The organism is Kribbella kalugense, from assembly GCF_004365875.1.
GTDB classification, from domain to species: Bacteria; Actinomycetota; Actinomycetes; order Propionibacteriales; family Kribbellaceae; genus Kribbella; species Kribbella kalugense.
In genome coordinates, this window is the sequence record NZ_SODF01000002.1 from 733,586 (window position 1) to 845,701 (window position 112,116).

Annotated in this window: 117 protein-coding genes and 1 pseudogene (2 of these 118 only partly in view); 47 read left to right on the forward strand and 71 right to left on the reverse strand. The window is 67.9% G+C overall.

Annotated elements, in window-relative coordinates; translation table 11 throughout:
* Positions 1-424: the 3' portion of a PucR family transcriptional regulator gene (locus EV650_RS21135; RefSeq protein WP_134120770.1), read on the forward strand. The gene continues 746 nt to the left of window position 1, outside the view; the window shows 424 of its 1,170 coding nt (coding positions 747-1,170); its start codon lies off the left edge, out of view; the stop codon is at positions 422-424.
* A 32-nt stretch (positions 425-456) separates the two neighbouring features.
* On the opposite strand, the gene EV650_RS21140 is transcribed toward EV650_RS21135, so the two are convergent.
* The 3 genes from EV650_RS21140 to EV650_RS21155 form a co-directional block, all read right to left on the reverse strand.
* Complete coding sequence (locus EV650_RS21140) at positions 457-1,653, reverse strand: alginate lyase family protein (protein WP_134120771.1); 1,197 nt, start codon at positions 1,651-1,653, stop codon at positions 457-459.
* 535 nt (positions 1,654-2,188) lie between these two features.
* Positions 2,189-2,581 carry a PPOX class F420-dependent oxidoreductase gene (locus EV650_RS21150; RefSeq protein WP_134120773.1) on the reverse strand — a complete coding sequence of 131 codons (393 nt, stop codon included), beginning with the start codon at positions 2,579-2,581 and terminating at the stop codon, positions 2,189-2,191.
* 37 nt (positions 2,582-2,618) lie between these two features.
* Positions 2,619-3,209 carry a TetR/AcrR family transcriptional regulator gene (locus EV650_RS21155; protein WP_134120774.1) on the reverse strand — a complete coding sequence of 197 codons (591 nt, stop codon included), beginning with the start codon at positions 3,207-3,209 and terminating at the stop codon, positions 2,619-2,621.
* Positions 3,210-3,298: 89 nt separating this feature from the next.
* Between EV650_RS21155 and EV650_RS21160 the strand changes: the two genes are divergently transcribed.
* Positions 3,299-4,000, forward strand: coding sequence for an SDR family oxidoreductase (locus EV650_RS21160; RefSeq protein WP_134120775.1), 702 nt, complete (start codon positions 3,299-3,301; stop codon positions 3,998-4,000).
* Here the strand turns inward: EV650_RS21160 and EV650_RS21165 are convergent.
* Positions 3,989-4,585, reverse strand: coding sequence for a DJ-1/PfpI family protein (locus tag EV650_RS21165; protein WP_134120776.1), 597 nt, complete (start codon positions 4,583-4,585; stop codon positions 3,989-3,991). The two genes, EV650_RS21160 and EV650_RS21165, sit on opposite strands and share 12 nt — an antisense overlap.
* A 78-nt stretch (positions 4,586-4,663) precedes the next feature.
* Positions 4,664-4,996, reverse strand: a complete 333-nt coding sequence (locus EV650_RS21170) for a DUF1330 domain-containing protein (protein ID WP_202874792.1) — start codon at positions 4,994-4,996, stop codon at positions 4,664-4,666.
* Positions 4,997-5,086: 90 nt separating this feature from the next.
* Here EV650_RS21170 and EV650_RS21175 point away from each other — a divergent pair, with 90 nt between their 5' ends.
* Entirely contained in the window at positions 5,087-7,000 is a 1,914-nt protein-coding gene (locus EV650_RS21175; protein ID WP_134120777.1) for a serine/threonine-protein kinase, read from the forward strand.
* A 24-nt stretch (positions 7,001-7,024) separates the two neighbouring features.
* Here EV650_RS21175 and EV650_RS21180 read toward each other — a convergent pair whose 3' ends face one another.
* Together EV650_RS21180 and EV650_RS21185 are read right to left on the reverse strand one after the other, a co-directional pair.
* Positions 7,025-8,305 (reverse strand): adenylosuccinate synthase, encoded by a 1,281-nt coding sequence (locus EV650_RS21180; protein ID WP_134120778.1) that lies wholly within the window; start codon positions 8,303-8,305, stop codon positions 7,025-7,027.
* Between the two features lie 311 nt (positions 8,306-8,616).
* Positions 8,617-9,102 (reverse strand): VOC family protein, encoded by a 486-nt coding sequence (locus tag EV650_RS21185; protein ID WP_134120779.1) that lies wholly within the window; start codon positions 9,100-9,102, stop codon positions 8,617-8,619.
* Positions 9,103-9,155: 53 nt separating this feature from the next.
* Here EV650_RS21185 and EV650_RS21190 point away from each other — a divergent pair, with 53 nt between their 5' ends.
* Positions 9,156-9,974, forward strand: coding sequence for an AraC family transcriptional regulator (locus tag EV650_RS21190; RefSeq protein WP_134120780.1), 819 nt, complete (start codon positions 9,156-9,158; stop codon positions 9,972-9,974).
* On the opposite strand, the gene EV650_RS21195 is transcribed toward EV650_RS21190, so the two are convergent.
* The 3 genes from EV650_RS21195 to EV650_RS21205 form a co-directional block, all read right to left on the reverse strand.
* Positions 9,961-11,160, reverse strand: coding sequence for an MFS transporter (locus EV650_RS21195; protein WP_134120781.1), 1,200 nt, complete (start codon positions 11,158-11,160; stop codon positions 9,961-9,963). The two genes, EV650_RS21190 and EV650_RS21195, sit on opposite strands and share 14 nt — an antisense overlap.
* A 172-nt stretch (positions 11,161-11,332) precedes the next feature.
* On the reverse strand, positions 11,333-12,070 hold the full coding sequence (locus tag EV650_RS21200) for a 2-phosphosulfolactate phosphatase (protein ID WP_134120782.1): 738 nt from the start codon (positions 12,068-12,070) through the stop codon (positions 11,333-11,335).
* A gap of 43 nt (positions 12,071-12,113) precedes the next feature.
* The gene (locus EV650_RS21205; protein WP_134120783.1) at positions 12,114-12,521 is read right to left on the reverse strand and encodes a DUF3151 domain-containing protein; all 408 of its coding nucleotides are present in this window, start codon (positions 12,519-12,521) and stop codon (positions 12,114-12,116) included.
* A gap of 143 nt (positions 12,522-12,664) precedes the next feature.
* On the opposite strand from EV650_RS21205, the gene EV650_RS21210 reads away from it, so the two are divergent.
* From EV650_RS21210 to EV650_RS21220, 3 genes are all read left to right on the forward strand, one after another.
* A complete protein-coding gene (locus tag EV650_RS21210) occupies positions 12,665-13,114 on the forward strand; it encodes an HNH endonuclease (protein ID WP_134120784.1) in 450 nt (149 codons plus the stop codon).
* 12 nt (positions 13,115-13,126) lie between these two features.
* Positions 13,127-13,855, forward strand: coding sequence for a GNAT family N-acetyltransferase (locus EV650_RS21215; protein WP_134120785.1), 729 nt, complete (start codon positions 13,127-13,129; stop codon positions 13,853-13,855).
* Between the two features lie 79 nt (positions 13,856-13,934).
* Entirely contained in the window at positions 13,935-14,903 is a 969-nt protein-coding gene (locus tag EV650_RS21220; RefSeq protein WP_238174356.1) for a type IV toxin-antitoxin system AbiEi family antitoxin domain-containing protein, read from the forward strand.
* A gap of 68 nt (positions 14,904-14,971) precedes the next feature.
* On the opposite strand, the gene fbaA is transcribed toward EV650_RS21220, so the two are convergent.
* Positions 14,972-15,997, reverse strand: a complete 1,026-nt coding sequence (gene fbaA / locus EV650_RS21225; RefSeq protein WP_134120786.1) for a class II fructose-bisphosphate aldolase — start codon at positions 15,995-15,997, stop codon at positions 14,972-14,974.
* Between the two features lie 207 nt (positions 15,998-16,204).
* Entirely contained in the window at positions 16,205-16,924 is a 720-nt protein-coding gene (locus EV650_RS21230) for a GntR family transcriptional regulator (protein WP_130388014.1), read from the reverse strand.
* A gap of 139 nt (positions 16,925-17,063) precedes the next feature.
* Here EV650_RS21230 and EV650_RS21235 point away from each other — a divergent pair, with 139 nt between their 5' ends.
* The 3 genes from EV650_RS21235 to EV650_RS21245 are packed head-to-tail and all read left to right on the forward strand — an operon-like array spanning position 17,064 to position 19,184.
* Positions 17,064-18,083 (forward strand): SIS domain-containing protein, encoded by a 1,020-nt coding sequence (locus EV650_RS21235; protein WP_134120787.1) that lies wholly within the window; start codon positions 17,064-17,066, stop codon positions 18,081-18,083.
* A 34-nt stretch (positions 18,084-18,117) separates the two neighbouring features.
* On the forward strand, positions 18,118-18,768 hold the full coding sequence (locus EV650_RS21240; RefSeq protein ID WP_134120788.1) for a GNAT family N-acetyltransferase: 651 nt from the start codon (positions 18,118-18,120) through the stop codon (positions 18,766-18,768).
* A complete protein-coding gene (locus EV650_RS21245; RefSeq protein ID WP_134120789.1) occupies positions 18,765-19,184 on the forward strand; it encodes a VOC family protein in 420 nt (139 codons plus the stop codon). Before EV650_RS21240 ends, EV650_RS21245 begins: the two co-directional genes overlap by 4 nt.
* A gap of 32 nt (positions 19,185-19,216) precedes the next feature.
* Here EV650_RS21245 and EV650_RS40705 read toward each other — a convergent pair whose 3' ends face one another.
* Together EV650_RS40705 and EV650_RS21260 are read right to left on the reverse strand one after the other, a co-directional pair.
* Complete coding sequence (locus EV650_RS40705; protein WP_202874793.1) at positions 19,217-20,158, reverse strand: GNAT family N-acetyltransferase; 942 nt, start codon at positions 20,156-20,158, stop codon at positions 19,217-19,219.
* A gap of 73 nt (positions 20,159-20,231) precedes the next feature.
* The gene (locus EV650_RS21260; protein WP_134120790.1) at positions 20,232-21,014 is read right to left on the reverse strand and encodes an IclR family transcriptional regulator domain-containing protein; all 783 of its coding nucleotides are present in this window, start codon (positions 21,012-21,014) and stop codon (positions 20,232-20,234) included.
* A 64-nt stretch (positions 21,015-21,078) separates the two neighbouring features.
* Between EV650_RS21260 and EV650_RS21265 the strand changes: the two genes are divergently transcribed.
* Genes EV650_RS21265 through EV650_RS41345 form a run of 4 tightly spaced genes read left to right on the forward strand, consistent with a single transcriptional unit; the run spans position 21,079 to position 24,944 of the window.
* A complete protein-coding gene (locus tag EV650_RS21265) occupies positions 21,079-22,224 on the forward strand; it encodes a maleylacetate reductase (RefSeq protein ID WP_134120791.1) in 1,146 nt (381 codons plus the stop codon).
* 16 nt (positions 22,225-22,240) lie between these two features.
* Positions 22,241-23,086, forward strand: a complete 846-nt coding sequence (locus EV650_RS21270) for an intradiol ring-cleavage dioxygenase (protein ID WP_134120792.1) — start codon at positions 22,241-22,243, stop codon at positions 23,084-23,086.
* Complete coding sequence (locus EV650_RS21275) at positions 23,083-24,816, forward strand: FAD-dependent monooxygenase (protein ID WP_134120793.1); 1,734 nt, start codon at positions 23,083-23,085, stop codon at positions 24,814-24,816. Before EV650_RS21270 ends, EV650_RS21275 begins: the two co-directional genes overlap by 4 nt.
* Positions 24,816-24,944, forward strand: coding sequence for a hypothetical protein (locus EV650_RS41345; RefSeq protein ID WP_255512106.1), 129 nt, complete (start codon positions 24,816-24,818; stop codon positions 24,942-24,944). The genes EV650_RS21275 and EV650_RS41345 overlap by 1 nt, the downstream gene beginning before the upstream one ends.
* Before the next feature lie 22 nt (positions 24,945-24,966).
* On the opposite strand, the gene EV650_RS21285 is transcribed toward EV650_RS41345, so the two are convergent.
* The 3 genes from EV650_RS21285 to EV650_RS21295 form a co-directional block, all read right to left on the reverse strand.
* Positions 24,967-25,152, reverse strand: coding sequence for a hypothetical protein (locus EV650_RS21285; RefSeq protein ID WP_134120794.1), 186 nt, complete (start codon positions 25,150-25,152; stop codon positions 24,967-24,969).
* Positions 25,153-25,287: 135 nt separating this feature from the next.
* On the reverse strand, positions 25,288-26,439 hold the full coding sequence (locus tag EV650_RS21290) for an alpha-amylase family protein (RefSeq protein WP_134120795.1): 1,152 nt from the start codon (positions 26,437-26,439) through the stop codon (positions 25,288-25,290).
* The gene (locus tag EV650_RS21295) at positions 26,429-27,451 is read right to left on the reverse strand and encodes an FUSC family protein (protein ID WP_134120796.1); all 1,023 of its coding nucleotides are present in this window, start codon (positions 27,449-27,451) and stop codon (positions 26,429-26,431) included. The genes EV650_RS21290 and EV650_RS21295 overlap by 11 nt, the downstream gene beginning before the upstream one ends.
* A 49-nt stretch (positions 27,452-27,500) precedes the next feature.
* Here EV650_RS21295 and EV650_RS21300 point away from each other — a divergent pair, with 49 nt between their 5' ends.
* Positions 27,501-27,923, forward strand: coding sequence for a MarR family winged helix-turn-helix transcriptional regulator (locus tag EV650_RS21300; RefSeq protein WP_134120797.1), 423 nt, complete (start codon positions 27,501-27,503; stop codon positions 27,921-27,923).
* Here the strand turns inward: EV650_RS21300 and EV650_RS21305 are convergent.
* On the reverse strand, positions 27,905-28,531 hold the full coding sequence (locus tag EV650_RS21305) for a TrmH family RNA methyltransferase (protein WP_134122593.1): 627 nt from the start codon (positions 28,529-28,531) through the stop codon (positions 27,905-27,907). The genes EV650_RS21300 and EV650_RS21305 overlap by 19 nt on opposite strands.
* A gap of 78 nt (positions 28,532-28,609) precedes the next feature.
* On the opposite strand from EV650_RS21305, the gene EV650_RS21310 reads away from it, so the two are divergent.
* The gene (locus tag EV650_RS21310; RefSeq protein ID WP_238174357.1) at positions 28,610-29,317 is read left to right on the forward strand and encodes a DedA family protein; all 708 of its coding nucleotides are present in this window, start codon (positions 28,610-28,612) and stop codon (positions 29,315-29,317) included.
* A gap of 3 nt (positions 29,318-29,320) precedes the next feature.
* On the opposite strand, the gene EV650_RS21315 is transcribed toward EV650_RS21310, so the two are convergent.
* From EV650_RS21315 to EV650_RS21340, 8 genes and pseudogenes are all read right to left on the reverse strand, one after another.
* Positions 29,321-29,710 carry a hypothetical protein gene (locus tag EV650_RS21315; protein WP_238174358.1) on the reverse strand — a complete coding sequence of 130 codons (390 nt, stop codon included), beginning with the start codon at positions 29,708-29,710 and terminating at the stop codon, positions 29,321-29,323.
* 102 nt (positions 29,711-29,812) lie between these two features.
* Positions 29,813-32,131 (reverse strand): ATP-binding protein, encoded by a 2,319-nt coding sequence (locus EV650_RS21320; RefSeq protein WP_238174359.1) that lies wholly within the window; start codon positions 32,129-32,131, stop codon positions 29,813-29,815.
* Between the two features lie 3 nt (positions 32,132-32,134).
* Positions 32,135-32,338, reverse strand: a pseudogene (locus EV650_RS41110) (BTAD domain-containing putative transcriptional regulator); the annotation flags it as partial.
* Positions 32,242-32,793 (reverse strand): AfsR/SARP family transcriptional regulator, encoded by a 552-nt coding sequence (locus tag EV650_RS41115; protein ID WP_238174360.1) that lies wholly within the window; start codon positions 32,791-32,793, stop codon positions 32,242-32,244. The pseudogene EV650_RS41110 and the gene EV650_RS41115, both read right to left, overlap by 97 nt.
* Before the next feature lie 218 nt (positions 32,794-33,011).
* Complete coding sequence (locus tag EV650_RS21325) at positions 33,012-33,857, reverse strand: LemA family protein (RefSeq protein ID WP_134120799.1); 846 nt, start codon at positions 33,855-33,857, stop codon at positions 33,012-33,014.
* A gap of 37 nt (positions 33,858-33,894) precedes the next feature.
* Positions 33,895-34,623 (reverse strand): DUF3137 domain-containing protein, encoded by a 729-nt coding sequence (locus tag EV650_RS21330; protein WP_134120800.1) that lies wholly within the window; start codon positions 34,621-34,623, stop codon positions 33,895-33,897.
* The gene (pyrE, locus tag EV650_RS21335; protein WP_134120801.1) at positions 34,623-35,168 is read right to left on the reverse strand and encodes an orotate phosphoribosyltransferase; all 546 of its coding nucleotides are present in this window, start codon (positions 35,166-35,168) and stop codon (positions 34,623-34,625) included. The genes EV650_RS21330 and pyrE overlap by 1 nt, the downstream gene beginning before the upstream one ends.
* Positions 35,169-35,196: 28 nt before the next feature.
* Positions 35,197-35,817: a class E sortase gene (locus EV650_RS21340; protein ID WP_134120802.1), complete on the reverse strand. Its 621-nt coding sequence runs from the start codon at positions 35,815-35,817 to the stop codon at positions 35,197-35,199.
* An 84-nt stretch (positions 35,818-35,901) separates the two neighbouring features.
* Here EV650_RS21340 and tdh point away from each other — a divergent pair, with 84 nt between their 5' ends.
* From tdh to EV650_RS21365, 5 genes are all read left to right on the forward strand, one after another.
* The gene (gene tdh, locus EV650_RS21345) at positions 35,902-36,951 is read left to right on the forward strand and encodes an L-threonine 3-dehydrogenase (protein WP_134120803.1); all 1,050 of its coding nucleotides are present in this window, start codon (positions 35,902-35,904) and stop codon (positions 36,949-36,951) included.
* Positions 36,951-38,135: a glycine C-acetyltransferase gene (locus EV650_RS21350; RefSeq protein WP_134120804.1), complete on the forward strand. Its 1,185-nt coding sequence runs from the start codon at positions 36,951-36,953 to the stop codon at positions 38,133-38,135. The genes tdh and EV650_RS21350 overlap by 1 nt, the downstream gene beginning before the upstream one ends.
* An 80-nt stretch (positions 38,136-38,215) precedes the next feature.
* A complete protein-coding gene (locus EV650_RS21355) occupies positions 38,216-38,797 on the forward strand; it encodes a hypothetical protein (RefSeq protein ID WP_134120805.1) in 582 nt (193 codons plus the stop codon).
* A 31-nt stretch (positions 38,798-38,828) separates the two neighbouring features.
* Positions 38,829-39,914 carry a winged helix DNA-binding domain-containing protein gene (locus EV650_RS21360; protein ID WP_134120806.1) on the forward strand — a complete coding sequence of 362 codons (1,086 nt, stop codon included), beginning with the start codon at positions 38,829-38,831 and terminating at the stop codon, positions 39,912-39,914.
* Positions 39,915-39,976: 62 nt separating this feature from the next.
* Entirely contained in the window at positions 39,977-40,801 is an 825-nt protein-coding gene (locus tag EV650_RS21365; protein ID WP_134120807.1) for an aldo/keto reductase, read from the forward strand.
* Positions 40,802-40,927: 126 nt separating this feature from the next.
* Here EV650_RS21365 and EV650_RS21370 read toward each other — a convergent pair whose 3' ends face one another.
* Positions 40,928-41,821 (reverse strand): LysR family transcriptional regulator, encoded by an 894-nt coding sequence (locus tag EV650_RS21370; RefSeq protein ID WP_134120808.1) that lies wholly within the window; start codon positions 41,819-41,821, stop codon positions 40,928-40,930.
* 98 nt (positions 41,822-41,919) lie between these two features.
* Here EV650_RS21370 and EV650_RS21375 point away from each other — a divergent pair, with 98 nt between their 5' ends.
* Both EV650_RS21375 and EV650_RS21380 read left to right on the forward strand, forming a co-directional pair.
* Positions 41,920-42,315 (forward strand): hypothetical protein, encoded by a 396-nt coding sequence (locus tag EV650_RS21375; protein ID WP_134120809.1) that lies wholly within the window; start codon positions 41,920-41,922, stop codon positions 42,313-42,315.
* Positions 42,272-43,171, forward strand: a complete 900-nt coding sequence (locus EV650_RS21380; RefSeq protein ID WP_134120810.1) for a LysR family transcriptional regulator — start codon at positions 42,272-42,274, stop codon at positions 43,169-43,171. The genes EV650_RS21375 and EV650_RS21380 overlap by 44 nt, the downstream gene beginning before the upstream one ends.
* A 55-nt stretch (positions 43,172-43,226) precedes the next feature.
* On the opposite strand, the gene EV650_RS21385 is transcribed toward EV650_RS21380, so the two are convergent.
* Positions 43,227-43,898: an NAD(P)-dependent oxidoreductase gene (locus EV650_RS21385; protein ID WP_134120811.1), complete on the reverse strand. Its 672-nt coding sequence runs from the start codon at positions 43,896-43,898 to the stop codon at positions 43,227-43,229.
* Between the two features lie 80 nt (positions 43,899-43,978).
* Here EV650_RS21385 and EV650_RS21390 point away from each other — a divergent pair, with 80 nt between their 5' ends.
* Positions 43,979-44,623 (forward strand): TetR/AcrR family transcriptional regulator, encoded by a 645-nt coding sequence (locus EV650_RS21390; RefSeq protein ID WP_134120812.1) that lies wholly within the window; start codon positions 43,979-43,981, stop codon positions 44,621-44,623.
* Here EV650_RS21390 and EV650_RS21395 read toward each other — a convergent pair.
* On the reverse strand, positions 44,574-45,341 hold the full coding sequence (locus EV650_RS21395) for an SDR family NAD(P)-dependent oxidoreductase (protein WP_134120813.1): 768 nt from the start codon (positions 45,339-45,341) through the stop codon (positions 44,574-44,576). The genes EV650_RS21390 and EV650_RS21395 overlap by 50 nt on opposite strands.
* Before the next feature lie 56 nt (positions 45,342-45,397).
* Between EV650_RS21395 and EV650_RS21400 the strand changes: the two genes are divergently transcribed.
* The 4 genes from EV650_RS21400 to EV650_RS21415 all read left to right on the forward strand — a co-directional run bounded on the left by EV650_RS21400 (position 45,398) and on the right by EV650_RS21415 (position 49,282).
* Positions 45,398-46,039, forward strand: a complete 642-nt coding sequence (locus EV650_RS21400) for a pyrimidine 5'-nucleotidase (RefSeq protein WP_134120814.1) — start codon at positions 45,398-45,400, stop codon at positions 46,037-46,039.
* A 94-nt stretch (positions 46,040-46,133) separates the two neighbouring features.
* The gene (locus EV650_RS21405; RefSeq protein ID WP_134120815.1) at positions 46,134-46,832 is read left to right on the forward strand and encodes a FadR/GntR family transcriptional regulator; all 699 of its coding nucleotides are present in this window, start codon (positions 46,134-46,136) and stop codon (positions 46,830-46,832) included.
* Positions 46,829-47,257 (forward strand): GNAT family N-acetyltransferase, encoded by a 429-nt coding sequence (locus EV650_RS21410; RefSeq protein WP_134120816.1) that lies wholly within the window; start codon positions 46,829-46,831, stop codon positions 47,255-47,257. Before EV650_RS21405 ends, EV650_RS21410 begins: the two co-directional genes overlap by 4 nt.
* Before the next feature lie 72 nt (positions 47,258-47,329).
* The gene (locus tag EV650_RS21415) at positions 47,330-49,282 is read left to right on the forward strand and encodes a glycosyl hydrolase family 28-related protein (RefSeq protein WP_134120817.1); all 1,953 of its coding nucleotides are present in this window, start codon (positions 47,330-47,332) and stop codon (positions 49,280-49,282) included.
* Between the two features lie 43 nt (positions 49,283-49,325).
* On the opposite strand, the gene EV650_RS21420 is transcribed toward EV650_RS21415, so the two are convergent.
* Positions 49,326-50,879 (reverse strand): MFS transporter, encoded by a 1,554-nt coding sequence (locus tag EV650_RS21420; RefSeq protein WP_202874795.1) that lies wholly within the window; start codon positions 50,877-50,879, stop codon positions 49,326-49,328.
* 112 nt (positions 50,880-50,991) lie between these two features.
* Here EV650_RS21420 and EV650_RS21425 point away from each other — a divergent pair, with 112 nt between their 5' ends.
* Both EV650_RS21425 and EV650_RS21430 read left to right on the forward strand, forming a co-directional pair.
* Positions 50,992-51,423 carry a MarR family winged helix-turn-helix transcriptional regulator gene (locus EV650_RS21425; protein ID WP_134120818.1) on the forward strand — a complete coding sequence of 144 codons (432 nt, stop codon included), beginning with the start codon at positions 50,992-50,994 and terminating at the stop codon, positions 51,421-51,423.
* Between the two features lie 3 nt (positions 51,424-51,426).
* Entirely contained in the window at positions 51,427-52,584 is a 1,158-nt protein-coding gene (locus EV650_RS21430; protein WP_134120819.1) for a pyridoxal phosphate-dependent aminotransferase, read from the forward strand.
* A 124-nt stretch (positions 52,585-52,708) separates the two neighbouring features.
* On the opposite strand, the gene EV650_RS21435 is transcribed toward EV650_RS21430, so the two are convergent.
* The 4 genes from EV650_RS21435 to EV650_RS21450 form a co-directional block, all read right to left on the reverse strand.
* Complete coding sequence (locus EV650_RS21435; RefSeq protein ID WP_134120820.1) at positions 52,709-53,107, reverse strand: hypothetical protein; 399 nt, start codon at positions 53,105-53,107, stop codon at positions 52,709-52,711.
* 120 nt (positions 53,108-53,227) lie between these two features.
* On the reverse strand, positions 53,228-53,692 hold the full coding sequence (locus EV650_RS21440) for a hypothetical protein (protein WP_134120821.1): 465 nt from the start codon (positions 53,690-53,692) through the stop codon (positions 53,228-53,230).
* Positions 53,693-53,792: 100 nt separating this feature from the next.
* Entirely contained in the window at positions 53,793-56,375 is a 2,583-nt protein-coding gene (gene clpB / locus EV650_RS21445) for an ATP-dependent chaperone ClpB (RefSeq protein ID WP_134120822.1), read from the reverse strand.
* A 159-nt stretch (positions 56,376-56,534) separates the two neighbouring features.
* Positions 56,535-57,086: a carbonic anhydrase gene (locus EV650_RS21450; RefSeq protein ID WP_134120823.1), complete on the reverse strand. Its 552-nt coding sequence runs from the start codon at positions 57,084-57,086 to the stop codon at positions 56,535-56,537.
* 82 nt (positions 57,087-57,168) lie between these two features.
* Between EV650_RS21450 and EV650_RS21455 the strand changes: the two genes are divergently transcribed.
* The gene (locus EV650_RS21455) at positions 57,169-57,795 is read left to right on the forward strand and encodes a TetR/AcrR family transcriptional regulator (protein WP_134120824.1); all 627 of its coding nucleotides are present in this window, start codon (positions 57,169-57,171) and stop codon (positions 57,793-57,795) included.
* 28 nt (positions 57,796-57,823) lie between these two features.
* Here EV650_RS21455 and EV650_RS21460 read toward each other — a convergent pair whose 3' ends face one another.
* The 3 genes from EV650_RS21460 to EV650_RS21470 are packed head-to-tail and all read right to left on the reverse strand — an operon-like array spanning position 57,824 to position 61,674.
* Positions 57,824-59,074 carry a right-handed parallel beta-helix repeat-containing protein gene (locus tag EV650_RS21460; RefSeq protein WP_134120825.1) on the reverse strand — a complete coding sequence of 417 codons (1,251 nt, stop codon included), beginning with the start codon at positions 59,072-59,074 and terminating at the stop codon, positions 57,824-57,826.
* A 60-nt stretch (positions 59,075-59,134) separates the two neighbouring features.
* The gene (locus tag EV650_RS21465; protein ID WP_166678231.1) at positions 59,135-59,785 is read right to left on the reverse strand and encodes a response regulator transcription factor; all 651 of its coding nucleotides are present in this window, start codon (positions 59,783-59,785) and stop codon (positions 59,135-59,137) included.
* Entirely contained in the window at positions 59,782-61,674 is a 1,893-nt protein-coding gene (locus EV650_RS21470; RefSeq protein WP_134120826.1) for a sensor histidine kinase, read from the reverse strand. Before EV650_RS21470 ends, EV650_RS21465 begins: the two co-directional genes overlap by 4 nt.
* Positions 61,675-61,841: 167 nt before the next feature.
* Here EV650_RS21470 and EV650_RS21475 point away from each other — a divergent pair, with 167 nt between their 5' ends.
* Positions 61,842-62,987, forward strand: a complete 1,146-nt coding sequence (locus EV650_RS21475; RefSeq protein WP_134120827.1) for a glycosyltransferase 87 family protein — start codon at positions 61,842-61,844, stop codon at positions 62,985-62,987.
* Here the strand turns inward: EV650_RS21475 and EV650_RS21480 are convergent.
* From EV650_RS21480 to dnaK, 5 genes are all read right to left on the reverse strand, one after another.
* The gene (locus EV650_RS21480) at positions 62,954-63,490 is read right to left on the reverse strand and encodes a GNAT family N-acetyltransferase (RefSeq protein WP_134120828.1); all 537 of its coding nucleotides are present in this window, start codon (positions 63,488-63,490) and stop codon (positions 62,954-62,956) included. The two genes, EV650_RS21475 and EV650_RS21480, sit on opposite strands and share 34 nt — an antisense overlap.
* 257 nt (positions 63,491-63,747) lie before the next feature.
* Positions 63,748-64,203 carry a heat shock protein transcriptional repressor HspR gene (locus tag EV650_RS21485; RefSeq protein WP_134120829.1) on the reverse strand — a complete coding sequence of 152 codons (456 nt, stop codon included), beginning with the start codon at positions 64,201-64,203 and terminating at the stop codon, positions 63,748-63,750.
* Complete coding sequence (gene dnaJ / locus EV650_RS21490) at positions 64,203-65,375, reverse strand: molecular chaperone DnaJ (RefSeq protein ID WP_134120830.1); 1,173 nt, start codon at positions 65,373-65,375, stop codon at positions 64,203-64,205. Before dnaJ ends, EV650_RS21485 begins: the two co-directional genes overlap by 1 nt.
* Before the next feature lie 30 nt (positions 65,376-65,405).
* Positions 65,406-66,119, reverse strand: a complete 714-nt coding sequence (gene grpE, locus EV650_RS21495) for a nucleotide exchange factor GrpE (protein WP_134120831.1) — start codon at positions 66,117-66,119, stop codon at positions 65,406-65,408.
* On the reverse strand, positions 66,116-67,975 hold the full coding sequence (gene dnaK, locus EV650_RS21500) for a molecular chaperone DnaK (protein ID WP_134120832.1): 1,860 nt from the start codon (positions 67,973-67,975) through the stop codon (positions 66,116-66,118). Before dnaK ends, grpE begins: the two co-directional genes overlap by 4 nt.
* A gap of 242 nt (positions 67,976-68,217) precedes the next feature.
* Between dnaK and EV650_RS41350 the strand changes: the two genes are divergently transcribed.
* A complete protein-coding gene (locus EV650_RS41350) occupies positions 68,218-68,682 on the forward strand; it encodes a GNAT family N-acetyltransferase (protein WP_134120833.1) in 465 nt (154 codons plus the stop codon).
* On the opposite strand, the gene EV650_RS21510 is transcribed toward EV650_RS41350, so the two are convergent.
* Positions 68,677-69,069 carry a phosphoribosyltransferase family protein gene (locus EV650_RS21510; protein WP_238174361.1) on the reverse strand — a complete coding sequence of 131 codons (393 nt, stop codon included), beginning with the start codon at positions 69,067-69,069 and terminating at the stop codon, positions 68,677-68,679. The two genes, EV650_RS41350 and EV650_RS21510, sit on opposite strands and share 6 nt — an antisense overlap.
* A 335-nt stretch (positions 69,070-69,404) precedes the next feature.
* Between EV650_RS21510 and EV650_RS21515 the strand changes: the two genes are divergently transcribed.
* Positions 69,405-70,310, forward strand: coding sequence for a type IV toxin-antitoxin system AbiEi family antitoxin domain-containing protein (locus EV650_RS21515; RefSeq protein WP_134120835.1), 906 nt, complete (start codon positions 69,405-69,407; stop codon positions 70,308-70,310).
* Between the two features lie 22 nt (positions 70,311-70,332).
* Here the strand turns inward: EV650_RS21515 and hutI are convergent, their stop codons facing one another.
* From hutI to hutH, 9 genes are all read right to left on the reverse strand, one after another.
* Positions 70,333-71,496 (reverse strand): imidazolonepropionase, encoded by a 1,164-nt coding sequence (hutI, locus tag EV650_RS21520; RefSeq protein WP_134120836.1) that lies wholly within the window; start codon positions 71,494-71,496, stop codon positions 70,333-70,335.
* On the reverse strand, positions 71,493-72,803 hold the full coding sequence (locus EV650_RS21525; protein WP_134120837.1) for a formimidoylglutamate deiminase: 1,311 nt from the start codon (positions 72,801-72,803) through the stop codon (positions 71,493-71,495). Before EV650_RS21525 ends, hutI begins: the two co-directional genes overlap by 4 nt.
* Positions 72,800-74,038, reverse strand: coding sequence for an allantoate amidohydrolase (locus EV650_RS21530; RefSeq protein ID WP_134120838.1), 1,239 nt, complete (start codon positions 74,036-74,038; stop codon positions 72,800-72,802). The genes EV650_RS21525 and EV650_RS21530 overlap by 4 nt, the downstream gene beginning before the upstream one ends.
* Positions 74,035-74,958: an ABC transporter substrate-binding protein gene (locus EV650_RS21535; protein ID WP_134120839.1), complete on the reverse strand. Its 924-nt coding sequence runs from the start codon at positions 74,956-74,958 to the stop codon at positions 74,035-74,037. Before EV650_RS21535 ends, EV650_RS21530 begins: the two co-directional genes overlap by 4 nt.
* Before the next feature lie 78 nt (positions 74,959-75,036).
* A complete protein-coding gene (locus EV650_RS21540; RefSeq protein ID WP_134120840.1) occupies positions 75,037-75,687 on the reverse strand; it encodes an ABC transporter permease in 651 nt (216 codons plus the stop codon).
* A gap of 1 nt (position 75,688) precedes the next feature.
* Complete coding sequence (locus EV650_RS21545) at positions 75,689-76,345, reverse strand: ABC transporter permease (protein ID WP_134120841.1); 657 nt, start codon at positions 76,343-76,345, stop codon at positions 75,689-75,691.
* Positions 76,342-77,340 carry an ABC transporter ATP-binding protein gene (locus EV650_RS21550; protein ID WP_134120842.1) on the reverse strand — a complete coding sequence of 333 codons (999 nt, stop codon included), beginning with the start codon at positions 77,338-77,340 and terminating at the stop codon, positions 76,342-76,344. Before EV650_RS21550 ends, EV650_RS21545 begins: the two co-directional genes overlap by 4 nt.
* Positions 77,341-77,475: 135 nt before the next feature.
* Positions 77,476-79,131 carry a urocanate hydratase gene (hutU, locus tag EV650_RS21555; protein WP_134120843.1) on the reverse strand — a complete coding sequence of 552 codons (1,656 nt, stop codon included), beginning with the start codon at positions 79,129-79,131 and terminating at the stop codon, positions 77,476-77,478.
* A 16-nt stretch (positions 79,132-79,147) separates the two neighbouring features.
* Entirely contained in the window at positions 79,148-80,689 is a 1,542-nt protein-coding gene (gene hutH / locus EV650_RS21560) for a histidine ammonia-lyase (protein ID WP_134120844.1), read from the reverse strand.
* Positions 80,690-80,796: 107 nt separating this feature from the next.
* On the opposite strand from hutH, the gene EV650_RS21565 reads away from it, so the two are divergent.
* Genes EV650_RS21565 through EV650_RS21575 form a run of 3 tightly spaced genes read left to right on the forward strand, consistent with a single transcriptional unit; the run spans position 80,797 to position 82,664 of the window.
* Positions 80,797-81,693, forward strand: a complete 897-nt coding sequence (locus EV650_RS21565; protein WP_238174362.1) for a GNAT family N-acetyltransferase — start codon at positions 80,797-80,799, stop codon at positions 81,691-81,693.
* Entirely contained in the window at positions 81,690-81,881 is a 192-nt protein-coding gene (locus tag EV650_RS21570; protein ID WP_134120845.1) for a hypothetical protein, read from the forward strand. Before EV650_RS21565 ends, EV650_RS21570 begins: the two co-directional genes overlap by 4 nt.
* 24 nt (positions 81,882-81,905) lie before the next feature.
* Entirely contained in the window at positions 81,906-82,664 is a 759-nt protein-coding gene (locus EV650_RS21575; protein WP_134120846.1) for an IclR family transcriptional regulator, read from the forward strand.
* Positions 82,665-82,704: 40 nt separating this feature from the next.
* Here EV650_RS21575 and rpsN read toward each other — a convergent pair whose 3' ends face one another.
* Both rpsN and rpmG read right to left on the reverse strand, forming a co-directional pair.
* Positions 82,705-83,010 (reverse strand): 30S ribosomal protein S14, encoded by a 306-nt coding sequence (rpsN, locus tag EV650_RS21580; protein WP_134120847.1) that lies wholly within the window; start codon positions 83,008-83,010, stop codon positions 82,705-82,707.
* A 6-nt stretch (positions 83,011-83,016) separates the two neighbouring features.
* The gene (gene rpmG / locus EV650_RS21585) at positions 83,017-83,184 is read right to left on the reverse strand and encodes a 50S ribosomal protein L33 (protein ID WP_134120848.1); all 168 of its coding nucleotides are present in this window, start codon (positions 83,182-83,184) and stop codon (positions 83,017-83,019) included.
* 124 nt (positions 83,185-83,308) lie between these two features.
* Here rpmG and EV650_RS21590 point away from each other — a divergent pair, with 124 nt between their 5' ends.
* The 3 genes from EV650_RS21590 to EV650_RS21600 all read left to right on the forward strand — a co-directional run bounded on the left by EV650_RS21590 (position 83,309) and on the right by EV650_RS21600 (position 86,181).
* Positions 83,309-84,385, forward strand: a complete 1,077-nt coding sequence (locus EV650_RS21590; RefSeq protein WP_134120849.1) for a CobW family GTP-binding protein — start codon at positions 83,309-83,311, stop codon at positions 84,383-84,385.
* Positions 84,382-84,627, forward strand: a complete 246-nt coding sequence (locus EV650_RS21595) for a type B 50S ribosomal protein L31 (RefSeq protein WP_134120850.1) — start codon at positions 84,382-84,384, stop codon at positions 84,625-84,627. The genes EV650_RS21590 and EV650_RS21595 overlap by 4 nt, the downstream gene beginning before the upstream one ends.
* A gap of 132 nt (positions 84,628-84,759) precedes the next feature.
* On the forward strand, positions 84,760-86,181 hold the full coding sequence (locus EV650_RS21600; RefSeq protein WP_134120851.1) for an aromatic amino acid lyase: 1,422 nt from the start codon (positions 84,760-84,762) through the stop codon (positions 86,179-86,181).
* On the opposite strand, the gene EV650_RS21605 is transcribed toward EV650_RS21600, so the two are convergent.
* The 4 genes from EV650_RS21605 to EV650_RS21620 form a co-directional block, all read right to left on the reverse strand.
* On the reverse strand, positions 86,178-87,389 hold the full coding sequence (locus tag EV650_RS21605; protein WP_134120852.1) for an SGNH/GDSL hydrolase family protein: 1,212 nt from the start codon (positions 87,387-87,389) through the stop codon (positions 86,178-86,180). The genes EV650_RS21600 and EV650_RS21605 overlap by 4 nt on opposite strands.
* A gap of 113 nt (positions 87,390-87,502) precedes the next feature.
* Positions 87,503-88,345, reverse strand: coding sequence for an alpha/beta hydrolase (locus EV650_RS21610; RefSeq protein WP_134120853.1), 843 nt, complete (start codon positions 88,343-88,345; stop codon positions 87,503-87,505).
* The gene (locus EV650_RS21615; protein WP_134120854.1) at positions 88,342-88,938 is read right to left on the reverse strand and encodes a TetR/AcrR family transcriptional regulator; all 597 of its coding nucleotides are present in this window, start codon (positions 88,936-88,938) and stop codon (positions 88,342-88,344) included. Before EV650_RS21615 ends, EV650_RS21610 begins: the two co-directional genes overlap by 4 nt.
* 55 nt (positions 88,939-88,993) lie before the next feature.
* On the reverse strand, positions 88,994-89,836 hold the full coding sequence (locus tag EV650_RS21620) for a hypothetical protein (protein WP_134120855.1): 843 nt from the start codon (positions 89,834-89,836) through the stop codon (positions 88,994-88,996).
* Between the two features lie 148 nt (positions 89,837-89,984).
* Here EV650_RS21620 and EV650_RS21625 point away from each other — a divergent pair, with 148 nt between their 5' ends.
* Entirely contained in the window at positions 89,985-91,817 is a 1,833-nt protein-coding gene (locus tag EV650_RS21625) for an APC family permease (RefSeq protein WP_202874796.1), read from the forward strand.
* A gap of 4 nt (positions 91,818-91,821) precedes the next feature.
* On the opposite strand, the gene EV650_RS21630 is transcribed toward EV650_RS21625, so the two are convergent.
* The 6 genes from EV650_RS21630 to kdpF form a co-directional block, all read right to left on the reverse strand.
* Entirely contained in the window at positions 91,822-92,499 is a 678-nt protein-coding gene (locus EV650_RS21630) for a response regulator (protein ID WP_134120856.1), read from the reverse strand.
* Entirely contained in the window at positions 92,496-95,069 is a 2,574-nt protein-coding gene (locus EV650_RS21635; RefSeq protein ID WP_134120857.1) for a sensor histidine kinase, read from the reverse strand. Before EV650_RS21635 ends, EV650_RS21630 begins: the two co-directional genes overlap by 4 nt.
* A gap of 12 nt (positions 95,070-95,081) precedes the next feature.
* The gene (locus EV650_RS21640; RefSeq protein ID WP_134120858.1) at positions 95,082-95,711 is read right to left on the reverse strand and encodes a potassium-transporting ATPase subunit C; all 630 of its coding nucleotides are present in this window, start codon (positions 95,709-95,711) and stop codon (positions 95,082-95,084) included.
* A gap of 13 nt (positions 95,712-95,724) precedes the next feature.
* The gene (kdpB, locus tag EV650_RS21645) at positions 95,725-97,722 is read right to left on the reverse strand and encodes a potassium-transporting ATPase subunit KdpB (protein ID WP_238174571.1); all 1,998 of its coding nucleotides are present in this window, start codon (positions 97,720-97,722) and stop codon (positions 95,725-95,727) included.
* Between the two features lie 89 nt (positions 97,723-97,811).
* Positions 97,812-99,473, reverse strand: a complete 1,662-nt coding sequence (kdpA, locus tag EV650_RS21650) for a potassium-transporting ATPase subunit KdpA (protein ID WP_134120860.1) — start codon at positions 99,471-99,473, stop codon at positions 97,812-97,814.
* Positions 99,473-99,562 (reverse strand): K(+)-transporting ATPase subunit F, encoded by a 90-nt coding sequence (gene kdpF, locus EV650_RS21655; protein ID WP_131363646.1) that lies wholly within the window; start codon positions 99,560-99,562, stop codon positions 99,473-99,475. Before kdpF ends, kdpA begins: the two co-directional genes overlap by 1 nt.
* Before the next feature lie 279 nt (positions 99,563-99,841).
* Between kdpF and EV650_RS21660 the strand changes: the two genes are divergently transcribed.
* Positions 99,842-100,465, forward strand: coding sequence for a hypothetical protein (locus EV650_RS21660; RefSeq protein WP_238174363.1), 624 nt, complete (start codon positions 99,842-99,844; stop codon positions 100,463-100,465).
* Here the strand turns inward: EV650_RS21660 and EV650_RS21665 are convergent.
* The gene (locus EV650_RS21665; protein WP_134120862.1) at positions 100,462-101,268 is read right to left on the reverse strand and encodes a PhzF family phenazine biosynthesis protein; all 807 of its coding nucleotides are present in this window, start codon (positions 101,266-101,268) and stop codon (positions 100,462-100,464) included. The genes EV650_RS21660 and EV650_RS21665 overlap by 4 nt on opposite strands.
* 126 nt (positions 101,269-101,394) lie before the next feature.
* Between EV650_RS21665 and EV650_RS21670 the strand changes: the two genes are divergently transcribed.
* Together EV650_RS21670 and EV650_RS21675 are read left to right on the forward strand one after the other, a co-directional pair.
* Positions 101,395-102,492 carry a TIGR03118 family protein gene (locus EV650_RS21670; RefSeq protein WP_134120863.1) on the forward strand — a complete coding sequence of 366 codons (1,098 nt, stop codon included), beginning with the start codon at positions 101,395-101,397 and terminating at the stop codon, positions 102,490-102,492.
* 39 nt (positions 102,493-102,531) lie between these two features.
* The gene (locus EV650_RS21675) at positions 102,532-103,572 is read left to right on the forward strand and encodes a phosphotransferase family protein (RefSeq protein WP_134120864.1); all 1,041 of its coding nucleotides are present in this window, start codon (positions 102,532-102,534) and stop codon (positions 103,570-103,572) included.
* On the opposite strand, the gene EV650_RS21680 is transcribed toward EV650_RS21675, so the two are convergent.
* Positions 103,542-104,420: a bifunctional helix-turn-helix transcriptional regulator/GNAT family N-acetyltransferase gene (locus tag EV650_RS21680; protein WP_238174364.1), complete on the reverse strand. Its 879-nt coding sequence runs from the start codon at positions 104,418-104,420 to the stop codon at positions 103,542-103,544. The genes EV650_RS21675 and EV650_RS21680 overlap by 31 nt on opposite strands.
* A gap of 142 nt (positions 104,421-104,562) precedes the next feature.
* On the opposite strand from EV650_RS21680, the gene EV650_RS21685 reads away from it, so the two are divergent.
* Entirely contained in the window at positions 104,563-105,150 is a 588-nt protein-coding gene (locus EV650_RS21685) for a hypothetical protein (RefSeq protein ID WP_134120865.1), read from the forward strand.
* Between the two features lie 45 nt (positions 105,151-105,195).
* Here EV650_RS21685 and EV650_RS21690 read toward each other — a convergent pair whose 3' ends face one another.
* Entirely contained in the window at positions 105,196-105,756 is a 561-nt protein-coding gene (locus tag EV650_RS21690; RefSeq protein ID WP_134120866.1) for a cysteine dioxygenase, read from the reverse strand.
* Positions 105,753-106,655, reverse strand: a complete 903-nt coding sequence (locus EV650_RS21695; RefSeq protein WP_134120867.1) for an amidohydrolase family protein — start codon at positions 106,653-106,655, stop codon at positions 105,753-105,755. Before EV650_RS21695 ends, EV650_RS21690 begins: the two co-directional genes overlap by 4 nt.
* Positions 106,656-106,981: 326 nt before the next feature.
* On the opposite strand from EV650_RS21695, the gene EV650_RS21700 reads away from it, so the two are divergent.
* Positions 106,982-107,989 carry a LacI family DNA-binding transcriptional regulator gene (locus tag EV650_RS21700; RefSeq protein WP_134120868.1) on the forward strand — a complete coding sequence of 336 codons (1,008 nt, stop codon included), beginning with the start codon at positions 106,982-106,984 and terminating at the stop codon, positions 107,987-107,989.
* A gap of 62 nt (positions 107,990-108,051) precedes the next feature.
* Here the strand turns inward: EV650_RS21700 and EV650_RS21705 are convergent, their stop codons facing one another.
* Complete coding sequence (locus tag EV650_RS21705; protein WP_166678232.1) at positions 108,052-108,891, reverse strand: SDR family NAD(P)-dependent oxidoreductase; 840 nt, start codon at positions 108,889-108,891, stop codon at positions 108,052-108,054.
* Positions 108,892-108,904: 13 nt separating this feature from the next.
* Positions 108,905-109,735, reverse strand: coding sequence for an SDR family NAD(P)-dependent oxidoreductase (locus EV650_RS21710; RefSeq protein WP_134120870.1), 831 nt, complete (start codon positions 109,733-109,735; stop codon positions 108,905-108,907).
* A 107-nt stretch (positions 109,736-109,842) separates the two neighbouring features.
* Between EV650_RS21710 and EV650_RS21715 the strand changes: the two genes are divergently transcribed.
* Positions 109,843-110,385: a PadR family transcriptional regulator gene (locus tag EV650_RS21715; RefSeq protein WP_134120871.1), complete on the forward strand. Its 543-nt coding sequence runs from the start codon at positions 109,843-109,845 to the stop codon at positions 110,383-110,385.
* 66 nt (positions 110,386-110,451) lie between these two features.
* On the opposite strand, the gene EV650_RS21720 is transcribed toward EV650_RS21715, so the two are convergent.
* Positions 110,452-112,116: the 3' portion of a M36 family metallopeptidase gene (locus EV650_RS21720; protein ID WP_134120872.1), read on the reverse strand. The gene runs 1,263 nt beyond the window's last position; 1,665 of the gene's 2,928 nt are visible here — the last part of the coding sequence; its start codon lies off the right edge, out of view; its stop codon occupies positions 110,452-110,454.

Below are 112,116 nucleotides of genomic sequence, written 5' to 3' on the forward strand. Positions count from 1 at the left end.
GAGCGGGCTCTTCCAGCACCTCCGCGACACTCCGCGAGCCGTACATCAGGCGCGGATCGCCTTGACCACCCTCACCCATCGGTCCGGGTTCGCCGTCCAGTACGACGACAGTCCGCTGGCCAGTCTGGTCAGCGCCGCACCGGCGGAGGCCTCGCGCATCAGCACCGAAGTACTCGGCGGGCTGCTGGCGCTCGGCGTACACGAGCGCAGCGTGTTGATCCGCACCTTGCGCACCTGGTGTGCCGAGGCCGGCTCAACCGGCCGGACCGCCGAGCAGTTGCACTGTCACGCCAACACGATCCGCTACCGGCTCCGCAGGATCGAAGCTCTGACCGAGCGGTCATTGCGCGATCCACAGCACGTGGCCGAACTCGTCGCCGCGCTGAGCGCATTGCGGGTATCGCCCGAGATCCGGGAGAGCTGAAGGGCAGAGGTTTCAGCCCTCCCGGAAGTCAGTTAGGACGGGTTCTCGGCGTGGGTCAGCGTCTCCCACGCGACGAACAGGTTGTTCGAACCCGCCGGACGCTTGGACTCGGTCAGGGCCTGGGTGTTCGCCATCGCGATCCCCAAGCGGGTGTGCAGCGCGTTGTAGCCGACCTCGGTGATCGGGCCGAGGCCGCGGTTCACCGAGCCGCCGCAGAGCCACGACGGGACCGGCTCGAGATTGCGCTCCCAGCGGGACTGGAACCCGAGGGCCTGACGAAGTCGCTCACCGAACTCCGGGTACATGTCGATGCCCTGGATCCGGGCCGTTTCCAGCACATGTGAGATCGACGAGATGCCGTAGCCGGTGTGGGTGAAGTCGCGGCAGGTCTCCTGAGTCAAGCCTGTCACGAACGTCCCCTGGCCCTGCCAGTAGCTGACGATCTTGTCGCGGGTGTTGAGGTTCTGGCTCGGCACCGTCTTCGGCAGCGCGCCGTCGGACTCCAGGTACACGTACGCCGGGACCCGCAGCCGGTAGAGCGCGATCGACTTGTCGTAGATCGTCTTGTCCTCCAGGAACACACCGATGCCCTGAAGGGCCTCGGTCATGCTCAGTTCCCAGTTCCCGTTGGAGTTCGAGCCGTTGATCATCTTCGGCACGTACACGTTGCGCAGCATGGTCGCGAACCGGCCTGAATTCGGCCAGTTCCCGTAGAGGTACTTGATGATCTCGGCGGCCTTCGGCCACGAGGACGCGGACCACGCGGTCTGCAGCGGCGCGTTGCTGTTGGTGTGGTCCGTGATCGTCGCCGACCACGCATCCATCAGCTGGATCGACTTCTGCGCGTAGGCGGTGTTGCCGGTCAGATACCAGAGCAGGGCATCGGTGTACGCCGCGATGGCGTCCTCGCGCTCGTCGGTGCAGCCGAGGTTCGGATCGGAGTACGGGCCGCATTCGACCACGGCTCGCGGTTTCGGCGTACGGGAGAGCGAGGCGTACGAGCTGCTCTTCGCCTGGTTGAACGCGTTGGTCCACGGCTGCGCGCCGGCCTGCACCTTGGCCTTGACGAAGTCGAGCTGAGCCCGGCTCACACCAACACCGGGATGGGTAAACGTGGCCGGCGCGTCTACGGCGGCCGGTGCGTTCGTGGAGGCAATCGCTGGACTGCTGAGTGTCCCGGCAACCAGCGCAGCACAAGCTGCAGCCAGCACCAGAGGTTTCTTCTTCATGGGCGGTGTCCTGTCTTCGGGGCGGTGGACACTTGCGCTTCCCCCACGTGCCCTGTGCCGGCTGTCACTCGAGTGATTGCGGTGTTCAGGTGCGTGCATCGCGGTGCCGGAGCGAAGGCCTCGATGTTGGTTCATCGTGGCCTTTGCTCCGGTGCCGCGAGGTGCGTGCCTGGGCGCCGCAAGCGCCGAGTGCCAGCCGGCACAGGGCACAAGCGCAGGGTCTTTGCGAAAGTTTGACGACGGACGGTGAGGGCGTCAACATCTCAGCAGGAACAAAATTCACTTCGGAACAAAACAGGAGAATTTCCCAGCTCAGTGGAACAAAGTGAGGATCTGTCCCATGAAACGACGCCAGTTCCTGACCGTCGGAACCGCAGTCATGGCCGGCCCGGCACTACCCTCCGTCACCACCCCGCCGTCCCCCGCAGCGTGGTCCGGTACCTGAACTACACCCGCGGGTGGGCCGAGCAGCACGCGTACGGCATCCCCGGCGGCGTCACCACCCGGCACGCCGACAACTGGCAGGTCTCGCGAGTTAGTGACCGAGCTGACTGGTGATGCGCTCGACCACGATGCTCGTCGTGTAGCGCGTCGTACCCGGCGGCTCGACATCGTTCCAGTCGCCGGTGTACTTCCGCGCCACCGCCTGCTCCAGCGCCAGCTCCGGATCGGGCACCAGGTCGTCGATCCGGCCCCGGAGTTCGACGTAGTACGTCGGCCGGGCCGGGTCGACGATCACCACCGAGATCAACGGGTTCCGCTGCAGGTTCCGCAGCTTCTGCCGCCCGTCGACCAGGCTGATCCGCACCCGCTCGCCGTCCCAGAGGAACCACAGCGGCGTCACCTGCGGCTCGCCGCGTTTGCCGATCGTGCCCACCATCGCGACCGCCGTCGACGACAGCAGGTCATGAAACTCCGCTGGGATCATTGGCCGACCATAGTTCCCGGTGGGCCCAACGCTGGGCTCAGCGCGCCTGGGTCGCCAGTTCGCCGGTGTGAACGCCGGCCGCGTCGAGGAGGACTGACGCGGTGGCGGCGCCGATGCCGCCGAGGGGCTGGGCGCGGACGACCGACCGCGCGCTGGCACCGTCGAAGATCATCGTGAGCTGGATGGCCAGGGTGGACGGGTCGTCGGCGCCGGCCGTCACCAGCTCGCGGTGGAAGAAGTCGGTGAGCTGCTGCTTGAAGTGCCGCGCCACCACCGACCCCGGATGCTCCGGGTTCTTCAGCTCCACCGCCGTACTCACGTAGGGGCAGCCGAGGTAGTTGCCCGACGCAACCAGCTCGTCCTGGCGCTCGAACACGGTGAGGATCCGCTCCCGCGGCGACCGGTCGTCGTCGGCGCCCGGGTGCAGCAACACCTGGTACATCGGGCCGCGGCTGGCCAGGCTCTCCGCGATCAGCTCGTCCTTGGACCGGAACAGCTGGTACATCGACTTCTTCGACACCCCGGCCGCCTTGCAGAGCGCGTCCACTCCTATGTTGACGCCGTCGCGGTAGAAGAGTTCGCCCGCGGCATCGAGCAGCCGCTCGCGGGGTGTCGCCGAGGTGGTCATGGAACGAGGGTACCGGCTGGATTTGAATTCGGAAACCGATCGGTTTACAGTCATGGAAACAGATCGGTTTCTAGCATCGGAGTTCTCAGATGACCTCACTCGAAGGCGCCGTCGTCCTGGTCACCGGCGGGCAGCGCGGGATCGGCAAGGCGATCGTCGACGACCTGCTCAGCCGTGGCGCGGCGAAGATCTATGCGACCGCCCGCAGCCCTCGACCGAGTACAGACCCGCGCGTCGTCCCGCTGCCCCTGGAGATCACCGACCAGGCCTCGATCGACGCCCTGGCGGCGGCCGCTCCGGACGTGACGATCCTGATCAACAACGCCGGCTCCAGCTCGCCGGACACTTACCTGGACAGCTCGCTCGAGGACGTCCGCGCCGTCTTCGACGCGAACTTCTTCGGCCCGCTCCAGCTCACCAAGGCGTTCGTACCGATCATCGAGCGCAACGGCGGCGGCCACATTCTGAACGCCCACTCGGCCCTGTCCTGGGTCGCCCGGCACGGCGCGTACTCCGCGACCAAGGCCGCGTTCTGGCTGCAGACCAACGCGATCCGCGTCGAACTGGTCAACCGCGGCATCGGCGTCACCGGCCTGCACATGGGGTACGTCGACACCGACATGACGACCGCGGTCACGGCACCGAAGTCGCGCCCCGAGGACATCGCCAAGCACGCCCTCGACGGCATCGAGTCCGGCGCGTACGAAGTACTGGCCGACGACACCGCCCGCGGCGCCAAGGCCGGCGTCTCGGGTGACCTGAGCGCCGTCTACCCCGAGCTAGTCGGCTGACCTGTAGACATCGCGATCGCGGGTGTACTCCATCGCACCCGCGATCCCGTCGGCGACGTCCGCTCCGAGCTCGCGCTCGACGACATGCAGCGCGAGATCAATCCCGCTGGTGATCCCGCCGGCGGTGATCAGCGTGCCGTCATCGACGACCCGGTTGGTCTTCAGCTCGGCACCGAACGCCTCCAGCTCGGCCCACGCACCACGGTTCGTCGTCGCCGGCCGGCCTTTCACCAGGCCGGCCTCAGCGAGCAGCATCGAGCCGGTGCACACCGAGCCGATCCACTGCAGTGAGGGCGCCAGCTCGGCGATCCTGGCCGTCATCACCCCACGACGGGCTTCGGCCCAGGCACCCTTCTCCGCGCGGTTCATCCACCCGCCGCCCGGGACGAACAACGCATCCGGCTGCCCCAGTCCCTCGGGTGCCTTGAACTGCAGCCCGTGCAGACCGGTCACCTCCGCCGGCCCGTCCAGCCCCACCACGGCCAGCTCGAACTCGGGCTGTCGCGCCGCGTGACTCCAGACCTCGAACGGCCCCATCACGTCCATCTCGTCCACACCGTCGAACACCAGGATCTCGATTCGCATACCCCCACCCAACCGGCCTCGCTCAGGTACGGACCAGTGGCCACGAAGCCGCCATTCGCAAGGATCTGGCCAACACTTTTAGACCAGTACGTCGGTGGCCTTGTGCGTGCGGTCGACGCCCTCGACAAAGATCACCACACCGTCGGAGTTCTCGGTCCGCAGCGGCAGGATCTCGCGGTAGTCCGGCGACTCGTACCAGTCCCGCAGGTGGTCGTAGTCCGGGAACTCGATCACGATCGGCGCCCCCTCCCACTCACCCTCGATCTGCGCAGGCTTCGCGCCGTGCACGATGAAGTGACCGTCGTACGGCGCCAGCGTCTCGTCGATCCGCTCGAGGTACTCGACGATGCCGGCGCCCATCCGGACGTTGCGCAGGTAGGCGATCGCGTAGGCCTTCATTCTCTGTTCCATGGCTTCAGCCTCGACCACGCGGAGAGTTCGCACGATTACCTCTGACGTCATCGGGACAGCTTGGTCTGATGCCGACGTACCGTAGATGCCATGTCAGTAACAGGGGGACCGCCATCCACCCATGCGGAGGAGGTGGAAGAAGAGCGGGTCGGGCCGTACCGGTTGATCCGGCGGCTCGGGCAGGGCGGCATGGGTGTCGTCTACCTGGCCGAGGGGACCGAAGGCCAGGAAGTCGCGCTCAAGGTACTGCGGCCGCACGTGGCAGACGACCCGATCGCACGGGCCCGGTTGCAGCGCGAAGCGACCACACTGCAGAAGGTGGACCACCCCGGTGTGGCCGGCATCCTGGACCACGACCTGGAGGCTGACCGGCCTTACCTGGTGACCCGGTTCGTCCCAGGCCGACCGCTGGACGAGCACGTGGACGAGCGCGGCCCGCTGACCCCGCGCAAGTGGCTGCCGGTGGCGGGGTGCCTGGCTGAGTCGCTGCAGGCGATCCACGCGGTCGGAGTGATCCACCGCGACCTGAAGCCCGGCAACGTGATGATGTTCAACGGCAAGCCGGTGATGATCGACTTCGGCATCGCCCAGGCCGCCGACGACCTCCGACTCACCCAGACCGGTCTGGTGATCGGTACGCCGGGTTACCTGGCTCCTGAGCTCATCGAGGGCGAGATGGTGTCGGAGTCCGCGGACTGGTGGGGCTGGGCTGCCACTGTGGCGTTCGCCGCGACCGGACGCCGGCCGTTCGGCAAGGGACCGTTCGAGGCAGTGCTGGCCCGGGTGCACTCCGGTCACGCCGACCTGGAGGGACTGGACCCGCGGCTGAAGCCCCTGCTCGCTGCGGCGTTGTCGCCGGGCAAGGCCGATCGTCCGACGCAGGAAGAGATCATGGCCGGCCTCAGCCGGTACTCCGAGGGCCGCGACGCACTGCCGCCACGCGAGACGCCGACCGTGGCCGCTGTACCGCCGACCCGGGTGGTCACGAAGCTGATGCCGACGGAGGCCGAGGGGCCGACACCAACTGAAGTAGCGCAGCTGGTGCCGCCGGTGATCCCGCCGCTCTCGGCGTTCGCACCGATCCGGGACAGGCTCCGGGATGCGGCGGCGAAGAAGCCGGTCGCACCTGTGCACCCAGCGACCTACAGTCCGGCTCCGAACGCGGCTGCGCCGGCCGGGATGCCGTTGCCGTACCAGAGCGGCCCACCGGCGCCGTACCCGAACCAGGGTCCCTACCCGGGCCAGGCGCCGTACCCGAACCAATCGCCGTACTCGAACCAGCCGGTGCCCTACCAGCAGCCGAGCCAGCCGAGCCAGCCCGCACCGGTGCAACCTGCTCAGCCGGCCAAGGCTCCGCCGACCGGTCGGCGTACTGCGGTGATCATCGGCTTCATGGTCGCGCTGATCGGACTGATCGCGCTGACTCCGGTCATCGGCACAGCGAGCGCGGTAGTACTGCTCGTGCTGGCTCGAACAGTCGACCGTTCGAGCACAGCGCTGATGCGTCGCCGTCAGGTCCGCGGTCGATCCGGGAAGTCGGACGGCGTTGTCGCGGCAGCTGCCAGCCCGCTGCAGCTCGTGACCGCTTTCCTGGTCACGCTGCCGTGCCTGATCCTTCCGCTGATCATGGCGGTTGTTATCGGCGGCATCGTCACCGGTGTTGCCGCCACGGCGTACGACCTCACTTGGCAGCCACTGTCAGCCGTTGGCTTCGGCAGCGCCGCCCTGACTGCACTCTTCACGGCCTGGTGGGGCCCCGGCGGCAGCTCGCTGCGCCGAGGTGCCCACATCACTGCTCGCAACACCTTCCGCGCACAGTGGCTATCCGCGCTCGTCGCCGTGGCTCTGCTGGCGATCGGCGCTGTCACGTTCTACAAGGCCACGCAGGGCGCTGGCGCCGACTGGGCACGCAATCCGATCGAGACGCCCAACATCCACCGCCCGACCCTCGGCGACCTTCGCAACGCGCCGTTCATCCGGGACCTCCCCATCATCGGCAACTGACTGACAGGGAGGCCGGACGCGCCCTCAGAGCTGGACGATCTGGCTGCGCTCGGGGCCTACACCGATGGCAGAGATCCGCGCGCCACTAAGAGACTCGACTGCACGGACGTACGACTGGGCCTCCTTCGGCAGGTCCTCGAACGTCCGGCACTCGGTGATGTCGTTGGACCAGCCGTCGAACTCCTCGTAGACCGGGCTCGCGTGGTGGAAGTCGGTCTGGGTCATCGGCATCTCTTCGTACCGGACGCCGTTCACCTCGTACGCGACGCAGACCGGGATCTTCTCGCGGCCGGTCAACGTGTCCAGCTTGGTGAGGACGAAGTCGGAGACGCCGTTGACGCGGGCGGCGTACCGGGCGATGACCGAGTCGTACCAACCACACCGGCGCGGCCGGCCGGTCGTCGTACCGAACTCGAAGCCCTGCTGACGCAGCCACTCGCCGTCGGCGTCCAGCAGCTCGGTCGGGAACGGACCCTCACCGACGCGGGTCGTGTAGGCCTTCACCACGGCCATCACGCGGTCGATCCGGGTCGGCGGGATGCCGGTGCCGGTGCAGGCGCCCGCGGAGATCGCGTTCGAGGAGGTGACGAACGGATACGTCCCGTGGTCGACGTCCAGCAGCGTCGCCTGGCCGGCCTCCATCAGGACCGTCTTGCCTTCGTCGAGTGCCTTGTTCAGCAGGAGGCTCGTGTCGGCCACCATCGGCTTGAGGCGGTCGGCGTACCCGAGCAGCTCGTCGAGGACCTCGCGGATCTCGACCGCACGCCGGTTGTACACCTTCACCAGCAGCTGGTTCTTCTGCTCCAGCGCGCCGGTCACCTTCTGCTCGAGGATCTTCTCGTCGTACAGGTCCTGGATCCGGATGCCGATCCGGTTCATCTTGTCGGCGTACGTCGGACCGATGCCACGGCCCGTGGTCCCGATCTTCCGGCTGCCGAGGAACCGCTCGGTGACCTTGTCCAGCGTCCGGTTGTACGGCGGGATGACGTGGGCGCTCGCGCTGATCAGGAGGCGCGAGGTGTCGACCCCGCGGGCCTGCAGCGCGTCGAGCTCCTCGAACAGCACGTTGAGGTCCACCACGACGCCGTTGCCGATCACCGGGGTCACACCCGGCGTGAGGATGCCGCTCGGGAGCAGGTGCAGCGCGTACTTCTCGGATCCGATCACGACCGTGTGGCCGGCGTTGTTGCCGCCGTTGAACTTGACCACGTAGTCGATGACCTCGCCCGTGTTGCCGAGCAGATCGGTCGCCTTGCCTTTGCCCTCATCGCCCCACTGGGCGCCGACGAGCACGATTGCGGGCATCTCAGCCCTCCTCTTCACGCGCCGGACTGACAACCTCACACCGCGTGGCTGCCGACGCTGGAAACGGTGAAGCCCGGAGACGTTCACCGGACGTTCATCCGGTAACGCATCCAGGCCCTTACGACCAGATCCTACCGGACCCGGGCGTCAGCGTTTCGGGCCTGTCCACAATCCTCAAGCGACCGTTTCAAGTCTCTGTTGCATCAAGTGATGGGTTGCCATTTAGCGTGATCGCGTGCACACTCTTAGTCAGCGGCCCGCCGAAACTGCCGCAGGGGACGGTTCCGGCGGGCCGCTGACCTCTGTCCGGGCTACTCCAGCCCCTCCGGGTTGGACGCGAGCCACTCCTTCACCCGCCGGTCCGCCTCCTCCGGGGACACGTCCTCGACCTTCGTCAGGATCGCCCAGCGGTGCCCGAACGGGTCGATGACCGTTCCGAACCGGTCGCCGGTCATGAAGGTCTGCACCGCCTCCACCGACCGTGCGCCGGCCTCGATCGCCTTCGCGTACGTCGCGTCCACGTCCGGCACGTAGTGCACCAGCGAGGAGTGCACCCACTCGCCGTTGGGCGCGCGCAGACCGATCTGCGGCATCTCGTCACTCAGCTGCAGCATCGAGTTCCCGATCTTCAGCTCCGCCTGACCGACCCGCCCGTCGGGCATGTCCTGCCGGCTGATCACCTCCGCCCCGAACACCGCTTGGTAGAACTCGATCGCCTTCGGCCCGTCCGAGACGGCGAGGTACGGCGTCAGCGAGTGATAACTGTCGGGGATGGGGTTTACCGTGTTCGTCGTCATGCCCCTAGTCAATTCGCTCGGGGCTTCCTGGTCTTGTAAGAAAGCGACACGCCTTGACCCAGCCGGCCGACAGCGAGAAGGGCATCCTGCACCCGCGGGAGCAGGCCCGGCATCGTTCGTTGAGCCGGCTCGCGGCCGGACCCGAGGCCGGGCGGTTCGTGGAGTGGTACTGGATCGTCGAGTGGGACCTGGACGCGCCGTACACGGCCGAGGTGCTGCCGTTCCCTTCGGTCAACGTGACGTTCGAGCAGCCGGGTGGCGCGTTCGTGAACGGGGTCTGCACGCGGAAGTTCGAGCGTGAGCTGATCGGACGCGGGCGGGCGTTCGGGGTGAAGTTCTGGGCCGGCGGGTTCGGCGCGATCACCGGAATCGACGTCGGCTCGCTCTGCGACGAGGTGCTGCCGCTGACCGACGTCTTCCCGGACGGCGATCGGCTGGCGGACCTGATGTTCACGGCCGAATCCGACGTACGGCGTCGTGCTGTGTTCGAGGCGTTCCTGCATGACCACCTCGCGCCGCCGGATCCGTCGTACGAGCTGGTGCGGGAGATCGTCTCGACGATGGCAGCCGATCGGTCGATTGCGCGGGTGGACGAGATCACCGAGCGTTTCGGCGTACCGATCCGGACTCTGCAGCGGCTGTTCCGGCGGTACGTCGGTGTCGGGCCGAAGTGGGTGCTGCGGCGTTACCGGCTGCACGACGGCGCTGAGCTGCTGGCCCAGGGCGAAGTGGCCGAGTTGGCGGAGCTGTCCGCGTCCCTCGGCTACTTCGACCAGGCGCATTTCTCGAAGGAGTTCAAGCAACAGATCGGGCTGACCCCGGCCGAGTACGCGACCAGAGCCTCGGCCGAACGCCAGATCACCTACCGCTGAGCTTCACCACGACACCCATCGCAGCTGCTGCCGTCGCAGCCATGAGCGCGACAACAAAGCCGTACTGCGCGCTGTGCGCATCGACGACCCGTCCTGCGAACGCAGCGCCCAGGGCGATCCCGGCGGCGCTCCCCGAGTTCAGCCAGGTGAAGGCCTGCGTCAGTACGGCGGGCTGCACCGACGACTCGGCCAACACGGACGAGAGCGTCTGGAAGGGTGCGATCGCCAAGCCAGGTAGGGCCAACGCGATGGCGGCGGCGAGCGGAGTTTGTATTGCGATCAACGGCACGCAGGTCAACGCGAGGCCCGTCAGCACGACCACGAACTGGGTTGGCGGGGCGGTCCGCCAACGCCTTGCGCCGTACGCGATTCCGGCGAACAAACTGACCAGACTGGTGATGCTGTAGAGCGGACCGGCCAGTCCCGGCGTACCTCTCGAGACGGCGAACGCGGTGACCGACACCTGCATGCTGCCGAAGAACAGTCCGATGCCGACGTTCGTGCCGACCAGTCCGGCGAACCGCTTGTGCAGCAGGCTCTTGGGACTCACATGCTGACCAGGTGCTCCCTGCGGAGGCGCCGTACTGCGTTGCATCGCGACCAGGAAGCCGCCTGTCAGCAGGAGACTCGTGGCGAGTATCGATCCGGCTACCGGGTTGGCCAGGGAGCTGACTGTTCCCACGAGTCCCGGGCCGACCATGAATGCGATGCCCACGCTCAACGACTCGAGTGCGAAAGCCGAGGAAAGCAGTGGGGTTCCGTTGAGTGCGTGCGACCAGCGCGCTGCTGTCTGGGCGCCTAGCTGCGGGAGTGATCCACCAGCCAGGACACCAGCCACGACGAGCGACCAGAGTGGTGCGTTGTTGACGGTCAGGCCGATCAGCAGGGCTACGGCGACGGCGTGGGCGAGCAGGGTGACCGGCAACATGCGGGTCTGACCGAAACGGTCGATGAGCCGGGCGACCTGTGGTCCGGCGACCGCTTCGGCGACGGCGAAGCCACCGGTCACGCTGCCGGCCGCGCCGTACGAGCCGGTCGCTCCGTGGACCAGCCAGACGATTCCGAGGCCGGTCATCGCGATCCCGATCTTCGCCGGGACCGCTGCCAGGTAGAACTTCCATGCGCCGGGAGTCCGCAGTACTGCTGCGTAAGTGGGCGCGCCTATCCGTCCGGTGAGTGCCGGCACGGTGAGACCTTCCGCTGCCCGGAGGGGCGGGGACTCGACCGTGGGCGTCCTGCTTCGCCGGTCTGTCCGTCCGCCTAGAACCGTCCATGTTCGGCAGGAAGTTTCCCTTCGATAGGAAGGGGGGACGCTCGCCGCCTGCCGGCACTGTCAACGGGCAGAAACCTTCGTTGCTTCAGGTTGACCCGAACATCATACCGTCCCGGAGCACCGGCACGCTCCGGCTCTGGTCCACCTCCGCGGCGATCGCGACATCCTCCGGATAGCCGTACTGCGTGAGCTCGCGACCGCTGGCGCACTCGTGCAGAAGGTTGGGCAGCTCGTCGGCCACAGCGTCGTACGCCGCCACCGCTGCTCGTGCCTCCGGGGACAGATCGTTCTGGTCGAGCGCACTCAGGAACCCGCCGGCTCCCCAGAGGTCCTCGACGGCCGGCCGGAGCGAGCCGTCGTGCCACCGCTCCCCTGCCGCGATCGCGACGACCCTGCGGCCGGCGCCCTGCGCCTTCACCCAGTCCGCGGCGGCCTGGCGATTACGCAACGACACCGCGATCACCGTCGCCCCGCCATCGCTGAGTTCCTTGGCGATCGTCGACCCGTTCGGCGACGGCAGCACGAGTCTGGCGACACCCTGCGCCCGACGGATCGTCACCGGCGACAAGCTCACGTCACCCGGCCCGGCCTCGGATCGCCCGACGGCTAGCTTGGCATTCCGACGGTCGGCGTACGCGACCGCTGTCTCGTCCCGCCATCGATAGGGATAGACCTCGATGCCGAGGTCGGCCGCGACCGTCACCGCGGTCGTGAACGACAACACGTCGACCACAGCCACGATGTCCCCGGCAACGACTCCGGCCCCGACCGGCCCCCACTCGAATCCGACGCTGAACCCGTCCTGGGCATAAGGGCTGGTCACCCGACGGATCATCCCGCCGAGCAACCAACCCGACAACCAGGTTTCAGCTCAAGGCGTCAGCGGCGGCCGGCGACGAGTCCCGAAGGAACGTCGTACAGCGCTCTGCCTCGTCCTTCTCGTCGATGAGCGCCGCGGCCTTGCCGAGTGCCGCGAGCGCACGAAGGAACCCGCGGTTCGGCTCGTGCTCCCACGGCACCGGGCCGTGGCCCTTCCAGCCGTTCCGCCGGAGCAGGTCGAGCGCACGGTGATAGCCGGTCCGCGCGAACGCGTACGCTTCGATCGTCCGGGCGTCCGCCAGCGCGCCCTCGGCCAGCACGGCCCAGGCGAGCGACGACGTCGGATGCTTGGCCGCGACCTCGGCCGGGGGGACCCCGTCGGCGAGTTCCGCCGCGGCCGGGTCGACCGGTAGTAGTGTCTCGGGTGGACCTGAGAGCAGATTGTTCAATTCCATAAGCACATCTTCGCCGATCACGCAGCCGTACCGGCACGTGACCGTCTGGCGAAATCCGTTGACCGTTCACCCAGCGGCCACGGATGCTTGAGACCCTGCGTCAACCGCCGTGGTTCCCAGCTACGGCCGGAAGGAGGCACCGGATGAGCGTCATAGTCCTGAACGCGTCGTACGAGCCGCTGCACACCGTGTCGATCCAGCACGCCATCCGGATGCTGGTCCGCGAGGTCGCAGTGGTCGAAGAGGCGCACGGAGAGCGGACCATCGGCCCTTTTCCGGTTCCACGCGTTCTGCGCCTGGTCCGGTATGTCGTGACCCACTGGCGCTACGCCGCCGGCCGGATGAAGTACAGCAAGCACGGCGTACTGCGTAGGGACAAGTTCCGGTGTGCGTACTGCGGCCTGGACAACGCGGACACGATGGACCACGTCCAACCCAGATCCAGGGGCGGCCGCACCGAGTGGCTCAATGCCGTGGCCGCCCATGCCTCCTGCAATGAGCGGAAAGGCAACCGCACCCCCGGCGAGGCCAACATGCCCCTCCTCTGGCAACCCTGGGTACCAACCCGCGCCGAGCTCGTCATAGAAAGATGACGAGCATTTTTTATGCCCGTTTCCAGGCTCGAGATCACAACTGTCGCTGATCGGCCTGAGCTCGCCCACGCGGACATCGACGTCGGCTACTGGCCCGAGTTCATGCGCCACAACCACGTCTCCGCGGCGTACTTCGCCCAGGTCCCCGAGACCTTCCCGGCAACCTGCCTGATCGCCACCGCGGGCGACTCAATCGTCGGCGACGCCCAAGCCGTTCAACTCGCTTTCGGATCAGAGCTGCCCGCCGGCGGCTGGGAACAGGCTGTCGTCCAGGCCTTCAGCGACGTACGCCTTCCGGCAACCGCCGCCTGCGCGCTGAACATCAGCGTCGCGCAGACCTGGCAGGGCCAAGGCGTAGCCGCCCTCCTCCTCACCGCCCTCCGGGACGCAACTGCTCGGCTCGGCCTGGCCGACCTGTACGCACCTGTCCGGCCGACCGCCAAGCACCTGGAGCCGGGCACACCGATGCGTGAGTACGCGAGCCGGACCCGCTCAGACGGGCTCCCGGCCGATCCCTGGCTGCGGACGCACGTTCGCGCCGGCGGACTGGTTGCCGGTATCGCCCCGGCCTCCTGGGTGGTCGCCGGCTCCCTGGCCGAGTGGCGTGAGTGGACCGGTCTCCCGTTCGATCGCACCGGCCCGGTCGAGGTGCCGGGCGCACTGTCGCTGGTGGACTGCTCCTTGGACGAGGACCGGGCGACCTACGTCGAAGCGAACATCTGGGTTCGTCATCGGATGTGAGGTCGGCTTAGGTTGGCGGTTCTCCACAGGTTTGAGAAAGTTGTTCTGAGACGGGCCTGATCGCGGCAAGTTCTAGGGCATGAATCCTCAACTTGCTGTGATGGCGTCGATCCGGGGTGGCGTGTTCACCCGGGCCGACGCGCGTGCCTGTGGTTACTCCGACGCCGACATCGACACCCTGCTGGACACCGGCTCCTGGCGCCGGATCCGGCGCGGGACGTATGCCGCCCACCGCTCGCTGATGCTCGTCACCGACGAGGTCGTGCACCTGCGGAGGGTCTACCGCGTCCTCCACGACAGCGGCCCTGATGTCTACGCCAGTCATCAGTCCGCCGCGGCTCTACATGCCTTACCTGTCTGGGGTCTCGACCTGAGCCGAGTCCACGTGACGGCTTCCAACGGACGATCCGGACGACTACGCGGCGTCCATCGCCACATCCGCGATCCAGTCGGCCCCGGGCTGCAGCTGTGGAACAAGCTCCCGATGGCCTCGCCCGCCCGCGCGATCGCCGAGGTGGCAGCCACAGCGCCGACCGTGCCCGCGGTCGTGCTCGCCGACGCCGCGCTGTACGCCGGACTCGTCAACAGACGCACGTTGAAACGCGCAGTCACCCTGCTCGACAACGGCAACAAGCGGGCACTCACGGTCCTGGACCACCTCACCGGCGCGGCCTCGGTCGGCGAGTCCCGCCTCCGCTTCATCCTCGCCCGAGCAGGACTGCCGACTCCGACCCCATCACCACCGCTGGAAACCGAGGACCCCGACGTCCCCGCCGAAGGACTGTGGTTCCCCGACGAACGCACCGTTGTCGAGTTCGAGCCGCGTTTTCCCTTCTGGTGCGAGGAATTCGAGCCCTCCGTCGAAGAACCGTTCCCCGAACTGACGGCCGCCGATCCCGACGGACCGCAACCCGTCGAGCACTGCTGGATCTCCTGGGCGGACCTCGACGATCCACCGACCGTGGCCGACCGCATCCGAACCACGTTCACCCGAGCAGCCCGCCGTACCGGCATCCGCCACTTCGACCTAGCCAGAGCCCGGATGTGAGAGAAGGGCTCACCGCCAGATGGCGGTGAGCCCTTCGCAGACTCTCTTCGAGGAGGACCCAGATGATCTCAGGCGTTCAGCGACGTACCCGTCGAGCGAAGGTTCTCGCAGGCCTCGCCGACGCGCTTCGCCATACCTTCCTCGCCCGCCTTGCCCCAGGCGCGCGGGTCGTAGGCCTTCTTGTTGCCGACCTCGCCGTCCACCTTCAGCACACCGTCGTAGTTGGCGAACATGTGGCCGGCCACCGGCCGCGTGAACGCGTACTGCGTGTCGGTGTCGACGTTCATCTTGATCACGCCGTGGTCGACCGCGGCCCGGATCTCTTCCAGCGTCGAGCCGGAGCCGCCGTGGAACACCAGGTCGAACGGGCGCTCCTTGCCGAGCTTGGCGCCGACCTGCTCCTGGATCTCGGCCAGGATCTCCGGCCGCAGCTTGACCGCACCCGGCTTGTAGACGCCGTGCACGTTGCCGAAGGTCAGCGCGGTCAGGTAGCGGCCGTTCTCGCCGGTGCCGAGCGCCTCGACCGTGGCCAGGCCGTCCTCGACGGTCGTGTAGAGCTTCTCGTTGATCTCGTTGGCGACGCCGTCCTCCTCGCCACCGACGACGCCGACCTCGATCTCCAGGACGATCTTCGCCGCGGCCGTCTTGGCCAGCAGCTCCTTGGCGATCTCCAGGTTCTCGGTCAGCGGCACCGCGGAGCCGTCCCACATGTGCGACTGGAACAGCGGGTTCTCGCCGCGCGCGACGCGCTCGGCGGAGATCTGCAGCAGCGGCCGGACGAAGCCCTCGAGCTTGTCCTTCGGGCAGTGGTCGGTGTGCAGCGCGATGTTCACCGGGTAGTTCTTGGCGACCTCGTGCGCGTACGCCGCCAGCGCCACCGCGCCGGACACCATGTTCTTCACGGTCGGGCCGGACAGGTACTCCGCTCCGCCGGTGGAGACCTGGACGATGCCGTCCGAGCCCGCCTCGGCGAAACCGCGGATCGCCGCGTTCAGCGTCTGCGAGGAGCTGACATTGATGGCCGGGTAGGCGAAGCGGTTCTGCTTGGCCTTGTCCAGCATCTGGGCGTAGACCTCAGGGGTTGCAATAGGCATGTCTCGCGATACTCCTCACAACACAGTTCTTGTGGGTTCGGCTCCAGTATTGCCGCTCGGTACTTCGTCGTATCCGGCGGCCCGCCTACCGAGCCGGCCCGGTGGCCGGGGAGCGATCGGCAGGGATGCAGACCAGTTGATGAACAGGACCGATCCAGTTCGTTGCGTCCGGATGTCCTCCAGGGTCGGAGGCAGGGCCGGGGACGGTCAGGCGGACCCGGTTCGCGGGCCGCGGGGAGTCAGGGCCATGTGCAGCCGGTAGCGGTCGGCGCGGTAGGCCGACCAGGACAGCTCGACGACCTTGCGGCCGGCGAAGGTGGTGCGCTCGAGGACCAGCAGGGGTGCCCGCCTGGCCACGCCGAGCACCCGGGCGACATGACCGTCGGCGTTGTCCGCCCGGACGGTCTGCTCACCGGAGGTGACGACGACGTCGTACTCACTGGCAAAGACGTCGTACAGAGTGCCGAGCTCGCGGCCGAGCAGGCCGGGGAAGAGCGCGGACGGGTAGTAGCCGACCTCGTAGGCCATCGGCGACGCGTCGGCGGTGCGGAGCCGCTCCACCCGGATCACCTTGGTGCCCTTGGCAACGCGCAGGCCCTTGGCGGTCTCGTCGGAGGCCTCGATCTCGCTGGCCGACAGGACCACGGTCCCGGGCTCGAGCCCGCGGGCCCGCATCTCCCGGGAGAACGAGGTGAGGTGCAGTTGCGAGTCGACCTGGGGACCGGTGACGAACGTCCCCTTGCCGTGCACCCGCTCCAGAGCGCCGGATTCGACCAGGTCGCTGATCGCCTGCCGGACGGTCACCCGGGAGACGTTCAGCTTGTCCACCAGGGCGCGTTCGGAAGGGATCGGGTCGCCGGGATGCAGCTCGACATCGATCAGCCGTTCCAGCACCGATCGGACCTGGGCCCGCTTGGTCGCCACCATGGAATCTCGATCCTCCAGACCTCGGCGAGTCTCGGGGGTGCCCCGGGACGCCGCTCACTGCTATCGTGCGCAGCATACCTGTTAAGACCAGATAGGACCAGTGATCCCAGTGGTGTCTGTCCCCGCCTCGGAAACCCAGATGGCGCGCGAGATTGCCGAGCAGCCAGCCGCACTCGCGGCGACGTTCGAGCACGTGCTGCCGCTGCGGCACGACATCACCCGGCTCGCGGCCGGGCGGCGGAACGTGATCTTCGTGGCCCGCGGATCGTCCGACAACGCCGGGGTCTACGGCCGCTACCTGACCGAGATCCACGCCGGCCGGCAGGCCTCGCTGGCCGCTCCCTCGGTGGCCACGCTGTACGGCGCCAACCTCGACCTGTCGAACTCGCTGGTCGTCGCGGTCAGCCAGTCGGGTGCGACCCAGGAGATCATCGAAACGGCCGAGTGGGCGAAGCGGAACGGCGCCGCGGTCGTCGGCATCACGAACGACGGCGACAGCCCGCTGGCGTCGACCGCCGACGTCGCCCTGATCACCCAGGCCGGCAAGGAGCTCGCCGTACCGGCCACCAAGACCTACACGACCCAGCTGGCCGCGATCACGGTCGCCGTGGACGCACTTGCACAGCGGCCGGGGACGCTCGACGCAGACATCGCGCGGGTGTCGGACGCGGCGGCGAAGATGCTGTCCGGATCGGTCGAGGCCGCTGCCGACCTGCTGGTCGGCGCGCACGACGTCCTCGCGAGCGGTCGCGGGCTGACGTTCGGCACGACCCTCGAGGTCGCGCTGAAGCTCGAGGAGACCTGCCTCCAGCCGGTCCGCGGACTCTCGTACGCCGACCTGAAGCACGGCCCGATCGCGGTCGTCGACGCCGACCTGGTGACGATCCTGGTCGCGGCGGCCGACGGCCCGGCCCTGCCTGGCATGACGGAGCTGGCCGGCATCGTCCGCGACAAGGGCAGCAAGATCCTCGGCATCGGCGGCGACCCGACGTTCGCCTCCCGCTGCGACGTGAACCTGGCCGGCCCGGACCTCCCCGAGACCCTGGCCCCCCTGGCCCTCGTCATCCCCGCCCAACGAGCCATCGAACTCCTCGCCCGCAAACTCGGCCTGGACCCCGACGCACCCCGAGGCCTCCGCAAAGTAACCCAAACCGACTGACCCCAGGCCCGGTTGGTCGCAATAGCATTGCGACGTGCCTCTGCTCGTTGATCCGGCCCTGCCCGAGGGAACACTGCGCGGCGCTGGGCAGCCGCGTCTGACGACGAGCGGCGGATTGGTACTGCGGCCATGGCAGCAGGGCGATGCTGGGACGGTGCTTGCCGCATTCGGCTGTCCCGACATCCAGCGTTGGCACGTCCGACGGCTTGACTCTCACCAGGAGGCAGGTGAGTGGGTCGGGCAGTGGGCCAACCGCTGGGACGCCGAGACAGCCGCCAGTTGGGCGGTTGTCGATAGCGACGATCAGCCCATAGGTCAGGTCGGGCTGCGCAACATCTCCCTCGCCGAGGCGTCAGCCAGCCTGTCCTATTGGGTGATTCCTGCAGCCCGGGGACGCGCCATCGCCACGAAGTCGGTGGAGGCCTTGTCTGCTTGGGCTTTCGAGGTGATCGGGTTCAACCGCCTGAACATCCAGCACTCCACCGCCAACACCGCGTCCTGCCGGGTCGCCTCAAGCACCGGCTACAGGCCCGAGGGCACACTGCGGCAGGCGATCAAGCACGCCGACGGCTGGCATGACTGGCACCTCCACGGCCGCCTACGTACCGATGGGCTGGGAGCCGCGCGGCGGCATGCATCCCCGTCATCGAACCGCCAAGCACCCACGGAAGGACCACCGAGATGATGCGAGGAATCGCCACCGTCAGCTTCTACGCCGCGGATGTGAAGGCGGCGCGGAGTTGGTACGAGGAGTTCCTGGGAGTCGAGGCGTACTACGCCATGCCGAGTGCGGATGAGCCGGCGTACGTCGAGTTCAGGTTCGGGGACTTCCAGTGCGAGCTGGGGATCATCGACGCCAGGTTCGCCGACCACCAGGTCGGGCCGACCCCAGCGGGAGCGATCGTCTACTGGCACGTCGACGACCTAGAGACAACACTCGCCCGCCTGATCGAGCTCGGAGCAACAGTCAACGAGGAAATCGTTGAACGAGGCAACAACACCGGCTTCCGCACAGCGTCCGTCGTAGACCCCTTCGGCAACCTCATCGGCATCATGACCAACCCCCACTACCTACAAATCCTCAACCAACTGAACACCTGATCGCGAGATTCGCTTGCGGTGGATCGGCAGGCTTAGAAGTCGATGCGCATGACTGCTCGACGTTTACCGGGGCGGTTTACCTCGGTGTAGCCGGCTTCGGTGAACATGGCGAGGGTGCCGACGGAGCCGCCGTCGACCAGGTCGGGGTAGCCCTCGACGGCGCGGGCGCCGCGGTCTCGGGCGAAAGCTACGGTGGCAGAGGCGAGTGCGCGGCCGATTCCTCGGCGGCGGTAGCCGGCGCGGGTGACGAAGCAGGTCACGGCCCAGACGGTGGCGTCGGTCCTGTCCTCGTCGCGGCCCAGCCACGGGACGCGGAAGTCGCGGAGCAACCTCGGATGGTCCGCCCGTGGCGCGACGGCGCACCAGCCGACGGGCTCGCCATCGAGGTACGCGACCAGGCCGCTCGTAGTCGGCGCCTTCGGATTTCCGCAGGAGGTCTGGTCGCGAAGCCGGGCGGCGAGCTCCTCGGGACCTTCAGAATCCCACGACTCCTTGGGCAGCATCCGGAACCGCTGACACGAGCAGCGTGAGGGATCGCTGGACGCGCCGAAGACCGCCCGCAGGTCCTCCCAAGCCGCCTCGTTAGCCGGAACGATCACCAACTGCTCCGCGGTCACCGGCTCCCGCGAGCCCAACGGACGAGGAGCACGCACCCGTTGGGTTGCAGGCTGCTTCTGCTTGCGACGCGCCGCCTCAAAGGTGAGCCGGACCTCGACCGTGTCACCCGCATCCAGTCCTGCCGGCTTCCGTACTGCGTCCTTCAACGGCAGCAGGTACTCGCCGTCCTTCGGCCACAGCGACGTCTTCCACTCGACACTGCCCATCCGAGCGTGGATCGGCACCAACCCCCACCCGTAGTTGGCGGCCGAGGCTGCGGCCCGCAGCGCGTCGCTTTCCTGCTCGGGCACAGGCACGAAGTAGTACGGCGCCGGACCGCGCCACTCGATGATTTCGCCGATGAACTCCTGGTCCATAACCAGATGCTAGAGCCCATTCCGGACACCCCCCTTCCGGATTCGCCGTCAGTCCAGTCCGGGCACCAGCGCGTCAGAGGTGGCCGCGGTGGGTGAGGGCGGTGGTGATCTGGGCGGCGGCGGCTCGGAGGTGGGGCAGGACGTCGGTGCGGAGGGAGGTTGGCGTCGAGCGGGAGGCGTGGGCGGAGACGTTCAGCGCAGCGATGACGCGGCCGCGGGAATTGTGGATAGGGGCGGCGATCGAGCGGAGGCCGAGTTCGAGTTCCTGGTCGACGAGGGCGTACCCGTCGGCGCGGGCTCGGGTGATGGTGACGCGGAGGCCGTCGACGGAGGTGATTGCGCGGTCGGTGAGCGGTTCGGCCTGCAGGGTGTCGAGGTACGACGTGAGCTCGTCGTCCGGCAGCCCGGCGAGGAGGACTCGGCCCATGGACGTCGGGTACGCCGGAAGACGGGCACCGACCCCGAGGGCGACGGTCATGATCCGGCTGGTCGGCACGCGGGCGACGTACACGATGTCGGGGAGGTCGAGGGTTGCGATCGAGCAGGACTCGCGGGTCTTGGCGCTCAGCTCTTCCATGAACGGGCCGGCGAGTTCGCCGAGGTCCAGTGAGGACAGGTACGCCCAGCCGAGGGCGAGCACGCGTGGGGTGAGTGAGAAGCGGCGGCTGTCGCTGCGTACGTAGCCCAGCTCTTCCAGCGTGAGCAGGATTCGGCGGGCGGTCGCGGGCGTGATCTGGACGGCTCGCGCCACCTCGCTCAGCGTCAGGGCGGGCGCGTCGGCTGAGAACGCGCGGATCACCGCGAGCCCTCGCTCCAGGCCTTGCAGAAACGTGCCTGTAGACGCGTCACTCGGCATCGGCTAGCCTACTTTTCGTTGAAAGAAGAACTATTCGCTCAGCGAAATCATATCGGAGCTGCCGATGCCGCGTCCAGTGGAACCCCAACCGGTGCAGCCTCGGGCCGGGTTCGTACACACGTTCCTGCCGGGGCGGGTGGTGCTCGGGGCCGGGTCGCTCGACCAGGTGGCCGGCGAGGTCGAGAACCTCGGGGTACGGCGGGTGCTGCTCGTGGCGACGAAGTCCGCACGGGATGCGGCTGATGTGGTCGAGGTACAACTGGGCGACCGGTTCGCGGGGCGGATCGACGGCGTAGCGCAGCACGTGCCGACCGAAGTCGCGGAATCCGCTCGAGCCAAGGCCCGCGAGGTCGGCGCCGACGGGATCGTCGCGATCGGCGGCGGATCAGCCATCGGCCTCGCCAAAGCAGTCGCACTCACAAGCACCGGTGGTGGGGTGGTGATTGTGGCGGTGCCGACGACGTATGCCGGTTCTGAGATGACGCCGGTGTGGGGCGAGACGGCTGGCGGGAGTAAGACGACGGGGACGGATCTGAGGGTGCTGCCGCGGGTTGTGGTGTACGACCCGGTGTTGAGTCAGCGCCTGCCGAAGAAGGTCACCGCGGCGAGTGTCGCGAATGCGATCGCGCACTGCGTCGAGGCCGTCTGGACGCCAAAGGCGGATCCGATCACGGAAACGACTGCCGTGGAAGGGCTGCGAGCGCTGGCCAACGGATTGCGGGACGTGCTGGACGCGCCCACCGATTTAGATACCCGCAGCGACCTCTTGTACGGCGCATGCCTGGCCGGCTCGGCGTTGGCGACGGCCGGGACGGGACTGCATCACAAGCTGTGTCACCTGCTCGGCGGCACCTACAACCTCCCGCACGCCGAGACACACGCGGCCGTGCTGCCGCAGGTCGCACGCATCAACGCACCAGCGGTCCCACAAGCGAAGGCACGGCTAGAAGCCGCACTGGCCACAGCCAGCCCAGCCAGCGCCGGCGGACCCGGCGGACCCGACCAGGCCGGCAGACCCGACCTGGCGGGCGGGCTCTTTGACCTGTTTGTGGGAGCTGGAGTGCCTACGAGTTTGCGGGAGCTCGGGTTGACCGAGGAGCAGGTGAACGAAGCGGCCAAGGCGTTCCGGCCGACCGATAACCCGGTCCCGGTGACTGAGGACCTGGTGCGGGAGATTCTCACCCGCGCCTGGGCCGGTACGCGACCGTGACGAACGAGGAGACCGGATGGACCTTCAAGGCGATGACCTGACCGAGGCGGTCGTGGCCAGCTTCGACGGCAGCGCGAGCGACCGCTACAAGGAAGTGACGGGCGCGCTCGTCCGCCACCTGCATGCGTTCGCGCGGGAGGTCGACCTGACCGAGGACGAGTACTTCACCGCGATCGACTTCCTGACCCGGACCGGCCAGATCTCGACCGGCACGCGGCAGGAGTTCGTGCTGCTGGCCGACGTACTCGGGCTGTCGATGCTGACCGTCGGTCTGGGCAACCGGAAGCCGCCGGAGGCCACGCAGTCCACTGTGTTCGGCCCGTTCTTCGTCGAGGGATCACCCGAGGCGAAGCTCGGCGACGACATCGCGAACGGCGCCCCCGGACAGCCGTGCCTGGTAAGCGGCAAGGTCCTGAACACCAAGGGTGAACCGATCGCCGGAGCCCTCGTCGAGACCTGGCAGGCCGACGAGGACGGCTTCTACGACGTCCAGAAGGACCTCGACGGTCCGCAGAACCGAGCCCACCTGACAACCGATGCCGAAGGCAACTACCGGTTCTGGGCGGTGAAGCCGGTCGCGTACCCGATCCCCGACGACGGCCCGGTCGGCGAGCTACTCCGCGCCGGCGGCCGCGGCCCGATGCGACCGGCGCATATCCACTTCATGGTCACCGCCCCCGGGTACTCGCGCCTGATCACCCACGTCTTCGCGGCCGGCGACGAATACCTGGACACGGACGCGGTCTTTGGCGTCAAGCAGTCCCTGATCGCCGATTTCACCGAACATCATGACGACGGCAAGACCTACTACGCCGTGAACTACGACCTGGTGCTCGCCACCACCGAGGAGACGCAGCAGTGATCACCACAGACGTCCTCATCGTCGGTAGCGGCCCGGCCGGCGGTGCAGCCTCGCTCTTCCTGTCCACGTACGGCGTCGACAACATCGTCCTGTCCCGCTACGGCTGGACCGCCAACACGCCCCGCGCGCACATCACCAACCAGCGCACGATCGAGCTGATGCGTGACATGGGTATCGAGGACCAGGTCGACGCCAACGGCACCGCCCATCACCTGATGGGTCAGACCGCGTTCTGCACCAGCCTGGCCGGCGAAGAAATCGGCCGGATCCGCACCTGGGGCACACATCCACGCCGGCTGGCGGACTACACGGAAGCCAGCCCCTGCCTCCCAGTAGACCTACCGCAGACCCTGTTCGAGCCGATCCTCGTCAGCACGGCGGCCAGTCGTGGCGCGCGGCTCCGCTTCAACACGGTGTACGAGAGCCTCGAGCAGGACGAGGACGGCGTCACTGCGACGGTCCGCGATCGGCTCAGCGACACGACGTACCAGATCCGGGCGAAGTACCTGATCGGCGCCGACGGCGGTCGCAGCAAGGTTGCCCAGGACATCGAGCTGCCGATGGCCGGCGCGATGGACATCGAGGGTTCGATGAACATCGTCTTCGAGGCCGACCTGAGCCGGTACGTCGCACATCGCCCGAGCGTTCTGTACTGGGTGCTTCAGCCGGGCGCCCAGATCGGCGGCATCGGCGCCGGCCTGGTCCGGATGGTCCGCCCGTGGAACGAGTGGCTGATCGTCTGGGGGTACGACATCTCCCAGCCGGCGCCGGTGGTCGACGAGGCGATGGCGACCGAGATCGTGCACAACCTGGTGGGTGACGACACGATCGACGTGAAGCTGAAGGGTACGTCTGTCTGGAGCGTCAACCACATGTACGCCGAGAAGGCTTCCAAAGGCCGCGTGTTCTGTATGGGTGACGCGATCCACCGGCACCCGCCGAGCAACGGCCTCGGCTCGAACACCTCGATCCAGGACGCGTACAACCTGGCCTGGAAGCTCTCCCTGGTCCTGAAAGGGCAGGCCGCGCCCGAGCTGCTCCAAACATACGACGACGAGCGCACGCCGATCGCCAAGCAGATCGTCGACCGGGCGAACAAGAGCCGCAATCAGTTCGGCCAGATCTTCCGTGCACTCGGGATGACACCGGACGCGCCGGCCGGTCGGACGATCGACTCCCGCAAGGACGACACCCCGGAAGGCGTCGCGCAGCGCGAGGAGCTGCGGCAGGCGATCGAGCTGAAGGACTACGAGTTCAACGCCCACGGAGTCGAACTCGGCCAGCGCTACCGCTCGGCCGCCGTGATCCCGGACGGTACGCCGGAACCGCCGTACGAGCGGGATCAGGAGCTGTACTACCACCCGACGACCTGGCCGGGCGCCCGCATCCCGCACTGCTGGCTGACGCGGGGAACGGAGACCATCAGCACGTTGGACGTGGTCGGCAAAGGCCGTTTCACGCTGCTGACCGGGATCGGTGGCGACGCGTGGGTGAAGGCGGCGCAGTCCGTGTCGGAGCAACTCGGCGTACCGATCGAACCGTTCGTGATCGGGCCCGGTCGCGAGCTGGACGACCTGTACGGCGACTGGTCACGGGCGCGGGAGATCCCGGACGAAGGCTGCCTGCTCGTCCGGCCCGACGCACACATCGCCTACCGCGCGTCCGAACAGCCCGCCGATCCGGCCGAAGCCCTGCGTCAGGCCCTCACCACGTTGCTAGGGGGTGTCTGATGGTTCCGCGCCGTCGCGAGCAGGTGCTCGGTGCGGTGCATCGGCGTGCGGGAGCGAAGGTCTCGATGCGGAGCATCGTGGCCTTTGCTCCCGTGCGGCGAGGTGCCGTGCCGAGTGCCGCGCAGTAGGCGTGGAATCATCAGACACCCCCTAAGCCGCTGACGACGCGGCCTCGCGGAGGATCTGGTCGAGGATCGACGAGATCTCCGCGGTCTCGGCGTCCAGCAGGGTGATCAGCGCGACCCGCGACGTCTCCGAGCGCGCCTCGAGAGCTGCCGCGCTCAATGCGCGCACGGTGCCCAGCTCGTGTATCAGTTCGTCCCACAGAGCGTTCATCGACAAACCCCCATGTTTCCCGTCACAAACCCAGTACGACGTACTTGAAGCACGCCGAGCCCCCCGAGTTGGGGCTGACTTTGATCGAGAAGCCTCACTTCTGACACAACTTCAACGCGGTACCCAGGACCGAAGTTACGGACGTGTCAGGAATCTCCAGCTGTGCGGCGGCAGGACGACCGCGTCCTCGACCGGGAACTCCGCGTCCTGGTCGGACACGTTGAGCAGGAGCAGAACCGACTCGTCGCCGTGGACAGCCCGGAGTGCCATCGACTGATTCGTCACGTGCTCGACCTTCGTCTGCGCGCGGGTGAGCCACGCATGACGTCGCCGTACGCCGATCAACTCCTGGTGCAAGCGGAACGTCGGCAAACCGTACGGCGCGAGCCCGTCGGGCGTCTCCGGGAACGCCGGCCGGATCGCGTCGTCACCGCCGGCACGGTCCTCCTTCAGACCACGGAACGCCTGCTCGTCGCCGTAGTACACGCTCGGTACGCCGGCGACCATGAACAGGATCGCGAGCGCGTGACCGAGGTGCCGCTCGTCGTCGAGCCGGGTCGCGAGGCGCGTCACGTCGTGATTGCCGACGAACGTCTGCGGGACAAACGTGTCGAGGAGCGCGTTGTGGCGACCGAGCGCGTACGAGAGCTCGAAGAAGTTGCCATCGTTGAGGGAGCTCCAGATCGCCTTCCACAGCTCGTACTGCGTGACCGAGTCGAGGCCGCTCTTCGCGACGTACCCGGCGTAGTCCCCGTGGATCACCTCACCGAAGTACCAGGCGTCCCGGTCTCGCGGCAGCACCTCTCGCCAGAACTCGGGCGGGACGGCGTACGCCGCATCGAGGCGCCAGGCGTCGACGCCACGATCCAGCCAGTGCCGGAGGACATCACCGACGTACTGCGCGACTGCCGGGTTGCTGTGGTCAAGGGCAACCAGGTGCTCATGACCCTCGAAGGTAGCGCCGTCGCCGCGGAACCACTCGGGGTGGACGAACGAGCGAGCCACGTGGTTGAAGACGCCGTCGAGGGCGATCCGCAGACCGCGGTCGTGCGCCTTCGCGACCAGGCGGTCGAAGTCGGCCTCGTCGCCGAGGCGCGGGTCGATCCGGAAGTGGTCGATCGTGTCGTAGCCGTGCGTCTCGGAGGCGAACACGGGTCCGAGCAGCAGACCGTTGCACCCCAACTCGATCGCGTAGTCGAGCCAGTTCTCCAGGTGCCGCAGGGTGTGAGATTCGGCGGTAAAGCCGAGGGGATAGACCTGCCACCAGATCGCGTGGTCAGCCCACATGTCGTCTCCTCAGAACCAGGGTAGGAATGACCGCGATCGTGCAGCCGATCACGGTGTCGATCAGCCGGTACCCGATCGTCGACAACTCCGGAGTACGGCCGAGATCCATCAGCAGGACGACCAACGGCGTCATCACCATCGCGTAAGCAGCGTAGTTGCGTTCCTTCAGCAACGGCCGCAATCCGGCCAGCACGCTGACGACGACCACGATCACCCAGGACGGCGGCACCCAGAGGATCAAGGCGCCACCGATCACCACACCAGCGCAGGTACCGAGGCCACGTTGTGTTGCCCGCAGCAACGATCCGCCACGTCGCCGTACGACGATGACAACCGCGAGCGCAATCCAGTAAGCCTTCTCCTGGTTCCACAGCACTCCGATCGCCTCGGCCAGCGCGAGCGCCGGCACCAACTGGACCACATACCGCCAACCGTCGAACCGATGCAGATTCCCCCACCATCGCCGTACCAGTCGCCGGTACGACGGCCGTGAAACGCCAGCCTCCGTTGACGAAAACGGCATGGTCAGCAAGATCGCCCACGCAACCCCGAGCGCGAACCACCGGCCTACTTCCCAAGGGTCCGCTGCACCGAGCCCGGTTGCCATCACCAAGAACGTGATGAACCGCGTCGTCGCATCCGCCATCCACCGGTTGAACCCACCAACAACCGCCGCAACCGCAGCCAGCAAAAGAACCCCAGCCGCGCCGACCCAGCCACGGCCGCCCAACCAAGCCCCCGCCATCGCCGCCCCCGTCACGACGGCCCCAACCCCCGCACGGCTTTGAGCGCGCACCAACCACGAAAGCGACCCGCGAGTGGTTGATGCATGCCCAAAGGTGGAGGTGGCCAACGCGCCCAGGGCGGCGAAGGAGGCGTGAGCGAGGTGGTTGGTGGCGACGCCATAGGCGACGGGCGCGGCCATGGCCAGCGCCGCCGTGATCAGCTGGGGCGGGAGGACCGGGGTGTCGCGGGACCAGTGGATGAGGTGGCGCGGCTCTAACACCGTCATAGTAAGCTGAGCTTAGCATTCTCAAGCCTCAACACCGAAGGGATAGTACATGGAAGCTTATGAGACAGCAGTCCAACTGCGGCGGGCCAGTACGCGGCTGGCGTTGCGGTTGCGAGCCGAGCGGGCGGCTGACGGCCTCGGCAGTACGGGCGTCGCCGTGCTGGGGCAGCTGCATCGGCGAGGGGCTTTGACCGCGAGTGAGATCGCGTCGGCCGAGCGGATGCAGCCGCAGTCGTTGACGCGAGTACTGGCGAGTCTCGAGGAGCAGGGGCTGATCGCGCGGGAGCAGGACACGCAGGACCGGCGCCGGCACACGATCGAGCTGACCGACCGCGGACGGCAGTTGCTCAAGGAGCACATGAGGACGTCCGATGACTGGCTGGCCGAGGCGATCGAACAACGCCTCAATCCGACCGAACGCGCCGTACTGCAACTAGCAGCAGGGATCCTCGATCAGCTGCTCGACGGCTGACCGAAGGTATGCCGACGGATCCACGCGTGCATCGCGATCGCGGCGGCCGCGCTCGCGTTGATGGATCGAGTCGAGCCGAACTGCGCGATCGACAACACCGCACTGCAGATCTCATGAGCCCCAGCCGTCAGCCCAGGCCCCTCCTGCCCGAACAGCAGCACGCAGCCACGCGGCAGATCGAACGTCTCCAACGGCACCGACCCCGGCAGGTTGTCGATCCCGATGACGGGCAGCCCATGCGAGGCGGCGTACGACGCCAGGTCGGCAAGCTCGGGCTGGTGGCGGACGTGCTGGTACCGGTCGGTGACCATCGCGCCCCGCCGGTTCCACTTCCGGTTGCCGACGATGTGGACCTCCTCGGCCAGGAACGCGTTCGCAGTCCGGACGACCGAGCCGATGTTGAGGTCGTGCTGCCAGTTCTCGATCGCGACGTGGAACGGGTTCCGCTGCCGGTCCAGGTCCTCGACGATCGCCTCGAGCTTCCAGTACCGGTACTTGTCCACGACGTTGCGCCGATCGCCGTCCGCGAGCAGTTCCGGATCCAGCCGCGGGTCGTCCGGCGGGTCGCCGATCCACGGTCCGACCCCGACCTCGCTCGGCCCGACCATGTCCGCTCCCCGGAGGTCCTGACCGGGGCGATCCTCGCTGCTCAGCTCGTGCACAGGTTGGGACGCTACCCTGTGGCCGTGCTTCCTATTGTCGCGATGCTGATGCCGAACTGGATGAACCCGGAGTACCTGCTGAACTGGCTGGGTGACTGGGCTCTCTGGGGAACGCTGATTGTGGTGTTCATCGAGTGCGGGGTGTTGTTCCCGATCCTGCCCGGTGACTCACTGCTGTTCGCCGTCGGCCTGTTCATCGCGCAGGGCACTATTCACGTCCCGCTGTGGCTGGCCTGCGTCCTGCTGACCATCGCCGCGTTCCTCGGCAACGTGTCCGGCTACTACATCGGCCGATTCCTCGGTACGTCGCTGTTCAAGAATCCGAACGCCCGGATCCTCAAACCGAAGTACATCGAGCAGACGCACGACTTCTTCGAGCGGTACGGCCCGCGGGCGCTGGTGATGGCCCGGTTCGTGCCGATCGTCCGGACGTTCATCACGATCGTCGCCGGCGCCGGCCGGATGGACCCGCGGAAGTTCTTCCTGTGGACCGGAGTCGGCGCGGTGATCTGGGCCCCGGGCATCACGCTGCTCGGGCACGCGCTCGGCAACGTCGAGTTCATCCACAAGAACCTCGAGGCCGCGCTGGTCCTGCTGGTGCTGATCTCGCTGATCCCCATGGTCGTCGAGTACTTCCTCGCCAAGCGCCGCAACCGCAACAACACAGGCAGCTCAGGCGGATCAGCCGCCGCGAAGCACGCTGCGCCGAAGCACGCCGTACCCAACGACTGAAGGTCAGTGGCCGAACGGGAAGTGCGGGTCTGACCACACGCAGTCGGTGCTGAGCAAGGACAGCTCGGCGATCTCGACCGGGCCGGTCAGCAGCGGGCCGACGACCTGACCGGATCCGAGTGAGCACGCCACCCGGATCCGGTCTGCCGCCTGGTACCAGACCAGCGCCCCCCGTGGCGCCGCCCCTTCACGGAGCAGGTCGTGGTGGTCGAGCCAGCCAACCGCATCGGCCGCGTCGTGCCAGCCGCTGTCGTGCGCATAACCGAATGCCATCCGCTGGAACTTCAGCGGCCAGTCCTGCCAGGCCGCCGAACCGACGCGTTCCAGCTGCCAGTTCAGCGCCGCCTCGGAATCCCGCGGGTTCGCCACCCGCGGAACGATCCGGCGCTCCACGGCAACCTCCCCCCAGGCCATAGGTTTCCCCCGATCCCCGTCCTCGGCCGGTGTGCCGTGGCATGAGGAGATCTTGGCTGAGGCGAATACAGCCGCCGTACATTAACCGGCTGCGGCGCCCGCTTCGGTTCCGGCCAGCATCCGGCGGCAGTCCGCCGCCGCGGCCTCGTTGCCCGCCTGCTGCCACACGCGCGCGGCGCGTTCGAGGGTACGGCGGGCGTGGTCGAGGCTGCCCGTGGACAGGTAAAGCTCGCCGAGGTGCTGCGCCGCGGCGCCCTCGACGCTGCGATCGCCGAGCCGGTGACCGATGTCGATCGCGTCCAGCAGCATCTTCCGGGCCGCGGCCACCTCACCGCGCTCCATCAGCGCCTGCCCGAGCAGCGCCCGGGTGTACGCCGCGCAGTGGTCGTCACCCATCCCGTCGAAGATCGCCAGCGCCTTCCGCAACTGCCGTACCGCGTCGTCGTGCCGCCCTTGATGGACCCGGAGATCCGCGATCCGTCGCCGTACCTTTGCCTCGCGGTGCGCGTCCACCCGCCGGACGGCGATTAGGAACGCCTGGGCCAGGTAGCGCCGGGCGGTGACCAGGTCGCCGCGAGCCAGCCAGACATTGGCGGCCGCCGTCCGGGCAAGCGCCTCCGCATTCGCGTTGCCGTCCTCGACGAATGCCTCGATCGCCTTCTCGTACTGCGCGAGCCCTTCGTCGCGCTGCCCACGTTCCCGCAACCAGGTGCCGAGTCCGACTGCAGCGATGCCTTCACCGAGCCGGTCGCCGACCTCGGCGAACAGCTGAGCGGCCGCGTCGAAGTGCCGCCGCGCGGTCTCCCAGTCGTCCTGGTACACGGCCAGCTGGCCAAGGTTCCGGTGCATGATCGCCTCGCCGTGGCGGTCCCCGCACTCGATCGCGCTCACCAAACCCTGCTGGTGCGAGCCGTTCCAGTCGTCGAACCCGGCTCGCATGTCCAGGTACGGCCCCCACGCCGCCGCGATCCGCCAGGCGTAGTCGTGCAGCCCGTTCTGCGCCGCGGCCCGGATCGCCGGCACGAACGTACTGCGTTCGCTGTCGAACCAGGCGACCGCATCGGTCTCGGTGAACGGCGACGGATCTGGCGCCGTCAGCGGTCCGGTGTGCTCGAGAACGCCGAAGTACTCGAAGGACATGGCGTTGTTGGCCCGCCGGATCTTGTTCAGGATCGCGTCGACCACGGTCTCGACGTCCCGGACCGCCTGCGCCTTCTGCTCGTCGTCGCCAACCCCGAGCGCGTGCAGCCGCAGTAGGTCGTGGACGCGGTAGCGCGCCGTACCGCGGTGGTCGACCGAGCTGATCCGGACCAGGTTGACCTCGATCAGCCGGTCCAAGCTCCGCCGTACCGCGGCCGGTGATGCGACCGCTTCCAGGGCACGCGCCGAGAAGACGCCGACCGCGAAGTGGCCAATCAGCCGGTACAGCCTGGCCTCCTCCGGGCTGAGCGCGTCGTAGCTCAGGTCCGCACTGGTCCGTACGGCGAGCTCACCGATGCTCAACTCGTCCAGCCGCGACGTCTCGTCCCGCAACCGCCGCGCCAGCTCCCGCGCACTCAGATCAGGCCGCTGCGCCAGCCGGCTGCCGACGATCCGGATCGCGAGCGGCAGGTTCCCGCACGCGGACAGGATCTCCTCGGCCTCCGGCGACGACCCGTCGATCCGCCCGGACCCAGCAACCGACGACAGCAGTACGGCGGCCTCGCGGTCGTCGAACGTGTCGAGCGGCAGGCTGTCCGCCCCGGCCAGGTCCATCAGCCGGTTCCGACTGGTCACTACTACTGCCGACGCGCCAGTACCGGGCATCAGCGGCGTCACCTGACCGGCGGTCGCCACGTCGTCGAGGATGATCAGCACCCGACGGCTGGCCAGCTCGGACCGCAGCATCGCGGACCGCCGCTCCGGGTCGGTAGGGATCGCGTGGTTGGGCAGGTTGAGGCTGACCAGCAGATCGGTCAGTGCGGTGGCCGGATCGCGCGGGTGCGTCGCGCCGTGCATGTCCAGGTAGATCTGCCCGTCCGGGAAGTACTCCCGGACCAAATGGCCCAGCCGTACGGCCAGCGACGTCTTCCCGGTCCCCGGTGCACCGGAGACGACAGCTACCGGAGGCCGCACCGGGTCACGGCCGCAGACCAAGTCGCGCAGCTGCTCCAGGTGCTCCTGCCGCCCACTGAAGTCGGCCAGGTCGAGCGGAAGCTGGCTGGGCGGTCGCAGCGGATCGGTGAGCTCCGGTGCCGCATACAGACCGGACTGGGTCTCCGGCTCCGGGCGTTCCGTGATCCGAGCTGACGGGATACCTGGATTCGGCCAGTTGGCGGAGCGGCCGTTCTCGGCCCGGGCACCGGCCGCCTCCAGCTCCGGACCAGGCTTGATGTCCAGCTCGTCGGCGAGCGTCAGCACTGCCTTCTGGTACGCCGCTCGCGCGTCACCGACCCGACCGGCCGCGAGCAGCGCGTCGACCAGACGGCGCCACAGCTGTTCGTCGTACGGATCGTCGGTGAGGCGGGCGCTCAGTAGTACAGCCGCACCACTCGCGTCGCCGTACTCGAGCCGCAGGTCCAGCAGGCTGTCGACCAGGCCGCGGTGCTGCGCTTCCAGGCGGGCGATCGAGCCCTCCCACGCGCCGGCATCGGCAGGTCCTCCAGTGGGCGACCGCGCCAGAGCGAGTGCGCGCGGGACAGGACCTGCATTGCCTGGCGGCCGTCACCGGCGTCCCGCAGGTGACCGCCCTCGGCCAGCAGCGACTCGAACAGGCTGGCGTCGAGCTCGTCGACGCCCACCTCGATGCTGTAGCCCGCGGCGGACGTGTCGATCGGCGCTGGCAGCCCGGCGTCTTGCAGCACGCCACGCAGGGCGCGGACGTACGTCCGGATGTTCGCGGTGGCCGACCGCGGCGGACTGCTCTCCCAGAGCGCGTCAGCGATCAGATCGGTCGAGACGAACCGGTTCGGGTGCAGCAGCAGAGTGGCCAGCAGTTGGCGCGGTTTGGCGGCCTTGAGCGGCTGGCCCTGGACGTGGACAAGCCGCAGAGGTCCGAGGATCGCGTACCTCAGACTGTCCACTCGTCCGACCTCTCCACTCTGGAACCGGCCTATCGTGTCATCCGGCCGCACCCGGCGGGAAGGCCGATGTACGCCGGATGTATCTCACTGCGGCACTGTTGACTTCAGGTACCGGGGGGAGGGCAGACCCGGGCGTGGCGACTTGACCGCCGTCACTCCGGGTCTGGCACTGGGAGAGAGTCCAGGATCGGGGGTCCTGGACTACGGGGAACCGGTGCCTACTGGCCACCGGTGAATGGCGGCTGTCCGTCCTGTGGCGCGGGGGAACCCGCAGGCGGGCCGCCCACCGGTGGCTCTCCCTGCCCCTGGTACTGCCCCGGCGGCGGGTACTGACCAGGCTGGCCCTGGTACGGCGGCTGCTGGTAGCCACCCGGGATCTGCTGCGGCGGGGCCTGGTAGTTGCCCTGGTCCCCCGGCATCTGCGGGTGGATCTGGCCCGACGACGGCGCACCCGGCTGCATCTGCGGCGGCGCCTGCTCACCGGCGACCGACCCGATCGTGCCGAACGAGACCTGCGGGACCGCGCGGACCTGCTCGTCCTTGACCTCGAAGTACCCGGCCTTCTCGAACTTGAAGCTGTTCGCGATGACGTTCGACGGGAACGCCTCGATCCGGGTGTTGTAGTCGCCGACGTTCGCGTTGTAGAACCGGCGGCCGGCCGCGATCCGGTCCTCGGTGTCGGTCAGCTCGCGCTGCAGACCGAGGAAGTTCTGGTTCGACTGCAGCTGCGGGTACGCCTCGACCGAGATCATCATCTGACGCAGCGCGCCGGACAGCTCACCCTCCGCCGCGGCCCGCTGCTCCGGGTTCGCGCCCTGCACGTTGACCGCCTGGGTGCGGAGCCGGGCGACCTCCTCGAACACGTGCCGCTCGTGCGCGGCGTACGCGCGGACGGTCTCGACCAGGTTCGGGATCAGGTCGTACCGGCGGTGCAGCTCGACATCGATCTGCCGCCACGACTCCTGGATCAGGTTCCGTTGCTTGACGAACCGGTTGTACGACGTGATCAGCATGATCGCCAGAATCACGACGACCACAACGATCGCGATGATGACCCAAACCATTCCGAGCTCCCGAGTGTTGGCAGTGCTGCCAGCGACTCTACGGGTACCTGGGTCCGCTGGGAGGTTGCTGCGCGCGGGGGTCGACGCCGGCGTAGTCGCGCCAGACGTACGGCGGGACGTTCTCGAGGACCTGCTGGAGCAGGGCGAGACGGTTCATCACCTCGGCCGGGTCCTGGTTGCCCTTGTCCCAGCCGACCAGCGAGTTCCCCTCCACCCGCCAGCCGATCTCGCCGCGGGCCAGCAGCAGCTCCATCATCCGCGGCGTCACCACCGCGTGCCCGAACCGCTCGTCGTCGGCCTTGACCCGGAACGCGCGGTTGAACTGCTCGCTCTCGAACTGGATGTCGCGGAAACCGAACGCGTTCGCCACCGCGCCGCCGAAGATTCCCTCGTGCGTCACCTCGAGGTGCGGCAACGCGCCCGGCAGCTGCATCACCACCACGCCGTACCGGTGCGTCGTCGTCTGCCGGCGGCCCTTCCCATCGGTCGTGTGGGTGTCGTAGCTGTAGTCGAAGGCAACCATCGGCCGCCCGTTGAACGGACCGGACAGGACGTTCTTGACCCGCCAGTTGTCGCCGGTCTGGAACGGCGTACCGCCCCATTGACCGGCGAGCGAGTCGTTGGTCGGTACGTACGACCAGCCTTGCTGGGCAGCGAATCCGGCGAACAGCTCCCGCCGCTTCTTGGCCCGGTAGTAGTTGAAGTAGAAGAGACCGCCGCCGACCAGGACGGCCAGCAGGACGATCAGAAGGGTGCTGCCCTGCATCAGCCGAGACCCAGGTCGTCGAGACCGAACACGGCCCGGTACTCCAGGCCCTCCGACTCCACCTTCTCGCGCGCACCGGTCGCCCGGTCCACGATCACCGCGACCGCGACCACCTCGGCGCCGGCCTCGCGCAGTGCCTCGACCGCGGTCAGCACCGATCCCCCGGTCGTCGAGGTGTCCTCGACCGCGAGCACCCGCCGGCCCTTCACGTCCGGGCCCTCGATCCGGCGCTGCAGACCGTGCGTCTTCTCAGCCTTGCGTACGACGAACGCATCGAGCGACCGCCCGTCCTGCGCGGCCGCATGCAGCATCGACATCGCGACCGGGTCCGCGCCGAGCGTCAGCCCGCCGACAGCGTCGTACTCCAGATCCTTGGTCAGCTCGAGCATCGCCGGACCGATCAGCGGCGCGGCCGCAGCGTCCAGCGTGATCCGGCGCAGATCGACGTAGTAGTCAGCTTCCTTCCCCGAAGCCAACGTCACCCGCCCATGCACAATCGCCTTCCCCTTGACCTGCTCCAGCAGTCCGTCCCGGTCGTAGCTCATGAGCGTTGAGCTTAGAACACAGGTCAGCTCACGACTTCTTGCTGACCTTCACGAGCTGACCGAAGGCCACCGAGCGGTCTGGGGAGTGGAAGAGGTCTTGGCAGGTGGTGAGGGTGATGATCGACTTGGTCGCGGGCTGTTGGGGCTTGCCGGGGACCGGGTCGAGGACCCAGGTGTCGGTTGGTTTGACGGTGAGGTCGTGGGGTGAGCCGTCCAGTTCGTAGGTGTAGACGGCGTCGGCGGTCTCGACGATGACCTGGTCGCCCTTGCGGAGGTCGAGCAGCTTGCGGAACGGCGAACCGTGCGTGACCCGGTGTCCGGCGATCGCGAAGTTACCCGGCTGACCGGGTAGCTGGGTCTGCGGGTAGTGCCCGATCCCGCGGGCCAGATCGTCCGCGTCGACACCCTCCACGACCGGCTTCTCCCAGTCGGCGCCGAACTTCGGGATCCGGAGCAGTACGAACGGCTTCCCGGTCGACGGCTTCACGGCTCCGGGGGTCTTCCACTGATTACGCAGCGAGTTCTCGGCCTTGCCCATCTCATGATTCGCGCTGATGCCGGTCCCGAGGTACTGCCAACCAACCCAGCCAAGCAGCCCGAGCCCGGCCACCAACAGCACAATCCCGAGCCATCTGACTACTCCCCGCATGCGACCAAGTATGCAGTTGGGCTGTAAAGGCTGTGCACGTCGTGTCGATGGACGGGGATGGTTGCCCGGGACGACGATGTGGTCATGAAGGCACTGGTCAAGGCCGAGGCGAAGCCGGGTCTGTGGTTGCAGGACGTCCCCGAGCCGAAGATCGAGGCCGACGAGGTCCTGATCAAGGTGCTCCGGACGGGACTGTGCGGGACCGATCTGCACATCCAGAACTGGGACCCGTGGGCGCAGAAGAACGTGCCGGTGCCGATGGTGACCGGGCACGAGTTCTGCGGCGAGGTGGTCGAGGCCGGTGTCGGCGTACGCGACGTCGCGGTCGGTGACCTGGTCAGCGGCGAGGGCCACCTGGTCTGCGGCCGCTGCCGCAACTGCCGGGCCGGCCGACGGCACCTGTGCATCAAGACGCGCGGCCTGGGCGTCCACGTGCCGGGCGCGTTCGCGGAGTACGTCGCTCTGCCGGCGAGCAACGCGTGGGTCCACAAGGACCCGGTCGACCTGGATGTCGCCGCGATCTTCGATCCGTTCGGCAACGCCGTACACACGGCTCTGTCGTTCCCGCTGGTCGGCGAGGACGTGCTGATCACCGGGGCCGGTCCGATCGGGGTGATGGCGGCGGCGGTCGCGCTGCATGCCGGTGCGCGGAACGTGGTGATCACGGACCTCTCGGAGTACCGGCTCGACCTGGCCCGGAAGATCGGCGTCACCCGCGCGGTGAACGTGGCGGAGGAGTCGATCGCGGACGCGCAGCGGAGCCTCGGCATGCGCGAAGGGTTCGACGTCGGGATGGAGATGTCCGGGCAGCCGAGCGCGCTGCGGGACATGCTGGCGAACATGACGCACGGCGGGAAGATCGCGATGCTCGGCCTGCCGTCGGACGAGATCGCGATCGACTGGGGCACGGTGGTGCTCAACATGCTGACGATCAAGGGCATCTACGGGCGCGAGATGTTCGAGACCTGGTACTCGATGTCGGTGATGCTGGAACGCGGGCTGGACCTGACCCCGGTGATCACCCACCGGTTCGGGTACGGCGACTTCGAGCAGGCGTTCGACGTTGCGCGACAGGGGCAGTGCGGCAAGGTGATCATGGACTGGACAGCTGAGTCTCTGGAGGAGAAGCACTGATGTTCGGACGGATGCGCGACGACCTGACGGCGACCATCGGCGAGATCCGGGACGCCGGGCTGTACAAGTCCGAGCGGGTGATCACCTCACCCCAGCAGGCGCTGATTTCGGTTGCATCAGGCAACGAAGTACTGAACTTCTGTGCGAACAACTACCTCGGCCTGTCCGACCACCCGGAGGTCGTCGCCGCGGCGAAGGAAGCCCTTGACCGGTGGGGCTTCGGTCTGTCTTCGGTCCGCTTCATCTGCGGCACCCAGCAGATCCACAAAGACCTGGAAGGTGCCCTGAGCAACTTCCTCGGGACCGAGGACACGATCCTCTACAGCTCGTGCTTCGACGCGAACGGCGGACTCTTCGAGACCCTGCTGGGCGCTGAGGACGCGATCATCTCCGACGAGCTCAACCACGCCAGCATCATCGACGGCGTACGGCTCTCGAAGGCCAAGCGCTACCGCTACAAGAACCGCGACATGGCCGACCTCGAGACCCAGCTGAAGGACGCCGCCGACGCGCGGTACCGGCTGATCGCCACCGACGGTGTCTTCTCGATGGACGGGTACGTCGCTCCGCTCGACGAGATCTGCGACCTGGCCGAGCGATACGACGCCCTCGTGATGGTCGACGACTCGCACGCGGTCGGTTTCGTCGGCCCGGACGGCGCCGGTACTCCGTCACTGTTCGGCGTGAAGGACCGCGTCGACATCGTCACCGGAACCCTTGGCAAAGCACTCGGCGGCGCTTCGGGCGGCTATGTCTCCTCCCGCCGCGAAATCGTCGAGCTCCTCCGCCAGCGCTCCCGCCCGTACCTCTTCTCGAACTCGCTCGCCCCGTCGGTCACGGCCGCGTCGTTGAAGGCCCTGGAACTCATTGGCAGCTCCAGCGACCTCCGCGACAAGCTGGCCGCCAACACCAAGCTTTTCCGCACCAAGATGACCGAGGCCGGCTTCAACGTCCTGCCCGGCGACCACCCCATCTCCCCCGTCATGATCGGCGACGCCGCCGAAGCCGGCCGCCTGGCCGACAAACTCCTCGACCTCGGCATCTACGTCATCGGCTTCTCCTACCCCGTCGTACCCCAGGGCAAGGCCCGAATCCGAGTCCAACTCTCCGCCGCCCACTCCACCGAAGACGTCGAAAACGCCATCACCGCCTTCACGGAAGCCCGCACCGCACTGGCGGAGTAGTTCATTCGGTTGGGGTCGTGGGTGGGTGGGGTGGGAGGCGCCGTTAGGGTTGCCCGGGTCCGCCCTGGGTGAGGAGCTTTATGCGCCAGATGCTGGTCGTTGTCGGAGTAGTGGGTTTGATCTGCGTCGCCGGGTGCGGAGCGGACAACGGGCCGGCCGTGACGGCGCCTTCGCCCGCGTCGTCGAGTCTGGCGTCGGTGGTCCCGCCTGCGTCGGGTGGGGAGTATCCGCGTCCGACGCCGAGCGCTCCAGTGCTGCCGGCGGCGCCGACAGCACTGAGCATTGCGGCCGCAGGGGCGAAGTACCTGCAGCTCACCCGGCCGTACAACGTGGCGCTGGAGCGGTTCGAGAAGGCGGCGAACGGCAACATGTCGCTGACGACTCTGCAGGCGAGGGCCAAGGCGGTCGCCGCGGCGAACCTGGCCGAGTCCAAGGCGCTGGCGTCCGTGACCTGGCCCAGCAGGGTCTCGGTTCAGATCCGCGCCCTGGCGAAGGCGGACGCCACCGCCCGACCCCATTGGCTCCTGGTCGCCGCCGCCGGCAGCAAGTCCGAGATGTCTCGGCAGGTAGACCTCGCCACGACCGCGGGCGACAAGGCGCCTTCGGCCAAGATTCGCCAGCTCCTCAGCCTCCCGAAGTACGACGAGAAGGACTACAGCTGAACTTGTCGGTGTCGTGCGCAAGGATGCCTGCATGGTGGTTCTGAGTGCGAAGGCGGTCAATCGGGCGACGCTGGCTCGACAGTTGTTGCTGGCGCGGGAGGACACCTCCGCGGTTGACGTGGTGGGGCGGCTGGCGGGGATGCAGGGACAGGAGCCCAAGCATCCGTACGTCGGGTTGTGGTCGCGGATCGACGGGTTCACCGAGGCGGAGCTGGATGGCGCCGTCGCGGAGCGGGACGTTGTGCGGGCGACGATGTTCCGGGGGACCTTGCATCTGGTGACCGCCGCGGATTACCTGCGGTTCCGGGCGACGGTTGCGCCTGTGCTCGAGGCAGGGTTGAAGGTCTTGGCCGATCGCGGTGCGGGGCTGGAGCCGGACAAGGTGGTTGCGGCGGCCGGGAAGTTGCTGCTCAAAGAGCCGCTCACCTTCACCGAAGTGCGGGATGCCTTGCAGCAGCAGTTCTCTGACGTGAACGAGCGGGCGCTCGGGTTCTGCACACGGATGCTGGTTCCGCTGGTGATGTATCCGGCGGACGTGCGGTGGTCCTGGACGGCGAACTCGCGGTTCACGCCGGCCGAGGAGTGGATCGGGAAGAAGCTGCACAAGCGCGCCGAGGCCGCCGAGTTGGTGACGCGATACCTGGCCGCGTTCGGGCCGGCCACGCCGGCGGACTTCCAGACCTGGTCCGGCCTGCAGAAGGCGAAGCCGTTGTTCGACGGGCTCGAGCTGGAGACCTTTTCCGACGAGGCCGGCAAGACGATGTACGACGTACCGGATGGACCGCGCCCTGATCCGGAAACGCCGGCGCCGGTGCGGTTCCTGCCGGAGTTCGACAACGTGCTGCTGTCGCACGCGAAACGGGAGCGGATCATCGCGGACGAGCACAAGCCTGCCGTGTTCACGAAGAACCTCCGGGTCAAAGCGACGTACACCGTCGATGGTCTGGTCGCCGGGCTGTGGACAACCGAGAAGAAGCGTGGTGTGGCGACTCTCACGCTCACTCCGTTCGGCAAGATGTTGAAGAAGACGCAGGCCGAGCTTGAGCGGGAGGGCAGCGCGTTGCTCCGGTTCCTCGAGCCGGATGCCAAGTCCTACGAATTGGTTACTGCAGGTTAATGAGGTTGTTGTCACACGTCGGATGACTGGGCCAGAAACCCTTTGCCGGGTGGAATGGGTAGATGAGCACAGTCCCCTCCATCACTCTGGACAACGGCGTCGAGATCCCGCAGCTGGGCCTGGGGGTCTGGCAGGTCGAGGACGCGATCACCACCGACGTGGTGACCTCGGCGTTCGAGACCGGCTACCGGCACATCGACACGGCCGCGATCTACGGCAACGAGCGCGGCGTCGGGCGGGCGATCGCGTCATCCGGTATCCCGCGTGACGAGCTGTTCATCACCACCAAGCTGTGGAACAACGACCAGGGCTACGACAGCACGCTGGCCGCGTTCGACCAGAGCCTGGAGAAGCTCGGCCTCGAGTACGTCGACCTGTACCTGATCCACTGGCAGTCGTTGCAGCGGGACCTGTACATCGACACCTGGAAGGCGTTCGAGCAGCTGTACGCCGACAAGCGGGTGCGCGCGATCGGCGTTTCGAACTTCCACGAGCCCGCGCTGCGGCGGATCTTCGAGGAGACCACGATCCGGCCCGCGGTGAACCAGATCGAGCTGCACCCGGCGCTGCCGCAGGACGAACTGCGCGCGTTCAACGCCGAGAACGACATCGTCACCGAGGCGTGGAGCCCGCTGGCGTCCGGCGAGCTCCTGGGGAACCCTGCGCTGCAGTCGATCGGCGAGAAGTACTCCAAGTCGCCCGCGCAGGTGATGATCCGCTGGCACCTGCAGCTCGGCAACGTGGTCATTCCGAAGTCCGTCACCCCGAGCCGGATCAAGGAGAACTTCGAAGTCTTCGACTTCCGCCTCGACAACGACGACATGGCCACCATCGCCGACCTGGAATCCGGCAACCGAACCGGCGGCCACCCCGACATCTTCGGCTGAAGCATCACGCACCACACCCAGCCCACCCTCCGGCGGCGAACCCTCCAACTCAGTGGGCATCCCCTCAGCTGGAGGGTTGCCCACTGAGAATCTGAGGGGGCAACCCTCCAACTCAGTGGGCAAGCCTCACAGCAGGTCGAGGAAGCGGGACAGGACTGGGGAGCGGTTGTCGGGGGACCAGGCTACGGAGAGTTGCCAGGGTGGTAGGTCGTCGGACAACTCGCGGTAGACGACGGTGTCCGGGTTCGACGGGGGTGTCGGGCTGATCAGCAGGGAGATCCCGAGTCCGGCCGCGACCAGCGAGACGATGGTCTGTACGTCGGCCGCCTCCTGCTCGATTCGCGGTGTGAAACCGGCCGCCCGGCAGAAGCCGACGATCGTGTCGTGTACGGCGGGACCGCTCGGCCGCGAGTAGAACACGAACGGCTCGTCCGCCAACTCCGCCAACCGAAGCCGCTTCCGCCGAGCCAACCGATGCCGAGCCGGCAACACCACCACCAACGAGTCCTCCGCAACCACCCGCGAAGCCAACCCCGGCCCAAGCTGTACGGCGGCAGTCCCGCCAACCGCCGTACTCGGGCGTAGTAGGCCCACGTCGATGCGCCCATCGCGGAGGGCCTCCGTTTGGCGAAGGGTGGTTGAGGACTCGAGGTCGAGGACTACCTCGGGGTACGCCTGCCGGAAGGCGCTGAGGAGTCGTGGCAGGATCTCGAAGGTTGCCGACTGCACGAATCGCAGCCGCAACGTCCCCAGCTCACCGCGTTGCGTCCGCTGCGCCGCGCGTACCGCTTCGTCCGACCGTCTCAGCAAGTCCTGCGCCTCGGCCAGGAACGTCTCCCCCGCGGCCGTCAGCACGAACCGCCGCTTCACCCGAGCGAACAACTCCACCCCGAGATCGCGTTCCAGCGCAGCGATCTGCCGACTGAGCGACGGCTGGGTCAGATGCAGCCGCGTCGCCGCACGCCCCACGTTCATCTCGTCGGCCACCACCACGAACGACCTCAGCTGCCGCAGTTCCATCCCTCAATCATGCACCAGACACATCAACTCCGCGCAGAACTTTCATTGGACGTATCAACGTCCCGATTCCTACTGTCGAAGGGTCGAAAGGAACCACTGTGCAATACGTACCGTTCTCCGTGATCAAGTCGATCCACGCACAGACCCACTCCGCCACACCGAACGCCCCCGTCCGGCCCTATGTCCCGAAGCGCCACCCGATCCGCGACGCCGTACGCCGCTGGCAGCAGCGCCGCACGCCCGCCCCGGCAACCCCATCCGTCCCGGCCGCGCCGGCCACTCCGGTTGCGACGCCCGCCCCGCGCACCCTCGAGGTGAACCCGATCGGCTCCGCGGCCGAACGTGGCGGTGAGCTGACCCTGCTCGGCTCTGCGGCAGAACGCACCGTCGAGCTGACGCTGGTCCCCGCTGTGGCAGAAGGCGGGAGCGAGCTGTGCGAAGCTGACGTTCGTGATCGAGGTACGACGCCTGCGGGTGTTGCGCGCGCTTGCTGACCACGGGACCGTGACCGCGGCCGCCGAGGTACTGCACCTGACCCCCTCGGCGGTCTCGCAGCAACTGGCCGCGCTGGAGTCCGAGGTCGGCCAGGAGCTGCTCGAACGCCGCGGTCGGCGGGTCGCGATCACCTCCGCCGGCCGCCTGCTGCTCGAACACACCGACACGATCCTCGCCGAGGTCGAACGCGCCGAGGACGCGATGCGTCTACACGCGAACGGTGCCAATGGCGAGGTCCGCGTGGTCGCGTTCGCCACCGCGATCACCCTGCTGGTCGCGCCGGCTCTGACCCGGCTCCGCGAAACCACTCCTGGCCTCGACCTCGTCGTCCGCGACGCCGAAGGTCACCAGGGCATCACCCATCTGCTCGACGGCGACGCAGACCTCGCGATCGCGGTCGAGCACCGCGGCTCACCCCGTCCCGGCGACCGCCGCCTGGTCCGGATCCCCTTGTACGCCGAGCCTTTCGTCGCCGTCCTCCCACCGACGCACCCGGCCGCGGACCAGGACACGATCGACCTGGCGATGCTCACCGACGACGACTGGGTGATGACCGCGCCCGGCAATCCGATCCGCGACGTCGTCGTACTCGCCTGTGAACAGGCCGGCTTCCAGCCGCGGATCGTCCACCAGTCCGACGACTTCCGCGCAGTTGCGGCCCTGGTCGCGGCCGGTGGCGGGGTCTCGCTCGTCCCACGACTCGCCGTACCCGAGCCGACGCTCGCACTGATCCGCCCGTTGTCCGCGCCGGCCCCGACCCGCCGGGTGTACGCCGCCGTGCGCGCAAGCCGAGCCGATCACCCGCTGATCACCGCAACCCTCGCCGTCCTGACCGAGGTCGCCGAGAAGCTCTGAACGAGACCCGGCACCGATCAGCCGAGAAGCTCTGAGCGAGCGCCAACCATCAAGATCAGTTGGAGATCACCACCGTCTTCCGGATCAACTCGGCGTCGTCGACCGCCCCGAGCAGGTACGCCGCAACATCCGCCCGCGTCATCGAGAACCCACCCCGCACCGTCCCCTCGGTGTTGCTACGAAACGTCCCTTTCGCAGCACCATTCGTCAGCCGAGGCGGACAGGCAATGGTCCAATCCAGCGAGCTCGCCCCGACCAGCTCCTCCATCCGGCGAGCATCCGCAAACGACTCCCGCAGGATCCGTTGCAGGATCGGCTTCACCACGTACTTCGTCACCGGCCCATCCCCCGTGCTGTGAATCCCGGCCACACTCACCACCAGGAACCGTCGTACGCCGCTCTCACCCATGGCCCGCAAGATGCTCTGAGCACCGCCCGTCAGCACATCGCTCGCCCCTGACGGCCGCGGCCCGAGCGCGGACAGTACGGCGTCCTGTCCCTCGAGGACCGGCGCGATCGCCTGCGGATCCATCGCATCAGCCGTCACCACCTCGGCCAGCCCACCGGCGACCCCGGCCCGCGCTGCGACCAGTCGGAGCTCCGGCAACGCCACCTGCAGACTCGATCCCTCGCGCACGACCGCCGTCACCGCATGCCCGGCCGCCACACCCTGGCGCACCAGCTCGGTCCCGATCCGGCCGGACGCCCCGAACACCACCAGCTTCATCGTTGCCCCTCAAGGTTAGTAAACACTCACTCACCATGGTTAGTGAACACTCACCAACCTGTCAAGGTAGGCTCCCGAACATGGGGACCAGAGACGAGATCCTGGACGCGGCCGCAGAAGTTCTGCGGACACAGGGGTTCGCGCGGGCGACGACCAAGTCGATCGCCCAGGTCGCCGGATACTCCGAAGCCGCGCTGTACAAGCACTTCGCGGACAAGGCTGCGATCCTGCTCGCGGTCCTGCACGAGCGGATGCCCACGCTCCCCGGCTCACTCAAAGAGCTGATCGGCAGCCCCGGATCGGGGACGGTCGGTACCAACCTGACCAGGCTGACCCGGATCGCCGTCGACTTCTACATCGAGGGATTCCCGATCCTGGTCTCGCTGTTCTCGTCGCAGGACCTACTGACCGCACATCGCCGGCGGATGCAGGAATTGAACGCAGGACCGCACAAGGCGCAGGAAGGCCTGGTCCGCTACCTGCAGGAAGAGCAGAAGCTCGGCCGCGTCCGTCGTGCCGTCGATGTCGAAGCCGCTGCGGCGCTGCTCTTCGGCGCCTGCTTCCAGCGCGGCTTCGAGGTGAACTTCGCCGGCCTCACGCCGTCCAACGAGGAGCTCAACGCCTACGCCGGCGCGCTCAGCAGGACCCTCTACGAGTCCCTCCGCCCGATCCCGCTCAAGCGCGGCGTCGGCCGTCCAGGCCCACGGTCGAAACCCGCGCGATGAGCGCTCGCGGGATGAAGCGCGTCCCGGCAACGATCAGCTTGTAGCGGCGACTGGGGATCGAGATCGCCTTGCCGCGCATCAGGTCCTTCCAGGCCGCGTCGACCACGTCGGTCGCGTCCAGCCACATGAACGACGGGATGATCGTCTTGTCCATCCCCATCCGCTCGTGGAACTCGGTGTGCACGAACCCCGGGCAGAACGCCATCACCGCAACGCCCTTGGAGTGCAGCTCGACCGCAAGCCCGGCGGAGAAGCTCGTCACCCAGGCCTTGTGCGCGCTGTAGCTTCCCCGCTGCAGGAACCCGGCCACCGACGACACGTTGATCACCGCGCCCGACCCCCGCTCGATCATCGGAAGTACGGCGGCATGCGTAAGCCGCAGTACCACTCGGACGAGCAGGTCGAGCTGCTTCTCCTCGACCTCGATCGGGTTCGCCCAGAACGGCTTCTTCTGACCGAAGCCGGCGTTGTTCACCAGCACCTCGATCGGGCCGGTCCGGAACCGCTCCTCGACCCGGGCCAGATCATCGGAGTCGGTCAGGTCGGCGGCGAGTACCTCGCACTCGACACCGTGCAGCCGGGTGATCTCGGCGGCGACCTCCTTGAGGCGCGCCTCGTCCCGCGACACCAGCACGAGGTCGTACCCCTCCAGCGCCAGCTTGTCCGCGAACGCGCGGCCGATCCCGGTCGCCGGTCCGGTGACGAGCGCAGTCGGCATGTTCTCCGTCCTCCCGTAGGTACTACCGTCCTCAGTCTGTCACCTACCCTGGTCGAGTGCTGGCGGACATCGACACCTGGGTTCTCGATCTGGACAACACCCTCTACCCCGCCCGCTCCGCGCTGGCCGAGCAGCTCACGCACGGCATCCTGTCGACGATCGCGCAGTACTACGAGACCGACCTCGCCGGCGCCCGTCGAATCCAGTCCGAGCTGGTGGCCGAGTACGGCACCTCGCTGCGCGGCGCGATGGTGACCGGGACCATCGACCCGCACGAATTCCTCGACTTCGAGCGCCGCATCGACTACTCGGTGATCGGCCCGGATCCGCTCCTCGCGACCGCACTCGACGCACTCCCCGGCCGCCGGTACGTCTACACGAACGGCTCGGCGTACCACGCCGACCAGGCACTCAGCCGGCTCGGACTGACCGACTGCATCGACGGCGTCTTCGACATTCTGGCCGGCGAGCTGATCCCGAAGCCGTACGCCGAGAGCCTCGACGCGTTCCTCCAGTTGTACGACGTCGATCCCGCCCGGGCCGCGATGTTCGACGACCTCGAGGTCAACCTCGCGCTGCCGCACGAACGCGGGATGACCACGGTCTGGGTGACCGACGGGACGCCGTACGAACAGGTAGCCGAACGGCGATGGCGGACGGCTGACGTCCGGACCTTCCTGGCGACCCTTGACGTCTGATGAATCGCGCAGCAGCGCTGGCACTGTAGGCGGGACGGTGTCGGACGTGACCTGGAGTGGTCTGAGGACTTACTCTTCGGGGAGGAGGTGACGAATGGCTGCTACGGACAAGGCGCTGGCCGGTCTGCGTCAGATGATCGCGTCCGGCGAGCTCGGACCGAGGGCGAAGTTCCCGCCGGAGCCCGAGCTGTGCGAGCACCTGGGGGTGTCGCGCAGCTCGTTGCGCGAGGCGGTCCGGTCGCTGGCCGCGCTCGGCGTGATCGAGTCCCGGCACGGGTCCGGTACGTACGTCTCGGCGCTTGAACCGGCCGCGATCATCAGCCGGTTCTCGCTGTCGGTCGAGCTGATCCCGCTCGAAGGGCTGCTGGAACTACTCGAGGTACGCCGGGTGCTCGAGTCGCACGCGACCGCCGCCGCGGCCGCTCGTCAGGACCCGGAGCTCGCGGCCCAGCTGAGCGCGATCCTCGACCGGCTCGAGTCGACCACCGACGCGACCGAGATCCAGCAGCTCGATGCCGAGTTCCACGGCGCGATCTGCACGGCCGGCGGCAACTCGACGGTCACCGCGCTCACCGACGTGATTCGCGGCCGCGGCGGCCACTACCGGATCTTCGAGCCCGGCGCCGACTTCGACGCGATCAAGCAGACCAGCGACCGTGGCCACCGCGCGATCCTCTCCGCGATCACCAGCCGCGACCCCGCGGCCGCAGCCACCGCAGCCTCCGCCCACATCGCCCAAACCGAACTCTGGCTCCGAGCCCTCCGCCCGGTCCCCCAACCCGCCCTGCCATGACCTGGAACCTGCGCCCCGCCACACCAACCGACCTAGAGGACCTCGTCGAGCTCCGCGCTGTCGTCATGCGCCCAGACCTCGAACGTCTCGGCCGGTACGACGCACATCGGGTCCGGCAACGTCTGCGGGACTCGTTCGTCCCCGAGCACACCCGGATCATCGAGGTCGGCGGCGAGCTCGCCGGTTCGATCACCGTCCGGCCGGCCGACGACAAGCGATGGCTGGAGCACTTCTACCTCGCCCCGCATCACCAGGGCCAGGGCCTCGGCTCCGCAGTACTGCGCTCCGTCCTGGACCAGGCCGACGCGCCCGTCTGGCTGAACGTCCTCCAGGGCAGCCCAGCGCGCAAGCTGTACGAACGCCACGGCTTCGTCGTGGACAGCGAGGACCCGATCGACGTCTTCATGGTCCGGAAATTTCTCTGAGCTGTCGAGATCTTGCGCGACGATCGTCGTGTGCATAACCTCCAGACAATTCGTCCGGGAGGGGATCCGCCGATGTCTCGTACGCACTTGCTTGCGGTCGGCCTGACGACAGCACTCGTCGGTGCTCTGCTCACTTCTCAACCAGCCTCCGCACATCCAGCGCCGCAGATCACCCGGGCCGGGCTCAACCCCGCGCTCGTGACCGGCCGCGGCGCCGACGTACCGTTCGTCGAACAGGAGGCGGAGAACGCCGCCTTCACCGGCGAGAAGATCGGCCCGGGGCGTGACGCCTACACGTTGCCGGCAGAGGCCTCCGGGCGGACCGCCGTACGCCTGCAGCCCAAGCAGTACGTCGAGTTCACGCTCACCCGACCGGCCAACGCGCTGACGTTGCGGTACAGCATCCCGGACGCGCCGGGCGGCGGCGGAATCACCGCGCCGCTGGACGTTTCGGTCAACGGGAAGCACAAGCGGACGATGACGCTGACGTCGCAGTACGCCTGGCTGTACGGGATGTATCCGTTCTCCAACGACCCGAACGTCGACCCGATCCCGGGCTGGTGGAAGCCCGAACCGGACCCGGTCGCCAAGCCGTTCCGGCCGAACCACTTCTACGACGAGCAGCGCGTGATGCTGGACCGGACGTACCAGGCCGGCGATCGCGTCCGGTTCGCCGTACCGCGGACAACTGCGGCGGCGTGGACTGTGCTCGACGTCGCGGACTTCGAGCTCGTGAAGGCGCCGTTGAAGCAGCCGTCGAGGTCGCTCGATGTCCGGCTGTTCGGTGCGGACCCGACCGGACGGCGTGACGCTGCGCCCGCGATCGAGCGCACGATCGCTGCAGCTCAACGGATCGGTTGGTCGGTGTTCATCCCGGCCGGCACCTTCCAGGTCAACCGGCACATCGTCGTCGACAAGGTCACGATCCGCGGCGCCGGCAACTGGTGGACGATCATCAAAGGCAAGGTCCTCCCGCTCGCCCAGCCCGCGCCGGACCAGTCGGTGCACAGCGCGCCCGGGTTCTACGGCAAGTACGCCGCCGATGGTGGGAGTACCGGCGTACACCTGTCAGACTTCGCGATCGAGAGTGATGTCCGGGAGCGGATCGACACCGACCAGGTGAACGGTATCGGCGGTGCGATCGGCGGCGGCTCGACGATCGAGAACCTGTACCTGCATCACACCAAGGTCGGCATCTGGCTCGACGGCCCGATGAACGGTCTACTGATCCGCAACAACGTCATCACCGACGCGGTTGCCGACGGCATCAACCTGCACCTTGGTGTGTCCAACGTTCGTGCGACCAACAATTTCGTCCGCAACAGCGGCGACGACGGCCTGGCGATGTGGTCGGAGTCGAACACTTCCGGTCTGGTCAATCACGACAACGTTTACGACCACAACACTGTCCAGACCCCCGTGCTCGCGAACGACATCGCGATCTACGGCGGACGCGACAACGCGGTCACCGACAACCTGGTCGCGGACCCGATCCGCGAGGGCAGCACGCTGCACGCGGGCTCGCGGTTCAACGCGACGCCGTTCGAAGGGACGCTGACGTTCGCCCGGAACACCACGGTCCGCGGCGGTCCACGTGATCTCAACTGGGATATCGGCCTGGGCGCGATCTGGCTGTACGCCTTACAGTCCACGATGTCGGGGAAGATCGAGATCACCGACAGTTCGTTCCTGGACTCGACGTACAACGCGATGATGTTCGTCGTCGACTGGCCGGTGAAGGACGACTACGGGATCACCAACGTTGCCGTCCGCAACATCAAGGTCGACGGCACCGGGACGAACGTGGTGAACGCCCGGGTCGGTGGCGGGGCGACGTTCGAGAACGTCGACGCTCGGAACGTCGGTGCGCCGTTCGTCAACAACTGCGGCACGTTCCACTTCACCGGGACACCGGAGTTCGAGTTCCGGGACCTGGGCGGCAACGACGGCGGCTGGACCGGCGCGACGTGGTGCGAGGACCGCCCCGCCGTCGTACCGCCCCCGCCGCCGTCACCCTGGAACTAGGCGCCGTCGCCCTGGAACTAGGCGAACCGCCAGCCCATCACAATCACCCGATCTCGGCCGGTTCCTGCTTGGCGGCCTGCAGATTCGGCGATTGTGATGGCGTGGCGGTCCGGAACGCCCACACCAGCACGATCGCCCCGACCAGCACGATGCCCCCGGCGACCAACGCGGCGATGTGCATCGCGTGAACGAAGGCGTCGTTCGCGGTCTTCACCAGGTCGGGGCGGCCGAGGGTGCTCGCCACGTGTCGGGTCGCCTCGGCGGATTCGCCGGCGCCAGCCGGTAGACCGGTCAGCGAGGACGCGATCCGGTGCTGGTACGTCGACGAGACGACCGTACCGAGGATGGCGACACCGAGAACGCTGCCGACCTGGCGTAAGGCGTTGTTGACCGCCGAGCCGGCACCCATCCGATCCAGCGGAAGGGCTGCCATCACGGCCGCCGTGGTGGGTGCGGTGGTCATACCGATGGCCAGACCAACGAACTCACCGACTACGCCGATCCAGAACAGCGGGGTGTCTACGTCGTACAACAGATTGAGCCCGAAGCACGCGGCGAGCGTGAAGACCGCCGTACCCGAGACCCTGGCGACGCCGAACCGGGCTGCCAGTCGGGCGCCCAACTGTGAGCCGATGATGACACCGGTTGCGGCAGGCAACGACATCAGGCCGGCGTGCAGGGCGCTCATCCCGCGAGCGCCCTGCAGGTAGAAGGCGAGGTAGAAGCTCTGGCCAGTCAGCGTGAGGAAGACGACCGCCAAGGTGAAGTTGCCGGCCGCGAAACGGCGGTTCTTGAACAGGCGCGGGTCGAAGCTCGGCTGGTGTTCGCGCCACTCGGAGTAGACGAACCCGGCCAGCAGGACGAGACCGGCGATGATGCTGCCCCAGACCTGCCAGCGGTTCCAGCCACCTTGGTGGCCGCCTTCGATCAGCCCGTACGACAGACCGAGCAGACCGAGGGTGGACAGGCTGAGGCCGAGTGGGTCGAGACGGCGGCGCTGCGGGCTACGCGGATTCGGGAGGACGAGGGCGGCGCCGATCAGGCCGAACGCGACCAGCGGCAGGTTGATGGTGAAGACCGAGCCCCACCAGAAGTGGTCGATCAGCAGGCCGCCGAGCACGGGGCCGACGGCGACACCGACTCCCGCCGACGAACCCCAGACCGCGATCGCGGCGGCCCGCCGCTCCGGCGGGAAGGTCCAGCCGATGATCGCCATCGACGGCGGCATGATCAGCGCGCCACCGAGGCCCATGGTCGCGCGGGCCAGGATGAGCGCGGACGGTCCGGTCGCCCAGGCAGCCCACGCCGACGAGGCGCCGAAGATCAGCAGGCCGAGCATGAGTATGGTCCGGTGGCCGTAGCGGTCACCGAGCGCACCGGCCAGGAACAGCGCGGTGGCGAACAGCAGCGAATAGATGCCGACGGCCCACTGCAGCTGGCCGGGCGTGGCGCCGAGCCCGTTGACCGGGTCGGCGAGGCGTTCGAGAGCGATACCGAGGACGGTTGAGTCGATCCAGATCAGGACGGCCGAGACGACCAGGATCAGCAGAATGCGGCGTTGCCGGGTTGGGCTTACTTGGGGGTCGATCGCAGACACGAAGTCTCCTATGATTGACAGGACCCTGACGAGGTTTACATCGTCCTCGATTGACAGGAACCTGTCAATCTCCTTTTTCGTGTCTCTTCGCAGGCCGGGCAGAATGGGCAGCATGGACCCCTACCAGGACGACGGCTGTGTGACGTTCCTTGTCCGGCACGCCTGGCTGAGCATGCGTTCCGTGCTCGCCGAGGCGCTCGATGAGCACGGGCTGTCGGTGCAGCAGTACGGCACGCTGCTGTGCGTGCGGGAGGAGCCCGGCCTGACGGTCGCCGACGTCGGGCGGGTGGTCGGTACGACGCGGCAGTCCGCGAACGAGCTGCTCACCGGGATGGAGCGGGCCGGCCTGGTCGAACGGCGGCCGAACCCGAAGGACCGCCGTACCCAGCAGATCCACCTGACCAAGGCCGGCGCGGGCAAGCTGGCCGAGGCGACGCCGGCGATCCGCAAGGTCGAGGACGAACTCGAGGCGTCGTTCAGCAAAACCGACCGGGCCACCGCGCGAGCCTGGCTTGCGCACATGGTCACGGCGATCGAAGGTTGAGGGATGCGCGCACACGCTGAGCGGTTGGACGGTCTGGGTACGACGATCTTCGCCGAGATGTCCGCGCTCGCGGTGGCGACCGGGTCGGTCAACCTCGGCCAGGGCTTCCCGGACCGCGACGGACCGGACTCGTTGCTGGCGGACGCGATCGCGGCGATCCGGGCGGGCGCGAACCAGTACCCACCGGCTCGCGGCGTACCCGCGCTCCGGCAGGCGATCGCCGATCACCAGAAGCGGTTCTACGACCTCACGTACGACCCGGACACGGAGGTCCTGGTCACCACCGGCGCCACCGAGGCGATCGCGGCCGCACTGCTCGCATTCGTCGAGCCGGGTGACGAGGTGATCGCGCTCGAGCCGTACTACGACTCGTACGCCGCCGGGATCGCGTTCGCGGGCGGCCGCCGGGTCCCGGTGACGTTGCGCGCACCGTCGTACCGTCTGGACCTCGACGAGCTGCGGGCCGCGGTCACCCCGCGGACCAAGGTGCTGCTGATCAACTCGCCGCACAACCCGACCGGCACCGTCCTCACCGACGACGAGCTCCGGGGCATCTGCGCGGTCGCGATCGAGCACGACCTGGTCGTCATCACCGACGAGGTCTACGAACACCTGGTGTACGACGGACTTGAGCACCGGCCGTTGGCGTCGTACGACGGGATGGCGGAGCGGACCGTATCGATCAGCAGTGCGGGGAAGACGTTCGCGGTCACCGGCTGGAAGATCGGCTGGGTCACCGGCTCGGCGGAGGTCGTCACGGCGGTAACCACCGCCAAGCAGTTCCTGACCTTCACCTCGGGTGCGCCCTTCCAACCCGCGGTCGCGAATGCGCTTGCCCTAGGCAACGACTACTTCGACGCCCTGCGCGCCGATCTCCAGTCCCGCCGCGACCTGCTGTCCAACGGCCTGGCCGACCTCGGCTTCGAGGTCCACCGCCCGGCCGGCACCTACTTCGTCACCACCGACATCCGCCCCCTCGGCCACACCGACGGCATCGCCTTCTGCCGAATGCTCCCCGAACGAGCCGGCGTAGTAGCCATCCCCCACCAAGTCTTCTACGACCACCCCGACCCCGGCCGCCCCCTAGTCCGCTGGGCCTTCTGCAAACAACCCGAAGTACTCGAAGAAGCCCTCGCCCGCCTAACGAAACTCTTCCGCTGACCGCAGCCAGACACCCAACAGGCAGCCCCGAAGTGTGACATACTGGCGACAGCTCGCCAGGTGCTGCTTGGAGAGAAGTGAAGCTGGGATTCCCACCGGATGATGGGGCCCAGCTTTCGCGTTTCTAGCGGACCGTCAACTGATGGACGGCAACCACATCGGACAGGGCCAGCAACCATCGCGGCTCTCCCAGATTGGCCGCCGTCACCGCGCCGGCAATCGCGTAGAACAGGTGCTCAAGGCAACACCGCCGAGCACGTTCCTGCTTCTGCCGTTGAACCGGGCTACCAACCACAACAATCGCCACGATGTCGAGACCAGCAACGGTTCCTGCGATCGCATACCTCCGCTTGGCCGATTCAGCGACCCAGTGAAGCCGCACAACCTTCCGCTCCGTGAGCGCCCGAAGTTCGTCCCTGAGGCCCTCAATTGCAGCATGGTCGGCGATGACCGCCGCGAGCGTATACGCGCCCGGCTGCCGATCGTCGCCGACCAGAACGGACTCGTCGATCCACGCACTCACGGCCAGATCTGAGGCGGATGAATTGGACACCACCGGATTGTGCAGGAGTTGGCGGCCGTGTGCTGGGCGCTATCCACAGGGTCGGCGGGGCAACCTGGGGCATTGCGGGGCAGATCGGGGTCAGCGGGTTTGGAACCAGGATTTGGTGGGGCGTTGGAGCATTAGGAGTAGGAGGGTGGCGTGGATGGCTAGGCCTAGGAGGCTGGCGGGGAGGGCCATGATGCCGCCGGCTATGCCTAGGGCGGCTACGGCGATCAGCATGTAGCGGGACCAGCGGTGGCGTTTGCGGAGGTAGAGGGCTGGGACGAGGTAGATGACCGCGCAGACCAGGGCCGCCGCCACCGCGACGGGTGTGTTGTCGCGTGAGCCGGTGAGTACTTCGGAGATCTGGGCGCCGGCTGAGGTGAGGGTGAGGATTGCCAGCAGGAGGCACATCGCGCCCAGGCCGATGGCGATCACCGAGGCGATCGTGACCTGTTTGGGTGGGGTCTGCTGGTAGGCGTACGTGTCCGGAGTCGCACCGAACAGACCGCTGTACGGTCCAGGTCGTCCCTCGCCCGGCAGATCGCCGCGCTGCTCACTCATAAGTTCCTTCCAACTGCCCCTGCCCCGATCCTCCCAGATCGCCCAAACAGGGCCGAGACAGCAGTCGGGGCCCGGTTGTCTCAACCGGGCCCCGGAACTGTCAGATGCCGGACACCTCGAGGGCGTCCTTGGCCTCGCTGAGGGTCACCTTGACGGTCTCGCCGTCGCGGATCGAGCCGTCGAGCAACCCACGGGCGAGCTCGTCGCCGATCGCGGACTGGACCAGCCGGCGGAGCGGGCGGGCGCCGTACACCGGGTCGTAGCCGGTCATCGCCAGCCACTCCATCGCGCCCTCGTCCACGTCCAGCGTGATCCGCCGGTCGACCAGCCGCCGCTGCAACGCGGCGATCTGCAGAGCGACGATCTTGGTCAGTTCCTCACTGCCGAGCGCGTCGAACAGCACGATCTCGTCCAGCCGGTTGATGAACTCCGGCTTGAACGACTGCCGCACCACGGCCATCACCTGGTCGCGCTTGGCCTTGTCGTCCAGCGACATGTCGGCCAGGTACGCCGAACCCAGGTTGCTGGTCAGGATCAGGATCACGTTGCGGAAGTCGACCGTACGGCCCTGGCCGTCGGTCAGCCGACCGTCGTCCAGCACCTGCAGCAGGATGTCGAAGACCTCGGGGTGGGCCTTCTCAACCTCGTCCAGCAGGATCACCGAGTACGGACGGCGACGGACAGCCTCGGTCAGCTGGCCACCCTCCTCGTACCCGACGTAGCCGGGCGGGGCACCGACCAACCGCGAGACGCTGTGCTTCTCGCCGTACTCCGACATGTCGATCCGGACCATCGCCCGCTCGTCGTCGAACAGGAAGTCGGCAAGCGCCTTCGCCAGCTCGGTCTTGCCGACACCGGTCGGACCGAGGAACAGGAACGAACCAGTCGGCCGGTCCGGGTCGGAGATGCCGGCCCGAGCCCGCCGTACGGCGTCGCTCACGGCCTTGACCGCCTCGCGCTGACCGATCAACCGGTGACCCAGCTCGTCCTCCATCCGGAGCAACTTGCCGGTCTCACCCTCGAGCAGCCGCCCGGTCGGGATGCCGGTCCACATCGCGATCACCTCGGCGATCTCGGTAGGCCCGACCTCCTCGTTCACCATCGCCTCGGGGCCTTCGACGACCTCGTCCTCTTCGGACGCCTGGTCCAGCTCCTTGGTCAGCTCGGGAATCTCGCCGTACAGGATCCGGGACGCGGTCTCGAAGTCACCGTCGCGCTGGGCCCGCTCGGCCTGACCGCGGAGCTCGTCGATCCGCTCCTTGATCTCACCGATCCGGTTCAGGCCGGACTTCTCCCGCTCCCAGCGGGCCTCGAGCGCGCGCAACTCCTCCTCGCGGTCAGCGAGGTCGGCACGCAGCCGCTCCAGCCGCTCCTGCGACGACGGGTCCTCCTCGCGGGACAGCGCGAGCTCCTCCATCTTCAGCCGGTCGACGGTACGCCGGAGCGAGTCGATCTCGACCGGGGACGAGTCGATCTCCATCCGCAGCCGGGACGCGGCCTCGTCGACCAGGTCGATCGCCTTGTCGGGCAGCTGACGGCCGCTGATGTAGCGGTGCGACAGCGTGGCCGCGGCAACCAGGGCGGAGTCGGAGATCGCGACCTTGTGGTGCGCCTCGTACCGCTCCTTCAGACCGCGCAGAATGGCGATCGAGTCCTCGACCGACGGCTCGCCGACGAAGACCTGCTGGAAACGACGCTCCAGCGCCGGGTCCTTCTCGATCCGGGTCCGGTACTCGTCCAGGGTGGTGGCGCCGATCATCCGGAGCTCACCACGGGCCAGCATCGGCTTCAGCATGTTGCCGGCGTCCATCGCGCCCTCGCCGCTCGCACCGGCGCCGACGACGGTGTGCAGCTCGTCGATGAACGTGATGATCTGGCCGTCCGACTCCTTGATCTCGGTCAGCACCGCCTTCAACCGCTCTTCGAACTCACCGCGGTACTTCGCACCCGCGACCATCGCACCCAGGTCCAGGCTGATCAGCCGGCGGCCACGCAGCGACTCGGGCACGTCTCCGGCCACGATCCGCTGGGCCAGCCCCTCGACGACGGCGGTCTTGCCGACGCCGGGCTCACCGATCAGGACAGGGTTGTTCTTGGTACGCCGGGACAGCACCTGGACCACGCGCCGGATCTCCGAGTCACGGCCGATCACCGGGTCGAGCTTGCCTTCCCTGGCCCGCTCGGTCAGGTCGACGCCGTACTTCTCCAGGGTCTTCGTGGTCCCCTCGGCCTCGGGTGAGGTGATCCGCCGGTTGCCACGCATCTGGTCGAACGCCTGCAGCAGCGCGTCCGCCGTGACGCCGAGCGCCGACTTCGCCGGGCTGTCCACAGTCGCTAGCGAGACCAGCAGGTGCTCGGTGGAGACGTACTCGTCCCCGAGCCCGAGCGCCCGCTGTTCCGCCTGGCTCAGCACGTCGCCGGTCTTCGGCGACAGGCTCGGCGCCTGCACACTGCCCCCGCTCGCCTTCGGCAACCGGCTCAGCTGCTCGGCGGTCTTCCGGCGTACGGCGTCCAGGTCGCCGCCGGCTGCCTCGAGCAGACCGATCGTCGTCCCCTCGGGCTGCGCGAGCAGCGCGGAGAGTAGGTGAATCGGTTCCACGGTCGGGTTGCCCGCCGCGGAGGTCTGACGGATCGCGACCGACAGGGTTTCCCGGGCCAGCGTCGTCAACCGCTGAACGTCCATCTAGTTCCAGCCTTTCAAGCTCAAGCAACAACAGTCACTAGATACAACTTAGCCAAACTTGAGTCCATTCCACTCAACTCTGAGAAATCTCGGGGGAAACTCAGGGTCTCCACCCGCCGTCACTACAAGTTGTATCCGTTTGACTGCTGCTGGTTGAGGTCAATTCGCCGGCTGTGGATAACGCGGGTCGACCGTCACCGTCACGCGCCCGGTGGCGAGGTCGTACACGTGCCCCGAAACGCTCACCTTGGGTGATAGCAACGACGAGCCGAGCAACCGCTCGACGTCGGCCTTGACCGTGAGCTGCGGATCGGTGACCACGGAAGCCTCCAGTACGGCGTCGTCGAGGCCGGTCGCCGCGACGGCCCGTGCCCGGAACTCCGGGTCGGCGAGCAACCCGGTCCCGCACTGGGTGTGGTGGATCACAGCGACTTCGAAGAGCTTGTCGACCGCATCCGGGCCGCCGCGCATCTGCTCGGCCAGGAAGGAGAGGTAGGCAATGTCCTCGATGACGGCGGGCGTGACGCGACCACCGGCGTTGCGGATCACGGGCGCATCCGAGATCCGGAGGCCGAAGATGATCGCCGGATCGACCCGGTGATCAAGACAGGCGACGACGACCACCGGTACGGCGGGCAAGCCGAGCGCCACCGGCGAGTAGGTACGGGCGAACTCCTCGTTCCGCTCGAGCAGGGGAGACAGCATGGTCATTTCGGCTCCTTCAAAGATGGTAGTGGACACTGTCCACATTAACGCGCTATGTGGACAGTGTCCACTTGTTAGGCTGTTGCCTATGGCAGCAGAGGTGACGCGACGACGGGTGCGAGGCGCTGTCCGCGACGGCCTCGTCGCGGCCGGGGTCGAGCTGGCCCGCACCGGTGGTCCGGAAGCAGTGCTGCTGCGGGAAGCGACCCGCCTGGTCGGCGTCGTACCGAACGCGGCATACCGGCACTTCGCCGGCCGCGACGAGTTACTTGCGGCGGTGTGTACGGCGGCCATGGGCGAGCTGGCCGATCGAATGGCAGCCGGTGTCGGCCGGGTGCGCGGGAAGTACGGCGATGCCGCGGCGGCCGGTCGCCGGCTGGGCGCGATCGGCTCGGCGTACCTGGAGTTCGCCCACCAGGAGCCAGGGCTGTTCGCGGCGGCGTTCGCGTTACCGCAGCAGCACGAGTACGCCGCCACGGTCGACGGAGACGGACGCGATCAGTCGCCTCTCGGACAGCTGCGCGCCGTACTCGATGAGCTGGTCGAGGCGGGTGTGCTCGCGAGTGAACGCCGACCCGGAATCGAGTACCCGATCTGGTCCACCGTGCACGGCCTCGCCGTACTCTCCGGGCAAGGACCGTTGCGCGACGCACCCGAGGCGACGCGCAAGCAGTTCGAGCAGCGGACGCTGGCGTTCATCGCCGGCGGCCTCTGAGGACCTAGAGCTGGTAGGCGCCGAGGACCTAGCGCTGGTAGGCGCCTGAGTCTCTGGTCAGGCCGGTCAGGTCCTTGTCGGCCAGGTCGTACTGATAGTTGGAATTCTCGGCGCGGCCGATCGCCGGGCTGCCCGCCTTCAACCGGAGGTCGGTGGCGCTGGTGTAGAGCGGGTCGGCCTTGACCGAGTGCGCGCCCAGGGTGAACTGGTAGACGCTGCCCTGGTAGACCCCGCGGTCCTCGTCGGCGGCGTCGGCCGGGTTGCCGGTGTCGAACGAGTCGTCGTACCCGACCTTCTTGCCGACCTTCACGATGTTGTTGCGCAGCTTGAGGATGTCCGGACCGCAGCCCTGGTCGCAGCTCCAGCCGTCGCCGTTCGGCAGGTTGACGGAGTTGTTGATCGCCAGCGTGCGCATCACCGGGCCGATGTTGCTCTGCGCACCCCGGGTGATCAGGAACGTGCCGGACGGCTTGGTCGACGTGATGCTGTTGTACGCGAACACGTTGTCGTCGGAGGTCTCGCCACTGTCGTGGCCGAGCTCGGTGAACGTGTCGTTGTCGGACGTCTTGTTGTACTCGATGTAGTTACGGTCGCCGTTGAAGATCTCCACCGCGGCGCCGTCGTAGGTGTAGTCGATGCTGCTGGCGAAGCTGCCACTGATCGTGTTGTGGCGGATCTTGTTGTCGTCACCGTTCACCAGCACGCCGAACGCGCCGGAGTCGTTGTCCGGCTTCGAGTCGTTGACACTCATCTTGTTGTTGTCGACGAGCGTGCTCCAGCGGATCTCGTTCCCGTCCGAGCCGCCGCGGATCGAGACGCCGGCGACGTTGTTGTCGGCCTGGACGGTGTCCAGCACGATGCCGTCACCGGCCAGTTCGAATCCGGCCCACTTGCAGCCGCTCGCGCGCAGGTCGCCGATGAAGATGTTCGATCCGGTGACGAACACACAGTTCAGCACCGGGCCGCCGATCTTCGGCAGCGCGCCGGAGCCGTAGGCCCCGACCGTGATCGGGTGATCGGAGTTGCCGGAGTCGGACAGCTCGAGCGTGCCGGTCCACGAACCGCCGCGCTTGAACATGATCTGGTCACCAGGCACGAACCCGAACCCGTTCACCTTGGCCAGAGTGTTCCAGGCGGTCGCGGCAGCGGTGCCCGCTGCGGAGTCGTTGCCCGCAGCCGCGTCGACGTAGAAGGTGCCCGGATCCCTTTCGGCATGGGCCACACCGGCGGTGGCGATCAACCAAGTGGCGGCGGTCAGTACTGCGGCTAGCTTGCGCACAGAGTCCTCGTCTCAACCGGGGACATTATCTTTCAGCCTGACACCCTCGGTAGTCAACAACTACCGCTGACCCGCTGACACCAGCCCTGCGTCGTACGCCAGGATCACCGCCTGGACCCGGTCGCGGAGTCCGGTTTTGGCCAGCATCCGGCTGACGTGCGTCTTGACCGTGTGCTCGGTCAGGTGCAGCCCGGCCGCGATCTCCGCATTCGAGTTGCCCTTGGCAACCAAAACGAGCACCTCCCGCTCCCGGGCGGTGAGGACGTCGAGCCGCGCGACCACCGCCGGGTCGAGCCCGGTGTCGGCGAACCGGTCGATCAATCGCCGCGTCACCGGCGGCGCCAGCAACGCGTCGCCGGCCGCGATCACCCGGACCGCGTTGATCAGCTCGTCCCGCGACGACCGCTTCAGCAGGAACCCGCTCGCGCCGGCCCGCAGTGCGTCGTACACGTACTCATCCAGGTCGAACGTGGTCAGGATCAGCACCCGCGGTCCGCCCGCCAGCCGCCGGGTCGCCTCGATCCCGTCCATCACCGGCATCCGCACATCCATGAGTACGACGGCCAGGTCCAGGATCGCGGCCGCTTGCCGGATCGCATCCGCGCCGTCGACCGCCTGCGCGACCACCTCGATATCCGGCTGCCCGTCGAGGATCATCGCGATCCCGTCCCGGACGAGATCCTGGTCGTCGACCACCATCACCTTGATCACTCGGCCACCCCGACCGGGATCCACGCCTTGATCGTGGTGCCGTTGCCAGGCGCAGTACCGATGTCGAGCGTCCCGTGATGAACCCGGACCCGCTCCCGCATCCCGGCCAGCCCGTGCCGACCGCCACGACGCGCGGCCACCTGATCGAATCCGGCGCCGTCGTCCACGACCTTGACCTCGATCCCCGCGGCGCCGATCGCGACCGTCACGTTCACCTTGGTCGCCTTCGAGTGCCGCACCGCGTTGGTCAGCCCCTCCTGGACCAGCCGGTACGCCGTGAGCTGGTGCCCGGCCGGCGGCAGAGCCGGATCGCCCGTCAGCTCCAACTCGATCGGCAGCTGCTCCGACGACACATCGGTCACCAACTGCCGCACGTCCTTCAGACCAGGCTGCGGAGCCAGTTGCGGATCGGGTACGCCGTCCGCGTCCCGCAAAGCCGACAGCAATCGGTCCAGCTCGCCGAGCGCCCGCCGCCCGGCATCCCCGATCCGTTGAAACCCAGCCAGTACGTCGGTCTCCCCGCGACGTACCAGGTCCGGCCCGGTCTCGGCCTGGATCACCATCAGGTTGACCGCGTGCGCGACCACGTCATGCAGGTCCCGGGCGATATTCGACCGCTCGGTCAGCACCACCTGCTCGGCCTCGCGCTCGACCGCCTCCTGCTCCAGCTCGACCTCACGGCGAGCCGCCTCGCGATTGCGCCAGTACAACCGGACCGCGATCCCTGCGCAGACCGGCAGCAGCAGAACGAGCGACAGGCTGACCGGCCACCGGTGCGTCATGATCGCCGAGTACCACGGGTTGCGGAGTACTCCGTCGAAGTCGAAATGGAACCCGACCCGGCGGATGGCCGGGAAGAGCACCGCCATCGCCGAGTAGGGCATCCAGATGGTGATGATCGGGAGGACGGCCAGTACGGCGATTGCCGTGGGCAACGTCCAGCGCAGGCTCCGACTGCGCTTCGGCGTCACGATCAGCCGGTAGAGCGCGAGCCCGAACGCGCAGTACAGCGTGACGATGTCGGTCGACGCCTGCCAGTTGGCGATCAGCGACGCCGCGGCCAGGATCAGCACAGCGACGATCGACAACCGCCGGAACATCAGAATCAGGGCGGCATAGGCGACGACGTACGGCATCCAGCGCGGCGCACTCCACCAGTTGCCCTCGAACAGGTCCTGGCCGATCTCGGTCAAGATCAGACCAGAGGCCGCGACCGCCAGCAGGACGTCCCGCACTCGCTCATAGGCCGGATCGCGCAGGAACCCGCGAAGGTCGGTCAGCCGCGCCCGCGCCGTGGCCGCGTCCGCCCAGCTCCGATGCCGGATCGCCAGGAACACCAGAGCCAGAACGACGATGAGGAGCGCTTGCCACCGCGGCCACCCGTTCCAGGCGATCTTCTTGAAGTCGTGCACCGTGATGCCGCCCTGGTCTGCTGACCCGTCGGCGATGTCGGGGTAGAGAAGGCTGATCAGTTTCGGCCGGATCAAGCCCAGCAACAGCGGTAGAGCAGCGGAGAAGCCGGCGACCGCCAGCACGGTCGGCACCCGGCATCGGCCGGCCAGCGACCACAGGGCGAGCACACAGCCGCCCAGGAGGAACCAGTCGAGCTGACCGACCAGACCGGCCAGGTAGGCGCCGAGCACCAGACCCGGCAGGGCCAGCGCCGGCTCGAACCGGCGGATCGCGATCAGCAGCGGGAACAGGACAACGACCATCCGCAGCCAGAGCCATGCATACGGCCAACCGTCCGTATGACTGTTGGCCGCCCCGACCTGCAGGCTGACCAGCCCAGCCACGGCGAGCGCGGCGTCCAGCCAGATCGCTCGCCTGCCGACGGACAACCAGGCGAGCGCGTGCGCCCGCGTACTGACCCCCGTCGTTGTACTCACGGCCACCATTCTGCTTGCCGACGGGCCACGAGCCGTCACTCTAAGGAGTGACACGGCCGTCATTCGAAAGTGCTCCGGTCGTGGGTACGGCGTCCCTCCTGGCAGGGATCACGGTTGGCTCCTGCTGGCGATGTGCCGGACCGGGGTCCGCCGGAAGGGTCGAGGGCATGACCATCGACCTTGTTCCACCGCGGGTCCGGCGGGGTGCTCCGGTCCCGGTGTTGGTGCTGGCGGCAACGATCCTGCCGTTGATCTGTGTGCTGCTGTGGCGGCCGTCGTACCCGATGTCCGACCTGCGGGTGTACTACGCGGCGGCCCGCGGACTGCTGCACGGCGACGACATCTACACCGTCCATCACCAGTATCCGGGGATGGGGCTCGGGTTCACCTATCCCCCGTTCGCGGCGATCGTGCTGGCGCCGCTGGCCCTCGGTCAGGAGTTCGGCCGGTTGCTGATGACGCTGCTGTCCGGCGTGTCGCTGCTGGTGATCGGCTGGACCACCGCCAAGGCGGTCGGCTGGGGACGCACGGCCGGACTGGTGATCGCCTTCGCTGCCTTGGCGTTCGAGCCGGTGTGGTCGACCTTCGGCCTCGGTCAGCTCAACCTGGTCCTGCTGGCCCTGCTGATGCTCGACCTGCTCGGCCACCTACCGCGACGGTACCGCGGCATCCTCGTCGGTGTTGCCACCGGCATCAAACTGACCCCGAGCATCTTCATCGTCTTCCTCCTGGTCACCAGGCGATTCCGGGAAGCGGCGGTGGCGGCGGGTACGACGCTCGCCACCATCGTGATCGGCTGGCTGGTGATGCCCGGCCCGGCGACCGACTTCTGGACCCGCTACATCTTCGACCCAGGCCGGCCCGGACCAGCGCAGTACGTCGGCAATCAGTCGATGCGCGGTGTGATCGCCCGGATCACCCACAACTCGGCGGCCACCATGCCACTGTGGTTGCTAGCAGCAACGGTCGTCGGGATCGCGGGTCTGCTGACGGCGCGGCGATTGTACGATCGCGGGCTTGGCTTCGAGGCGGTGATCGTGACGGCGTTCATCGGGTTGCTGGTCTCGCCGATCTCGTGGACGAACCACTGGGTTTGGGTGGTTCCCGCCGCCGCGGTCCTTTGGGCGCGACGGCGTACCGTCTTTGCCACGGTTTGGTGCGCGGTCTTCGTACTCGGGTTGCCGTGGTGGATGCCGTTCGCGGGCGACCGTGAGTACAGCTGGACCGTTGTCCAGTCGGTGGCAGGCGATGCCTACCCGCTCGGTGCCCTGCTGCTGCTTTACGTGCTGAACTCGGAGGCCCGGATCCGGTAGACCTGCAGGTTCAGGTCGTAGTACTTGTCGGTCTCGCCGACCCACTGCATGCCGAGCCGCTTGGCGGTGGCGATCGCGCGTTTGTTGTTCGGGCGGGCGACCGCGAACAGCTCATCGACCTGGCCGTTCTTGAACGCCCAGCTCATCAGCGCGCTACTCGCCTCGGTCGCGTAGCCGTTGCCCCAGGCGCTCGGCCGCAGCTGCCAGCCGATCTCGAGATCCTCCTCGTACGGCGGGAGCAGGCGAATCAGCAATGCGCCGACGACCTCACCGTTGTCGCGGCGCGCGACCGCCCAACGGCCGGCCGGTACGACGAAGTTCGGCTGGGCCTCGGTCCAGGCCTGCAGGACCAGCCGCATGGTCGCGGCGTCCGGGACCTTCTCGATGGCCGGTGACAGCCAGGGCGCCACGTCGGCGGAGCCATAGATCTCCAGCGCCGCGTCGGCGTCGTCTTCCTCCCAGTCCCGGATCAGCAGCCGGTCTGTCTCCAGCTTCAGCGTCACCTCGCCAGGGTATGCGGTCTGCGCCCGGACACAATAGGTTCGGGGATGAACGCAGAGAGCCTCCGCCCGATCGGGCGGAGGCTCTGCGACAAGAGGCCGCAGGGCGGTCCTGGAACGGACCACCCTGCGGGGGTCGAAGGGCGCCGGGGGGACGGCGCACCTTCGACTGTGGAGGCGTCGTTGGGGGAACGACGGCCTCCACCGGACCGGAGGCTCCGAGGGGGGATTCGAGCGCCTCCGGTGGTCTGGAGGTTGGATCAGCGCGAGCCGAGTTCCAGAGGCTGGGTGCGGATCCAGCGCGTCGTGGTCTGCTGCCGGCCCATGGCGATCACGTCGCCGGCTGGGCCGGCCGAGAAGACCCGGCTGGTGGCGGAGCGTCGGGAGGCGCCGACGCCGCGTTGGACCTCGGCCAGAAGCTGGTTGACCCGCATCCGCAGATCCTCCACTTCCGACTGTAGCGCGAGGATGTGGCGAATTCCCGCGAGGTTCACGCCCTCGTCCTGAGACAGATGCTGCACGTAGCGCAGCCTCGCCACGTCGTACGCCGAGTACCGCCGGCCGCGGCCGGACGCCCGGCTCGGCACCACAAGGCCGAGCCGGTCGTACTGCCGCAGTGTCTGCGGATGCATGCCGGCCAGCTGGGCCGCCACCGAGATCACGTAGATCGGGGTGCGGTCGTCCCAGGTCGGCACCTGGCTGAACGGGATGCCCATCACGAACTCCCGAACAACCCGGCCCGCAGATCAGGGTGATCCGATGCGGAGTTGAACTCCTGCAGCTTTTCCTTCTGCTCGTCGGTGAGGTCGTGCGGGACCTGCACCTCGAGGGTCAGCATCAGGTCGCCCTTGGTCCCGTCCCGGCGGACCGAACCCTTGCCACGGACGCGCAGCTTGCTGCCGTTCGCCGTACCGGCCGGGATCCGGACCGTGACCGGCAGGCCGTCCAGGGTCGGGACCTTGATCTCGGCACCCAGCGCCGCCTCGGTGAAGCTCACCGGGACGTTCAGCGTCAGGTGCTCACCCTGCCGGCCGAAGATCCGGTGCGGCTTGACGTGCACGGTGACGTAGAGGTCGCCCGCGGGTCCGCCCCGCTCGCCGGCCGCGCCCTTGCCCTTCAACCGGATCCGCTGACCGTCCTGCACGCCCGCGGGGATGCGGACCTGCATGGTCTTGCTCGACTGGCCGCGGCCGGAGCCGTGGCAGGTCTCGCACGGCTGGTCGACGACCAGACCGCGGCCCTTGCACTCGGTGCACGGCTCGGTCATGGCGAACACGCCGCCCTGGACCGAGGTCTGCATACCCGTGCCTTCGCACTTCAGGCAGACCTTCGGCACCGTGCCGTACTTCGCGCCGGTGCCGCGACAGGTCGGGCAGGGCTCGTCGCTGGTCATCCGGAGCCCGACCGTGACACCGTTCACGGCCTCGGCGAACTCGATCGTCGCCTCGGTCTCGATGTCCTGGCCGCGCCGCGGACGGGCCGTCGTGGTGGTCGTGGTCCGGCCACCACCGCCGAACATGCCGCCCAGGATGTCCCCGAGCCCACCACCGGTGTTGTTGGTGGAGCCGCCGCGGTTGAACAGGTCGCCGACGTCGAAGTTGAAGCCGCCGCCGCCCTGACCGCTGCCGGTCGGCATCCGGAACCCACCGCTGCCGAACAGCCGGCGGGCCTCGTCGTACTCCTTGCGCTTCTTCGGGTCGCCGACGACGTCGTACGCCTCGGAGACCTCCTTGAACTTGGCCTCCGCGGACGCGTCACCGGCGTTCGAGTCGGGGTGGTACTTGCGCGCCAGCTTGCGGTAGGACTTCTTGATCTCGTCGGCCTCGGCGGTCTTGGCGACGCCGAGCACCTTGTAGAAGTCCTTCTCGAGCCAGTCCTTGGTGCTCACTCGACGCCTCCCCTCCCGTCGTGGTCGGTACTACTCCGCGGACCTGTCCGCGTCTTCATCTGTGCTCTCCACCGGTACGTCGGCCTTGGCGGCGTCGGCCGGTAGTTGCTCGGTCGGCTCCGAGACGGCCACCCGGGCCGGCCGCAGGATCCGCTCGCCGAGGCGGTACCCCGGCTGCATCACCATCGTGGCGGTCGGTCCGTCGACCTCGTCGGAGTAGTTATGCAGCAGGGCCTCGTGGATGCGCGGGTCGAACGCATCACCCTTCTCGCCGTACTTCGTCAGGCCGAGCTTCTCGGTGACGCGCTCCAGCGATTCGGCGACCGCCTTGAACGCGCCCTCCAGTTCACCCGCCTCGCGGGCCCGGCCGACGTCGTCCAGGATCCCGAGCAGTTCGGTCAGCACCGAGCCGATCACGAGCTCCCGGCTCGCCTCCCGGTCCCGGTCGACCCGGCGCTTGTAGTTCACGTACTCGGCCTGCAGTCGCTGCAGGTCCGCCGTACGCTCGCTCAACGCCTCGGTCAGCAGGGCTTCCTGGGCGGACGGGCCGCCGATCAGGTCCGACGGGTCCCGCGGCGGCTGCCCGCCCGGGGTACCCGGCATGCCCGGCTGGGGGCCGGGCGCGGGAGTCGCCGACGTTTCGGTCGACTCCCGCGCGGCACCGGTGTCCGGGTCGATCCGGCGCTTGTCCCGGACGACGGGCTCGCCGTCGCCGAACTCGCTGCCAGTGGGTCGATCCGTCACTTGTCCTCCGTCTTGTCCTGCGGCCGGTCCTCGTCCACGATCTCGGCGTCGACCACGTCGTCGTCAGCGCTGGTGGAGCTGTCCGACTCGGTGCTCTCGTCCGTGGATCCGCCGGCGGCCTGAGCGTTCGCGTACATCGCGGCGCCCATCTTCTGGCTGGACTGGGCGAGCTTCTCCGAGGCGGCCTTGACCGCGTCGGCGTCCTCACCCTCGAGGGCCTTCTTCAGCTCGGCCACGCCGTCCTTGACCTCGGTCTTGACGTCGTCCGGGACCTTGTCCTCGTTCTCCTGCAGGAACTTCTCGGTCTGGTAGACGAGGCTCTCGGCCTGGTTCCGGTTCTCGACGGCCTCGCGGCGCTGCCGGTCCTCCTCGGCGTACTGCTCGGCGTCGCGGACCATCTTGTCGATGTCGGTCTTCGGCAGCGCGGAGCCACCCGTGACCGTCATCCGCTGCTCCTTGCCGGTGGCCAGGTCCTTGGCGTTGACGTGCACGATGCCGTTCGCGTCGATGTCGAAGGTGACCTCGATCTGCGGCACGTTGCGCGGCGCCGGCGGCAGGCCGGTCAGCTCGAAGTTGCCGAGCGACTTGTTGTCGCGGGCCATCTCGCGCTCGCCCTGGTAGACCTGGATCATCACCGACGGCTGGTTGTCCTCGGCCGTGGTGAAGATCTCCGAACCCTTGGTCGGGATCGTGGTGTTGCGCTCGATGATCTTGGTGAACACGCCGCCCTTGGTCTCGATACCCAGGCTCAGCGGGGTCACGTCGAGCAGCAGGACGTCCTTGACCTCACCCTTCAGCACACCGGCCTGCAGGGAGGCGCCGACCGCGACGACCTCGTCCGGGTTGACACCCTTGTTCGGGTCCTTGCCACCGGTCAGCTCCTTGACGAGCTCGGCCACCGCGGGCATCCGGGTCGAACCGCCGACCAGGATCACGTGGTCGATCTTCGACACGTCGATGCCGGCGTCCTTGATGACGGCCTTGAACGGGGCGCGGGCGCGCTCCAGCAGGTCGTTGGTCAGCTTCTGGAACTCGGCCCGGGAGAGCTTCTCCTCCAGGTGCAGCGGGCCCGACTCGGTCAGGCTCAGGTACGGCAGGTGGATCGTCGTCTCGGCCGCGGCGGACAGCTCGATCTTGGCCTTCTCGGCGGCCTCGGTGAGGCGCTGCATGGCCATCTTGTCGCCAGACAGGTCGGTGCCGTTCTTGTTCTTGAACTGGGTCACCAGCCACTGCACGATCCGCGCGTCCCAGTCGTCACCACCGAGGTGGTTGTCACCGCTGGTCGCCTTCACCTCGAAGACGCCGTCGCCGATCTCCAGCAGCGACACGTCGAACGTGCCACCACCGAGGTCGAAGACCAGGATGGTCTGCTCGGTGCCCTTGTCCAGGCCGTAGGCGAGCGCGGCCGCAGTCGGCTCGTTGACGATCCGGTGCACCTTCAGGCCCGCGATCTCGCCGGCCTCCTTGGTCGCCTGGCGCTGCGCGTCGGAGAAGTACGCCGGCACGGTGATGACCGCGTCGGTGACCTGCTCTCCGAGGTACGCCTCGGCGTCCCGCTTCAGCTTCTGCAGCACGAACGCGCTGATCTGCTGCGGGGTGAACTTCTTCCCGTCGATGTCCACGCTCCACGCCTCGCCCATGTGACGCTTGACGGAGCGGATGGTGCGGTCGACGTTGGTGGTGGCCTGGCGCTTCGCCACCTCGCCGACCAGGACCTCGCCGTTCTTGGCGAAGGCCACCACCGAGGGCGTCGTACGCGCTCCCTCGGCGTTGGGGATGACGGTGGGCTCGCCACCCTCGAGTACGGCGATGACGGAGTTCGTCGTACCCAGATCGATACCGACCGCGCGGGCCATGCTTTACCTCCACGAAGTTGAGTGATACGGACTCAATGTTGCCTGTTCGACCGCCTCGGTTCAAATCCGTGACGCCGCAAACTTGAGTTCACTAGACTCAACATGACACATCGCCCAGGTCATTCCCAAGGGCGGCCCCGATTTTCCGGGTTCCAGCCAGGGTCCGGCCAGGGAGTCCCCGATTTGCCCCCTGCCTCAGCAAGGGTTTTCCGTGGGATGGTGTGCCGGTGAGACTCCGCCCTATGACCGCCGCTGACCTCGCCGCGGTACTTGCGCTCAACACCACCGCGGAGGGTCTGGTCCCACCACTCGGCCCGGACCGCCTCGACTGGCTCCGCCTGATCGCCGCCCACGCCGCCGTCGTCGACCTCGACGGCCGCCCGGCCGGCTTCGTGCTTACCTTCACCCCGGGCTCGGCGTACGACGGGCTCGAGTTCGGCTGGTTCAGCCAGACCTACGCCGACCAGTTCCTCTACATCGAACGGATCGTGATCGCCACCGAGCACCGCCGCGAGGGCCTGGCCACCCAGGTGTACGGCGCCATCGAACGAGCCGCCAAACCCTTCGGCCGCGCCGTCGCCCGAGTCCGCTCCGACTCCCTCGACTCCGCCGGCCTCACCTTCCACACCAACCGCGGCTACACCGAAGTAGCCAAACAACGCCTAGCCAACGGCACCACCACAGCCCTCCTCGCCAAAGACCTATAACTGCCGCACATCGAGCAGCGCCCGTAGCGGCAGGTCATGGCGAAGGCGCGCGTCGGTGAGCCCGTCGACGACGCAGGCAGCGCCGATCCAGCGCGCCCCACAGTCGTCCACCAAGGCGCGACCGGTCAGAGCAGTGGCGCCCGTCTCCGCCCAGTCGTCGACCAGAAGCACCCGGTCGCCGGCCCGGACCAGGTCCCGGCGGAACCCGAACACGTCCTGGCGATCCCGGTAGTCCGGCCCCGCCGTATGCAAGACCCACCGGTCGCTGTCAGTCGCCGGCCAGGCGTTCTTCCGGATCTCCACGAACCCGACCCCGAGCGCGGCCGCGGTCAACGCACCGACAAGTGACCCACGCGACACCGGCCCGACCACGACGGTGGGCACCACGTCGTACAACCTCCCCAACGCCGGCCCAAGCTCCCGCAGAATCCCAGCATCACGCCACCACCCAGTGACGTCCGCCGAACTCCTTCAAACCCCCCGATCCGCCCGCCACCGAAACGCGTTGCGAAGCCGCGCCTGCAGTTCTGTACCCATGCCCCCAGAGTGAGCCACTCGCCCACCACCCGCACCCGAATTGCCGGACCGCCAGGCCATCACAATCGGCCCCGGCTGGCGGCGCCACGTGGGGCGGACGGTCAAGTCGGCCGATTGTGATGGCCTGGGGATCCGGCTGTGGACAACCGCCGACGGCGCGCGCCGGTTTCCGCCATCCTCGTGAGATGTCCGAGGTCGTTGACGTTCTCTACCGGCGCGCGGGTACTGCGAGGTTCGCCGAGCTTCGAGCGCTCGTCTCCGCGCGGGCGATCCGTACGGCGCTGGCCGACGGGGCGATCCGCCGGATCGCGAAGGGGGTCTACGCGCTGCCGCCGGTGCCTGACCCGCTCGCCGCCGCCCGAGCCCAGGGTGGTCTGGTATCGCACCTGAGTGCCGCCGTAGCGCACGGCTTCTCGGTGCTCGACCTGCCGGACAAGCCACAGATCACCGTGCCCCGCGGACAGCACCGCAGGTTGAGCCCGATCCCGTGCGACCTGCACTGGGCCGACGAGGTCTCGTCCGACGGCCTGTGTACCGGCAAGCTGCGGACGGTGCTGGACTGCGCTCGCACCCTTCCGTTCGAGGCCGCCCTGACGGTCGCGGACTCGGCGCTCCGACTCGGCGCAGTAGATCGCTCACAACTGTTGATCGCGGCCGCGGAGCTGACCGGCCCTGGTTCCCGCCGAGCCCGCCGAGTCGCAGCCGCCGCGGACGCTCGCGCGGAGTCGCCGCTGGAGTTCGTCCTCCGATCGGTCCTGATCGAGGCGGGCATCGATGGCTTCGAACCACAGGTCGTGGTCCGGGACGGCACCTTCTCGGCGCGGATCGACCTCGGACATCCCGGCCTGCTCATCGCACTCGAGGCGGACGGCTTCGCGTATCACAGCACACGGACCGCGTTGACACGTGACTGTCACCGTCACGTCAACCTGACCCTTCGCGGCTGGCGACTGCTCCGCTTCTCCTGGGAGGACGTGATGTTCGACCGGCAATGGGTCGTGACCGCGATCCGGGCGGCGATAGCCGGATCGCCGGGCCATCACAATGTGCTGGAAATCCACGGTCACCGCGGGGACGCGTTCGCTGGGTGACGATTGTGATGGCCTGGGGGTCCTACACAGGCCGCCCACTGATGAAGGTTTGGGAGATCAGGGGGACGGCGGGGCGGTAGGAGAGGTGTAGGTGGGTGGGGGCGTTGAGGATGGTTAGGTCGGCTTGGGCGCCGGGGGTTAGGTGGCCGATGTCGGGGCGGCGGAGGGAGGCGGCGCCGCCGGCGGTGGCTGACCAGAGGGCTTCGGCGGGGGTCATGTGCATTTCGCGGACGGCGAGGGCTATGCAGAAGGGCATGGAGGAGGAGTAGCCGGAGCCGGGGTTGCAGTCGGTGGCGAGGGCTACGGTGACGCCGGCATCGAGGAGGCGGCGGGCGTCGGGGTACGGCGACCTTGTGGAGAACTCGATCGCGGGGAGGAGTCCGGCGACGACTCCGCTCGACGCGAGGGCGTCGATGTCGGCGTCGGTGAGATACGTGCAGTGGTCGGCCGCAGCGGCGCCTATCGAGCAGGCGAGCTGGACGCCGGGGCCTTCGCCGAGCTGGTTGGCATGGACCCGGGCCTGGAGCCCGCGGGCTAGGCCGGCCTCGAGGATCATGCGGGCCTGGTCTTCGTCGAAGGCGCCGCGTTCCACGAAGACGTCGATCCACTTCGCGTGCCCCGCAGCCACGTCGAGCATCGGGCCGGTCACCAGCGACACGTAGCCGGCCGGGTCGTCGGCATACTCCGTCGGCACCACATGCGCCCCGAGGTACGTCGTCTCGTCGGTGAAGTGGCTCGCGATCTCGAGGGCCCGGGCCTCGTCCCCGACCGTCAGCCCGTACCCGGACTTGATCTCCACCGTCGTGGTCCCCTGCCGCCGCATCTCCGTCACCAGCCGGGAGACGTTCGCGGTCAACTGTTCGTCGGTGGCGGCCCGGGTTGCCGCGACTGTGGTCCGGATACCGCCGGCGGAGTACGGCGTACCTGTCATTCGGGCTGCGAACTCCTCGGCCCGGTCGCCCGCGAACACCAGGTGGGAGTGCGAGTCGACGAAGCCGGGGATGACTGCTCGCCCGCCGAGATCGAGCGCCGCGTCGGCGACCGGAGCGTCACGTCGTTGGCCGACCCAACCGATTGTGCTGCCGTCGATCACCAGCGCCGCGTCGTGAAGCTCACCGAGCAGATCGCCGCGGGCGGGATCGTTGGTCACCAGCGAACCGATGCCGGTCAGCAACAGCGAGCTCATGGGGTCACCGCCGCAATCGAGGAAGCCAGTCCGGTCGAGACGTCCATCGTCAAATGATTGCCGTCGACAACTACCTGTTTGCCTGAGACAACCACATCGGCCACATCCGCAGCGGAGACAGCGAATACGGCCGTCTCCACAGTCCCTCCGGTCCCCGCCGTACGCACGCTGTCGAGCCGGAGCGCGACCAGGTCCGCGCGAGCACCCACCTCGATCACCCCCGCATCCTCGAAACCGATCGACCGATGACCGTCGGCGGTCGCCGCCTTGAGCAGCTCGGCCGCCGACCAGTGGCCGCGTTCCTGGGACGCAAGACGCTCGTCCAACTCGACGGCTCGCATCTCCTCGAACAGATCAATCACCGCGTGACTGTCAGAGCCGAGCGTCAGCGCCGAGCCCGCGTCGCGCAGCTGGACGGACGGGCCGATACCGTCGGCGAGATCGCGTTCGGTGGTCGGGCAGAAGCACGAGTACGTCGCCGAGCTGCCGAGCAGCCGCACGTCGACCGCGGTCAGGTGCGTGGCGTGGACAGCGCTCGTTCGGCCGCTGAGGAAGCCGGCCTCGTCGAGTACCTGGGCCGGGGTCCGGCCGTACGCCTCGAGGCAGGCCGCGTTCTCGGCAACCTGCTCGGACAGGTGGATATGCAGCGGTACGTCGGGAAACGCCGAGGCGACCGCACCGAGTTGATCCTGCGGAACGCCCCGGACCGAGTGGGCGGCGGCGCCGATCACGACGTCATCGCCGCCGGTCAGCTGGCTCACGCGGGATGCCCAGGCGGTGGCGTCGCCGTCGCTGAAGCGTTGCTGAACCTCGTTGAGCGGCTGGTCGATCCCGCCGGCGAGGTAGCAAGTGTCGAGCAGAGTGATCCGGATGCCGACGTCGCGGGCGGCTGCGATCAGGGCCAAGCCCATTGCGTTGGGGTCGTCGTAGCGGTGGCCGCCTGGCGCGTGGTGGAGGTAGTGGAATTCCCCGACGGCGGTGATGCCGGCGAGCAGCATCTCGCCGTACACGGCTTTGGCGAGGTCGTAGTACGTGTCGGGAGTGAGCGCGGCGGCGACGGCGTACATCTGGTCGCGCCAGGTCCAGAAGGTGCCGCGCTCGGTCTGCGTGCGGCCGCGGAGCGCGCGGTGGAAGGCGTGACTGTGGCAGTTCGCGAGGCCGGGGATGACGAGGCCGTTGAGGATCTGGGCGTCGCCTGGCTCGGCATCGGGCGCGACGGAGGTGAAGCGGCCGTCAGCCGTCGACACCAGGACGCCGTGAGCGATGCCGGTGGGGAGGAGGGCGGTCGCGCACCAGTACGACGTCACTGCGCGAGATCCTGGAGTACGGCGGTCAGCGCGTCGACGCCGGCGAGGCAGTCGTCCATTTCGGCGTACTCAGCGGGTGAATGGGAGATGCCGGTCGGGTTGCGGACGAAGAGCATCGCGGTCGGGATGCCGGCGGCCGAGAACACGCCGGCGTCGTGACCCGCGCCGGTCGGGAGGACCGGGGCGCCGTCGAGGACGTTGACCAGGCGGTTGCGGAGGCCGGCGGGGAAGTCCACGATCGGGGAGACGGACTCTGGGGTTACCTCGAGCGTTGTGCCGTCGCGTTCGGCGCGTTCGGTGGCTTGCTTGGTGATTGCCGCGAGCAACAGTTGCAGGACGTCGTCGGTGGCGGCTCGGGCGTCGAGCCAGGCGGTCACCTGGGACGGTACGGCGTTGGTGCCGTTGGGTTCGACGGAGAGGCGGCCGAAGGTTGCGCGGGCGCCGGCTAGGCGGGCCTGTTTGTTGGCGGCCAGGGCGGTCATGGCGTAGGTGAGCATCGGGTCGTGGCGGTCTTCCATCAGGGTCGTGCCTGCGTGGTTGGCCTCGCCTGTGAAGGTGAACCGGAACCGGCCGTGGGGCCAGATGGAGCTCGCGACGCCGACGGGCGCTGTCAATCCGCGACCTTGCTCGACGTGTAGCTCTACGAAGGTTCCCATTTTCTGCAGGAGCGGCGATGGGCCGACTCTCTCCGGGTCGATGCCCGCCTTCTCGAGCGCCTCGCCGAGACCGATCCCGGCGCGGTCCTTCAGTGCCAGCGCCTTCTCGGCTGAGAGCACGCCGGTCGCGATCCGGGAGCCCAAACACGGCATCCCGAAGCGCGAGCCTTCTTCTTCTACAAAAGCTCCGATCCCGATCGGCACCGACGGCGTGAACCCCTCCGCCCGCAACCGATCCACAGCCGCCAGGGCGCTGACAACCCCCAACGGTCCATCAAAAGCCCCACCGTCAATGACGGAGTCCAGATGGCTCCCAGTCACAATGCCCGGGGTTGCAGAAGAGCCGGACGACGCGTCGGAGCGGGTGCTTGGTGCGCCACGCCCGTCCTCTGGGTCCCACCAGGCGATGAGGTTGCCTATGGAGTCTGACTCGACGGGCAAGCCGCGGGCGGCGCACTGGTTTAGGAACCAGTGCGTCGCCTCGCGTTCGGTGGGGGTCCAGCCGCCTCGGGTGTAGCCGCCGGTTTCGGGGTGGCGGCCGATGGCGGACTGGTCGGCCCAGAGGGATTCGAAACTCAAGACAGCGGGTTCTTCGACAGCCAGTCCTTGGCGACCGCGTCCGCGCTCTCCTTGCCGACGTCGATCCGCTTGACCAGGTCGGTCAGCGCGTCCGTGGTCAGCTTGGCGTCGACCGCGTTCAGGGTGGCGGTGACGTCGTCGGACTTGTGGTCGGTCCGGATCAACGGAACGATGTTGTTCGGCGGCAGGATGTTCTCCGGGTCGTCCAGCTGGACCCAGCCCTTGTCCTTGATCACTGCCTGGGTGGTGAACAGGTCCGTCACCTGGATCTGGTTCGTCTCCAGCGCCTTGATGCTCAGCGGACCACCGGCGTCGAGCGTCTTGTACTCCTTGAAGTCGACGTCGTACTTCTCCTTCATGCCCTTCAGCCCGGCGGTCCGGACCTTGAACTCGGAGCTACCGCCCGCGACCAGGTTCTTGCCCTTCAGGTCGCCGATCGACTTCAGGCTGTACTTGTCCGCGGTCGCCTTGGTCACCACGATGGTGTCCTCGTCGGTGGCCGGCGACATCTCCAGGATCTCCAGCCCGGGCGTCAGCGCCTTCTTCAGCGCGTCGTACGCCTTCTGCGGGTCGGTCTCGGTGGAGTTCTTGTCGAAGTACGCCAGCGCGGCGCCGGTGTACTCCGGGACGAGGTCGACGGACCCGTCCTTGATCGCGGCCATGTAGGTCTCGCGGTTGCCGATGTTCGGCTTCTTCTTCACCTCGATGCCCTTGGCGGAAAGCGCTTGACCGTAGATCTCGGCCAGCAGCTGGCTCTCGGAGAAGTCGGCGGACCCGACGGTGATGCTGGTCACCTTCGAGGGCGCCGGCGAGCTGCCGGCGTTGTCACTGCCGAGCTGGTCGCCCCCACCCCCACAACCAGCCAGGCCGAGCACCGCCACCCCGGCGATCGCAGTACGGATGAGTGTGGATCTCAACACGAGAGCCTCCAGTGTTCTCGTTCAGCCATCGGCCGGTGCCGATGGATGTGTCTCAAGTTCAGCAGGTACGACGGACATTCAGCGGGCGTTCAGCCCCGGTGAGACGGTGATCCGGCCGATCAGCGCGAAAATCGCGTCGAGCACGATGGCCAGCAGTGCCACCAGCAGGGCGCCGCTGAACATCTGCGGGAAGTCGCGGAGCTTCAGTCCGTCGACCACATAACGCCCGAGACCGCCGAGCGACACGAGGGCCGCGATCGTGGCGGTCGAGACGATCTGCAGGGTGGCGCTGCGGACGCCGGAGATGATCAGCGGCAGCGCGATCGGGATCTCCACCTTGGTCAGGATCTCCCGGCCGGTCATCCCCATCCCCCGGGCCGCGTCGATCGTGGCCGGATCGACACCGGACAGACCGGCGTACGTCGAGGCCAGGATCGGCGGGATGCCGAGGGCGACCAGCGCGATCAGCACCGGCAGGAACCCGATCTGGTTGGTCAGTAGGACCGCGATCATCAGCAGGCCGAGGCTCGGCAGCGCCCGGGCGGCGTTGCCGAGGTTGATCGCCAGGAACGCTCCGCGCCGGGTGTGCCCGATCCGCAGGCCGATCGGCAACGCGATCACGACGGACAGGCCGAGCGCGGCAAACGTGTACCAGAGGTGCTGGACGATCCGCGCCCAGATCCCCTCGTTGCCGGACCAGTTGTACGAGTCGGTCAAGTACTGCCACATGTCAGGCCACCTCTCCCACCGGAGTCGCGACCCGCGCCCACGGCGTCAGCAGTCGCTGCAACGTGACCAAGATCAGGTCGGCGCACAGCGCCAGCAGCAGCGACAGAACCACCCCGACCACGACAGGGGTGAGGAAGTCCTTCTGGAAGCCGAGCGTGAAGAGCTCACCCAGCCCGCCGATGCCGATCACCGCGCCGACGCTCACCATCGAGATGTTCGCCACCGTCACGACCCGGAGCCCGGTGAAGATCACCGGTACGGCGATCGGCAGGTCGACCGTGATCACCCGATGCAGCGGGCTGTACCCGACCGCGATCGCCGACTGGCGTACGTCGGGTGGCACGGAGCGGAGTCCATCGATCACGTTGCGGATCAGCAGCGACACCGTATAGATGGTCAGCGCGACGATGATGTTGATCGTCGCCAGCACCTTGGTGCCGAGGATCGCCGGGATCACGATGAACAACGCGATCGACGGCAGCGAGTACAGCACCCCGCCGAACGCGATCAGCGGGTTCGCCAACCACGAGTAGCGAGTCGCGACGTACCCCAGCGGCACCGAGATGATCAGCCCGAGGATCACCGGGACGATCGCCAGGTACAGGTGCTCGCGCAGCGCCTCCCAGATCAGTCCGAGGTTGTCTCCGATCCAGTTCATGACCGCAATGCCTCTGCGACGGTTGACTGGTCGATGACGCCGATGGCCTTCCCGTCATCGTCCACGCAGACGCCGGAGCCGGTCGGGGACGTCAGTACTGCATCCAGGGCTGCGCGCAACGAATCGCCGCGCTTGAACAGCGCACCCAATGGCAGCAGGTCCGCGGACCCGTTCTTCCAGCCGACGGGTACGCCGTCCTTCAACGCGAGCTCGTCCGGCACCGGCTTCAGGGGCAGCTCTTCGGGATGCACGAACGTCAACGCCCGGTAACCGCGATCCTGGCCGACGAAGCCGCGAACGAAGTCGTCGGCCGGATCGGCGAGCAGCTCGGCCGGCGGCGCGAACTGGGCCAGCTTGCCGCCGACCCGCAGTACTGCGACGTTGTCGCCGAGCTTGATCGCCTCGTCGATGTCGTGCGTGACGAACACGATCGTCTTGCCGATGTCGCGCTGCAGCCGGAGCAGCTCCTCCTGCAACTGGTGGCGGACGATCGGGTCGACCGCGCTGAACGGCTCGTCCATCAGCATGATCTTCGGATCGGCCGCCAGCGCACGGGCGACGCCGACTCGTTGCTGCTGGCCACCGGACAGCTGGGCCGGGTACCGCTCGGCCAGCTTGACGTCCAGGCCGACGCGTTCGAGCAGCTCCATCGCAGTACCGTGCGCCTTGCCCTTGTCCCAGCCGAGCAGCTTCGGCACGGTGGCGACGTTCTCCACGACCGTCTTGTGCGGGAACAGACCGGCGTTCTGGATCACGTACCCGATACCGCGGCGCAGCGTGACCGGGTCCTTACCGTTGATGTCCTCGCCGTCGATCGAGATCGTCCCGCTGGTGCGCTCGATCGTGCGATTGATCATCCGCAGCGACGTGGTCTTGCCACAGCCGGACGGACCGACGAACACGGTGATCTGGTTGCTAGGAATCCGCAGGGACAGTTTGTCGACGGCGACAGTGCCGTCCGGATATTGTTTTGTGACGTCCTCGAACTCGATCATGGCGCCCTTTCGCGCTGGTCGTCGGTCGCGGATGAGACCCTAGCGGAACGAGAGACCGAAACCACGCGGTCGCAAGGTTTCTCGCCCCTTGGAAATGTGCACCGTAGCAGTACAGATTGCCACGGTCGCACACAGTTAGCCCTCCCGCATCGGGATCCGGACGCTCCGCTCGTCGGCCACCTCGACAGCCTTCTCGTAGCCGGCGTCGACGTGCCGGATCACGCCCATCGCCGGGTCGTTGCTGAGCACACGTTCCAGCTTCCGCCGGGCCAGATCGGTGCCGTCGGCAACGGACACCTGGCCGGCGTGGATGGACCGGCCGATGCCGACGCCGCCGCCGTGGTGGATCGACACCCAGGACGCGCCGCTGGCCACGTTCACCATCGCGTTCAGCAGCGGCCAGTCCGCGATCGCGTCCGACCCGTCCAGCATCCCTTCGGTCTCCCGGTACGGCGACGCGACGCTGCCCGTGTCCAGGTGATCCCGGCCGATCACGATCGGCGCCTCCAGCTCACCGGACGCGACCATGTCGTTGAACCGCACGCCCGCCTTGTCCCGCTCACCTTGGCCGAGCCAGCAGATCCTTGCCGGCAGCCCCTGGAACGCGACCCGCTCGCCGGCCAGCGTGATCCAGCGGCGCAGGTGCTCGTTCTCCGGGAAGAGGTCCAGGATCGCCCGGTCCGTCTTCGCGATGTCGGCCGGGTTGCCGGACAGCGCGGCCCACCGGAACGGGCCCTTTCCCTCACAGAACAACGGCCGGATGTACGCCGGCACGAACCCGGGGAACTCGAAAGCCCGTGAGTAGCCCGCCTTCCGCGCCTCGTCCCGGATCGAGTTCCCGTAGTCGAACACCTCGGCGCCCGCGTCCTGGAAACCGACCATCGCCTCGACATGCTTGGCCATAGACTCCTGCGCCCGCTGAGTGAACCCGGCCGGGTCCTTCTCCCGCGCAGTCACCCAGTCCTCGAACTCGACGCCGATCGGCAGATACATCAACGGGTCGTGCGCCGACGTCTGGTCGGTCACCACATCGATCGGCGCACCCCGCTTGAGCAGGTCGGGCACGATCGTCGCCGCGTTGCCGAGAACACCGATCGACAACGGCCGCCGGGCCGCCTTGGCCTCCTCGGCCAGCCGCAACGCTTCGTCCACGGACGACGCCCGTACGTCGAGGTAGCGGTGCTCGATCCGACGGTCGATCCGGGAGGAGTCGACGTCGATGCAGATCGCGACGCCGTCGTTCATCGTGACGGCCAGCGGCTGCGCGCCACCCATTCCGCCGAGGCCCGCGGTCAGGGTGATGGTGCCGGCCAGCGTTCCGCCGAACTTCTTCTCGCCGACCGCGCCGAACGTCTCGTAGGTGCCTTGCAGGATGCCCTGGGTGCCGATGTAGATCCACGACCCGGCCGTCATCTGGCCGTACATCGTGAGCCCCATCGCCTCGAGCTTGCGGAACTCCTCCCAGTTCGCCCAGTCGGGAACCAGGTTGGAGTTCGCGATCAGCACCCGCGGCGCCCACTCGTGGGTCTGCATCACACCGACGGGACGGCCCGACTGGACCAGCATGGTCTCGTCGTCCTTCAGCGTGGTCAGAGTGCGAACCATCGCGTCGAACGAGTTCCAGTCACGGGCAGCCTTGCCCGAACCGCCGTACACAACCAGTTCGTCGGGGTGTTCGGCGACCTCGGGGTCGAGGTTGTTCTGCAGCATCCGCAGCGCGGCTTCCTGCTGCCAGCCGCGGGCGGTCAGAGTGGTACCGCGGGGTGCGCGCACAGGACGGGGTCCGGACATGGGTGATCCAGCCTTTCTAATTCAGCAGACCGGTGACGGTCTGGGCAGCATCGATGTAAGTGCCATTAGCAACGAGTTGGACGGAGTGCTCGAGCTCGGGGGCGAGATGACGGTCCGTCCCCGGGCCCTCGACGTACTCGCGGAGTGCGGCCACGACCGCGGCAGTGGCCGGTGCCGGGGTGAGTGGTGCGCGCAGGTCGAGCGCCCGCGCGGCGGTGAGGATCTCGATCGCCAGCACCCGCTGCAGGCCGTCGATCGACTTGCGCAGTTTGCGTCCGGCCGACCAGCCCATCGAGACGTGGTCCTCCTGCATCGCACTGCTCGGGATCGAGTCGACGCTTGCGGGTACGGCGAGACGCTTGAGCTCGGACACGATCGCTGCCTGGGTGTACTGCGCGATCATGTGACCGCTGTCGACCCCGGGATCGTCGGCCAGGAAGGCGTTCAGCCCGTGGTTGCGGGCAACGTCGAGGAATCGATCGGTACGACGTTCGCTGATGCTGGCCAGGTCCGCCACGGCGATCGCGAGGAAGTCGAGCACGTAGCCGACCGGGGCGCCATGAAAGTTGCCGTTGGACTCGACCCGGCCGTCCGGAAGGACCACCGGGTTGTCGATCGCGGCGGCGAGCTCATGACCCGCGACAGTTGCCGCGTGGGCAGCGGTGTCGCGGGCGGCGCCGTGGACCTGCGGGGAGCAGCGCAGGGAATAGGCGTCCTGGACGCGGTTGCAGTCCGGGCCGCGGTGGCTCGCGACGATCGCGCTGTCCTTGAGGATCGCGCGGAGGTTGGCGGCAGATGCGGCCTGACCGGGATGCGGTCGGAGGGCCTGCAGGTCCTCGGCGAAGACTCGGTCGGTGGCGAGTTGCGCTTCGACGCTCATCGCGGCGGCGAGGTCGGCTGTCTTGAAGAGGCGGTCGAGGTCGGCGAGTGCGAGGACCAGCATGCCGAGCATGCCGTCGGTGCCGTTGATCAGCGCCAGACCTTCCTTCTCCGCCAGCACGACCGGGGTCAGTCCGTGGGCTCGAAGGGCTTCGCCGGCATCGAGAAGGTTGCCGTCGGCATCGCGGACCTGACCTTCACCCAGGATCGCCAGGGCGACGTGGGACAGCGGTGCGAGATCGCCGGAACAACCGAGGCTGCCGTACTCGTGCACCACCGGGGTCAGGTGTGCGTTCAGCAGGCCGGCGTACGCCTGGGCCGTCTCGACCTTGACGCCGGTGCGGCCCGTTGCGAGCGTCGAGAGCCGCAGCAGGGCGAGCCCCCGGACCACCTCGGTCTCGACCTCGGGGCCGGAGCCGGCGGCGTGCGAGCGGATCAGGCTGCGCTGCAGTTGGGCCCGTAGTTCCGGTGCGATGTGCCGGGTGGCGAGCGCGCCGAAGCCGGTCGAGACGCCGTAGTGCGGGGTGTCCGCGTGGGCCAGCGCCTCGATCGCGGCGCGCGACTTCGCGATCTCCTCCAGAGCCTGGTCGTCGATCCGTACCTGGGCGCCGTACCGCGCGACCGCGACCACGTCGGCCGGGGTCAGCGGGCCGATACCAACTATCACCGTGTGTTCCACCTGCTCATTGGACCGCGCCGGGTTGCTCCCCGACAGGAGCGCCGTACCACTTTCTGTCTCGGGTCTGAGACAACGGTGGCGACCCTCCGTAGCCCTAGAGTTTCGGCATGGTGTTCGAGATCCGGACGGCGGGGCCGGAGGACGCGGTGGGGATAGCCCGGGTCTGGGCGGCGACGATGCCGCAACTGGTGAAGACGGCGCGGGCGATCGAGCTGCAACTGAAGCACGGTCGCAGCCAGGCGGTGCTGATCGCCGTCGACGGGCCGGAGGTGGTCGGGTACGCGAACATCTACTTGCCGCCGGCCGACGCCGAGGCGCCGCGGGTGCGGATCACGCTCCAGGTGCCGGGCGAGGACCGCAGGCGCGGGATCGGGACCGCGCTGCTGACCGCGATCACGGAGCGAGCCGTGCAGGTCGGAGGCGGCGGGTTGCTGGTGGTTGTCCGCGACGACGACGAGTCGAAGGACTTCGCCGCGAAGCGTGGATTCGAGTTGAAGAGGCGGATGACGAACTCGACAGCGGACCTGACCGCGGCCCGGGAGGCGGTTGCTCCGCTGGACGGGCTGCGCGTGGTCGACTACAACCAGTTGACTTCTCGGCAGCTGTTCGACGCGGAGGTCGAGGTCCGGGAGGACGATCCGAGTGGTCTGTCGGGCGGCCCGGCGTACGACGAGTGGGTGGACGTCTCGTGGCGCAACCCCGACGGGCGTAGCGATCTGAGCTTCGCAGTACTGGATGGGGACCAGGTGCTGTCTTTTGCCACCACGACCGCGGATCCGGACCGGAAGCTGATCTGGTCGAACCTGACCGGGACGATCCCGTCGGCGCGGGGGCGTGGGCTGGCGAAGGTGGTGAAGTCGGTGGCTTTGGCGGCGGCCCGCGACGCCGGCTTCGTGACCGCGTCGACCGGTAACGACGCGAAGAACGTACCGATGCTCGCCGTCAACCGTTGGCTCGGCTATCAGGAGACGTCGGCCGCCTGGACCGCGGAGAAGGATCTGTGAAACGACTCGTCATCTCGTTGCTGTTCTTCCTGGTCGTCTCGGTGGCCGTGGGGTTCCTGGTCTCGGGACCGGAGTTCCTCGACTGGGGTGTCGCCGGCGGGCTGTTCGTGCTCGCGGTCGCCGGCGAGAGTTTCCGGTTCTGGTTGAAGCGAAGCCGCGCGAAGAAACGCGAATCGTCCGGAATCTGAGATCGGCCGGGTTACCCTGCCGTTGTGAGCGGCAACGTTCCCGCCTCGACCCGCACCCTGCGGGTACTGACGTTCCTGGCCACGCAGCCCGGTCCGGTACCGATGGAGCGCATCGCCTCCGCGGTCGCGTTGCCGCGCTCGTCGACGTACCACTTGCTGCGGGCAATGATCGACGAGGGCTTCGTCGTCCACCTGCCCGAGGAGAAGCGGTACGGGCTCGGGGTGGCCGCGTTCGAGATCGGGTCGGCCTATCTCCGGCACGATCCGCTGGAACGGTTGGCGCGGCCGTTGCTGGTGCAGTTGGTGCACGAGGTGGGGCAGACCGCGCATCTCGGCGTACTGCATGGTCGCGAGCTGGTCTATCTGCTGAAAGAACAGCCGCCGCGGCCGGTGACATTGGTGACCGATGTCGGCGTACGCCTGCCTGCGACCCTGACCGCCTCCGGGCGGGCGCTGCTGGCCGAGCTGCCGCCGGCCCAGGTACGGGCGCTCTTCCCGACGCCGGAGTCCTTCGTCCGCCGCACTGACCACGGCCCCCAGACCCTCACCCAACTCCGCCGCCTCCTGGCCGACGAGAAACGCCAAGGCTTCGCCGTCGAGGACTCCTTCATCACCCCCGGCGTCGCCTCCGTAGCCAGCGCCGCCGTCGACCACGCCGGCCACCCGGCGGCCGCCATCAGCGTCACCTTCCGCACCGACGCCGTACCCCCAGCCGACCGCCCCCAGCTAGCCCACCGAATCCGCCAAGCCGCCACAGCCCTAACCCGCCGCCTCCACGGCTAGGACATGCAACAGCCCTCCCGCTTCGGAGGGCTGTTCTGGGCTACCAGGAAGATTTGGTGATGCCGGGGAGTTCGCCGCGGTGGGCCATGGTGCGGAAGCGGACGCGGGAGATACCTGCCTTGCGGAGGTAGCCGCGGGGGCGATCGTCGACTGCGTCGCGGTTGCGGATCCGGATCGGGCTCGCGTCGCGGGGCAGCCGCTGCAGTTTGTCCTGGGCCTCGGCGCGGGCGTCGAAGCTGGAGCCGGGGTCCGCGATGATCCGCTTCAGCTCCGCCCGGCGGTCGGCGTACAGGGCGACCGTCCGGCGGCGCTGCTCGTTCTTCGCGATCTTGCTGGTCTTGGCCACGAAGCCTTACCGCTCTTCGCGGAAGTCGACGTGCTGGCGGACCGCAGGGTCGTACTTGCGAATGATCAGCCGGTCGGGATTGTTCCGGCGGTTCTTGCGCGTTACATAGGTGAAGCCGGTGCCTGCGGTGCTGCGGAGCTTGATGATGGGGCGGAGTTCGTTGTGCTTGGCCATGCTGTCCTTTCCCGGATCACCTGGCGGGTGACCCTCGCTAGCCGGAACGCCGGTGGGGTGGCGGGTATTCCGGTTCAGAGGGTACTTTGTATTGGTTGTCGTTTTCAATAAGACGGGAGACTTGATGCTGCCGGTGACCTTGCTGACAGGCCTCGACGAGGGGTTCCGCGGCGCCGTCGCAGAGGACCTGCTGGCCGCGGCCGGCGTCCTGGTGGAGTACGACGTGAGCAGCCTGAGCGCGGGCGCCGTCGTCCGGATCGCCCGGACCGCCGCCGGCGTCATCGACCGCGAGGTGATCACCATGGACCACCCGTGCGTCTCGTGCGCGATCCGCGGCTCTCTCGTCCAGCTGCTGACCAGCATCGCGACCGTCGAGCGGTACGACGTCGCGATCGTGAACGTGCCCGCCGCCGGTGACACGAACGCGATCGCCAAGGAGATCTCAGCAGCCGAGGAGCTCCGCCTCGACGCCGTCATCACGACCGTCGACTCCCCCACCGTGGTCGCCGACCTGACCGGCGACGAACTGGTGCACGATCGCGGTATCCCGACCGCGGCCGAGGACGGCCGGGCGATCGCGGAGATGATCGTGCGGCAACTCGAGTCCGCCGACGCGGTCGTCCTGAGCAGCGAAGACACCACAGTTCGCGCACTGACGCAGGCGATCAACCCCGCACTCCTGGTCCAGACCACGCCAGCCGGCCTGCTCGGCGTACAGCTACACGTTTCTGAAGCCGTCGAGCCCGGTTCGATCGCAGCAGCACGCCAAGGCGAGGTGCAGACTCTCGTCTGGCAGTCCACCAGGCCTTTCCACCCCGAGCGCCTGTACGACGCCCTCGAGGACCTGGTCGCCGGGACGGCCCGTGGTCGCGGCACGATCTGGATCGCAACTCAGCACCGCAGCCGGCTCAGCTGGGACAGTTTCGGTACGAACATCGCGATCGGCGTCCTCGGTCCGTGGCTGGCAGACCTCCCAGCCGATCGCTGGTCCTCGGTCGGGCAGCAGCACCAGGCCCGGTCCGCCCTCGAGTGGCACCCGGAGTACGGCGACCGTGCGACGTACCTCTCATTCACCGGGCCGGCGCTGGATCTTCGGGAATTAAGGGACCGCCTCGACGGTTGTGTCCTCCGTGCGGACGAAGCGGTCCATCCCCTGACCGACCCGTTCGCCGTCTACTTGGAAGGAAGTACAGCCGCATGAAGAATGACATTCACCCCGACTACCGCCGGGTCGTCTTCAGGGACAAGTCCGGCAACTTCAGCTTCCTCACCGGTTCGACCCGCGAGAGCAACGAGACCATCGAGTGGCACGACGGGAACACCTACCCGGTCGTCGACGTCGAGATCTCGTCCGCGAGTCACCCGTTCTACACGGGCCAGCAGCGCGTGATGGACACCCAGGGCCGCGTGGAGAAGTTCAAGAAGCGCTACGGCCAGAAGTAACTCTGCGCCCCAGAAGCCCGCTGACCACCAGGTCGGCGGGCTTTGTCATGCCCGCGACAGGTGTCTCGGATTCGAGATGGTGGATGGGCGGGGGTGCTAGGTGGCGCCGGTGGCGGGGATCACACTGTGCGCATGGAGCCGGTGGAGATCTCGGGTGCCGGGCTGACCCCGCTGGACGCGGTGGCGCTCGGACAGCGTCGGACCGCGGTCCGGTTGAGCGACGACGCCCGGAAGCGGATGCACGAATCGGCCGTGGCCGTGGCCGAGGTGGCTCGGCATCGGCCCGTGTACGGGCGGACCACCGGGGTCGGCGCCAACCGTGATGTCCTCACGTCCGATCCCGAGCACGGCGCCCGGTTGCTCGGATCGCATTCGACCACCGGTACGACGTCGTACCCGAAGGACGTGGTCCGGCTCGGGCTGCTGATCCGGGTGAACCAACTGGCCTCTGGCGGCTCCGGACTCGAGCCGGCCGTCGCCGACGCGATCGTTGCCCTGCTCAACGATGACGACCTGCCCGACCTGCACCGCGGCGGCGCGATCGGGACCGGCGACCTCGGCCCGCTGGCCGAACTCGGGCTCGCCCTCGGCGACGTCATCGACGGGACCAGCGCCCTCCCCCTGCTCTCCAGCAACGCACTCACCCTCGCCGCCTGCTGTCTCGCGTACGTCGAGGCCGCGACGCTGATCAACGTCGTACCGATCGTCGGCGCGCTCTCGCATGTCGCGCTCCGCGGCAACGCCGAGGTGTACGACGTCCGCGTCCACGAGGCCCGTCCCCAGCCCGGGCAGGTCCGGGTCGCCCGCCGGATGCGCGGGCTCCTGGAAGGGCTACCGATCCCGCCTGCGCGTGTCCAGGATCCCTTTGGACTAAGGGCTTTCGCGCAAGTACTCGGTCCGGCCGTCGACCATGTAGACACCCTGGGCAACAGTCTGCGGATCGACATCAACGCCTCCGCGGAGAACCCGTTGGTTGCCGGCGACACCGTGCTGCACAACGGCAACTGGCACGCGATGCCGATCGCGCTCGCCCTCGACTCGCTCCGGCTCAGCCTGCACAGCGTCGCAACCCTGTCGACCTCCCGGGTCGCGAACCTGGTCGACTCCGAGTTCACCGGGCTGAGCCGGTTCCTGGCCAGTGGGGCCGAGGCGAGCTCCGGCGTGATGATGATCGAGTACGTCGCCCACGACGCGCTGGCCTCGGTCCGTTCGTCCGCACAGCCGGCCACTCTCGGTACGGCGACTTTGTCCCGCGGAGCCGAGCACCACGCCAGCTTCGCGCCACAAGCCGCCGTACTCACGGCCAAGCTTCTCGACGACCTGCGTGAAGTCCTGGCGTGTGAGCTGGTCACCGCGGTGCGGGCGATCCGGCTGGCCGGCCTGACACCTGAGGATCTCGAGCCGGCCGCCATCGCACCGTGGCTTGCGGACGCGTTGGCCGCCCTGCCGGGTGATCTCGCCGACCGCTCACTTCGGGAGGACCTGGAGATCGCCCGCGGCCTGATGACCCAATGGGGCGACCGCCAGGTCGAACATCCCGCAGAGGCTGGCTAGAGCTGGTTGAGGTTGAAGGCCGCAGCCATGGCCTTGAAGCCGTTGGCGTTCGGGTGCAGGTGGTCGCCTGCGTCGTACGCCGGGAGGTACTTCGACGGCGCCGCGGGGTCCCTCGTGGCCTTGTCGAAGTCCACGACCCCGTCGTACTCACCGGAGGTCCGGATCCACGTGTTCAGCGCCTGCCGGTCAGCCTCGCCGGCCGCGGAGTAGTAACCCGCACCCTCGAACGGCGTCAGCGTCGCACCGATTACCTTCAGCCCGGCCTGATGCGCACGCTGGATGAACTGCCGATGCACCGCGATCAGATCCGCCGGATCAGTCGCGCCGAGGCTTCCGCCGATGTCGTTGATCCCTTCCAGCAGAACCACGGTCCGTACGCCGGCCTGTCCGATCACGTCCCGGTCGAACCGCGCCAGCGTCGAGTCTCCCGCCGTACCCGCGTTGCTGAGCAGACGGTTGCCGCTGATGCCCGCGTTGAGCACACCAAGGTCGCGGTTCGGCGGGCCGGCGAGGATCCGGTCGGCCAACTGGTCCGGGTACCGCAGGTTCTTGTCGACCGGCGAGACCACGCCGTCGGTGATCGAGTCGCCGAACAGAACGACAGACCCACGCGCCCGGCTCTGCACGTCGACACCCTCGATGACGTACCGCGCTGTGCCCGGGATCGCCTGGTACGACGACCCGTCGCCACCGGTCTGATCACCGGCGGACGAGAAGCCGGTCGCGTACCCGGCCGGGTGCTGCGTGAGCGGACCGGTCGGCCCGGGGAAGTAGGCGCTGATCACCAGGTCGGTGTCGTCCGGTACGGCGACGCGCACCGGGTCCGACACCCACTCAGCCCCGACTGGGATCGTCACCGACGCGCGGCCGTTGAACAGCACCGAGACCAGCTTGGCCGGATCGACCGTCGGCGTACCAGCCTGAGCATCGGCCCGTGGAGTAACAGTCACTTTGCCGACGACAAGGGCGGCCGTGCCGTAGACGTTCGACAACCGCAGCCGGAGCTGAGGTCCGCCGATCGACAGGTGAGCGACCTGACGCAGGGTCGTGTCCGTGACTCCGGTCGCCGAGATTCCCGAAGTACCTGGTGGGGTGACTGCGACCGACCAACTCCCGACCCACCCCGCCGGCGAGGCGGCCGAGGCTGTCGGGGTCAACGGAATGGCGAGAAGTGCGAGCGCGACGACCAGCTGTTTGATACGACGCATGAGACCACCTTCGTCTGGGCGGATACGGAGAGGTTCCCTTCCATCTCACCCAGAGTCGCGTCACGCTTGCAAGCGGTCATCTGTGAGCGGTACGTGCGCAGAGCCGAGTGACCCTAACTTCTGTTCGCGAGCAGCTCGCGGAGCTGCACCGCGAACTCGGGTGCCCGTGCCCCGTAGCCGATGTGGTCTCCCGGGAAGTCGACGACCGACAGGCCGAGCTGCTCGGCGAGGACGACGTTCGGCCGGTACGGGAACAACTCGCGGGAGTCGGCGCCGCCGGCGAGCACGAGCCGGTCCGCGACCTTGGTGAGAGCCGGGAGATCCACGTCGTACCGCGGGTAGGTCTTGAGCTCGTACTCGAACCAGAAGTCCAGGTTGGCGCCGATCCGCCGGATCAGCTCGGCGCGCTGTTCCTCCGGTACGGCGGCGAGGCGGTCGGACCGGTGGTCGGCAGTACCGTCCGCGGTCACACCGAGGATTCGCTCGGCGAATCTGCGCATCGCCTCCTGTGCGCCCTGCTTGCGCCAGACGTCATACACACCGTCCAGAAAGGCGAGCCACTCGGCGCCGTCCGGAAGGAGGTTCGCAAGCGGTGGCTCGTGGCAGATGAGGTTCGAGACCCGTTCCGGCGAGCGGGTCAGCAGGTGCAGACCGACGATCGCGCCGGAACTGCTGCCGAAGACCTGTGCAGGACCGGATCCGAAGTGGTCGATCAGCGCCGCGGCATCGTCGGCATCGGCGTCGAGCCGGGTGTCCGCATCCACCGGACCGTCGACGGGACTCAGGGAGAAGCCGCGCCGGTTGTAGGCAACGACCGTGTAGGCGTCGGACAGCAGGCGCGTGAGTCCGGCGTACGGCGTCGCGTCGCCGTTGCCACCGGGTATGAGCAGCAGGACCGGCCCAGTGCCGGCAGTTTCGTAGTGAAGCTCGGCACCGGGCACAGCAAGAGTGGTCATCGGATCGGCCTTTCGACAGGGAGCAGGGACTCCAGCTCGCACAGCGCGTTCTGGACGTACGCATGAACCGGTACGGACCCTCCTGCTTCGAGCCATTGCCCGACGGCATGTTCGGTCGCCGCGTTGACGGCGGCCGCCAGCACGACCGGCTCGAGATCGCCGGCGGACGCGCCGGTGCGGACCGCAATGGCGTCCGCAAGTTCGTGCTCCATCGCGCGCCTGGCCTTGAGGTACTCCCCGTGCAACTCCGGGGCGGCGGTGACGAGGCGCACTCCGGCCACCCATTCAGGATCGGGGTCGCCGCCTTCGTACTCGACGAGCACGCTGTGGCGGATGCTCTCCCACAGCGGCTCGTCGGGCGGGCGTTCACGAAGCGCCAATCCGGCTCGAACGGCGCGGTCGGTGGCGAGGGCACAGATCGCCTCGTACTTGTTGGCGAAGTAGTTGTTGTAGGTCCGCGGGGAAACGCCTGCTGCGGCGGCGATGTCCTCGACCAGGACGTTCTCCAGGCCGCGCTCGATCGCGAGCCGCATCGCCGCGATCCCGAGCGCCTGCCGGGTGGCGAACTTCTTGCGCTCCCGAAGACCGGTCATGCAACTACGGTAGACCAAAAACTGCGCGCCACGCAAATATTCGCGCCACGCAATTTTAGAGCCGGTTGTAGGCCTTTAGGGTTCGGAGGGCGCCTACGGTGACGATGCCGCGGTACTCGAGGGTGGCGGCCGGGCCGGGGGGTTGCCAGGTGAGGGCCCAGCCGCCGTCGTCCTGCTGGTCGGCGATCAGGCGGTCGAGGTGAGCCTCGAGCTGGGCGTCGGTGAACAGCTGCTTCCAGACGCTGTCCGGCGTCGGCGCGAACTGCAGCGGCGTGACGCCGTACGTCGGATCGGCGGCGTCGGCGCGGTAGTTCGTGAGCTTGGGCAACCAGTCGCGGATCCGATCGAGGTCGACGTCCCCGCTGTGCTCCAGGAATTCCAAGGCCTCGTGCATCGCGTGGGCGTCCTCCGGCAAGCTCTTCGCCAGCTCGGCCGCGGCCCAGGCGCCGGCCTTGTCGCGCCACGGGTGCTCGACCTCGAGCTGGTACAGCCGCGCGACCAGACCCGCCGTCGGGTTGAGGTCGGGCTTGTACGTCCACTCGGTCATGTGGTCGGCGCGCGGGTAGCCCTCCACCGCCGGCCCGCACAACGGGACCGCGCCGTCGGCGTTCGCGACCTGGGCGAGCCAGTCGGTCGCCCGACGAACCATCTCCTCGTCCCGGGCGCCGGCTGCGATCAGCGTGTCGAACGCGACCTCGACGTCGAGCGGCAGGCTGTCCGGACACCGCTTGTCCGGCTCCAGCCCCTGCCCGAAGCCCCCGTCGGCGTTCTGGAATCCACGCAAGGCGTCGACCACGCCCTGCGGATCAGCGCCCTCGAAAATCGCCGTGAAGAGGCGACGCTCGAGCACCCGAGCGTCCCGCCGTACAAAGTCCCGACCTGCGGTAAAGATGTCCATACCCCCGAGCCTCCCGCACATCAGCCCGCGGCGTCTTGAACGAAACGGACATCGGGTTGTGAGACGCGCGTTTGAGGTTGCCGTCCGGGCCGTGAGGATGCTGTCAGGACCGGGTGTCGGAACGGGTGTACGGCGTGAGAGTGGACAGGTGACTGTCGCGACGAACGAACGCCATCGGCTCGGTGTGATCGGAGGTCTGGCGGCGTTGTCGCTGGACGCGATGGCTTCGGTGGCCTACGGGCCAGAGGCAATCGTCCTGGTTCTCGCCCTGGGCGGTGCGAACGCGATCGGGCTGACCTTGCCGGTCACGGGTGCCATCGCGCTGCTGCTGATCGTGCTGGTGCTGTCCTACCGGCAGGTGATCGCCGCCTTCCCGGACGGCGGCGGTTCGTACGGCGTCGCGAAGAAGTACCTCGGTCGCCGGGCGAGCCTGGTCGCCGGCGCATCGCTGGTGATCGACTACGTCCTGAACGTGGCCGTGTCCGTCGCAGCCGGAGTCGCCGCGCTGACCTCCGCCGTACCCGGGCTGTTCGCCTACCGGGTGTGGATCGCGCTCGCCGTACTCGCCCTGGTCACCGCGGTGAACCTGAAGGGCGTCGCGCACAGCGCGCGGATGTTCATCCTGCCGACCGCCGTGTTCGTCGCGGCCATCCTGACAGTGATTCTGGCCGGTCTGCTCCGCGGCGAACCCGCGGTCACCACCGCGAGCGCGGAGCAGGCCGGTCAGGTTCACGCCATCGGGATTCTCCTGCTTTTGAAGGCGTTCTCGAACGGCTGCGCCGCATTGACCGGCGTCGAGGCGATCGCGAACGCCGTACCGAGCTTCCGCAAACCGCGCGTCGTCCGGGCCCAGCGGGCCGAGGTCGTACTCGGCGTACTGCTGGCGACGATGCTGCTCGGACTCGCTGTCCTGATCAAGAAGTTCGAGATCAAGCCGGTCGAGGGCGTGACCGTACTCTCCCAGCTCACCGACGCCTCGCTCGGCCACGGTTTCGGGTACTACGTCGTGCAGTTCTCGACCGTGGTCCTGCTGGCGCTGGCCGCGAACACGTCGTACGGCGGACTCCCGGTGCTGGCGCAGTTGCTGGCGAAGGACCACTTCGTGCCGCACGTGTTCAAGCTGCGCGGCCAGCGGCAGGTGTACCGCTATGGGATCTGGTTCCTCACGCTGGTGGCCGCGGCGCTGCTGATCGTGGCTCGCGGAGACATGAACACCCTGGTCCCGTTGTTCGCGATCGGAGTCTTCGTCGGGTTCACGTTGTCGCAGGCCGGCATGGTCCGGCACTGGTGGCACAGCCGCCCGGCCGGCTGGCGCGCGAAGCTCGCGCTGAACGGTTTCGGCGCGATCCTGACCGGCGTGGCCGCGATAGTGCTGACGGCAACGAAGTTCACCGAAGGCGCGTGGCTGATCGTGATCGCGTTGCCGTTGCTGGTGCTGCTGATGGAGGTTGTCCACCGCAACTACCGGCGGATCGGCGAGCGGCTGGAGCTCGGTCGCATCCCGGATCGCCCGACCCACTTGCGATCCCGGGTCGTGGTCCCGGTGAACGGCGTCAGCAAGTTGACCCGGCACGCGATCTCGGTGGCCTCCGGCCTCGGGCACGACGTCGTCGCCGTCCACGCGGTGAATGCGAGCGATCCCGATGACGTGCGCGACTTCAACCGGCTGATCGCGGACTGGGAGCGCTGGACTCCCGGCGTACCGCTGATCGCCCTCGCCGACGACCGCCGCCGGCTGACCGACCCGATCATCAAGTACGTGCGCCACTGTGAGCTGGAGACTGTGTTCGTACTGATTCCCGAAGTCGAGCCGGATCACGTCTGGCAACGCCTACTGCAGAACCAGCGCGGCGCCATGCTCGCCCACGCCCTCCGCCGCGACACCGACGCGATCGTCTGCCGGCTCCGCTTCCGCATCCACGACACCGAGCCGTCCACCGACCCCACCCCGACCCTGGTCACCATCAGCCACAACGCGTGAGTGACTAGGGCTCGAAGCGGTAGCCCATCCCCGGTTCGGTGAGGAGGTGCTGGGGGCGGGCGGGGTCGGGCTCGAGTTTGCGGCGGAGCTGGCCCATGTAGAAGCGAAGGTTTCCGCTGGCGGTCTCGTAGCCGGGACCCCAGACCTCGGTGAGGAGCTGGCGCTGGGACATCAGCTTGCCGGGGTGGCGGACCAGGACCTCCAGAAGGTGCCACTCGGTCGGGGTGAGACGGATGTCTTCGCCGGTTTCGAGGGTGACTCGCTTGGCCGCGAGGTCGACCGTGGCACCGCCGACGGTCACCACAGGCTGGTCCTGGGCCGGGTTGCTGCGACGCAGTACGGCGCGCATCCGGGCCAGCAGCTCGTCGATCCCGAACGGCTTGGTCAGGTAGTCGTCCGCGCCGGCGTCCAGCGCCTCGACCTTGTCGGTCTGATCGGTCCGTCCGGACAACACCAGGATCGGCGCCTCGGTCCACCCGCGCAGCCCGCGGATCACGTCCACGCCGTCGAAGTCCGGCAGCCCGAGGTCGAGGATCACCAGCTCCGGCGGATGCTGGGCTGCCACCTTCAACGCCGACGTACCAGTGCCGGCCAGATGGACCTCGTACCCGCGCGCCTTCAGGTTGATCTGCAGCGCCCGCACGATCTGCGGCTCATCGTCGACCACTAGAACCCTGGTCACTGTTGTCCTTCCGAACGCTCCCGAGTTCCCGGAACCGGGGCGCTGGCCGGCGGCATGGTCGCGGTCGGGATCGCTACCACCATGGTCAGTCCGCCGCCTGGGGTGTCCTCGGGCTGCAGCGTGCCGTGCATCGCCTCGGCCAGGCCGCGAGCGAGCGCCAGCCCGAGGCCGACTCCGACCGTGTTGTCGGTGTCGCCGAGCCGCTGGAACGGCGCGAACACGCGATCCCGGTCCTCGCGCGGTATCCCCGGTCCGCGATCGATCACCCGGAGCTCGACGGTGTCGCCCAACGCGCTCCCGGTGATCAGCGCCGGCCGCCCGGGCGGTGAGTAGCGGACCGCGTTGGCCAGCAGGTTCGCCATCACCCGCTCCAGCAACGCCGGGTCCGCCTCGACCAGCGGCAGCGTGTGCGGGATGTCCACAGTGACCTTGTCACCATCGTCACCGAGCTCGGCCAGTACGCCGGGCATGATCTCGTCCAGCGCCATCGGCCGAGTGAAAACAGGCAGTACGCCGGCCTGCAGCCGACTGAGGTCGAGCAGGTTGTCCACGAGTCGCGACAACCGGTCCAGCGACTCGTCCGCCGTCTCGAGCAACTCCTCGCGCTCGGAATCGGTCCACTCGACGTCGTCGCTGCGCAAGCTGGTCACGGATGCCTTGGCCGAGGCCAATGGGGATCGGAGATCATGGCCGACTGCGCGAAGAAGCGCCGTACGCAGTTTGTCGGCTTCGGCCAGCGGCTTCGCCTCGGCGGCGGCCTCGCTCAGCCGGGCCCGATCCACGAGCGCAGCCGCGTGCGCGGCGAATGCGCCGACCAACCGGCGTTCGTCGGCGGCGAGCTGATGCCCCTGCAGTACAAGGACGAGGTCGTCGCGCGCCGGAATCTCGGCGTCCGCTTCCTCCGGCCGGGTGCAAGTCAGAGTGCCGGCCGAAGCCAGCGGCCGCCAGACCTCGGTCAGCTCGTCGTCGTCCACCCGCTCCATCAGGCAGGCGCCGGTCATCCCGAAGGCCTCGCGAACCCTTTCGAGCAAGGCGGGCAGCGCGGTCTCACCACGCAGTACCGAACCGGCCAAGGTCGCCAGCGTCTCGGACTCGGCCGCCGCCCGGGCTGCCTGTCTGGTCCGTCGGGCCGCCCGGTCGACGACCGAACTCACCAGCGCCGCCACCAGGATGAAGATCGCCAGCGCGAGCGCGTTGTTCAGGTCGGCGATCGTGAAGGTCCGCTCCGGCGGCGTGAAGAAGTAGTTCAGGACGAGCGTCCCGGCGACCGCGGTCAGCATCGCCGGCCACAACCCACCGACCAGGGCCACGACGACCACGGCGAGGAGGAAGGCCAGCACATTGCTGGTCAGATTCAGGTGGTCGCTGCCGAGATCCAGCAGCAGCGCGAGCAGCGGCGGGAGCATGACCGCCAGGACGAAGCCCTCGACTTTGCGACGCGTGGACAGGCTGCCCCGCAACCGTGGCAACCGGCCACGGCCCATCAACGAATGGGTGACGATGTGGACGTCGATATCACCAGAGTCTCGGATCGTGGTCGACCCAATACCAGGCCCGGTGAGCAGCGATGACAGCCGAGACCTGCGCGACCCCCCGAGGACCAGCTGGGTAGCGTTTTCCGCGCGCGCGAAGGTCAGCAGCGCGTCAGAGATGTCGTCACCGACCACCTGGTGGTAGGTCCCACCGAGGCTCTCGACCAGATTGCGTTGCTCGGCCAGACGTTTCGGGTCGGCGCCGGTCAGACCGTCGGAGCGGGCGACGTGGACGGCGAGCAGGTCCCCGCCGGAGGAGCGGGTGGCGATGCGGGCGGCACGCCGGATCAGGGTCTCGCCTTCAGGACCGCCGGTGAGGGCAACGACCACCCGTTCCCGGGCTTCCCAGGTCGAGTCGATGTCATGCTGAGCACGGTACTGCTGCAGGCCGACGTCGACCCGGTCGGCGAGCCAGAGCAGCGCGAGTTCGCGGAGGGCGGACAGGTTGCCGACCCGGAAGTAGTTGCCCAGGGCAGCGTCGACCTTGTCCGCCGTGTAGACGTTGCCGTGGGCCATCCGGCGGCGCAGCGCCTCCGGCGTCATGTCCACCAGCTCGATCTGGTCCGCGGCCCGGACCACCCGGTCCGGCACGGTCTCCTGCTGCGGTACGCCGGTGATCTTCTCGACCACGTCGTTGATCGACTCGAGGTGCTGGATGTTGACCGCCGAGATCACGTCGATCCCGGCGGTCAGCAGCTCCTCGATGTCCTGCCAGCGCTTCTCGTTCCGGCTGCCCGGAACGTTGGTGTGCGCGAGCTCGTCCACCAGCGCGACCTCGGGCCGGCGAGCCAGCACCGCGTCGATGTCCATCTCGGTGAAGCTCGCGCCGCGGTAGTCGATGATGCGCCGCGGGACGAGCTCCAGGCCCTTGAGCATCTCCGCGGTGTGTTCGCGGCCGTGGGTCTCGACGAATCCGACCACCACGTCGGTGCCGCGGGCCAGCCTTCGCTGACCCTCGCCCAGCATCTTGTAGGTCTTCCCCACACCGGGCGCGGCACCGAGGTAGATCCGCAGATGCCCACGGCCGCTCTTACTCATATTTAAATGATCTCAGAGCGCGGCGAGAGCGTTGTTGAGCTTGACCACGTTGACCCGGGGTTCACCGAGGAAGCCCAGCGTGCGACCCTCCGTGCTCTCCTTCACCAACTGCTGGACCTGCTGCACGCTCAGGTTGCGCTCACGGGCGATCCGGTTGACCTGCAGCGCGGCGTACGCCGGGCTGATGTCCGGGTCGAGACCGCTACCACTGGCCGTGACGGCGTCCGGCGGGACCTGGGACTCGCTGACACCCTCGAGTGCCGCGACGGCCTTCTTCCGCTCCTGGACCGCCGCGAGCAGGTCGGGGTTGTTCGGCCCCAGGTTCGAGCCCGAGCTGCCCATCGCGTCGTAGTCGATCGCGGACGGCCGGGTCTGGAACCACTTGGGGTCGGCAACCATGATCGGGTCGCCCTTGTCGTCCTTCTTGCCGCTGTCCATCGTGTAGGCCTGACCGATCAGGTCCGACGCCACGTCCTTGCCGTTCACCTGGACGATCGAGCCGTTCGCGTTCCCGTGGAACAGCCCCTGTGCCACCCCGGTCATCGCCAGCGGGTAGAGGATGCCGAGGGCAACGGTGAAGACCAGCAGGGCCCGGATTGCGACCCCGAACTGGCGAACCGAGCCGGGGAGATTGCTTGCCATGAACAAATGCCTTTCAGCGAAGACCGGGGATCAAGGAGATCACCAGGTCGAGGAGCTTGATACCGATGAACGGGCTGATCAGACCGCCGATGCCGTAGATCAGCAGGTTGCGCCGCAGCATCGCGGACGCCGACGACGGCTTGTACCGGACACCCCGCAGCGCCAGCGGTACCAGCGCGACGATGACGAGTGCGTTGAACACGATGGCGGATACGATCGCCGACTGCGGCGAGTGCAGACCCATGATGTTCAGCTTGTCCAGCCCCGGGTACGCCGCCGCGAACAACGCCGGCAGGATCGCGAAGTACTTCGCGACGTCGTTCGCGATCGAGAACGTGGTCAGCGATCCGCGGGTGATCAGCAACTGCTTGCCGATCTCGACGATCTCGATCAGCTTGGTCGGGTTGGAGTCGAGGTCGACCATGTTGCCGGCCTCCTTGGCGGCCGACGTACCGGAGTTCATCGCCACCCCGACATCGGCCTGGGCCAGCGCCGGAGCGTCGTTGGTGCCGTCACCGGTCATCGCGACCAGGCGACCGCCCTCCTGCTCCTTCTTGATCAGCGCCATCTTGTCCTCGGGCGTCGCCTCGGCCAGGAAGTCGTCGACCCCGGCCTCCTCGGCGATCGCCTTCGCGGTCAGCTGGTTGTCACCGGTGATCATCACGGTCCGGATGCCCATCGCGCGCATCTGGTCGAACCGCTCCCGCATGCCTTCCTTGACCACGTCCTTCAGGTGGATGACACCCAGCGGACGAGCCTTCCCGTTCACCGTCTCGGCGACGACCAGCGGCGTACCGCCGGAAGCCGAGATGCCGTCGACGATCTCGCCGAGCTGCGGGTCGGTGGTGCCGCCGTGCTGACTGATCCAGGCGTTGACCGCACCGGCCGCGCCCTTGCGGACCTGCCGTCCGTCGACGTCCACACCACTCATCCGGGTCTGTGCGGTGAACTCCACGAAGGTTGCGTGCGGCAACTCTCCGGTGTGCCGCTCGCGCAACCCGTACCCGGTCTTCGCCAGTACGACGATCGACCGGCCCTCGGGCGTCTCGTCCGCCAGGCTGGACAGCTGGGCCGCGTCGGCCAGCTCGGTGTCGCTCACACCCTTGACCGGGATGAACTCCGACGCCTGCCGGTTGCCCAGCGTGATGGTGCCGGTCTTGTCCAGCAGCAGGGTGTTCACGTCACCCGCGGCCTCGACCGCACGGCCCGACATCGCCAGCACGTTGCGCTGGACCAGCCGGTCCATGCCGGCGATACCGATCGCGGACAGCAGCGCACCGATCGTGGTCGGGATCAGGGCGACCAGCAGGGCCACCAGGATCACGATGCTCAGGTTCGTGTGCGCGTAGTTGGCGAACGTCGGCAGCGTCGCGACCGCGATCAGGAAGACGATCGTCAGACTGGCGAGCAGGATGTTCAGTGCGATCTCGTTCGGCGTCTTCTGCCGCGAGGCGCCCTCGACCAGGGCGATCATCCGGTCGATGAAGCTCTCGCCCGGCTTGGTGGTGATCTGTACGACGATCCGGTCCGACAGCACCTTGGTGCCGCCGGTGACCGCACTGCGGTCGCCACCGGACTCGCGGATCACCGGCGCCGACTCGCCGGTGATGGCCGACTCGTCGACACTTGCCACGCCCTCGATGACGTCGCCGTCACCGGGGATGATCTGCCCGGCCTCGACGACCACCCGGTCGCCCAGTTGCAGCTGCGTGGCCGGGATCTCCTCCTCACCGCTGTCGGTGAGGCGTCGCGCCGTGGTCTCAGTCTTCGCCCGCCGCAGCGTCTCGGCCTGGGCCTTGCCGCGGCCTTCGGCCACCGCCTCGGCCAGGTTCGCGAACACCACGGTCAGCCACAGCCAGACCACGATCCACCAGACGAACACGCTGGAGTCGGTGACGGCCTTGATCGTGGACGCGACCGCGCCCACCTCGACCACGAACATCACCGGGTTCTTCACCATCACCCGCGGGTCGAGCTTCTTCACCGCATCGGGCAGGGCCGTCAGCAGCATGCGAGGGTCGAACGCCCCCGACGGTGCTTTCTTCGCCACCCTCTCGGCCGTGTTCTTCGGGGCCGGAGGAGGGGTCTTCACTAGCGTGGTCACAGTCCCTCCGCGAGGGGTCCGAGGGTGAGGGCGGGGAAGTAGGTCAGGCCGGTGACGATGATGACCACTCCGACCAGCATCGTCACGAACAGCGCCTTGTGGGTGGGCAGCGTGCCCTGGGTCACCGGGACCGGCTGCTGCTGGGCGAACGAGCCGGCCAGCGCCAGCACGATCACGATCGGCACGAACCGGCCGAGCAGCATCACCAGCCCGAGAGCCGTGTTGTAGAAGGGGATGTTCGCGCTGATACCGGCGAACGCACTGCCGTTGTTGTTACCGGCCGACGTGAACGCGTACAGCACTTCGGAGAAGCCGTGCGGGCTGTCGGTGTTGAGGATCGACGCCCGCGCCGTGGCCAGGCCCATCGCCAGCGACGCCCCGACCAGTACGACGGTCGGCGTGGCCAGGATGTACAGCGAGACCAGCTTCATCTCGCGCCCGGTGATCTTCTTCTTCAGGTACTCCGGGGTTCGGCCGACCATCAGTCCGGCCACGAACACCGTGAGTACGGCGAGCACGAGGATGCCGTACAGACCGGTCCCCGTACCGCCGGGCGTCACTTCTCCCAGCATCATGTGGAACAGCGGTACGCCGCCACCGAGTGGAGTGAACGAGTCGTGCATCGCGTTGACCGCGCCAGTCGACGTACCGGTTGTGGACACCGCGAACAGCGAGGACGCCCATTCACCGAACCGGGTCTCCTTGCCCTCCATCGCGGCTCCGGCCGCCCGGGTCGCAGTACCAGCGCCCTGGGTCTCGAAGAGGGTCGCGAGGAAGACGAAGGCGCCCCAGATCGTGCCCATCACGCCGAGGATCGCGTAGCCCTGCCGCTTGTCCTTGACCATCACGCCGAAGGTGCGGGTCAGGCAGACCGGGATCAGCAGCAGCAGGAAGATCTCGAACAGGTCGGACAGCGGGTTCGGGTTCTCGAACGGGTGCGCGGAGTTCGCGTTGTAGTAGCCACCGCCGTTGGTGCCGAGCTCCTTGATCACTTCCTGGCTCGCCACCGGACCACCCGGGAGGGTCTGCGCCTGGCCGACCACCGAGGTGACCTCGTGGCCACTGGAGAAGTTCTGTACGACGCCCATCGCGACCAGCAGCAGGCCGCCGAGGATGCAGATCGGCAGCAGGACCCGGATCACGGTCCGGGTCAGGTCGACCCAGAAGTTGCCGAGCCGGTCGGTCTTGGACCGGGCGAACCCGCGGATGACCGCGATCGCGACGACGACGCCGACGGCCGCGGACAGGAAGTTCTGCACCGCGAGGCCGGCGAACTGGACCAGGTGGCCCATCGTGACCTCGGGGACGTAGGACTGCCAGTTGGTGTTCGAGACGAACGACGCGGCGGTGTTGAACGCCAGGCCGGACTCGACCCCGGGCAACCCGTTGGACAGCGGCAGCGCGTGCTGCAGCCGCTGGAGCAGGTAGAGCAGGATCACGCTGACGGCGGAGAAGGCGACCACGGACCGGGCGTAGACCGCCCAGGTCTGCTCGGCCTTCGCGTCGACGCCGAACAGTTTGTAGGCGCCGCGCTCGACGCGCGAGTGCTTCTCACCCGTGTAGACGCGGGCCATGTACCCGCCGAGCGGCCGGTAGCAGACCGCCAGGAGCACGATGAGGGCGCCGACCTGCAACAGGCCGGCTGCTGTGTCGGACATCAGAACCTCTCGGGAAAGATCAGGGCGGCGACCAGGTAGAGGACCAGAGCCACGGCCACCACCAGGCCGGCGATGTTCTCGGCGCTCACAGCTTCTCCACTCCACGCAGCGCGGCCCAGATGACCGCGAAGACGACGACGGTGACGGCGAGATAGATCACGTCATGCATGACGGCGCCACCTCACAGCACACAGCGATTGATGATGAGCTCGCTTCGCTCGTTCATGGCTCATGCACTCACTGCACACCGCTAGCTGCGTGGTCAGGAGGGTTCTCGCACGCCTCTCACACCCGCTGACAGAGCTCTCACAGGCTTCTCACATACTTACGCTGGCAACTCCCACCGACAGCAAGGGAAGATCACCCACGTGACCGATCTGGACGACACCGCCCCCGCCGAGCCGTTCTTCTCCGCGGAGACCCGGACCGCTCTCGCCGAGGCCAGCCGCAAGCTCGCCGAGCGGCTCCAGGCGCACACCGACGCCCTGCTCGCGATGACCGGGGAGGAGGAGCAGGCCGGCCTCTACGAGCAGAACGCCGCCCTCGAGGAGCTCGTCGAGGACTGGAACGAGGCCGTCTTCGAGCACACGGGTACGGCGCCACTGCTGCTGGACGACTCCGTCGACGACGAGGACGAGGACGACGTCGAGGAGGACCACGTGATCAGCGTGGTGTCGCGGTTCGACCTCCGCGTGGTCGACCTGGACGCACTCCTGGACGCCGGCCGGGCCGCGCAGGAACGGCACCCCGCCGAGCTGGACGAGTCCGGCGAACTCGACCCGGTCGACTCGGCCGAGCAGGCCATCTACGAGATCAGCCGCGAGGTCGGCGAGGCGTGGTTCGAGCTGCCCGGCGTCGAGATGGTCGCCGGCGCCCGGGCGTACGTCGTACCCGAGCTGCCGTTCGAGGCGCTGGACGCCGATGCCGAGGACGTCGTCACCGAACTCATCGCCCCGAACGGCGTCGCCACCCACGCCGAGACCTGGGCCTAGACCAACAGCTCCCCGTCCAGGACCGTGATCGCCTGGCCCTTCAGGTAGACGCGGTCGCCGGATGAGCTGACCCGAACGACACCGCCTCGGGCGGACGCCTGGTAGCCGACCAGCTCGTTCCGCCCGAGGCGTTCACCCCAGTACGGCGCCAGACTCGTGTGAGCGCTCCCGGTCACAGGGTCCTCCGGGATCCCGCTCCCCGGCGCGAAGAACCGCGACACGAAGTCGTACTCCGAACCTTCCGCGGTCACGATCACCCCGCGCAGCTTCTCGCGCTGAATGATCCCGGTCATCACGTCGTAGTCCGGGACCACCGCGCGCACCGTCGCCTCGTCACGGACGACGACCAGGAGATCGCGCAGCTCGCCCGCGATGTAGACCTCGATCGGCTCGGCCGCCACCGCCGCCGCGAGCCTGTCAGGCACTGGCGTCTCGATCGGCCGGTTGACCGGGAAGTCCAGCGTGATCCCGTCGTCGGCGACCTCCGCGATCAAGATGCCGCTCCGCGTCGCGAAAGACACCTTCCCGGACACCTTGCCGTCCGACGCCAGCGCATGCGTGGTCGCGAGCGTGGCATGACCACAGAGCCGCTCTTCCAGCGTCGGCGTGAACCAGCGCAGATCCCAGTCCGCGTCGGCCCGCTCCGACGGCCGCGCGAACGCGGTCTCGGCGTGGTTCATCTCGGCCGCGACGGCCAGCATCCAGGCCTCGTCCGGCCACTCCCCGGCGTCGAGCAGACACACTCCGGCCGGATTGCCCGTGAACGGCCGCTCGGCAAACGCGTCAATCACCCGAATCCTCATACTGCTTGACGCTATGGGACTGCGCAGTCACCTTCTATAGCCACTTTCCGACCTAGTGGCCTTTGAACCGCCCGTGCAATTCAGCCGTGTCGATGGTGTCCGCATCCCGACCGACAGGAAAGTGACATGTCGCTCCGCTCGAAAGGCCGTCCCCTCGCTGCGGCGGCCGCAGTCGTCAGCGGTCTCGCCCTGATCGCACCGGCATCCGCCAGCGCTCACCAGTCGCATCACTCGCCACTCGCCGTACAGCAGGTCAATCTGGTCTCGGACCAGGCCGGCAAGGCCGCCCTGCAGGATCCCGATCTGGTCAACGCCTGGGGTCTCTCCATGGGCGCGGCCACCCCGCTCTGGGTGTCCAACACCGGTACGTCGACCTCCACGCTCTACTCGTCCGCGCCGGGCGCGACCACGGCCACCAAGGTGCCGACCGTCCGGGTGAACGTGCCGTTGCCGACCGGGCAGGTCAACAACGCCGGCACCGGATTCGTGCTCAGCAACGGGACCGTCAGTGGGCCGGCCCGGTTCATCTTCGCCACCTTGACCGGCCAGATCGCTGCTTGGGGTCCGCCGGTCACGCCGGCAATCGGTGACGCCCAGATCAAGGCGATGACACCGGGTGCGGCGTACACCGGTCTGGCGATCTCGCCGACGAATGACAAGCTGTTCGCGGCCAACTTCGCGCAGGGGCGGGTCGACGTGTTCGACAACGCGTTCATGCCGGTGAAGCTGCCGCGGTGGGCGTTCCGCGACTTCTCGCTCCCGCGTGGATACGCGCCGTTCAACGTGCAGACCCTGAACGGGCGGATCTTCGTGTCGTACGCCAAGCCGGACCCGAAGACCGGCCGCAGCCAGGCCGGCCGGGGACTCGGGCTCGTCGACGAGTACTCCCTCGACGGCAAACTGCTCACCCGCGTCGCCTCGCACGGCAGCCTGAACGCACCGTGGGGTCTGGCTCTCGCGCCGACGTCCTGGGGTGAGCCCGCCGGCACACTCCTGGTCGGCAACTTCGGCGACGGCCACATCAACATCCTGCGACCGAAGTCCCACGGCCGGTACGACGTCACCGGTCAGGTCCGCAACACCCACGGCAAGACCCTGGTGATCGACGGCCTGTGGGCCTTGCTCCAAGGCACCGCCACAACCGGTGGAACCGACTCCCTGTGGTTCTCCGCCGGCCCGAACAAGGAAACCCACGGCCTCGTGGGCGTACTGCGTCACCCGTAGCAAAACCCGCGTCCACCCGCCGGCGACTATGGTCGGCGGGTGGAACGCACAGTCGAGCGCCTGCTCGGAGAACTCCTCGAGCAGGACGTCCGCATCATCGGGCGGACGGAGCTCGGCAACAGCGAGTTGGCTCCGGTCGCACGGTTGACCCTCGACCGCGAGTACGACGGCATCGGCCGGACCGTGATCGCCAAGAGCCGCCGGCCGATCGGGGGCGAGTGGGGCGCGCTGGCCAACGAACAGCTCGCACTCGAGCACCTCCGCGCATCAGGTCTCGCACCACGCTTCCTGACCGGTGTCCCCGACCAGCTGGTCGTCATGACGGACCTGGGCGCCGGCCCAACTGTCCAGGACCTCCTATTCGGCAACGATCCCCAGGCCGCGACGAACGGCCTGCTGGCAATGGCGAAACTGGCCGGCAAGTTGCACGGAGCAACAAACCCGTCGTTCGCCGCAGCCCATCAGGGAACGTTCCTCGATCGCGCGCTCGACAACTGGCCCGGTATCGTCACGGCCGCGGCTGACTTCGGCTGCCCGCCACCGGATGATGTCGAGTTGACCGAGCTCGCCCGCGACCTGCGTGAGCTGACTGCCTTCACCCACGGCGATTTCACCCCGAACAACGTCGTGCTGGTCGACGGCGAAGCTCGCCTGGTCGACTTCGAGGGCGCCGGCCGGCGACATCCCGGACTCGACGCCGCGTGCTTACGTCTACCGTTCCCGCAGTACGGCCACTGGGCAGTCCTTCCCCCAGCCGTCATCGATGAGATGGACGACGCCTACCGGGAGACACTCTCCGGCTGCGACTACACCCGTCTCATTGCCACCGGCTGCGCCACCTGGGCCATCATTCGCCTCGCCCGCCTCCCGCTGATCGCCTCCACCCAGACCCCGGCCGATGCCCTTCGCCGCCGCACCCAGATAGTCCAAACCATCACCTCGGCGGCCGCATCCAGCCCCACTTATCCGACCCTCAGTGCGTGGTTCGAGACCTTGGCCGACGCGATGCGACACCGCTGGGACGAAGCCCGCCAACCCCCGCGGACCTTTCAGGCCTTCAAAGACTTCTCGAACCAGTGATGCGCGTAAGGCTCGGCGTTGAAGGCGGGAGCCTCCTGATAGCCCTGCGCGCGATAGAGGGCGATCGCCTCGGTCAGCGTCCGATTCGTCTCCAGTCGTACGGCGAGAGCACCGTGAGCGACCGCTTCTCGCTCGAGCTCCTGGAGTAGCCGCCGTCCCACCCCGAGCCCTCGTATGTCGGGCGAGACCCACATCCGCTTGAGCTCCGCCGGCTCTCCATCATGCAGTTTGAGCGCACCACAGCCGACCGGCTCGGCGTGAAGTGTTGCCACTAGCAACAACCCCGCGGGCAACGTCAGCTCGGCATTGCCGGCCGAGATGCTGCGGGTGTGGTCGAACCCGGTATCGAACCGCCGCCCGAGCTCGGCGAAGTACGCCTCCAGGCAGTACTGCGCCTCCGCCCGCCGCGGATCCATCACCTCGACCTGCACCAGCGACGCGGTCAGCAGCCGCGACACCTCGTCCATCGCCGCGACCAGCCGATCCCGCTGCCGCGCACTCAGCGGATCCAGCATCGAGGTGGCGAGCTGGTCCGACCGCGCGTCGAGCAGCTCCCGCTCGGCGACACCGTCGGCAGTCAACCGGGCGATTCGCACCCGTCGGTCCCCCACACTCGGCTCGACCCGGACCAGCCCGGCACCTTCCAGCGACCGCAGCAGCCGGCTCAAGTACCCCGAATCCAGCTCGAGCCGGGCCCGGAGAGCCCGCACATCACAACCCTCCGGCCCGATCTCCCACAACACCCGGTCCTGCCCCAACGGCCGATCCCGCCCGAGATACGCCTCGTCCAACGCCCCAACCCGCTGCGTCACGACCCGATTGAACCGCCGTACCGCCTCGACCTCCACCCTCTGACTTTAGTCAGAGAATCGGTCAGCGGCACGCGCTGTCAAACGAAAGACGCGCCAAACGCACAGAATGACTAGTGGGTCTGCGGTCGAGCGACGAGGGGAGCAGATGCCAGATCTTGCGGCTTCGTCCTCTTGGTCCGTGATCGTGTCGATCGCGTTCGGGTCTTCGGTGCTCGGAACGCTGGCCGGCAAGATGCTCGATAGAAGCGGTGCACGCACCGAAACGGTGCGCGCTGGATACGCCGACGCGGTGAAGGCGATGAACGCCTGGGGGCAGTACCCGGAGCGGATCTACCGCCGCGTCGACGACACCAAGGAGACACTCGCGAGACTTGAGTCGCTCGGCGCTGAACTCAAGGCCGCCCTCGCATTCGCTACTGGCTGGGTCAGCGGAGAGAGCGCCGAACTCGGTCAGGTCTACAACAGCTTCATTGAACTGCTTCGCGCCGAGGTCACCGTTCATGCGCGGCAGGCCTGGAGCAGTGCACCGGCATCTACCTCAGCTGCGATGAACATCGGCGGCCCGCGCCAAGCCAACGAGATTGCGATCCGGGCTGACGGGATCGTGCCGGCCGAGTGGCTGATCGTGCAACTGTTCTCGACGCTGATCCACTATCGGGTCGGATGGCGGCGGCTCGTCTGGGTGCGACCTCTGCTCCGGAGGCGGCTGGTGCGGCTGCGGATCGTCGAGCAAGCCGAGCAGGCGTTCTCGTACAGGTCTGCTTGACTGCTCAACGTTCCTCCGACCTCGGCTTGAGGCCGGCTTGCCCACTCAGTCCAGCGGACGGAGTTCGTCGGCGTAGGAGACGGAGACCCGGCGGAGTACGCCGTCCTTGACGGAGTACTGGCCCATCCGCCACAGCGGGGGGCTGTAGGCGTGGACGGTGACGCTGCCCTTGTCGAGGCCGACGACGCGGTGGATGTGGTCCGGACCGAAGCCGTACACATCGCCTGCCTCGATCTCGGTCTCGACCGATTCGACGCCGATCGCCAGGTTGTGCTCGACCAGCTTGCCGCGGGCGACCGCGACGGCGCCTGAGGACACGTCGTGGTCGTGCCAGCCGGTGTCGTTGACCGGGGTCCAGCAGATCAGCCAGACGTCGACGTTTGCGTCGCGGTGCAGCGAGGCGAACACGCGCTCGTCGTCGCTGTAGGCGACCTTGTCCTCCCACAGGTGCGGCTGGGCCGCGAGACCGCCGGCCAGCTCGGCCAACTCGTCAGGGGTGAGATCACGTCCTGGAAGGTTGTCGAGCGACAGACAGTCGTTGAGCTCCACGAGCCGGCTGGCCTGGCGCGCCGGAACGTTAGGTACGTCGATCGGCTGAGCAGTCACTGCACTCCCCTCTCAGGAGTAGGTACGCCGGTGCCGAACAGCAGCCGGTGTGGATTGTCGTGGCGGATCACCGCGGTCGCGGCGTCGCCCTGGCGGAGGTCGGTGGACCCGGCGTACGGCCGGTCGGTGCCGTGCACGACCTGGTCGATGCCGAGGATCCGCGCGACCGCGTCGATTCCCTGCGGGCCGTAACTCGAGGTGTCGACGTACAGATTGGTGTCGATGGTGCCGAGCCGCCCACCGCGGGCGGACAGCCGCTCGTGGTGCACCGGCGCGAGACCGGCCGCGGCGGCGAAGCACAAGCGCAGCTTCGGGTACGAACGTCGTCCACCGAACGCATGCCACGCCCACCAGGCCGCTTGCAACTGGGACGTGTAGTCGACGACCGGCGCCCACCAGCACGGCCCATCGGTCGATCGAGCCGAGCCGGGGTGCACGAGGATCGGTTTGCCAAGTCGCTCGGCGGTCCGCAGCAACTCCCCCTGCGCCTCCCACGCTGCTGGCTCGCCGAGCGCGTGAGCCGGCAACTGCAACCCCAGAAAGCCCTTGTCCAGAAGGGATTCCAGCGCGGGGAGATCAGGCTCGAGCAGGTTGACCGAGGCCCAGGCCTTGAACGGCTCCGGGAACTCCGCCGCCCCGTCGTGCCACGCGGCCAGCAACTCGGCGTCACCGAGGTACTCGACACCCAGCGGACTCGACAGCGACACGACGGCGAGCGTCGTACCCTCGTCCTGCTCAATCGCGACCCGCTTGTCGATCTCGTGCGCCGCGGGATCCACGTCGTACGGCGCCTCGGTCGCGGTGTGCAGCGTCCAGCCGTCGAGGTACGGCGGCTCGCTCCGGGCTCGGAGCCGGTCGACGAAGGCCTCCGGCCACAAGTGCTGGTGGACGTCGATCATCGGCCCCTCCTCCCGGCGGTTTGATCAGATTGAAGCGCTTCAGGATGACTAGAGTGAAGCGCTTCAAAGCCACTCTTGTCAAGTAACCCCCTCGCTCCCCGGACGCCTGACCCCGCCCTCCGGACGCCCGAGCTCGCCTCCCGGACACCTGAGCTCGCCTCCCGGACACCTGAGCTCGACCCCCGGACGTTTGAGGGGTCAACCCCGGAGCTTGCCGGTTGCTCCGCCCGCATACCGGGCGCCAACCGACCATCCGAGGGGTCAACCCCGGAGGCGGTCGGCGGTGGCGGCTGGTTTTGTCCATGGCTTGCCCTAGGGTCGTGGACATGTCCGGAACCAGCCGGAGGCCAACCCTCAAGGACATCGCCGCCGAAACCGGGCTCTCGATGGCCGCGGTGTCGTATGCGCTGCGTGGCCTGCACGGCACGCCGGAGACCCGGCAGCGGGTCCAGGACGCCGCCGACCGGCTCGGTTACCAGGCCGATCCGGTCGCCCGCGCGCTCGCCTCGGGTCGCAGCGGTTCGATCGGCGTGCTCTGCGCCTCGCTCGAGGACCTGTGGCAGCAGCGAGTCGCGGCCGCGCTCGGCCGGGAGCTGCTGGCCCCGGACCGGAACGCCTGGATCATCGACTCGGCCGGCGACGCCGACCGTCAGCTCGAGCTCGCCCAGCACCTGGTCGACCACCGCGCCGACGCGATCGTGGTGATCCCGATCGACCCGGCCGCCAAGGCCTGGGCCGAGATCACCAAGCAGGCGCCGGTGATCGCGATCGGCGACGCCCTGCCCGGCGCGAAGGCGAAGTCCGAGGTGATCCTCGACAACGAAACCGGCGTGAGTACGGCGCTTCGCCGGCTGGCCGAGGCCGGTCACCGCACCATCGCCGTACTCAGCCCGACCCGGCGCTTCGAGATCGAGCGCCCGGCCGAAGAGATCGCCCAGCGGGTAGCGGCCGACCTCGGACTCGAGCTCCGCCTGCTGCAATGCCCGCACGATCTGGCCGGCGCGACCGAGGTCGCCCGGACGCTGCTCACCAGCACCCCGCGCCCGACCGGCATCCTCGCGCTCGCCGACTCGATGGCCTTCGGGGTGTACGCCGCCAGCCGCGAGCTCGGCCTGCGGATCCCGGAGGACCTGTCCCTGCTCGGGTACGACGACCAGCCGATGTCCCAGCTGCTTACCCCGCCGCTGTCGACGTTCCACTGGCCGCTGGACGAGCTGGTCGGACACGTGGTCTCCCGCGTCACGTCCGCCGTCGACACCAACCGCCGCGTCCGACGCACCACCCTGACGCCGACCCTGATCGAGCGCGGCACGGTCGCCGCCCCGCCCTCCTGAGCGAGACGGCCACCGAGGCGCGACAGGTTCCACCCGACCGAAACTAGACTAAGTCACTGCACTTACTCCCCGTTGTCCACAATCCGGACCGACGTCGCATCATGCGGGCGGAGCTCCTCGGTTGCTGCCCAGACCTGGCGGGCGAGCTGGTCGTCGTACGAGATGGTTGACGAGCGGACCTGGGTGAAGCGGTCGTAGTAGCCGGTTGGGGGCTCGGGGCCGACCGCGAGGCGGACTACTGGTTCGGCGCCGCGGCGGGGCGGGAGTGAGAATGCGGAGAGCGCCGCGACCTGCCAGCGCGGGAACTGGCGGCCGAGGTCCGTCCGTACCACTCCTGGATGTACGGCGACGACGTTCCAGTCCGGCCGTCGGCGCTGGAGTTCGTACGTGAACAGCAGGTTGGTCAGCTTGCTTCGGCTGTAGGTCAGGAACGGGTCGAATGACTCCGGTCCGTCCGCCAATCGCGCCGGGTCGATCCGCACCACACCGCCCCGCATCGGTGAGCGATGGCCCTCCGAGTTCACGTTCACGATCCGTCCGCCGGCGGGGATCAGGTGCCCGAGCAACGCGACTGCGGACCACGGCGCCAGCTGATGTACGGCGAGATTGAGCTCAACCCCTTCAGCACTGACCTGACGCGTCGGCGTCATCACGCCCGCGTTGTTGACGAGTACGTCGATCCGCTCGACCCGGCCCGCGATCTCGGCGGCGACGTACTCGATCCCTGAACGCACCGACACGTCCGCCGCAATGACCGTTGCATCCGGCAACTGTTTGGCCAAGGCCACGGCACGGTCCGGATCCCGCCCGACCAGGAACAGCCGGTGCCCGCCAGCAGCCAGCTGTTCGGCCGCCCGTCGCCCGAGGCCAGAGGTCGCGCCGATCAACACGACCGTGCTCACAACGCGACCCTTCTCATGCCTTGACCCCATTCAGGCCGAGGGCGCTGCTGAGCACTCGATCCCGCAGTCCGGCTGGGAGTTTCGGCAGGATTGCGCCGAGTGTGCGAGCCTCGGCGATCGCGTACCGACGACGCGGCCGACGCGCCTCCACCGCCCGAACGATGACCTCGGCAACCTTCTCCACCGGTCCTGGCTTGAAGCGGCTCATCGCCTTCTCGTACGCCGCCAGATGCGCTTGGTACAGCTCGACCCGCTCGCGGTCGGCGCGCTGAAGAGAAGCATCCGCGGCCACACCAGCACGAGCGAAGATCTCCGTCTCGGTCGTCCCCGGCTCGATCACCACGACCGGGATCTTCCACGCCGCCAACTCCAGCCGCAGCGCATTCGACAGAGCCTCCAGCCCAGCCTTGCTAGCGGACAGCGCGCCCAGCAACGGCATCGCGACCCGCCCGGTCGCCGCACTCACGTTCACGATCCGCCCAGCCCCGGCACGCACCAGCGGCAGGAACTCTCGCACAACGGCGGCCGGCCCGAGCGTGTTCACCTCGAGCTGCCGTCGCCACTCGTCCGCCGGCACCAGCTCCAGCGGACCCTGCACGATCACGCCGGCGTTGTTGATCACCGCCCACAGCCCGTCGACCTCACTCGCGACCCGCTTGGCCGCCGCCGCGACGCTCTCCGGATCCGCCACATCCAACGGCAACACACGCACTTCCGGATCGAACTCGGCCCGTCCGCGCGCCCCGGCGTACACAGTGAAACCCCGGCGCTGCAGCAGCCGGACCGTCGCCGTACCGATGCCGCCGGTCGATCCGGTGACGAGAACCGCTCGTGCCTCAGTCATATGCACTCCTCACAGATGTTCTCTGGGACATGTCCCTAGGGACATATGAGAGCATGCAGGTGTCCCGGGGGACATGTCAAGATGGCGGTCCAGCGAAGGAGACGGACATGTCACTGCGGCACGGGCTGCTCGGGCTGCTCGCCGAGGGACCGGCCAGCGGATACGACCTGGCCGGGCGGTTCACCGAACTGCTCAGCTCGGTCTGGCCGGCGCAGCATCCGAAGATCTACGCCGAGCTGAACAAGCTCGCGGCCGAGGGCCTGGTCGAGGTCGAGAGCGAGGGACCTCGGCGGCGGAAGGCGTACCGGATCACCGACGCGGGGATCGCGGAGGTCAAGCGCTGGCTGACCGACGTCGAAGTCGACCACACCATGCGGCTGCAGCCGCTGTTGCGCTCGCTGTTCTTCTGGCTGATGGACACCGACGAACTGCAACGCCACCTCGAGGCCGAGGCCCGGTACTACCGCGAGCTCGAACAGAACTACCGCGACTACGCGGCCCGCAAGGACCGCGGCGAGTTCGGCTACAGCGAGCAGACCCAGTCGATGCGGGTCACGATCGAAGCCGGCATCCGCCTGTACTCCGCCCTCGCCGACTGGGCCGAATGGGCCCAAACCGTCCCTCCGGCAAAGCCTGCCAAGCCCTCCTGACATACCGGAAGGCCGGCCGAGCGGGTGCTCGGCCGGCCTTCGCGGGAGGGGTACTGCGGTACTTCGTTACTTCTTGCCGAAGACCTGGATCTCGGTCATGTCGGTGAACTGGCAGCCACCGAACGCGCCGAGCGGGCAGTTCGTCTCGAAGTCCGGAACCTGCGGGCTGGTCATCACGAACCGGACGTACTGGACGCCGGTCGCGTTGGCGGTCGGGGCGACCAAGTTGTACTTGCCCCGGTTCGTGGCGTCGAAGGTGCCCGACGCCGCGACCGCCCAGGTGGTGCCGTCGGCCGAGGTCTCCACCCGGTAACCACCGGTCGAAGCGCTGCCCGGGTCACCACAGGTGTTGGACGGGTCGATGTTGAAGTCGCTGACGTTCACCTTCGCCGGCAGCTTGATGTCGATGTGCTTCTCGATCATCTTGTTGGTCGGCGTGCCGTTGTCGTCGCCGGTCGTGCTGCCCCAGCCGGTGCCCTGGGCGTTGTCGATCGCGAACCCGGGCCCACACTGCGGGCTGAAGTCCGGACCGTTGAAGTCGGCCACCGTGCCACCGCCGGACGCGGCCGCCCAGTTGCGACGTGGCGTGAAGTTCGCCTTGGCGCCGGCCTTGACCGTGGCCGGCTGGACCAGCAGCTCGTAGCCCGGTGCGGACATCACGAGCTTCGGGTAGGTACCCGGAGCGACACCCGTGATGGTGTAGTTGCCATTGGCATCGGTCGCGCCGGCGTAGTCACCGGCGTACCCGGAGGAGTGACCGCCGACGTAGACCAGGGCGCCGGCGATCGGAGCACCGGTGTCCTTGTCCTTGACGGTGCCGCTGAGCGTCGTGGTGGCGCCTGTCGGCGGCTTGTGGAAGTCCTCGGCCGGGAACGCGTCGCCGCCGTCGATGACACCGGCGTACCAGCCCATGCCGCGGTTGGCGAAGACGGTCCAGATCGTGTCGGCGTTCTTGCCGCCGCTGGCGACCAGGTCGGCCTGGACGATCGCGTTGCGCATGTCGAGCATCGTCGGGTCTGCCGGCGACAGCTCCATCGCGCGGGTGATGATGCTCATCGCGTAGCTACGGCCGAAACGCTCGCGCAGGTCCCACAGGGTCTGCGCCCAGACCTCACCGGAGGCGTGCACCTCGGGCGTTCCGCCGATGGTCGGGAAGTCGGCGTAGGTGTAGCCGCCCTTCGAACCGTCGGGCTGGATGCAGTTCGGGCTGACCGCGTGCACCCTGCAGTCGATGGCCTGGGTACGGAACAGGTCGCCGTGGGCCACGTAGCGGCCCTCGAGGACCTCACCCGGAGCAGTGGTGTCCTTCTCCAGGCCGTGCGAGACCAGGTAGTCCATCGCGTAGAAGTCGCTCCACGCCTCACCCATCGAACCGGCCTGGATGCTGTTCAGCGTCGAGTTGCCGGTGGCGTCGACGACCAGGCGGTTGGACAGACCGTGGGTGTACTCGTGGTACAGCACGCTCGCGTCGTTCGCGCCGCTGGACGGTACGAAGCCGTCCTGCGCGTCGGTCGCACCGGGCTGGTGCCACAGGTACATCTGCATGGTCGGCGGGGTGCCGTCCGGCGGGGTCGACATGTTCGCGTTGTCGATGTGGTTGGCGTCCGGGCCGCCGTTCGCTGCGGTGGCCGCACCGTCCAGCGCGTTCAGCTGGACCGGGTCGCCGCCCGCGGTGTCGAACGAGCCGGCCGCCGGGGTGAAGCTGATCGGCGGCTTGGCCAGCCAGTCGTG

Bases quoted from the DNA above. Each gene is read 5' to 3' on its own strand.
- EV650_RS21140 (WP_134120771.1), bottom strand. From the start codon at position 1,653: ATGAAGAAGAAACCTCTGGTGCTGGCTGCAGCTTGTGCTGCGCTGGTT.
- EV650_RS21150 (WP_134120773.1), bottom strand. From the start codon at position 2,581: ATGATCCCAGCGGAGTTTCATGACCTGCTGTCGTCGACGGCGGTCGCG.
- EV650_RS21155 (WP_134120774.1), bottom strand. From the start codon at position 3,209: ATGACCACCTCGGCGACACCCCGCGAGCGGCTGCTCGATGCCGCGGGC.
- EV650_RS21160 (WP_134120775.1), top strand. From the start codon at position 3,299: ATGACCTCACTCGAAGGCGCCGTCGTCCTGGTCACCGGCGGGCAGCGC.
- EV650_RS21165 (WP_134120776.1), bottom strand. From the start codon at position 4,585: ATGCGAATCGAGATCCTGGTGTTCGACGGTGTGGACGAGATGGACGTG.
- EV650_RS21170 (WP_202874792.1), bottom strand. From the start codon at position 4,996: ATGGAACAGAGAATGAAGGCCTACGCGATCGCCTACCTGCGCAACGTC.
- EV650_RS21175 (WP_134120777.1), top strand. From the start codon at position 5,087: ATGTCAGTAACAGGGGGACCGCCATCCACCCATGCGGAGGAGGTGGAA.
- EV650_RS21180 (WP_134120778.1), bottom strand. From the start codon at position 8,305: ATGCCCGCAATCGTGCTCGTCGGCGCCCAGTGGGGCGATGAGGGCAAA.
- EV650_RS21185 (WP_134120779.1), bottom strand. From the start codon at position 9,102: ATGACGACGAACACGGTAAACCCCATCCCCGACAGTTATCACTCGCTG.
- EV650_RS21205 (WP_134120783.1), bottom strand. From the start codon at position 12,521: ATGGAATTGAACAATCTGCTCTCAGGTCCACCCGAGACACTACTACCG.
- EV650_RS21210 (WP_134120784.1), top strand. From the start codon at position 12,665: ATGAGCGTCATAGTCCTGAACGCGTCGTACGAGCCGCTGCACACCGTG.
- EV650_RS21215 (WP_134120785.1), top strand. From the start codon at position 13,127: ATGCCCGTTTCCAGGCTCGAGATCACAACTGTCGCTGATCGGCCTGAG.
- EV650_RS21220 (WP_238174356.1), top strand. From the start codon at position 13,935: ATGAATCCTCAACTTGCTGTGATGGCGTCGATCCGGGGTGGCGTGTTC.
- fbaA (WP_134120786.1), bottom strand. From the start codon at position 15,997: ATGCCTATTGCAACCCCTGAGGTCTACGCCCAGATGCTGGACAAGGCC.
- EV650_RS21230 (WP_130388014.1), bottom strand. From the start codon at position 16,924: ATGGTGGCGACCAAGCGGGCCCAGGTCCGATCGGTGCTGGAACGGCTG.
- EV650_RS21235 (WP_134120787.1), top strand. From the start codon at position 17,064: ATGGCGCGCGAGATTGCCGAGCAGCCAGCCGCACTCGCGGCGACGTTC.
- EV650_RS21245 (WP_134120789.1), top strand. From the start codon at position 18,765: ATGATGCGAGGAATCGCCACCGTCAGCTTCTACGCCGCGGATGTGAAG.
- EV650_RS40705 (WP_202874793.1), bottom strand. From the start codon at position 20,158: ATGGACCAGGAGTTCATCGGCGAAATCATCGAGTGGCGCGGTCCGGCG.
- EV650_RS21260 (WP_134120790.1), bottom strand. From the start codon at position 21,014: ATGCCGAGTGACGCGTCTACAGGCACGTTTCTGCAAGGCCTGGAGCGA.
- EV650_RS21265 (WP_134120791.1), top strand. From the start codon at position 21,079: ATGCCGCGTCCAGTGGAACCCCAACCGGTGCAGCCTCGGGCCGGGTTC.
- EV650_RS21270 (WP_134120792.1), top strand. From the start codon at position 22,241: ATGGACCTTCAAGGCGATGACCTGACCGAGGCGGTCGTGGCCAGCTTC.
- EV650_RS41345 (WP_255512106.1), top strand. From the start codon at position 24,816: ATGGTTCCGCGCCGTCGCGAGCAGGTGCTCGGTGCGGTGCATCGGCGT.
- EV650_RS21285 (WP_134120794.1), bottom strand. From the start codon at position 25,152: ATGAACGCTCTGTGGGACGAACTGATACACGAGCTGGGCACCGTGCGC.
- EV650_RS21290 (WP_134120795.1), bottom strand. From the start codon at position 26,439: ATGTGGGCTGACCACGCGATCTGGTGGCAGGTCTATCCCCTCGGCTTT.
- EV650_RS21295 (WP_134120796.1), bottom strand. From the start codon at position 27,451: ATGACGGTGTTAGAGCCGCGCCACCTCATCCACTGGTCCCGCGACACC.
- EV650_RS21300 (WP_134120797.1), top strand. From the start codon at position 27,501: ATGGAAGCTTATGAGACAGCAGTCCAACTGCGGCGGGCCAGTACGCGG.
- EV650_RS21305 (WP_134122593.1), bottom strand. From the start codon at position 28,531: ATGGTCGGGCCGAGCGAGGTCGGGGTCGGACCGTGGATCGGCGACCCG.
- EV650_RS21325 (WP_134120799.1), bottom strand. From the start codon at position 33,857: ATGGTTTGGGTCATCATCGCGATCGTTGTGGTCGTCGTGATTCTGGCG.
- EV650_RS21330 (WP_134120800.1), bottom strand. From the start codon at position 34,623: ATGCAGGGCAGCACCCTTCTGATCGTCCTGCTGGCCGTCCTGGTCGGC.
- pyrE (WP_134120801.1), bottom strand. From the start codon at position 35,168: ATGAGCTACGACCGGGACGGACTGCTGGAGCAGGTCAAGGGGAAGGCG.
- EV650_RS21340 (WP_134120802.1), bottom strand. From the start codon at position 35,817: ATGCGGGGAGTAGTCAGATGGCTCGGGATTGTGCTGTTGGTGGCCGGG.
- tdh (WP_134120803.1), top strand. From the start codon at position 35,902: ATGAAGGCACTGGTCAAGGCCGAGGCGAAGCCGGGTCTGTGGTTGCAG.
- EV650_RS21350 (WP_134120804.1), top strand. From the start codon at position 36,951: ATGTTCGGACGGATGCGCGACGACCTGACGGCGACCATCGGCGAGATC.
- EV650_RS21355 (WP_134120805.1), top strand. From the start codon at position 38,216: ATGCGCCAGATGCTGGTCGTTGTCGGAGTAGTGGGTTTGATCTGCGTC.
- EV650_RS21360 (WP_134120806.1), top strand. From the start codon at position 38,829: ATGGTGGTTCTGAGTGCGAAGGCGGTCAATCGGGCGACGCTGGCTCGA.
- EV650_RS21365 (WP_134120807.1), top strand. From the start codon at position 39,977: ATGAGCACAGTCCCCTCCATCACTCTGGACAACGGCGTCGAGATCCCG.
- EV650_RS21370 (WP_134120808.1), bottom strand. From the start codon at position 41,821: ATGGAACTGCGGCAGCTGAGGTCGTTCGTGGTGGTGGCCGACGAGATG.
- EV650_RS21385 (WP_134120811.1), bottom strand. From the start codon at position 43,898: ATGAAGCTGGTGGTGTTCGGGGCGTCCGGCCGGATCGGGACCGAGCTG.
- EV650_RS21390 (WP_134120812.1), top strand. From the start codon at position 43,979: ATGGGGACCAGAGACGAGATCCTGGACGCGGCCGCAGAAGTTCTGCGG.
- EV650_RS21395 (WP_134120813.1), bottom strand. From the start codon at position 45,341: ATGCCGACTGCGCTCGTCACCGGACCGGCGACCGGGATCGGCCGCGCG.
- EV650_RS21405 (WP_134120815.1), top strand. From the start codon at position 46,134: ATGGCTGCTACGGACAAGGCGCTGGCCGGTCTGCGTCAGATGATCGCG.
- EV650_RS21410 (WP_134120816.1), top strand. From the start codon at position 46,829: ATGACCTGGAACCTGCGCCCCGCCACACCAACCGACCTAGAGGACCTC.
- EV650_RS21415 (WP_134120817.1), top strand. From the start codon at position 47,330: ATGTCTCGTACGCACTTGCTTGCGGTCGGCCTGACGACAGCACTCGTC.
- EV650_RS21425 (WP_134120818.1), top strand. From the start codon at position 50,992: ATGGACCCCTACCAGGACGACGGCTGTGTGACGTTCCTTGTCCGGCAC.
- EV650_RS21430 (WP_134120819.1), top strand. From the start codon at position 51,427: ATGCGCGCACACGCTGAGCGGTTGGACGGTCTGGGTACGACGATCTTC.
- EV650_RS21440 (WP_134120821.1), bottom strand. From the start codon at position 53,692: ATGAGTGAGCAGCGCGGCGATCTGCCGGGCGAGGGACGACCTGGACCG.
- clpB (WP_134120822.1), bottom strand. From the start codon at position 56,375: ATGGACGTTCAGCGGTTGACGACGCTGGCCCGGGAAACCCTGTCGGTC.
- EV650_RS21450 (WP_134120823.1), bottom strand. From the start codon at position 57,086: ATGACCATGCTGTCTCCCCTGCTCGAGCGGAACGAGGAGTTCGCCCGT.
- EV650_RS21455 (WP_134120824.1), top strand. From the start codon at position 57,169: ATGGCAGCAGAGGTGACGCGACGACGGGTGCGAGGCGCTGTCCGCGAC.
- EV650_RS21475 (WP_134120827.1), top strand. From the start codon at position 61,842: ATGACCATCGACCTTGTTCCACCGCGGGTCCGGCGGGGTGCTCCGGTC.
- EV650_RS21485 (WP_134120829.1), bottom strand. From the start codon at position 64,203: ATGGGCATCCCGTTCAGCCAGGTGCCGACCTGGGACGACCGCACCCCG.
- dnaK (WP_134120832.1), bottom strand. From the start codon at position 67,975: ATGGCCCGCGCGGTCGGTATCGATCTGGGTACGACGAACTCCGTCATC.
- EV650_RS41350 (WP_134120833.1), top strand. From the start codon at position 68,218: ATGACCGCCGCTGACCTCGCCGCGGTACTTGCGCTCAACACCACCGCG.
- EV650_RS21515 (WP_134120835.1), top strand. From the start codon at position 69,405: ATGTCCGAGGTCGTTGACGTTCTCTACCGGCGCGCGGGTACTGCGAGG.
- hutI (WP_134120836.1), bottom strand. From the start codon at position 71,496: ATGAGCTCGCTGTTGCTGACCGGCATCGGTTCGCTGGTGACCAACGAT.
- EV650_RS21540 (WP_134120840.1), bottom strand. From the start codon at position 75,687: ATGTGGCAGTACTTGACCGACTCGTACAACTGGTCCGGCAACGAGGGG.
- EV650_RS21545 (WP_134120841.1), bottom strand. From the start codon at position 76,345: ATGAACTGGATCGGAGACAACCTCGGACTGATCTGGGAGGCGCTGCGC.
- EV650_RS21550 (WP_134120842.1), bottom strand. From the start codon at position 77,340: ATGATCGAGTTCGAGGACGTCACAAAACAATATCCGGACGGCACTGTC.
- hutU (WP_134120843.1), bottom strand. From the start codon at position 79,131: ATGTCCGGACCCCGTCCTGTGCGCGCACCCCGCGGTACCACTCTGACC.
- EV650_RS21565 (WP_238174362.1), top strand. From the start codon at position 80,797: ATGGTGTTCGAGATCCGGACGGCGGGGCCGGAGGACGCGGTGGGGATA.
- rpmG (WP_134120848.1), bottom strand. From the start codon at position 83,184: ATGGCCAAGCACAACGAACTCCGCCCCATCATCAAGCTCCGCAGCACC.
- EV650_RS21590 (WP_134120849.1), top strand. From the start codon at position 83,309: ATGCTGCCGGTGACCTTGCTGACAGGCCTCGACGAGGGGTTCCGCGGC.
- EV650_RS21595 (WP_134120850.1), top strand. From the start codon at position 84,382: ATGAAGAATGACATTCACCCCGACTACCGCCGGGTCGTCTTCAGGGAC.
- EV650_RS21600 (WP_134120851.1), top strand. From the start codon at position 84,760: ATGGAGCCGGTGGAGATCTCGGGTGCCGGGCTGACCCCGCTGGACGCG.
- EV650_RS21605 (WP_134120852.1), bottom strand. From the start codon at position 87,389: ATGCGTCGTATCAAACAGCTGGTCGTCGCGCTCGCACTTCTCGCCATT.
- EV650_RS21610 (WP_134120853.1), bottom strand. From the start codon at position 88,345: ATGACCACTCTTGCTGTGCCCGGTGCCGAGCTTCACTACGAAACTGCC.
- EV650_RS21615 (WP_134120854.1), bottom strand. From the start codon at position 88,938: ATGACCGGTCTTCGGGAGCGCAAGAAGTTCGCCACCCGGCAGGCGCTC.
- EV650_RS21620 (WP_134120855.1), bottom strand. From the start codon at position 89,836: ATGGACATCTTTACCGCAGGTCGGGACTTTGTACGGCGGGACGCTCGG.
- EV650_RS21635 (WP_134120857.1), bottom strand. From the start codon at position 95,069: ATGAGTAAGAGCGGCCGTGGGCATCTGCGGATCTACCTCGGTGCCGCG.
- EV650_RS21640 (WP_134120858.1), bottom strand. From the start codon at position 95,711: ATGGCAAGCAATCTCCCCGGCTCGGTTCGCCAGTTCGGGGTCGCAATC.
- kdpB (WP_238174571.1), bottom strand. From the start codon at position 97,722: ATGCTGCTGACGGCCCTGCCCGATGCGGTGAAGAAGCTCGACCCGCGG.
- kdpA (WP_134120860.1), bottom strand. From the start codon at position 99,473: ATGTCCGACACAGCAGCCGGCCTGTTGCAGGTCGGCGCCCTCATCGTG.
- EV650_RS21665 (WP_134120862.1), bottom strand. From the start codon at position 101,268: ATGAGGATTCGGGTGATTGACGCGTTTGCCGAGCGGCCGTTCACGGGC.
- EV650_RS21670 (WP_134120863.1), top strand. From the start codon at position 101,395: ATGTCGCTCCGCTCGAAAGGCCGTCCCCTCGCTGCGGCGGCCGCAGTC.
- EV650_RS21695 (WP_134120867.1), bottom strand. From the start codon at position 106,655: ATGATCGACGTCCACCAGCACTTGTGGCCGGAGGCCTTCGTCGACCGG.
- EV650_RS21700 (WP_134120868.1), top strand. From the start codon at position 106,982: ATGTCCGGAACCAGCCGGAGGCCAACCCTCAAGGACATCGCCGCCGAA.
- EV650_RS21710 (WP_134120870.1), bottom strand. From the start codon at position 109,735: ATGACTGAGGCACGAGCGGTTCTCGTCACCGGATCGACCGGCGGCATC.
- EV650_RS21715 (WP_134120871.1), top strand. From the start codon at position 109,843: ATGTCACTGCGGCACGGGCTGCTCGGGCTGCTCGCCGAGGGACCGGCC.